This window comes from Sediminibacterium sp. (assembly GCF_030695065.1).
In the GTDB taxonomy this organism is placed as follows: Bacteria; Bacteroidota; Bacteroidia; order Chitinophagales; family Chitinophagaceae; genus Sediminibacterium.
This window is the reverse complement of the sequence record NZ_JAUYTR010000023.1, coordinates 576,714-692,056: the sequence shown is the minus strand read 5'-3', so window position 1 is coordinate 692,056 and position 115,343 is coordinate 576,714. Positions and strand designations below refer to the sequence as shown.

Sequence of the window (115,343 nt, the reverse complement as noted above, 5' to 3'; positions counted from 1 at the left end):
TAAAGAACTAAATATTCCTTATCCTGAATACGGTACTGCATACAATGCCGAGGAAGCTATTGAAGTAGCCAATAAAGTAGGCTACCCTGTGTTAGTTAGACCTAGCTATGTTATTGGTGGTCAGCGCATGAGAATTGTAATTAACGACGAGGAAGTAGAGAAAGCGGTCATTAGTTTGTTAAAACATATTCCAGGAAATAAAATTTTGATTGATCATTTCTTAGACAGGTGCCAGGAAGCTGAAGTAGACGCCATTTTTGATGGCGAAGAATTTCATATCATGGGAGTGATGGAACATATTGAACCAGCTGGTATTCATAGTGGAGATAGTAATGCAGTTTTGCCAGCATTTAATTTAACGCCATTGGTAATTGAAACCATGGAATTTTATGCAGAAAAAATTGCACGCGCTTTAAATATCAAGGGGCTTATCAATATCCAATTTGCCATTAAAAATGGCAAAGTATATGTTATTGAGGCAAACCCTCGTGCATCTAGAACCACTCCTTTTATTGCGAAAGCTTATCAAATTCCCTATCTGAATATTGCTACCAAAGTAATGTTGGGTGCTGCTAAGTTGTCTGAGTTTACCATGGAGAAAAAACTAGAAGGGTATGCCATTAAAGAACCCGTATTTAGTTTCGATAAATTCCCTGGCGTAAACAAAGAGCTAGGACCAGAAATGAAGAGCACAGGTGAAGCCATTCGCTTTATTAAAGACCTAAGAGACCCTTATTTCAGAACGCTTTACAAAGAGCGTAGTATGAACCTGAGTAGATAAGGTATTAATACCTGATTTTGAGGCTGCAGCAAAAAACTGCAGCCTTTTTATTTAGGTTTATTCAATGGCAACTATTTTTAAAGAAAGGAGTTGGTGGCAATTTCCCCTAACACGTATTACGATTGCGTTGGTATTGGGTATTCTATTGGGTAAATATATACCCATCCCTCAATGGTTGCTGTTATTGAGTTTGAGCGCATCTACTGCTGTATGGATAGTAACCAATCAATTTTCAACGCTGGCTTATTTCAAAAAAAAATGGATTGCTGGACTGTCTATTTTGGTAGCTTTTACTGGAGTAGGAATTGGAGTTTATCAACTTGCCACAAAAACAATTATTCAAATTAAAGCAAGGGTAATATTGCAAGAAAGTCCAATTAAAAAACCCAATAGCTACCAAGCTACAGCTGCAATGGGTGAAACTTTACTGTTAATATATTTTCATCCAACTACCAATATTTATTCATTGAATGCAGGTACCACAATTCAGTTACATAAAAAACCATTACCCATTGCCAATACCAGCAACCCCGGTGGATTTAATTTTAAGGAATACGCAGCCGGCCAAAAAATTCATCACCAGATTTATTTAACTCCCGCTGATTTTACCATTATTAATAAATTAAATTCATCTGCTTCATTATTAAGTAAAACCAAACTATTTGTATTAAGTGTATTAGAAAAATATATTCCCATTCCTAAAGAGAGAAGTGTGGCAGAAGCATTATTAATTGGGTATAAAAAAAACCTAGATAAAGAATTAATGAACGCTTACAGCAACACTGGTGTAATACATATTATTGCTATCAGTGGTTTGCATTTAGGAATGATTTATGCGCTCTTACTATGGTTATTTAAACCCATGAACCGTTTCAAAAAACTACATTGGTTAAAAAGAGCCCTTATTCTATTGATAATATGGGGCTTTACAATGCTCACAGGTGCAGGCGCATCAGTATTAAGAGCTGCTGTAATGTTTAGTTTTTTATTATTGAGTGAGCAACAAAATAGGCCCAATTACATCATTAATACCCTTGCAGCATCTGCATTCTGCCTACTTTTATATCGACCCTTGTTCTTATGGGATATTGGATTTCAATTGTCCTATGCAGCAGTTATTGGCATAGTACTATTTGCAAAACCCATTGAAAAGTGGCTCTATATAAAAAACAAAATACTTCGGCATTGTTGGCAATTATGCAGTGTAACTTTTGCAGCACAATTGCTAACACTTCCATTGCTACTTTACTATTTCAATAGCTTTCCCAATCTATTTTTATTCACCAATTTTATAGCAGTTCCTATTTCAGGTTTTATTCTTTACTTATTGATTGGTTTATTGGTTATTGCACCAATTAGTTTTATAGCAAAACCAGTAGGCGCAATAACAGAATGGTTGATTGTACAACTAAATGATTTTATCCAAAATAGTGCAAGCCTACCATTCGCGCTAACAGAATATATACAAGTGTCTTTGGCACAAACCATCTGCTTATATGTATGTATTGTTGGTTGTGCAGTTTGGATAGCACAAAAAAATAATAGGGCTTTTTGGTTGAGCTGCAGTGGAATCATTTTGTTTGTTGCTATTCGCTCTATGAGTTTGATTCAACTACAGCAGCAGCAGAAATTAATTGTATACCATGCACCCAAATATACTTCCATAGATATTTTGGAGGGATTGGGGCATCGGTATATTGGAGACCACCAATTAGAACAAAATACTTTATTAAAAAACAACTATCTCTCACCAACCCGAACAATCTACAGAGCAGGTAATCCATTGTTACAAACTAGGGTTTATTTACGTGCTCCTTTTATGATAGGTCCCAACAAAAAAGTGCTGTTGGTTCATCCTAGGTTGTCCTTTCCTATTTTAAATGTGGTGCCCGAAATTGATTTAATTATACTAGCCGGGGGAGTACAAATTCCATTTGCAGAAATAGCAAAACGATACCCCCAAGCCAAATTGATTTTCGACAGTAGCAACCCCTTGTGGAAAATACAGCTATGGAAAAAAGAAGCAGACCGCTTACATTTGCGCCATCATTCTGTACCCGAACAAGGTGCGTTTGAATACAATCTCTAACTTTTGCCCCATTTAACTGCCTGCGGGCTGAAAGCAAAACATATGCAAAAAAAAATTAATTCTGCGCTGATTTCTGTTTTTTACAAAGATGGTTTAGAGCCTATTGCCCGCCAATTACAAGAATTGGGCATCACCATTTATTCTACTGGCGGCACCCAAACTTTTCTAGAAAATCTAGGAATCAACTGTGTACCAGTGGAAAGTTTAACTACTTATCCATCTATTTTAGGAGGCAGAGTTAAAACATTGCATCCTGTTGTATTTGGCGGTATTTTAGGCAGGAGATATGAACCGCAAGATTTGCAAGAGATGCAAGAATACAAGATTCCAGAAATTGACTTGGTTATTGTAGACTTATATCCATTTGAAGAAACCCTTAAGAGTACCAACGAAGAAAAACTCATCATTGAAAAAATTGATATTGGTGGGCCTTCTATGATTCGTGCAGCTGCAAAAAATTTTAAAGATGTAACCGTTATTGCTGCAAAAGACAGTTATGCCGAATTAGAAGCCTTATTGATTAGTCAAAAAGGGGAAACAACCATTGAACAAAGAAAAGCATTTGCTGCAAAAGCTTTTGAAGTGGTTATGCATTACGATATTGCCATCAGCAATTATTTTAATCCAGGAGCAGAACAGGTTTTACGCTATGGAGAAAACCCTCACCAAAAAGCCAGCTTTAAGGGAGACCTAACAAAAGTATTTAGTCAATTAAACGGAAAAGAACTTTCGTATAATAATCTAGTAGATGTAGATGCTGCAATTCAATTGATTACCGATTTCAGTAATTACAATGAAGCAGTTTTTGCTATTATTAAGCATACCAATGTTTGTGGAGTTGCCGCTAGATCTTCTGTTAAACAAGCATGGGATGCAGCATTAGCTGGTGATCCAGAAAGTGCTTTTGGTGGCGTTTTGGTTTGTAATAATACCATTGATGCAGCAACAGCAGAAGCTATTAATGAAATATTTTTTGAAGTATTGGTTGCACCAGCATTTGATGAAGCTGCTTTAACTGTTTTAAAAAGTAAAAAGAATAGAATTTTATTACAGCTGAATCAAAAGGATTTTAAAACTGCTACAATGCAGAAATCTATTTTGAATGGTACGCTTATTCAAGATACCGATCAAGGCAACTTTGAAAAATGGGAGGAAGTTGGTGGAAGAGTTTGTACTCCATCAGAAAAGGACAACCTTGTATTTGCCAATATTATTTGCAAGCATTTAAAAAGCAATGCCATTGCATTGGTTAAAGATTTGCAATTGGTTGGTAAAGGTTGTGGCCAAACAAGCAGAATTGACTCATTGCGTCAGTCTATAGAAAAAGCAAAGCAATTTAATTTCGATTTAAAAGGCGCGGTATTGGCATCAGATGCATTTTTCCCTTTTAACGATTGTGTACAAATTGCACACGCAGCGGGTATGGAAGCTTTTATTCAACCAGGTGGATCTGTAAGAGATAAAGACAGTGTAGCATATTGCTTGAGCAACCAATTAGCCATGGTAATGACGGGTACCAGACACTTTAAACACTAATACTATTGACAACCAAACAAAAAGCATATTTAGCACTCTCCGTTACTAGTATTGTATGGGGTACCAGTTGGGTGGCCAGTAGATATGCTGTGCAAAATGCACCTGCGTTACAAGTGTCTGCAACCAGGCAATTGATTGCAGGTTCATTATTTGCAGGCTTCTTTTTATTGAAAGGAGAGAAACTTCCCAATCTCAAACAAATGGTTTGGTTAGCAGGTATGTCGGTACTCTTGTTTGTATTTGCAAATGGCTTAGCAACAGTAGGAGTTAAATATATTTCTAGTGGCTTGGCTGCGCTTATTGCTGCACTTTACCCTTTAAGTGTGGTAATTATTGAAAAAATCTTTTTTAAAAACACCCGCATTGGATTATTCACTTTCATAGGAATTCTTTTAGGCATTAGCGGCATTGCCATTGTATTCTATGACAATGCATTTCATAACCAAAGTCCCAACTATTGGATAGGCATTTTAGTTTCTGTAATTGCTATGCTTAGCTGGAGTGTGGGCACCATTATTATTGCTAGGAAGCAAATTAATATCAACCCCTATTATGCTATTGGATGGGAAATGCTTTTCTCCTCACTTATTCTATTTATGGCTGCAGGTGTTACCAATAATCTGGTGCCATTTGCTCAATTTCCAGCACAAACTTGGTATGCAATTATTTATTTGGTTATTATGGGTTCATTAATTGCAGTAGTTGCATTTTTATATACGATGAAGCATCTTGAAGCTTCGGTGGCTGCATTGTATGCTTATGTAAACCCCATTGTAGCAATTGTAATTGGTTCCTATTTAGTGCACGAGCCCTTAACCAAAGAAATTGTTATTGGATCTATCATTACCATCATTGGTGTGTATATGGTTAACCAAAGTTTGAAAAAACAAAAAGCACAGCAAGCTAGTGTAGAGAATAAAAGTTAGCTTCTTTGCTTTTTATTTTGTGCAATGCTTCAATAAAAAATCAGCATACATATTTCTCCACTCAATAAAATCTGGCTGCAGGGTCAAAAAGTTATTGTGAAATATGGGAATAAAATCACCTCCATATTGTTTGTAAAAAGAATACATTTCTGCTAATACTTGAGCTGCTTCCCCAACCGTTTTTTTTTCATTAAAAATAACAGTGGCGTCCATATAACAAAATGGGAAAATGACTAATGAAGTAGATTGATTGGTTGCTAAATTAAACCAGTTAAAGCGTTTTGTGTATGAAGCCCTAAACCCATTTATTTGCGAATATCCCATGGAATGGTCTGCTTCAATTCCAGCATTTGCAAGGGTTTCATAGGTGTCAGGGAAATTCAAATAAATATAGTGTTGTCTAGAATGCTTAACTGGCTGTTGAATGATTTGTTCAAGATTTTTCTTCTCTTTTATCAATGTATTTTTTTGAGCTACAGAAGGATGTAATCCTACTGTGTACTTTTTTCCGTGAGCAATCATCAACGCTTGCATAGCTGCAGATTCTGGTGAAACATTTTTATGCAATGCATCTCTCTTAGCAGATATTAAGAAAAAATACAAGGGTTTTAACTGTAAACTATCGTGTAATAAATGCAACCAATCATAAATATCATAAGGGTCTTTTTGAACTCCCGCCAATACTTGTAAACGCTCTACTACCCGATTAAATTTTAACTGAATAAGGTGCTTAAAATAACCTAAGGTATTTCTGATACTATTATGATGCAGATAACTGTATGCTATATCAATATCATAACTGGGCTTGAATGAAAAATGGTAGGGCATTCTGATATTCAACGCTGTGGTCAATTGTGCTAACCAATAATTAACCAAGGGGAATTGCAAGAATCCATTTTGATAAGCCAATGATTGTTCTGGTTGGTATCTTCCAAGCTCATCCTTTTGATGTGGTAGCCATTCTTCGTATCGTGTTATTAAATAAAAAGCTGCTGAAAATAAATCGAAGGAAATACTGCCAGCAGTTTCAAAAAAAGCAGGATAACCCTTCCATTGAATGATATTGATTTCTTGCTCGGTAATATTATTTTCCTGCAATAAACCGTGCGGATAAATATGACAAGTAATACCTTCAATAGTATTGCTAGAATAATTGATTCTTGCTCCACTATATCTTTTGAATTCCTCAAGTTGATTGGTAATACTGGCTTCTCCTTGAAATAAAGTAGATACAATATATTCTAAACGTGGTGTTTGCTTGTCTGCATAAATTAAGAGGATATTTGATGCTGACATGTTTATTATGAATTATTGGCTTCTTTCCATAACTCATTAAATGTTTTAGCACTAAAATCTAATTCTGATCTATGTGCAGTCCAGCCCTGAAATACTTTATTCACTACCCAATTTTTCATCTTGCCGTTTCCTGCATTCATCAATACCCTATTCATGCTAGCTGTTTTCCAAACCTTCCACGCTATTCGTTCGGCTAAACTACTATTTCCTTGTACCACGGCCTCGTGTCTATTATCTAATAACAACTCATGCAAATTGATTCTTACCGGACAAACTTCTGTACAATTACCGCAAAGCGAAGATGCATAACTTAAATGTTTATACTCATCCAATCCTTTTAAATAAGGCGTAATAACTTTTCCTATAGGGCCACTATAAGTAGTATCATAAGCATGGCCTCCAATATTTTTATATACAGGACAAGCGTTTAAACATGCTCCACATCTTATACAATACAATGCTTCCCTGGCGGTTTTATTGGCCAACAAATTGGTTCTGCCATTATCTAACAAAATCACAATCATTTCTTCAGGACCATCTGTTTCATTGGCTTGTTTAGGTCCTGAAATAATGGTATTGTAAACGGTTACCCTTTGACCTGTTCCATAAGTAGAAAGTAATGGCCAAAACAAAGCCAAGTCGTGCACCGAAGGAATTACTTTTTCAATACCCACAATTACAATATGGGTTTTAGGCCAAGCACAACTCAACCTTCCATTTCCTTCATTTTCTGTAATGGCAATTGCGCCTATATCTGGCAAAATAAAATTGGCTCCAGTAACACCAATTTCTGCTTGAACATATTTTTCTCTCAATTTTTGCCTGGCAACCATGGTTAGTTCCTCTGGACTTAGCCCTCCAGGTACCCCTAATTTGTCTGCAAATAGACGTGCCACATCCTCTTTGCTTTTATGCATAGCAGGAGTTACAATATGGTAAGGCGCTTCCCCATCTAACTGCTGTATATATTCACCTAAATCAGTCTCAACACTTTCGATTCCATTTTGCTCTAAATAACTATTTAGATGAATTTCTTCGGTAACCATGCTCTTGCTCTTCACTAGCGTTTTGCATTGTTTTTCCTTGCAAATAGTTCCTATATGAGACAACGCCTCTTCGGCAGTTTCTGCCCACAAAACCTTCGTTCCCCTTGCTGTAATTTTTTCTTCGAACGCTAATAAATATTTATCTAAATGCTCTATGGCTTCCCATTTTTTATTCTTTGCCACTTCCCTCGCCGGCATCATATTAGTAAACTGCTTTTTGCCTATTGGAACTACAGCATTGTACTTTCCAATATTGAAGTTGATTTTTCTTCTATGTTCTAGATCAGCAGCTTTAATAGTGCTTTTAGCTATAAAGTTTGCAGCAGTATTACTCATTGTTGTTCTTTTTCATTTCTGCTGCAGTTGCAGCTAATGTTTCATAAAAAGTTTCGCCATATTTTCTAATCAATGCATCTTTCAGAAAAACATAAACAGGCACTTTTAATTTATTCCCCAACTTGCATCCTGGTTTGCATAAATCTTCTCTTGGATGATAATTTACATACTCAACATCTGGATCTCTTTTACTTTTTCTAATTAGTATTGGAAATAAATGACAACTGAGGGGTTTCTTCCAATCCAATTTTCCATCGTTATATGCTTGCTCTATTCCACATATAATGGTGCCTGTTGCATCTTTTTTTCCGTAAGCGCAAATGCCCCCGTTAATAGTGGGTGTTACCCAACCAAATTCTTGATCGTAGGTATATTTACCCACCCTTTCAACTTCCGCTTTCCCCTCTTCGGTCATGTATGGCAAAATTTCATTAAAGTATTGATCTAATTTTTCCAATTCCCATTTTTCCATGGGAGCGCCAGCATCTCCATCTTCACAGCATCCTCCTTTACATTTAGTAAGATCACAAACAAAATGTTCTTCTACTACTTCATCGCTTATTAATATCTGGTCTATTGCTATCATGTATTTAACTTATTGGTTAAAGATAACCCTTTAATTTATGGCTGTTTACGCCAAGTAAAACTATTAATTAAGTGTTTAACATCTTCCATTAAAAACTGGTTTACTATATTCAACGAATCTTCATTGGGTGTTGCATCAAAATACAAAGCCCCTCTTAAAAAATGTCTGCTTGAATCTGTAAGAAAAAATTGATTGGCGGTGGCTACATTCCCCCCAACCTTAAAAAAAACACCTTCTACATTGTATGGGTTAACCAATAATGAGTCGTCTATAGAATAGGCTTTAGAAGTATGTTTTCCAGTTAAAGTAAATGCATCTCTAATTAATGAATCAAAATTATTTTTGGATCCAATTTGCTTATAACTTATATAAATTCTTCCACTAAACTGTGGAAAATCAATATTAATCCACCAAGGATTTTCAGTGGTTTCACCAAAGAAAGTGCTGTCTTTGGTAACACGTGCATATACAGGATATTCAAAACTATAAGGGTAACCTGACTCTTGAAAAAGTTGGTATTTTTTTATTGGGAAATCAATTTTAAAATAACCTGTTGGCTTGGGTGTAAAGGAACTATTGCAGGCATAAAAAAAACTTATTGCAATAAAAAAAAAACAAGCTGCTATCTTACTCATCCCTTCCTTCTTTAATGGTCAACTTAACTTTTAATATTCTATTCTTAGCAACTTCTAAAACAGTAAAATCAAACTCATCGGTAGTTACTATTTGATTTAGTTGCGGAATTTCCCCGGCAATTTCTAATACCAATCCTGCCATTGAATCACTCTCGCCTCTTTGAGCATCAAATGTATTGAGGTCAATATTCATGATTTTACACACATCATTAATCATCATTTTACCCTCAAAAATATAATTATGTTCATCTAATTTTTTATAGCCAGCATCTTCCTCATCAAACTCATCTTTGATTTCTCCAATTACTTCTTCTAAAATATCTTCTAATGTTATAATACCACTTGTGCCCCCAAACTCGTCTACCACAATGGCAAAATGTATTCGCTTCATTTGAAACTCTTGCAACAAATCTTCAATCATTTTTTGCTCATGAACAAAAAATGGTGGCCTTAATAAACTCTTCCAATTAAAATTGGATGGTTCGTCTAAATAAGGTAACAGGTCTTTGGTATGAATCATACCTGTAATATGGTCTAAGCCTTCTTTATACACAGGCAATCGACTATAATTCAAGTCTCTTACAATATCTAATAATTCTGCAAAATTAATTTCTTCATCTACCCCATGAACATCTACCCTTGTTTTCATTACCTGCTTAACCGAAATATTTCCAAACTTCACAATTCCTTTCAGAATATTTTTTTCGTTTTCAGATGCTGTATTATCTGTGGTAATATCTATTGCATGATCTAATTCTTCTAAACTATAGGCATTACTATTTTTATTATTCAATACCCTTTCTAATTTATCTGAATATTTAACCAACTTTTTTCCTAAGCCCGTACACAAATAAGTCATTGCTTGAACAATTCCACCAAAGTCTTTGGCAAATCGAATATTATTTTGAGTAGCCAGCACTTTTGGCATTACTTCTCCAAATAAAACCAACATGAATGACACAGCTATTACTTTAATAATAAATTCTACCCAAGCAGCGCCGTATTGTTCAAAATTGAATAAATTATCGATGAGTAAATTTGAAACAATAATAATGGTGATATTAACAAAACTGTTGGCAATTAATAGTGATGCTAAAAATGTTTTAGGTTCTTCTAATAAGTCAACTATTCTTTGGTAGGTTGGAATTTGTTTAGACCTCAATAAATTGATGTCTTTATGTGTTAAAGAAAAGAATGCAACTTCTGCACCCGATAACACAAAAGATAAAAAAAACAAGAACAGCAATACCATTACTAAAATAGTTGTGCCTTGTGCCTGCAATGCTGCCAGTATGTGAATTGAAGAAAGTAAATCGGTTACAGGATAATAATCCAAAGCCACTGAATTTGGTTAGAAAGCAAAAATATCGTTTCTGAAACAATTAAAATGGAAGAGATTCATAATCGGGCTCTCCAGAACCTGGTCCGGCTGTTCCGTCGGCTCTCTTGTCTAACATAATCAAGTTATCTGCTACTACTTCAGTTGCAAATTTTTTATTCCCGTCTTTATCTTCCCAACTTCTGGTTCGTAATCTTCCCTCTATGTATATTAAACTTCCCTTATGTAAATATTTTTCAGCCAAATCAGCCAAACCGCGCCACAAAACCACGGTATGCCATTCTGTTTGAGAAACCAGCTTTCCCGTTCTGTCCTTATATGTTTCGGTTGTGGCCAAAGGAAATTTAGCAACGCCAATATTCCCTTCTAATTGCTGGATATCTGGATCTTTGCCCAGATTACCAATAAGCATAACTTTATTTACTCCGCGCATATGCATTTGTTTTAGAAAAACCGCTTCTTAAAAATACCCATTTTTTTATTAACCTACCATCCTCCCAACTATTTAACTGTTAAATGTTTCCATATAAGCTGTTATTAATCTTGGAAAAGCAAATTGTTTGAGCTCGTTTTCATTTATCCAAATTAGGCCCTGTAGAGACTTTGGAGACTGGCTTAGTTCAATATGAATAAACTGACTAGTTATTTGTTGGTGGGTTAATTGCTGGGTTTTTACAGCGGAAATTTTCAAAATGCTTGACTTTTTAATTCCCACCTGATTTTGTAGCCATTCATTTACCGAATCGTTATTCCAGGTTAAACCGGCTGAAGCTTCAATAGCATAAAACTCATATAAACTCTGCCAGATATCTTTTTGCATTCTTTGCTTTATACCGATACTGCCTCTGTAATGAAAAACCATATAATATATCCATCGCTTTTTTCGATTGATGGTTTTCGTTTTAATGGGCAATTGATTAACCTGACTATTTATTTTAGCTGCACAATTAGTTGCCATTACACAATTGTTACACAAAGGCAATGCCGGCTTGCAAATGGTAGCCCCAAAATCCATAATGGCCTGATTATATTTGCCTGGTTGAGACTTGTCTAATAGTTGTGTTGCAAGCGCTGCAAAATATTTTTTGCCTTCATTGGTGTCAGTTGGCTTTTCAATTCCAAAATACCTAGCAATTACTCTAAATACATTTCCATCTACCACAGCATAAGGTTGATCAAATGCAAATGAAGCAATGGCAGCTGCAGTATAGGGCCCTACCCCCTTTAGATTTAAAATGGCCTCATAGTTGTCGGGAAATTGACCGCCTAATTCAAAAGCAATATACCTTGCCGTAAACAACAAATTTCTGCACCTACTATAATACCCTAAACCTTCCCATAATTTAAAAACAGATTCATCTTTAGCATTAGCGAGCAACCCAATGGTAGGAAACGCCTCAATGAACTTATTGTAGTAGTCTAATCCCTGTTCTACCCTAGTTTGTTGCAACATGACTTCACTTAGCCATATTTTATAAGGATCTTTTTCTCCTTTCCAAGGCATTTTTCTATTATTCTCCTGTTTATTCCATAGCATGAGTTTTTGCGTAAAAAAGGCATCTAAGTTGATTTTTAAGCTATTTTTAAGGGGCATATGGGGTTATTTGGCCGTTCATTTTATTAATATATAATCAAATTTACAACTGTAACTAATTGAATTATTTGATAATGTCACAAAATAGAGCGCTTATTTTTTGGGTAATTCACCTTTTTTTTGTTACTTTAAACCAACAACTTATTATAAAAACAATTAATAATGAGAAAATCAGATCTCATCAATAACATTTCGGAAAAAACAGGCATCCCAAAAGTAGATGTTTTGGTAACGCTTGAGACGATGTTTAAAGAAGTAAAAGAAAATTTGTCTCAAGGTCAAAACATTTATATACGAGGGTTTGGTAGCTTTATTACAAAAAAAAGGGCTGCTAAAATTGGTAGAAATATCAAGAAGAATGTTGCTGTTGAAATTCCTGAACATTTTATTCCAGCATTTAAACCTGCTAAAGAATTTGTTAGTGAAGTAAAAAGCAAGCGTAAGTAGTTACCTTTGCCGAAACTGAACTAAAAGTGAAAAAACAACAATACGTTCTTTCTGCAATTGCATTGATCCTTTGTATTGCGCTTTATATAGGCGGCAAAACTGTTCCAGATAAAACAGCAGCTACCACTCATTCTGAAGGTGATGGACATGATCATTCTGCTGAATCCCCCCAAAAAATTGATTTTACAAGTATTTTAGCCTCAGCTAAAGCTACCATAACGCCCAATCAAGCTCAAAGGCTTACTGCGTTGGAGAATTCTGTTACCCGAGGAGATGTAAAAGAGCAGCAAATTCATGCTTTTCATGAAATGGCTAGGTTCTGGTTAGACTCTGCCAGAAAGTTTGAATTATACGCATATTATACTTCTGAAGCTGCGAAGTTGGAAAATTCTGAAAAAAGCCTCACCTTTGCCGCCCGCTTGTTTTTAGACCGCCTGATGATGTCGGGTGATCCAGCCATGCAAACATGGTTAGCAAACAATGCGAAAGTTCTTTTAGAGAATGCCCTTAAAATCAATCCTGCAAATGATTCAAGCAGAATTGGACTAGGTTCTTGTTTCCTATTTGGCAATATTAGTTCTAACCCTATGGAGGGCATTAATATGATACGTCAAGTGGTAGAAAAGGACCCCGGAAATATTTATGGGCAGATGATGCTTGCGCTCGGAGGTAAAAAAAGTGGTCAATATGATAAAGCCATTGAACGTTTTTTACTAATTGTGCAAAAGGAACCAGACAATATTGAAGCTGTATTTCATATAGCTGAATGTTATGACCTTAAAGGAGACAAACCAAATGCGATTCTTTATTACGAAAAAGCAAAACAATTGGTGAAAATTCCGCAAGCTAAAGAAGAGCTGAACAACAGAATCATGGAATTGAAAAAATAAATTATTTTTTAACTATTTAAATCTCTTTGTATGCCTTGTGGTAAGAAAAGAAAGCGTCATAAAATTGCGACGCACAAAAGAAAAAAACGTCTAAGAAAGAATCGTCATAAGAAGAAGAATAAATAATTCTCCTTTTGCACATATTTAAAAGCATTGCACCCAGCGTGCAATGCTTTTAATACTTATCTACCTTTTGCTGTTGCCTCTTAATTTTCTGCAACTTTACTCCTCCTCCTTCTTCAGCAGCATAGTTTAGGTTAAGTAGATGATAGGTCCTGCAATTAGGTACCTATTACTGTATTTTAAAGTTGCGAACCTGTGAATAAAGAATTAATTATCAATGCCGGAACAACCGGTGTAGAAATAGCCTTACTAGAAGAAAAAAAACTGGTTGAGCTTCATAGCGAAAGCACAGATATGAACTTTGCTGTGGGTGATCTTTATTTAGGCAAAGTGAAGAAGCTCATTCCTGGATTAAACGCCGCATTTGTAGACGTTGGATATGAAAAGGATGCATTCCTTCATTATACCGATTTAAGCCCATACGCAAGATCAATCATTAAATATACCCAATTGGCCATGCACGATAAAGAGCCAAATGGATTTGATTTTTCAAAATTTCAAACTGAACCTGAAATATTAAAAACAGGAAAAATTAATGAGGTTTTAAATGGCAAACCCAATGTGCTTGTGCAAATATTAAAAGAGCCCATTGCAGCCAAAGGTCCACGATTAAGCTGTGAAATTTCTTTGCCAGGTCGTTTTGTGGTGGTTACCCCATTCAATGAAATAGTAGCTGTTTCAAAAAAAATACATTCAGGCGACGAGCGAAAGCGTTTACATAAAATTGTAGAAGCAATTCGTCCTAAGAATTTTGGAATTATTGTAAGAACCGCTGCAGAAGGTAAAAGTACTGCCGAGTTACACCAAGATTTATTAAGTATCATCGACAATTGGAATGGGATTCAGAAAAAACTAAAAGGCGCTGTAGCACCTGTTAGAATTTTAAGTGAAGAAACGAAAACAACCAGCATACTTAGAGATTTGCTTAGTGCCGATTTTAATAAAGTGGTGGTAAATGACTCTACCATTTTTAACGATATCCAAGCCTATATTCAAAGAATTGCCCCAGATAAAAAAGACATTGTAAGTTTATTTCAAGGAAATGGTCTTCCCATTTTTGATCACTATGGTATTACCAAACAAGTTAAAAGCTCTTTTGGTAAAACAGTTAATTTGCCTAGTGGCGCATATTTAATTATAGAGCATACCGAAGCTTTGCATGTTGTTGATGTAAACAGTGGATACAAAAGTGTAAGCAATAATCAAGAAGAGAACGCTTTACAAACAAATCTTGAAGCTGCTGAAGAAATGGCAAGGCAGCTAAGATTAAGAGATATAGGTGGCATTATTGTGGTTGATTTCATTGATATGAAATTGCCCGATAACAAAAGAAAATTACAGGAAGCTATGGAAGGTTTTATGAAAACCGACCGAGCTAAACATTCTGTTCTTCCAATTTCTAAGTTCGGGTTAATGCAAATTACCCGTCAACGCATGCGCCCTGAAGTAAATATCAATACAGCTGAAGTTTGCCCAGTATGTAAGGGATCTGGAAAAATCACATCAACATTGTTATTAGAAGATGAGATTGAAAAGCGATTGTATTATTTAACTTCTCATGCACATAAAAATCTCACATTGGTGGTGAACCCAATTGTTTATTCTCACTTAACTAAAGGCCTTTTCTTTAGCTCTATCATTAGGAAATGGAATAAAAAATTCAAAACAAAAATTACCATTAAGGCCAACACCAATTATCATATTGTAGAGTTCCGCTTCTTTAATGAGCACGACGAAGAGATCAAACTGTAGTTATTCATCAATCAATTCAAATGACTAATAGTTAACTTAATATAAAAAATTAAAGGTTAATCCAAATTAAAAACCCCGGTTCATTAAAAATGACCGGGGTTTTATTTATGTATAAAAGTCTATCTAAGTAAACTACTAGTATCCTGCATTCTGAACAAGATTCTTGTTTACGTCGGTTTCTCTTCTTGGAATTGGTAAAATTAACTTAGCATCATTCCAAGCTAAGGTACCAACTGTGGTTTGTAAACGCTTAGCTTCAATTAATGTATGCCCTTCAAAAGCCAATTCAAATGATCTTTCTTTGGTAATATCAGCTAAAGAAACGGTTAGTAATGAAGTCAAACCAACTCTGTTACGGATTCTGTTGATATCAGCCAAAGGAGTAGCACCAATGATGGTACCTAAACGTTGATTACACTCTGCACGAGTTAGGAACATTTCAGCCAAACGAATAATAGCAACGTCACCAAAACGATCTAAATGCTTATTGGTATAATAGTTACCTCCACTTAAAGTGAAATATCCTTTTCTGAAATCACCTGTTTCATATGCATTAATATGAGTCAGTCTGATTTTGCAATCACTTCTTCCGGCAGTTCCAGCAATACCCACATTTCTTCCGAAGTATGTATTCTGAGAGTTTGTACCATCTTGAGCTGTAACTTTCAAAGAGAACAAGTATTCTCCAGGAGTTCCACCTGCATTATTGATGAATGTAAACCAGTTGCTGCCAAAATTAGCTGCCAAAGATTTGCCACTACCAGTAATAACACGGTTAGCTGCATCTCTTGCATTAGCATAATCTTTAACCATCAAATACACTCTGCTCAATTGTGCTGCAGCAGCCCATTTGCTAACATAGTTGCCGTTTGAGTTAGGCAATAATGTTTCTGCTTTAACAAGGTCTGCAATCACTTGATCATACACCGCTTTCACTGTAGCTCTAGCAGGATAGTTTGCGTCTGTTACGTTACCTGTTGGGGTTAAAACCAAAGGAACACCTGGGTTGGTTGCATAATCGCCATCTCCTACAAACTTTGCATATAATCTTACCAATTCAAAATACATAGATGCTCTTAGCATTAAAGCTTCACCCTCTACTGAATTTTTCTTAGCTGTAGAAGAAGTTACTTTAGCCACCGCAGTTAATACATTATTACAACGATTAATGGTATTGTAACAAGCAGCCCAAGTATCACGGGCAAAACCGTTATCAGAAACCATTTGGGTTTGATATGCATCAGATAAGCCTGCGAATGTACCAGTAAAGTTGATATTGGTTGAATTACCAATTAGGTCATTCAATACCATGATATCTCCACCATATGCAGCTGCACTTTGAGCACCATCATAAGCACCAATTAAAGTTACCAATACATCACCTTCGGTGTTTAATGCAAGGTTATCAGCAATACTTGCTGTAGGAGCAATATCCAGTCTCTTTTCGCAACTTACCAGTGTAATAGTACCCAAAAGCAAAGCTGCTTTAAAGTAATTACTCATGTTGTTGATTAATATTTTCATAATAGTTAGTATTAATTAATTAAAAACCTACGTTCACACCAAATAAAATAGTTCTTGGTTGTGGTGATGTATAGAAATCGTTTCCTTTAGCAATGTTTGAATCGAAAGAGTCAGCATTAACTTCAGGATCCCAATAAGTGTAATTGGTAAAGGTTAACAAGTTCTGAGCCGATACATACAATCTTAAACGCTCGATTTTAAATTTAGACAATTGCTTTGCATTGAAAGTATAACCCAAAGAAACTGTTCTTAAACGGATATACGATCCATCAACTATATAACGGCTGCTTGCCTGAGAGCCATTCACTCTGTACAAACGTACTTGAGGAACATCGGTGATATCACCAGGCTTCTGCCATCTTCTTAACTGATCTGCAGTGTTGTTGTCTTCGTATAACATACTTGCAGAAGAGTATCTACCCATACCATAAATATTGTTCTCGTTACCCAATACACCATTAAAGAAAATTGATGCATCAAATCCTTTGTAAGAGAAAGTATTGGTAATACCTAAGATATAATCTGGGTTTGGATCTCCCGCTACTATACGCTGTGCTTGAGAATAAATACTTGTTGTTCCTTTATTTAAAGAACCATCCGCATTCTTGGTATTTAAATAGAATAAAGCGTTTCCGTTTGCAGGATCAACTCCAGCGTATTGCGGTGTGTAGAATACGCCTACTGCATAGCCTTCTTCCACACGGTTCATACTACTGATACCGCCCTCAATAATTTGACCTTGAATATCGGTTACTTTACCAATGTTACGAGCGATATTAAAGCTGGTACCCCATTTGAAAGCACCAATTAAGTTTTGGGTATTTAATACAAATTCAAAACCCTTGTTCTCTAACTTACCTACGTTTCTAACTTGGCTATTGAAACCAGTTGTTGCAGGAATATTAACGTTCAACAATAAACCATCGGTTTTCTTAACATAGTAGTCAATTTCACCGGTAATACGGTTATTCAAAATACCGAAGTCGATACCTATGTCGAACTGTTTAGTAGTTTCCCACTTTAAGTTATCGTTTCTAAGTTGAGAAGGACGCTGACCCGCAGCACCTGCATAACCAGCATCTCCAGAGAATAGACCCAATTGAGGGAAGTTTCCAATTTCCGCATTACCTACGATACCATAGCTAGCACGTAATTTTAAGAAACTAAAGATTTTGCTGTCTTGTAAAAACTTCTCATTACTCATGATCCATCCTGCAGAAACTGCCGGGAAGAATCCAGATCTTGAGTTTTTACCAAATCTAGAAGACTGGTCAATACGCGCACTAGCTGCAACAATGTACTTTTCGTCGAAAGTATAGTTACCTCTTAAGAAATAAGATAAGAACCTGAAATCTGTTTGAGAAGAACTACCACTTGAAATGGTAGCAGCACTTGCAATCTTCTGATATGAGTTAGATGGGAATGCAGTACCTTCTGTAAAGTTATACTTAGCTTGAGACTGTTGGTACTGGGTACCTAAAGTAGCACTAATATTGTGCTTCTTAATTACAGTGCTATAATTAAAGTATGATTGTGTATTATAGTTGGTAACAAATGCACCTCTATTAGAACCTAAACCTGCAGAAGCTCTGGTTTGGTTTCTAACGGTTTGATTTTGGAAATAACCTTCCTCGTTTTGGCTTAAATAATCCATTCCAAATTCAGTTTGGAATGTTAAACCTTTTGCCAAATAAGCTTTAATATAAGCGTTACCAAATGTTCTGTAAACATCTTGCGTATACTTAGCATAGTTTACAGTCAAAATTGGATTATAGTACAATGGAATATTTACATCTCCAGGAGGGGTGCCAGAAGGCAAGCCTGTATTAGGATCGGTAAAAGGATTCATTGGCATCAATGCAATTGCTTGCAAAGGATTTGAGAATGCGTTATCATCTGGTAAACGTCTGTTATAGGTTCTTGAAAGGCTTAAAGAAACCCCCATATCTAACCAGTCGTTTACTTTTTGGTCAATATTTAAACGGCCTGTTGTTCTTTGCAATTCATTACCTACCATGGTACCGGTTTGCTCTAAATGTTGGAATGAAGAGAAAAACTTGGTTTTATCAGTACCACCTCTGATTTGCAAATCAGCTTGTCTATAAGGGGCTTTTTGAAAAACTGCGTCTTGCCAGTCATACGTTTTCTTTGGATCTTTAGACCAATTGCCATAGCTGTAATAATCCATAACACCGTCCTTAACATAAGCGGTCCAGCTATTAGGATCAGTAATTGGTGTACCATCTAAATCATCACGGTATTTAGCCCCTTCTAAAATAAGGGTTGCATATTCTTCAGAATTCAACATAGCCAAACGCTTGGTTGCTTCAGCAGCACCTGTTTGGTAGTTGAAAGTTACCTGAGTTTTACCTGCACGACCTTTTTTAGTGGTGATTAATACTACCCCATTTGCAGCACGAGAACCGAAGATGGCTCCAGCAGATGCATCTTTTAATACTTCAATAGACTCAATATCGTTCGGGTTAAGGTCTACCAATGGATTGGTTGCACCACCGTAAGAACTTTGGCTATTCGAAGTCATTGGAATACCATCCAATACATATAAAGGCTGGCTATTGGCACTAATTGAAGAGTTACCTCTTACACGTACAGTTACAGCCTGACCTAATTTACCAGATTGGCTATTTACAAATACACCAGCAGCTTTTCCTTGAAGAGCTGCATCCACACTTGGGGTTGGCATGTATTCTATGTCTTTACCTTTTACACGAGCAATGTTACCGGTAACTTCTCTTTTAATTTGAGCGCCACCAAAACCTGTAACAATTACTTCACTAAGGTTAGAAACAGCTGAATTTAAAGCAACATCTACCGTTGTTCCTCTAACAGGAGCTTCTACATCACTGTATCCAACATAAGAGAATACCAATGTTTTTACACTTGAAGTGATTTTAATACTGTAAGCACCATCGGCACCAGTAACCGATGTAACAGCTGTACCTTTTGCTTTTACGGTTACGCCACCCAAAGGAGCCCCGTTTGCTGCGTCGGTAACTTTACCAGACACAGTTGTTTGTGCATGAGCCACCACAACACAGAAGAGGGCAAAAAGCCCTACTAGCAGTTTTTTTCTCATAATTAGTTTTTTAGTTCACCATTGGCTAACAAACCAATGAAGCCCTAAAATAACACAAATTTCATTTGTAAAGAAATTGTTAATGGTTTTTTTTACAGTTTGTTAAAGAATTAGTTGATTCATTTAAAGAAGATCTTAGGTTTTAAAATCAATAGCCCATCAATTTCTAAAAAGTTACGTGCAAAAGATTTATGAATAGAATTTTTTTATATATTTTTATTGCCTTACTTGTATTTAATTGATATTCAATTATCTTAAAGATTCAACAGCGCAGAAAATAGATCGTGTGAACAAAAATTAATTTTGCAGTTTGGCCTATTTTGGTAATTTAGTGGTAGAATTTAATGGGTTAGTAAGTAAAAGGGTCAACATCATTGTTGGCCCTTTTGCGTTTTAAATATCTCCCTGAAAAGTCCCTTATATTTTCAATTATGAGCAAGATTAAAACCGCTTTTTTTTGTAGCAATTGTGGATATGAAAGCACCAAGTGGATTGGAAAATGTCCATCGTGTAATCAATGGAATACTTTTTCGGAAGAAATAATTCAGAGTGGTGATGCAAAAGAAAAAACTACTTGGGAAGACTATCCTGAAAAAAAACGGACCAACAAAACAATTGCGCTAAGCGATATCGATTTTAAAGAGGAAAAAAGAATTGTTACAAGTGATGCAGAATTAAATAGAGTGTTAGGTGGAGGAATTGTTCCTGGCAGTTTGGTATTAGTTGCTGGTGAACCAGGAATTGGAAAGAGTACTTTGTTTTTACAAAACGGACTCTTAATAAAACAATTAAAAGTTTTATACATCAGTGGAGAGGAAAGTGAGCAACAAATAAAAATGCGCGCAGATAGACTAAAAATTAGTAACGACAATTTTTATTTGCTAACTGAAACAGATACCAATATAATTTTTAAAGAAATTAAAAAATTAAAACCAGAATTAGTAATTGTAGATTCAATTCAAACCATTCAATCTAATTTAATTGATTCCTCTGCAGGTACTGTTACTCAAATTAGAGAATGCGCAGCATCATTTCAACGCTTTGCAAAAGAAACTAATACACCAGTTTTTTTAATTGGTCATATTACCAAAGATGGAGCTATTGCAGGGCCAAAAATATTAGAGCATATGGTTGATACTGTATTACAGTTTGAAGGTGATAGACATTATGCTTATAGAATACTAAGAACGCTTAAAAACCGCTTTGGCTCTACATCTGAGCTAGGTATATATGAAATGAGTGGGGCTGGAATGAGAGTGGTTACTAATCCATCAGAAATATTAATTGCACAAAGAGAAGAAGTATTAAGTGGTAGTGCAATTGCTGCTGCATTAGAAGGAATGCGCCCCTTATTAATTGAAGTACAAGCATTAGTTACTCCAAGTGTTTATGGAACGCCACAAAGAACAGTTACTGGTTTTGATTTAAGAAGACTACAATTATTATTAGCTGTATTAGAAAAAAGAGGTGGATTTCAATTTGGTTTAAAAGATGTGTTTGTAAATATTGCTGGTGGAATAAAAATAGAAGACCCTTCTATAGATCTTGCAGTAATATGTGCATTATTATCATCGTATGAAGACAACCCACTTCCAAAAAATATTTGCTTTGCGGGTGAAGTTGGATTGAATGGAGAAATTAGAGCAGTAAATAGAATTGAACAAAGAATTGCAGAAGCTCAAAAATTAGGATTCGAAAAAATTATTGTTTCTAAATTCAATAAAAAAAGTTTTGACCCTAAAGCATTCTCTATTCAAGTGATTGCATTGAGTAGAGTAGATGAAGTATATCAACAGCTTTTTTAATACCCTCCGTTAAAAAACTTTTTCCTTTTCGGGTTTCACTTCCATTTTTATTTATTGGTTTGTCTAGTTTAACATCATGGCAATATCAATTAATACATATATCAGCGCGTTTCAACAGTTATTCTTCCCTCATATTTGTAGTGGCTGTGGTGCCGACTATATTCATACTAATGCATTCCTATGTGCTGCATGTAATAATGCACTTCCAATAACTCATTTTTTTGACCATTCAAACAACCCCGTTGAGCAGGTTTTTGCAGGTAGAATTCCGCTGATTGCAGGAGGATCGAGCTTCTATTTTTATAAATCTGGGCTGGTTCAACACTTAATTGCCCAATTAAAATACAAGAACAACCTTTCTGCAGGACGTTTTTTAGGTCGGTTCATGGGAAGAGAATTGCGGCAATCTGAACGTTTTAACCATATTGATTTATTAATTCCACTACCATTGCACCCAAAAAAGGAGTTTCAACGGGGCTATAACCAAGCAAGCATTATTTGTGAGGGGATTACAGAGGTCTGGCCAAAAAAACGCTGCACTCAAGCCGTTAGCAGGGTTATATATACCAGTAGTCAAACCCAGGGCAATCGATTGAACCGATGGAAAAACATGGAAGAGGCTTTTTGGGCATCGGAACCAAATATGATAAAAAATAAAAATATCTTACTAATTGATGATGTAATTACTACTGGGGCCAGTTTAGAAGCTTGTGCAAGAGCTATACTTCAAGTTGAAGGTACTACTGTAAGTGTGGCCACTGCTGCATACACCGTTTAACATTTAGCTAAACAAATTCCACTTACATTCGTTGTATAAATAAAAAGTCATGAAATATATCCTTTCCATTGCTGCTTTCATTATGCTTAGTGCATTCAGTTTCCCAGGTGTAAATAGTATTCATAGTTTTAAAGTAAAGTCTATTGAAGGCAAAACAATTGATTTCTCTTCCTTTAAGGGCAAGAAAATTTTGGTGGTGAATACTGCATCTAAATGTGGTTATACCCCTCAATATGAAGCTTTACAAAAAGTGTACGATCAGTATAAAGACAAATTGGTAATCGTAGGATTCCCTGCAAATAACTTTGGTGGTCAAGAGCCAGGTAGCGACACTGAAATTCAAGATTTTTGTAAGGCACGTTTTGGGGTTAGTTTTCCTTTAGCCAGTAAAGTAAGTGTAAAGGGGAGCGATATGGCCCCTATTTACAAATGGCTTACTTCCAAAGCAGAAAATGGTGTATTAGACGCTGAAATTGGATGGAACTTCGGTAAGTTTTTACTAGATGAAAATGGCAAGTTATTACAATACTTCCCAAGCAAAGTAAAGCCTGATAGCGATGAAATATTAAAATTTGTAAAGTAGTTTATTCAACTATTTTTGTAAAAAGAGAATGTTAGCACATTCTCTTTTTTATTTGTGTACTACTTTATTTTAATCAATGCTTTTTTCAGATGTAATAGGTCATGATGCCATTAAACAACATTTAGTTGAAATGGTAGAGCACAATAGGCTTAGCCATGCCCTATTGTTTCTTGCTAAGGAAGGTGCTGGTGGACTTCCGTTGGCAATGGCTTTTGCGCAATATATTGTAAGTCTTCCTGCGGAAGCCCCTGTGGTGGAAGATCTGTTTGGTGGAATGACCGCTTTGGCACCTGCCCCAGCTTTTATTGACCCAAATCAAATAGCCAATGAACCTGCTTATTTACGAGCAGACAAACTGGTGCACCCCGATTTGCATTTTACTTATCCCGTGATTCCTCGTAAATCGGGCGATAAACCTATTAGTTCAGATTATATTGAAGAATGGAGAAGTTTTGTACAAACAATGCCTTACGGAAATGTGTACGATTGGTTACAAAGTATTGGTGCAGACAATAAGCAAGGAAATATTACTGCCGAAGAGTGTAATCAAATTATAAGAGAGCTTAGCTTAAAGAGTTTTGAAAGTAAATACAAAGTATTATTGGTGTGGATGCCTGAATACTTAGGCAAGGAAGGAAATAAATTATTGAAACTGATTGAAGAACCTCCACCCAATACCATTTTTTTATTAGTAGCCGAGAACGAAGAACAAATGCTGGCAACTATTTTAAGCAGATGCCAGTTGGTTCGAATTCCTGCTCTTGATGACAAAGACATTGAACAAGCCTTAATTGAGCGAGCTAAAGCCAACGAAGAAACTGCCCGGCAGATTACCGGTATATGTGAAGGCAACTATAGAGAAGCTTTACAATTATTACAGCATGGCGATGAAGACTGGCAGTCATTGCTTAGAGAATGGTTAAATGCAATGCTTAAAACTGGTCCTGCTGCTCAGCTTAAATTTATAGACGAAATCAGTAGACTGGGGAGAGAGAAACAAAAACAGTTCTTACGCTATTTTAATCATTTATTAGAACAGAGTATTCGTATTAGGGTAATTGGAGAAGATTTGGTTAAACTAGGTGAACCTGAAAAAGACTTTGCCAAAAGACTCAATAAAATTGCCTCTGTTAGTCAACAAGAATGCATTATAGAAGAGCTAGACAAAGCCGCTTACTATATAGAACGCAATGCTCACGCTAAAATGCTGTTTCAGGCACTCACTATTAAACTATACCATATCATTCAGAACAAAACCCTAATTTTGAGTAAATAGGTACCTATTAAAGAACTTCTTATTATTATATATATATGGGATGTGGATCTTGTGGAACGGGGAAGCCAAATGGTTGTAAAAGTAACGGAGGCTGCAGCACGGGTGGATGTAATCGTTTAAACGTGCACGATTGGTTAATGAATTTGCCTTTTAGCGATCCTGAAAGTAACTGCAGAATTGTTGAAGTAAGCTTTAAACAAGGAAGCAGAAAAGAATTTTTTAGAAATACCACCTTACAATATTTAGAGAAAGGAGAATACGTAACCGTTGAAGGGGTTAGTGGTTTTGATGTGGGCGAAGTAAGTCTTACTGGCGAATTGGTTCGTATGCAGCTGAAGAAAAAACAGGTAGACGAGTTTAGCCCAGAAATCAAAAAGATTCTACGTAAGAGTACAGACAGAGATATTGAAAGCTTTGAAATAAGTAAAAGCAGAGAGAAAGAAATATTGGCCAGAAGCCGCACTATTGCTCGTAGTTTGAATTTACAAATGAAATTGAGTGAAGTAGAAATTCAGGCGGATGGTAAAAAAGGTACTTTCTTTTATACCGCAGATGATAGAGTTGACTTTCGTGAAATGATTAAAATTTTTGCCGGCGACTTTAAGATTAAAGTAGAAATGAGGCAAATAGGCATTCGTCAGGAAGCTGCCAAATTAGGCGGAATTGGTTCTTGCGGTAGAGAATTATGCTGTAGTACTTGGCTAAACGACTTCAAAAGTGTTAATACCACTGCTGCACGTTATCAAAATCTTTCAATCAATCAAACTAAATTGAGTGGTCAATGTGGAAGATTGAAATGCTGCTTAAATTATGAGTTAGATACTTATTTAGATGCATTACAACAATTCCCTGATTACGCAGATACACTAGACACTGCAATGGGTACTGCGCATTTAATTAAGAAAGATATTTTCAAAAATTTAATGTGGTATATTCTTCCAAATAATACCAAGCATTATCCATTAACCATAGATAGAGTTAAAGAAATTAAACGATTGAATAAACAAGGACAGCGTGTAGATGAATTACAAGCTGTTGAAATTGTAAACAGCAAACAAAAAGAAGCTGAACCTGCATTTGTTGAATTGGTTGGCCAAATCAGTTTGAAATCGTTGGAGAAAAACGATAGAAGAAGAAGGGATCAACAAAGAAGTAATCAAGGCGGACCTCAACAAAATAGACCACAGGGGAACGGTCCTCAGCGTGGTCCTAATCAAGGCCCACGTAGACCGCAGCAAAATAATCCGCAACAATCACGTGGACCAAGAGGCCCTCAACAAAATAGACCACCTAGACCGGCTCAAGGCAATAATCCACCAGCTGGGCCTAAGCCCGAATAAACCAATTTTACTTAAGTTGATCCATTTCGGTCTTTACAAATTCCATTAAAGTTTTAATATAAGCTGGTGTTAGATTAAATTCTAACCCAGCTGCTTTATATAATTCAGGTAAAGTTTTAGTACCGCCCAAACTCAAGGCATTCATATAATTTTCTAATGCCTTATTGGGGTTTTGTTTGTATTGCATCCACAACCCAATTGCCCCTAATTGAGCAATTCCGTATTCAATATAATAGAACGGTACTTCAAATAAATGCAATTGTCTTTGCCATCCTATTTTTCTAAATTCATCCAAGCCTGTATAATCAATGCTATTGGTAGAAAAATCATTTAAAATACGCATCCACTCATTCGTTCTTTCTTCTACAGTATGCTGCGGGTGTTCATATACCCAATGTTGAAATTGATCAATGATAGCAATCCATGGAAAAATAGTGATGGTTCTTTCTAATTGGTGCTCTTTGGCTCTCTTTAAATCGGCTTCATTGTCAAAAAATGCCTGCCAATGATCCATGCTAAATAATTCCATTGCCATACTAGCTACTTCAGCAATTTCCATTGGGTACTCTTTAAAGGCAGACAATTTTAAGGGATGTGCCAGAAAAGAATGAACTGCATGACCACCTTCGTGCACCATGGTAGTAACGTCGCTCATTTGCCCAGCTGCATTCATAAAAATAAATGGCGCACCACTTTCTGCTAATGGGCAATTGTATCCCCCTGGGGCTTTGCCTTTTCTACTTTCTAAATCAAAATGATTCATCTCTTTCATCTTGCGCAAGCAGTCTGCAAAAAAAGGATTGAGTTGATCAAAACATTTTACGGTTTTTTCATACAATTCTTCGCCCGTGGTAAATGGTTTTAAAGGTGCTGTGCCAGCGGGTTCTGCTTCAGTGTCCCATGGTTTTAGCGAATCTAACTGTAGCTTTTCCTTTTTCCGATTATATATTTCATTCACCAATGGGAGTACATATTGCTTAACTGCATCATGAAACTGAAAGCAGTCTTCTTTGGTATAATCAAATCGGCCCAGCTCTTTAAATTTATAATCTCGATAATTTTCAAAGCCTGCGTTAATAGCTATTTGGTGACGCTTAGCAATTAATGAACTGTACAATTCGTGCATGGGCTGCTCGTCTTGCTTTCTTCTTTCCTGAATTTTATAATAAACAGCCTCTCTAACTTTTCGGTCACTGCTTTCCAAAAACTTAGCAGCTTGTTGCAAAGTATACTCCTTACCTTCTACTTCAACAGTCATTTTACCAGCAATGGCTCCGTATTGTTGTTGTAGAACACTTAATTCCGCTAAAATGGGAATATTTTCTTCCCTAAATAATTCAATGCTCTTTTTAACCGAACGCAAATAAGTATGATATGCAGCCTGATCTAACTCTGCAGTGAAAGGACAGTTCACTAGTTTTTTATTGAGCGTATCGGCATAATGTTGCAATTTGGGTTGAATTTCCATACAGAAATAAGTAAATGCCTCTTCTAAACTTTTATTGGTAGTGTCGCAAGTCATTTTAATTTGTCTCCAGCAGGCATCTTCGCTTACTACTGCTTCTAATTCACTTAAATTGGCCAACCAATCCTCTAATTCGGCCTTACTAGTTATAGCTCTTTCACTTAGTTCTTTAAAAAAGGGCTCCAAGCCGTTCCAATCTGTTACGGTATAATCTGCGGATAATAATGTTCGTGGAATCTTCTGTATAGCGGCTTTTGGATGCATATTCAATTAATTTGAGTGCAAATTTACTTAACTCTTCCTTGCAGATGGAGTAGGAATCTTATTTTTACAAACTTTTATTCATTTGTACAATATAGTAGAACGACTTTTATAGTGAGCAATATCATTCATTTATTACCCGATCATATAGCCAACCAAATTGCGGCAGGTGAAGTTATTCAAAGACCTGCCAGTGCGGTGAAAGAACTATTAGAAAATGCAGTAGATGCCGGAGCCACCAAAATCAAATTATTGGTGAATGATGCAGGTAAAGCATTGATTCAGGTAATTGATAATGGAAAAGGAATGAGTGCCGAAGATGCGAAGATGGCATTTGAAAGACATGCAACAAGTAAAATTAGCCATATTGATGATTTATTTAAAATCAAAACAATGGGTTTTAGAGGAGAAGCATTGGCCTCTATTGCAGCAGTAGCTCAAGTAGAATTAAAAACAAAAAGAGCAGACGACGAATTAGGTACCCTTGTTGAAGTAGAGAATAGTAAAATTATTCGGCAAGAAGCATGTGTTGCCCCAGAAGGTACCAGCATCAGCATGAAGAATTTATTTTTTAATGTTCCTGCGAGGAGAAATTTTTTAAAAAGTAATGCAGCAGAAATGCGGCATATCATGGATGAATTTATTCGGGTTGCAATGGCTTATCCTGAAATATTTTTCTCCTTAAATAGCAATGGTCAAGAAGTTTACCATTTAGAATCGGGTAATCATAAACAAAGAATTGTTCAAATTTTAGGAAATAGCTATAATGCAAAGCTGGTAAATGTTTTAGAAGAAACCGACTACATGAATATTGCTGGATTTATAGGTAAGCCTGAAACTGCCAGAAAAACCAGGGGCGATCAATACTTTTTTGTAAATAATCGATTTATCAAAAGCGCTTACTTAAATCATGCAGTAAATACAGCATTTGAAGGAATGATTGCTAAAGACAGTTTTCCGAGTTATGTATTGTACATTGATTTAGATCCTACTCAAATAGATATCAATGTTCATCCTACTAAACAAGAAATAAAATTTGAGGATGAAAAAATAATTTATGCTTTTGTTCAGGCCGCAGTAAAACATGCATTGGCACAATTTAGTATTGCGCCTTCTTTAGATTTCTCTTTGAATGCAGATATACAGGGACTGGATGCAGTGAGTAAACCATTCACAAGAAATGATCAGGAAGCTGCAGTTTCATCTAGTTTATACAAAACATTTTCTCAAAAACACCAAGCGCATTTTATTGAGCCTAGCAATAAATCTGAACTGAAAAGTTGGAAAGATTTTTTTAAGCCCAGTGAACAAACAGATTCATCGGGAACGATTGGCGGATTTTCAAGTGAACCCGTATTAGAAGAGGAGTATACTGGTGGAAAATTATTGAATATTCCACAAATACAACACTATTTACAATTACAACAAACCTATATTATTGCTACCACTCAAACAGGATTTTTATTGGTTCACCAACAACTAGCCCATGAAAGAGTATTGTATGAACTATATAGTCAGGCAGTCCATTCTAAACAAGCCCCTACACAAAAAAGTTTATTCCCCATCCCTTTAGATTTGGCAGCTTCGGATAGTGTTTTACTTCAAGAGTTATTGCCCGATCTTCAATTAATTGGATATCAAATTGAAAAAGATGAACAGCATCAATTTGTAATTCAAGGAACCCCTGCCGATATTGTTGTAGGCAATGAAAAGCACGCCATTGAAATGTTAATAGAACAGTTTAAGCATTTTAATAGCGAAATCAATTTTAGCAAAAAAGAAAAACTAGTTCGTTGTATGGCAAAACAGCAATCAATCAAAACAGGATTAACACTAGATCAAAAAGAAATGGCTGGCTTGGTAAATGCTTTATTTGAATGCAATACACCCAATATTACCCCTACAGGGAAGCCTACCTACATTGAATACAAGGGAAATTATTTAGAGCAATTATTTGAGCGTTAATTAGTTTTCGTTAATTACTGTTGTTAAAAACTGCTCCACATATTTTCTAATAGTACCTGCTGCAGATTGGTGTGCATTTACCATGATAGAAAAAATCAATTCTTTCCCCTGATTGGTAATAATAAATCCACTTAAAGCTACATGTCCGGTTAGTGTGCCTGTTTTTGCAAATATTTTATTTTCATACCCTTTGTATAGACCACCCAAAGTGCCGGTATTACCAGTTGGGAAAATTGTTTTAATTCTTTCCCATGGTTGCTCTTGTTTCATTTTATTTAATACCCAAATAAAATCTTGAGGAGTCATCATATTGTACCTGCTTAAACCACTTCCATCTACCCATCTTGGCTTATGTGGCATGCCCAACATGTCTGATTTTAATAAAGTATCAATAATTTTAGAATCATCCATCATGCCAATCTTTTCATTTCCCACCATCAGTAATGTTTGTTCTGCAAAAAAATTATCACTGCGATGCATCATGATTTTTAGCAGACTGTCAGTTGGCTGAGAGTAGAATTTTTTCCAATTAGGTTGATCAATAGCCACCGCATTGGCGTAATTCAGTACCCTATTCAACGTATCTTCTAACAATGGTATCATTAATTGATCCATCTCTTTTTTAACTACAAAGGGTATAACAGCTCCATTAAATACTCGATTGCTTTTTACTACGGTAAAGCTATTCTGGTCTTTATCTCTGTCTATAGCATAACGCCCATCTTCTGTACTTGAAAAAATAACCAAGGAATCTTTGAATGCCTTAGGTGTTACTGTAATACGATTTCCCTTTTTTCCAAAATAAACCAAATTGCCATAGATGGGCATAGGAGAACGTTCTGGAGAATAGTCGGCATCGTAATCGTTCCACGCCCACCCATTACCAAACGCAGTAGCATTATACCTTGGTGCAACTACAGTAATTTTGGGCGCATTGGCTTTTAAAAAATCAAAAGCTAACTGATCTTCAAAATCAGGATGTAAAAAACTAGGATCTCCTGTGAATCTAAGTGCAATATTTTCATCGTCGGGCAAATATTCAAATGCAACAATACTATCACCAAGGTTTTTCATTGCTGCATAACAAGTAAATATCTTGGTATTGCTTGCTGGAATAAAATATTTCTCCGATTGATAATTATATAGATACTTTCCGCTAGCAGGATTAAACAAACTGATTCCTACATGCGCAGGTAACAATTCTGGTTTGTCTAAAATAATAGATTTAGCCTGTTGCTCAATTGAGCTAGCTTGTTGAATAGTTTGAACAGACTTTTGTACTTTACAAGAGCTGGCAAAAAATAATACTGAAGCGAAATAGAAAAATTTTTGCATAGGGTATTTATTAGCTTCGTTCAACTGCTCGTAACCAACGCTCTGGAATATCGTTGTTACAAGCAATCATATAATCTTTATAGCTGCAAGCTACATATTTGCCATCATGTAATTGCATCCACCACCTACCAGTTCTTTTGCTTTGCAAAAAGGAAGTCTCTACTTCAGCAAATGCCATGGTAAATTCATTAAATTCTGTTTTATTTTCAAGATCGGCCTCCTGCTTTCCCCTATGTATTCCATCAATAATATACCAAATCATATGTGCCTGTTGTATGGCAGTCATTTCGTGGGAATCATTGACAACATTGTATCCATATATTCCAATTGAGTTACAAATACTACTCATGCCTGCATATTGCATAAGTGTACATGCTTCTTCTCCATTTAATCCATTTGGAGTAACTCTATTTGATGGGGCATGTGCATATTGAATGGCTTCAATATCAAAACTTACTAGCTCACTATTCCTGATAGCAGGTTCCATTTCTTCAATTGCTTCTTTTACCCTGCCTACTCTATAACAATCGAAGCCTAACTTATTAATAGTTTCCAGCATATTTGGATGCATGAAATAGCTTTGGAAAGCCATATGCGTATAGTGCCTTAAGTGATTAGGAATGCCTGTAAACATGTCTACTAAAAACATATCAGCGGGTTCTAGGCTATCCATGTCTAAGTTTATTCTAGCATCCACTGTTACTGCATCAATAATTTTATTCAGTGAGCCGTATGCTGCATATTGCGGGGTGGTGATATCGTGTGAACCTCCTAGAATCAATACTTTTTTGCCCATCTGCAACAATTCACTTACTACCATCCTAACTGCAGCGTAACTATCTGGTAAGCTTGCGCCAATTTTGATATTACCTAAATCGGCTACGGTAACTTCAGTATGCCAATAATACAATTTGTAAAACTGCGCTCTCACTTTATTGGGAGCATCAGTATTGGTGTATTGCATACCCATACCCCTCATTTCACCACATCCTACTATTACTAAATCGGCATCGGATATATCTGGCAACTCTTCCTCATGTACCAAAATATGTTTACCAATTTGGGTGTCTTTAAAACCCTCATCATTAGAAATTTCAGCAAGGTTAATGGGTTCAAGAAAGTCAAGTAAAGATGCTAGAGACATGGGCACGATTTTGTACCCCTCATAACGAATAAGTAACTAGGATTATTGCAATTAAGCCTTAGTCTGTGTATTTATACCCAACACCTCTTACAGAATGAAAGTATACCGGATTACGACTATCTTCTTCAAAGTATTTTCGGAAGCTTAAAATGAAATTATCAATAGTACGAGTAGTTGGATAAACATTGTACCCCCAAACTACTTGTAGAATTTTTTCTCTGGTTACTACTTCTCCTCTATTTTCTATTAAAAGCTTCAGCAACATGGCTTCCTTCTTACTCAAATCAACCCTTAATCCGTTCCATGTGATGGCGTCCTGTGCTTTAAAGTCTATTAGGTTTTTTCCAAATTGATAGTGGTCACCAATTGACTCCTTTACTTGTAGTCGTTTATTTTTCTCAATTAGTTTAGCTACCCTTATTAATAATTCATCTAGATTAAAGGGCTTGGTTAAATAATCATCAGCTCCTTTTTTTAAGCCTAGTACTTTATCTGCAGGTGCATTTTTTGCACTCAACATTAAAATGGGAACTTCATTGTTATGAACACGAATACTTTCTGTAACACTAATGCCATCTAACTCTGGAAGCATCACATCCATAATAATTAAATCAAAGTAAGCATTTTCTACTTTCTTAAGGGCTTCATTTCCATCGAAAGCAGAGGTAACTTCATAGCCTTCCATTTCCAAATTCAACTTAAGTGCTTCGTGCAAATTAAGTTCATCTTCTACCACAAGTATATTGGCTTTTTCGGCTGTCATTATTGTTATTTGAATAGTACAGTAAAAATACTCCCGTTTGGCTGATTATCTGTCACAGAAATGTAGCCATTGTGGGTTTCCGCTATTTTTTTACACAAATAAAGTCCTAAACCAGTTCCCTGTGCTTTTCGGGTATTCTCGCTACCACTTCTATAGAACTTATCAAATACTTTTTTCTTTTCTTGATCTGCAATCCCTTGACCTAAATCTGCAATGGACAACACTGTTTTATTTGCCAAAAAAGTAAGCGATACATGAATAGGCATATTCTTTGGAGAATATTTCAAGGCGTTTTCTAAAAGATTGTTCACCAACATTTGTAACAAAAATGGGTCTCCTTGCATTAACCTGTTTTCTTCAATTGCTTCTGTAATAACTCTTTCTGGAAATCGGCTTTTGCAATCGTCAACACATGTTTCTACAACATCTGTAAGGTTAAGTTCTTGAAAGTTTACAGAATAGCCGCCAGCATCTAGTTGAGAAGTAAAAAGTATATTATTACAAAGTGTATTAAGTCTATTTGCTTCTTGCAATGTATTAGCAATCAATTTCTGTTGTTTGTCTTCTTCTAGTTTTCTTTTTTGTAAAGTTTCTAAATTTAGCTGTGCAACAGCAATTGGCGTTTTCAATTCGTGGGTAATGGCCATCATGAAATTTTGCTGCTGTGCGGAAAACTTCAACTGTCTTCTGGTAGCTCTGTAAACATAAACTGCTCCAACCAATATTAATGCTAAAAAAGTAATACCCTCGCCAATATATTGAGCCGTTTTTCGATTGCTCATATCTTGAATAGTAGTTAGCTTTTCAAGATAAAGAGGATCGTCTTTTAAGAGTTCCGATACCCGAATGGCAGTCATTACACCATTTTGTTTTTCAAGTGCAATAAACCACCATGCCAATGCGGCAATCATATATAAAAGCAGAAACCAATAAACAAAAGTTACTACAGCTAATTTGGGTGGTTTAAGCGTTCTCATTTTGCAATTTTTTCTACCCTGATTCCTGCATTTAAAATATGTGGCAGCGGGTCTTCACGCATGGCTTGTTGAATACCAAAGCTATAATTGCCTGCCCTTAGCTTTAAAGGAGCTTGAGTTATTCTAATTCTATGATCAAAAATATCATCCATCCCTACACCTTGCCAACCTTTTTTATTATCAGCTAATCTTAAATTAAGTAATTGAGACTTAACAGTATCCCCAGGAGATTGGGTGGTAAATTTTACCCATAAATTATTGTATCTATATGCATCTTCATGACGAACCACAGCATAAATATGGTATAAGGAAACAGTATCGGTAATTGTAAACTTGAAAAAAGGTTTTGTAGAAGACTCCCAACTATGGGTTGGGAAAAAATGAGTCTTTTCAAAAACACCATTCGATTCACAACTAGTTAAAAGCAGTAAACTCAGGAAAATACCAATATAAATTCTCACATGAATTATTTTAGTAAAGATACATAAGCAGTCATTATTATAGAACATTCAAAATCTGCTCTTTGGCTTTCTCTAATTCATCCTTCATTAAAATAACTGCTTTTTGCATATTGGCATCATATGCTTTGGAACCAGTTGTATTTATTTCGCGTCCAAATTCTTGTAAGATAAAAGAGAGTTTCTTCCCTTTTGAAATGCCCTCTTCCGCCAAAATGGTTCTAAAATAGGCACAATGGTTGTTTAACCGAACCTGCTCTTCACTGATATCAATTTTTTCAATGTAATAAATTAACTCTTGTTCAAGCCTATTAGGATCGTAGTTTTCTTTACCCACATTCTCTTCTAATACCTTCAATAACCCCTCTCTTATTTTTGTTCTTCTAAGCGGTTCTAATGTGGAGATTAATGCTTGCTGAGATTCAATATTATTTAGCCTTACCAACAAATCTGCTTCAATAGATTTACCCTCTTCTTTTCTATGATTATTCAATTGAGCAATTGCCTCTTTTAATAATTTCTCAAAACTAATCCACTCCGCCTCTGTAAGCATTTCTGTTGAAGGCGTAATTACATCGGGTAATTTTAAAATAGTACTTAAGATATCGCCTGTTTCTAAGCCCAACTCGTTCGCTAGTTGCGCAACTGGCTGAAAATAAGCTTTTGCTAAATCAGTATTAATGGTAACAGGTTTACTTGCACCATTCATTTTTATGGAAATATTGCACTCTACACTACCGCGTTGCAAACCCTCGTTTAAATTATTTCGTACTTCAAATTCATACGGCTTTAACAAAGAAGGGATATTCAATCTTAAATCAAATTGCTTACCATTCAATGATTTGATTTCAATCAAAAAGTTTTTATCAGCAATGGATTGTTCTGCTCTGCCGTAACCAGTCATTGAATATAGCATACTATAGTGTTTGAGTAAAAGTAAAGGAACATTGGCAGAAATACTAAAAATCGATTCCTATCCACTTACGCTTCTTTTTTTCGTACTTATCAAAATTAAACTGATACAGTTTTCCAGGCCTATGAGATACGTCTTGTTCCATTTCGTTGGTATCAATTAATAAGTCCATAGAAGCAAACTTTTTTCTAAAGTTTCTTCTGTCCATAGAAACACCTAAAATGGCTTCGTATAAATTTTGCAGCTCTCTTAACGAAAATTTATCTGGCAATAAGTTAAACCCTAATGGATGTTCCTGAATCCTTTTTTGCAACCAGCTATGGCATTCTTCTACTATTTCTAAATGGTCAAATGCCATTTCTTTTAATGTATCATAGTCGTACCAGTCTAATTCATTTTCATGAATATTAAGTGCGTGGTGTTGAATATTCAATAAGGAACAATAAGCTATTGTGATTACCCGACCACCCGGATGTCGGTCTGGTTTACCAAAAACTTTTACTTGGTCTAAAAAGACATTATTCATGCCTGTGCGCTCCTTTAGAATCCGATAAGCGGCATCGTCTAGGTCTTCATTATTTTTAACAAAGTCTCCCAATAATGATAGTTTTCCTTGAAAAAAAGCCAAATCGCTCTTAATCAACAATACTTTTAGCTTACTTTCCTCGAAGCCAAAAATGACACAGTCTACAGTTAGCGGTACTTTGGGATATGTATCCACTAAGTGATGTACCGCTTTAGCGGAATTTTTCTTCATATGGTCTTACATTTGGAGTATACTCCGGCAATTGCGTCGTTAATACACGAAGTTAAGGGTTGTGTGGTAATTTCTATCTTTACAGCTCAAGAACCATTTATGTATACTGTAGAAAAGATTGATGAATTAAAGGACCTCTTAAAATATCACGAACATCGTTATTATGTATTAAACAACCCACTTATTTCAGATTATGAGTACGACCAACTTTACCAGCAATTAATTAAGATTGAACAAGCCCATCCTGAACTAATTACCCCAGATTCCCCTTCTCAACGGGTTGGGAATAGCTTAAATCAAGGATTTGAAACAACGCCACACTTGGTTCCAATGCTTAGTCTAGACAATAGCTACAATGCAGAAGACCTTATAGATTTTGATAGAAAGGCGAGAGAATTAACAAAAGAAAATGAAATTGAATATTGTGTTGAGCCAAAATTTGATGGCGCTAGTATTTCCTTAATTTATGAAAACGACTTATTAATTAAAGCTATTACCCGAGGAGACGGGGTTGCTGGTGAAAACATTACTCCAAATATTCGTCAGATAAAATCAATACCCTTATCTGCCCCATTCTCAAGTAAAGGCATACATCAAATAGAAATAAGAGGGGAAGTGATTTTAAGTAAAGCTGCTTTTGAAAAATACAATCAAAAATTAATGGAACAAGGGTTACCTGGTTTGGCCAACCCTAGAAATGCAGCTTCAGGAAGCCTTCGAATGAAAGATCCCAAAGAAGTAGCAGAAAGAAATTTAGATGCATTTTTATACCATGTTAGTTATGTTACCTATAAAACAGCTATACATTCCCCAGAACTAAATAACCATGCAGGCAGTTTAGACTTATTATGGGATATGGGTTTCAGGTCTCCCAAAGAAGAAAAGAAAGTAGTTAAAGGCATCCAAGGTGTTATTGATTATTGTTTAGCCTACGAAGCCAAAAGAGACGAGCTCCCTTATGAAATTGATGGCATGGTCATTAAAGTAAACAACATTCAACAACAAGAAAAAATGGGAATGACTTCCCATCATCCCAGATGGGCCATCGCGTTTAAGTTTAAAGCAAGACAAGCAACTACCACCTTATTAGACGTAGAATTTCAGGTAGGAAGAACTGGGGCAGTTACCCCTGTAGCAAAACTAAAACCAGTATTTTTAGGAGGAGTTACAGTATCCAGTATTTCTATACACAACGAAGATTATATACAACAAAAGGATTTAAAAAAAGGAGATCAGGTTTTAATTGAAAGAGCAGGAGATGTAATACCTCAGATTGTAAAAAGTTTACCAGATATTAGAACTGGCAATGAAATTACCATTGTATTTCCAACAAATTGTCCTGTATGTAATAGTGAATTATTTAAAGAAGAAGGAGAAGCTGTTTGGAGGTGCATCAATATAGAATGCACTGCACAAGTAGTAGAAAAAATGGTCCACTTTGTAAGTAAGGATGCCATGGATATCAAAAGTTTCGGAGAAGCCAATATTCGAAAGTTTTATGAAATGGGTTTGCTAAAGGATATTCCAAGCATTTACCGATTAAACTTTAATGCACTCACACAATTGGAAGGTTTTGGGAAAAAATCGATTGAGAACTTGCAAATAGCCATTGAAGCAAGTAAACAACAACCACTCTACAGATTAATTTATGCACTTGGTATTCGATTCGTGGGTGAAACAACAGCTAAAACCTTAGCCAATGCTGTATCTCACTTATTAGAATTCAGCAACAAATCCGAAGAGGAGCTGTTACAATTAGAGGACGTAGGAATTAAGGTTGCTAAGAGTATTCAAGGATTTTTTGGAAATCCTCAGAATATTGCAATGCTGCAGGAATTAGCTGAACTAGGTCTTCAATTAGAAAACAGTAAAAAAGAAATTAATACAAGTGGAAATTTAATAGGCCAAAGTTTTTTATTTACTGGAACATTAGAACAACTAAAAAGATCACAAGCAGAGGCAATGGTAGAAGAAGCAGGTGGAAGCATATTAGGTGGGGTAAGCAGCAAATTAAACTATCTAGTAGTGGGTGCAGATGCTGGAAGCAAACTAGAAAAGGCTAAAAAAATAAATACCATTAAAATCATTACAGAACAAGAATTCATCAACCTGATTAATCCATAAAAATGTTAGATCCAAAAACCCTTCAATTCTTAGCCAAATTAAAAAAGAATAATTCCAGAGAATGGTTTAACCAACATCGAGATAATTATGAAGCAGCAAAAGAAAACTTCATCGAATTAGTCAATCAAATTTTAGCAAATACCAGTCAATTCGACCAAGACTTAAGCTTGCTCACCTATAAGGATTGTATTTTCAGAATCAATAGAGATGTACGATTCAGTAAAAACAAAGACCCATATAAAAATAATATGGCAGCTTATTTTGTAAAAGGTGGAAAAAAGTCTTGGCTAGCAGGCTATTATTTTCATTGCGAACCAGGGGGCAAAAGCTTTATTGGAGGCGGGTTGTATGGCGGCGAACCAAATCAAATAAAAAAAGTAAGGCAAGAAATTGACTACAATTGGTCAGCGTTTAAAGGCATTTTAGAAAATAAATCATTTAAGAAAACCTTTGGAGACCTTTCAAGAGAAGAGGGTATGTCTTTAATAAGAGAACCTAAGGGATATGAAAAAGACAATCCTGCAATTGACTACATTAAATTAAAAAATTTTATTGTTTCCGTACCAGTAACGGATGAAGAACTCACCGATAAAAAATTAATCAAAAAGATCATCACTTGCTTTACCGCAATGCAACCCTTATTACAATTTTTAAACACAGCAATGGAAGATTAATCTATTACAAAGGGTTATTGCCATTTATTTAATCACTGTTTTATATTTGACAACCGCATAACTATTGATTTTCTTAAACTTCAGTTGTTCGTTTTTAACGCTCACCTGAATATATTCTTTAAACAAACCCTTGGTATCATTGAAGCCAATAATACAGTCTAGAGAAGACTTTCCTGGTTTTATAGAAACGACTGGATCAATACCAAAATTGGGAATCGTTATCATTTCAGTTGCCCTGATTTCTTTGTATTGTATTTGAACCTTATATTCAAAGGTCTTGGCAGTTTCATAAATATTCACTGCAAATTTCCAATTATTTACATTACCTATTCCATCATCAATAGGCAAAGCGTAAGCTGCAATTGGTTTTTTAGATGGAAGTTCCCTATTCTCAGAAACAGTTGGCACTTTAATTACCACGCTATCCACTTTTGTTTCATTTTGCTTGTTTTCAATACCAGTACAACTGATGCCCAAAATCAATAAAATAAAATATACAATTGCTCTCATTAAAAAAATATTGTACTCAATTTATTAAATAATTCAATATCGAATAACGTCTCCAACTGATTCATCTGTTAAGAGTTTTTTGAGGATAGGGTGTTCCATTACTTTTGCATATTCCATCCATTTCCCGTTTACTTTTATTTTCCTTGCCACCAAACGAATGCCATGACTATAATCTACATACCAGTTAATATGCCCAGTATATAAGGGTTGTATGGGTTGTCCATTAAGCATATGCCATCCATAAATGGCCACTCTATTTGTTTTAGAAGACCTTGTAATGAGATCACTAATTACCACATCTTTTTTAATGCCTGCAATCAATCCCTTTTGTTGCTTGCGCTGCCCTTCAATAATTAAATGATGCTGCCACATAGTTATAGTACTGTCGCGATGAATATACATGGGCATTGGAGTAAGTTTTACTACTGCATTTTCATAGATATCATTCACCATTTTACGTGTAGGCAAAAAACATTTCAAACTATCTGCAATCAACTGAGCCGCAATAGGAGTAAGTGGAATTCGGGCCCAATTGTTACTGTTGCCTACACTAAGGTAATCGGGCATAACATAATAAGTTGCCCGATTTACCTTTCCCGTAGCAGAGTCTATTGCTGATACATTGATGGGAATTAATTTCAAAAGAAATGTTGGAACATTTCCTGCAAGTATTTCTTTCACAGCAAATGAATCACGTTGCTTCCATTGCATACGAAGCGCATCTATATAAAACTGTTCGCCTGTTTTTTTTGATATTGCTGATTTATTTAATGGCAAGTACAACTGACGTTTGCATCCAATGCATCCAACCATGAACAGCAATAATATCAATTGAATTATTCTCATCAAATAAATTGTGTATTACAATAACCCATTTGCCAACATATACTCTGCAATTTGCACTGCGTTAGTTGCGGCTCCCTTTCTTAGGTTATCACTTACAATCCACATATTCAAAGTTTTGTCTTGAGATTCATCTCTTCTGATTCTACCAACAAAAACTTCATCTTTTTCATGCGCCCACAGTGGCATTGGATAAATTTGATTAGGCAAGTCGTCTTGAACCACTACTCCTGGTGCAGCAGCCAATAAACTTTTTACTTCATTTACCGTAAAGTCATTTTCAAATTCAATATTCACGCTTTCACTATGACCGCCCACTACTGGAATACGAACCGTTGTTGCAGTAACACGTATTGAATTGTCTTGCATAATTTTATTGGTTTCCAATACCATTTTCATTTCTTCCTTGGTGTATCCATTATCTAAGAACACATCAATTTGAGGAATTACATTCAAATCAATGGGATATTTGTACGCCATTTCTCCTTCTACTGCTTTGCGCTCATTAAACAGTTGGTCTACTGCTTTTTTACCTGTACCCGTAACACTTTGATAAGTGCTAACCACCACGCGTTTAATTTTATACTTTAAATGTAATGGCTGTAATGCAACCACCATCTGAATGGTAGAGCAATTGGGATTAGCAATAATATAATCTTCATTGGTAAGAACAGAAGCATTCACTTCAGGTACCACTAATTTTTTAGTAGGGTCCATTCTCCATGCAGATGAATTATCAATCACCCTAATTCCGGCTGCCGCATATTGTGGAGCCCACTCAAGAGAAGTACCACCTCCGGCAGAAAATATAGCTACAGCAGGTTTTGCAGCAATTCCATCCGCCATACTAACTACTTTATATGCTTTACCTTTAAAGCTCACTTCCTTACCTACTGATCTTTCTGAAGCCACCGGGACTATTTCAGTAACCGGAAAATTTCTTTCTGCTAATACCTGCAACATTTTGGTTCCAACTAATCCTGTTGCGCCTACTACTGCTACTTTCATTTTGTTCCCCCCTGTCTCCTTTTTGGAGTTTTAGTGTTAAATAAAAAGGCCTCCCAAATTTGGAAGGCCCGTTAATATGAATCAGTTAAAAACATACAAACACCTTCCGCCTAGCGTGGTTTTTTGTTACGTTTTATATTTTTAATCATTGTCATCTAGAAACGAATATACTAGCTTTCAATTAATTTCCCAACTGAATATCAAAATTGACCAACTGTACAAATTCGTCTAATCTTGAATCAATATCTGCTTTATTAATTTCTCTTAAACGTTGTGTACCAAATTTCTCTACGCAAAAAGAAGCCATTGCACTACCTACAATAATAGCGGTCTTCATATTTTCAAATGAAATGTCTTTGGTTTTTGCAATATGACCAATAAAGCCACCAGCAAATGTATCTCCCGCACCAGTTGGATCAAATACTTCTTCTAAAGGCAATGCGGGCGCAAAGAATACTTTATTGCCATGAAATAATAATGCACCATGCTCCCCTTTCTTAATAATTAAATATTTAGGGCCCATCTGCATAATTTTCGCAGCTGCTTTTACTAAAGAATATTCACCACTTAACTCACGTGCTTCACTATCATTCACCATCAATAAGTCTACCATTGCTAAAGTTTGCTTTAGATCGTCCATAGCAATTTCCATCCAGAAATTCATGGTATCCATCACAATCAACTTTGGTCTGGTTTTTAATTGCTCAATAACACTTCTTTGTACGGAGGGAGCAAGGTTGCCGAGCATTAAGAACTCGCAGTCTTGGTAACTATCTGGAACCACGGGCTCAAAACTTCCTAATACATTTAACTGTGTGTCTAATGTATCACGGGTATTCATGTCCATATGGTAACGACCACTCCAAAAAAAGGTCTTCTCGTCTTTTTTAATTTGTACTCCTTCTAAGTCTACTCCACGCTCTGTAAGGATGTCTAGCTCTGCCTGAGGAAAATCTCCCCCTACAACAGAAATTTGCTTAACCGGGGTATAATTAGAAGCGCACCAGGCAATATAAGTTCCTGCACCACCAATAATTTTATCGCTTTTCCCAAAGGGAGTTTCAATGGCATCAAACGCCATAGATCCAACAACTACTAAAGACATATATTGATTTTATGATAAGGCAGCGAAATTAATGGTTTATCGGATAACCCAAGCCAAATGGGGCAAAAGCATTAAAAAACTAACAAAACTAGATTAATTGACTATTTTCTTTGCTAACATATGTTAGTATATTATCTTCGTACCATGGCCAGAATAAAAATAGAAAAGAATAGTAGCAGGAAAGATGTTATTGTTAGCAAAGCAGCTTCTTTATTTAGAGAAAAGGGATTTAAAGCAGCCAGCATGCGCGACCTAGCAGAAGCGGTGGGTGTAGAAGCAGCAAGCTTGTATAACCATATTAAATCAAAAACAGAGTTATTACACGAATTGTGTTTTGGAGTTGCCAACCGATTCATGCAGCATATGGATGAAGTAGAATCTAAAAAAACAAACTCTATAACAAAAGTGGAAGAGCTGGTTCGCTTTCATATTAACGAAATGGTGAAACATTATGAAGAAGTGTATGTAAGTGATAGAGAATGGAAGCATCTATCGGACCCTTACCTTTCTAATTTTCAGAATCAACGAAGAATGTATCGAAAAAGATTCGCAGCAATTATAGAAACGGGTATTAGAAACAAGGAAATAAAATTGATTGATGCTCCCACAGCAGTGTTGATTATACTTCATGCCATCAGTGGTATTGAAAGTTGGCATAGATCTACCCAAAAAATTAACGCAGAAGAATTAACCAATAATATGATTACCATTTTAGTGGGAGGATTAAAGAATGTCTAAGTTTGAAACTGTAACTGTTAAAGAAGTAAGAAAAGAAACTGCAGACTGCGTTTCAATTGCGTTTGATATACCTATTGCGCTACAAACTGCATTTGCCTTTAAACAAGGCCAATACATCACCATTAAGACTCCAATTAATGGAGAAGAAATAAGAAGATCTTATTCAATTTGCAGCAGCCCTTTAGATAATGAATTAAGGGTAGCGGTAAAAAAAGTTCCTGGAGGAATTTTTTCTACTTGGGCCAACGAAGAATTGAAAGCAGGCATTCAATTAGAATTGATGCCGCCGTTGGGTAAATTCTATACAGAATTAAATGCCGATAACAAAAAACAATACGTTGCATTTGCATCAGGGAGTGGCATTACTCCCATTTTATCGATTATCAAAACAACCCTATTAACCGAGCCACTCAGCCACTTCACCTTAGTTTACGGAAACAGGAATAGGCATAGCATTATTTTTAAAGAAGCATTGGAATCGCTCAAGAATAAATTCATGGGCCAATTCAGCATTGTATATATTTTATCTAGAGAAAAAACAGATGCACCCATTCATTTTGGTAGAATAGACCATGAAAAGTTTCAACAACTTTGTAATACCATTCTACAACCTGCTAGCATTGATGAATACTTTTTGTGTGGCCCCGAAGAAATGATTTTTGGTGTTAAAAAAGCGTTAGAAGAAAGCGGAGTAGAAAACAAAAAAATTCATTTTGAATTATTTACTACGGGTGCTAAAATAAAAAAAGCAACTAGCCAAATTTCAAGCACTAAAAAAGAAGTAAAAAGCCATATCACTGTAAAACAAGATGGCATAACTTTTGAATTTGATTTAGGGTTTGAAGGAGAAAGTATCTTAGATGCAGCACTAAAACACGGAGCCGATTTACCCTTTGCTTGTAAAGGAGGTGTATGTTGTACCTGCAAGGCTAAATTGGTAGAAGGCGAAGTAGATATGGATGTGAATTATGGATTAGAGCAGGAAGAAATTGAACATGGTTTTATATTAACCTGTCAGTCTCATCCACGCACAGAAAAAGTATTAATTGATTTTGATGTTAAATAACCAATAATTATGGAACAAGCATTTGAACAAATCTTTCAAGACAAGATTGATCGTGAAGTAAGAATTGAGCCAAAAGACTGGATGCCAGAAAAATACAGGCAAACATTAATTAGACAGATTAGTCAACATGCGCATAGTGAAATCATTGGTATGTTGCCCGAGGGTAATTGGATTACCAGGGCCCCATCATTGCGCAGAAAAGCCATTTTAATTGCTAAAGTTCAAGACGAAGCAGGACATGGTTTGTACTTATACAGTGCTGCTGAAACATTGGGCATTAGCAGAGACCAGATGTATGATCAATTGCATACTGGAAAAGCAAAATACTCATCCATCTTTAATTACCCCACCCTTAGTTGGGCAGATATGGGTGTAGTAGGTTGGTTGGTAGATGGTGCAGCCATCATGAACCAAGTGCCTTTGTGCAGAAGCAGTTTTGGACCTTATGCAAGAGCCATGGTACGCGTTTGTAAAGAAGAAAGTTTTCATCAACGCCAAGGATTTGAAATACTATATGTATTAAGTAAGGGTACCGAAGCACAACGGAAAATGGCTCAAGATGCTATCAATAGATGGTGGTGGCCTAGCTTAATGATGTTTGGTCCTAAAGACGACGAAAGCCCCAACAGCATTCAAAGTATGAAATGGAAAATCAAACGTTTTAGCAACGACGAACTCAGACAAAAATTTGTAGACGTTTGTGCAGAGCAAGTAAAAGTATTGGGCTTTACACTACCAGATAAAGATTTAAAATGGAATGAAGAAAGAGGCCATTACGATTTCGGGCCAATTAACTGGGATGAGTTTTGGCAAGTAGTGCAAGGCAATGGACCATGTAATAAAGAACGATTAGATGCGCGCAAAAAAGCATGGGAGGAAGGTGCTTGGGTTAGAGATGCTGCATTAGCTTATGCCAATAAAAAAGCCAAACAAAAACAAGTTGCTGCTTAACCTTAAAACGAATCAATATGAGCTTTCAAATAAATAAACTTTATTACGGCGACTACGGTGAAAGTAAAAACGGAGCAGCCGATATTTCAACCACACAACAAAACATTGCTGAATGGCCTTTATGGGAAGTATTCATCAGAAGCAAACAAGGCTTAGATCATAAGCATGCAGGAAGCTTGCACGCTGCAGATGCAGCAATGGCCATTGAAAATGCCAGAGATGTTTATACAAGAAGAATGGAGGGAGTTAGTCTTTGGGTAGTAGAGAGTAAATACATACATGCAAGCAATCCAGACGAAGCCGGATCCTTATATGATCCAGCCAATGATAAAGCATATAGACATCCCACTTTTTATGATTTACCAGAGGAAGTAAAATACATGTAATGGCGACTATGAAAAACGAGATTGATTTTTTACTTCACTTAGCAGACAATGCATTAATTATTGGGCATCGCAATAGTGAATGGTGTGGACATGGTCCTATATTAGAACAAGATATTGCCATCACCAATATTGCTTTAGACTATATTGGCCAGGCTAGAAATTTTTATCAGCACGCAGCCCAACTCATTAATCAGCACCCTACAGATATAACTATAAATCAAACTGGAAACAATATGGTGTTGCCTGCAACAGAAGACAGTTTGGCTTATTTAAGAGATGTGCGTGAGTTCAAGAATTTATTGATTACAGAAATACCCAATGGAGATTGGGCATATACCACCCTACGATTATATTTATTAAGTGAATTTGAATTGCAATTGTTTACACAATTATTGCAACACACCGATGCGCAAGTGGCAGCTATTGCAGAGAAATCAATAAAAGAAGTCAGCTACCATGTAAAATGGAGTCAAGATTGGGTACTAAGATTGGGTGATGGAACTGAAGAAAGTAAACAAAGAATGCAAGTGGCTATTGAAGCTATTTGGGCTTACACAGGTGAGCTTTTTATACAACCAGACTATGCTACAGCGGCCTGTTTAAATTATGCAGCTATTCAAGCTGCATGGAACAAAAAAGTTTCAGCTGTTTTTGAAGAAGCAGGACTAAACATTCCTTCGAAAACATTTGTACAAAAAGGAGGCCCAGATGGAATGCATACAGAACACCTTGGATATATTTTAGCAGAAATGCAATACTTACAAAGAGCATACCCCAATAGCGAATGGTAAACAATACAATTGCCACCAATGCCATCTGGAAAATTCTGGAAACTGTTAAAGATCCAGAAGTGCCTGTATTGTCTGTAGTAGATTTAGGGGTGATTAGGGCTGTTGAATTAGAAGAACAGCAAGTAAGGGTTACCATCACACCTACTTACACTGGTTGCCCAGCAATGGACATGATATCGATGCATATTAAAATGGCATTGAATGCTGCAGGCTACCAAACGACAATTCAAACTATTTTATCTCCTGCATGGACTACCGATTGGATGACCGAAAATGGGAAACAGCAATTAAAAGCATACGGCATTGCTCCTCCTATTGGAAAAAGTTTTGACCAAACCTATTTAGACAATTTAATAGTGCCTTGTCCGCAGTGCAATTCTACTCATACTGTATTAGTATCACAATTTGGAAGTACTGCTTGCAAGGCTTTGTATAAATGCGAAGAGTGCAAAGAGCCCTTCGACTATTTTAAATGTCATTAATTCATTTTTATGGACTCAATATTATTTACCATTGAATCAGGTGTTGCTTTTATTACCATGAACAGACCCGATAAATTGAATTCTTTTAACAGAGCAATGGCTTTGCAATTGCAAACCATTTTAGACCAATGCGCCATTGATGAAAACATCAGAGCCATTTATTTAACTGGCGCAGGAAAAGGATTTTGTGCAGGACAAGATTTGGCAGAAGTGGTAGATCCAGAAGGACCAGGAATGCAGCGGATTCTAAGTGAGCATTACAATCCTATAGTACAAAGACTTAGAGATATAGCAAAGCCGGTAGTAGCAGCAGTAAATGGCGTTGCCGCAGGTGCAGGCGCTAATATTGCTTTTGCTTGTGATGTAGTAGTCAGTAAATCTTCTGCTTCTTTTATTCAAGCATTTTCTAAAATTGGATTGATTCCAGATAGTGGTGGAACGTATACCTTACCTAGACTGATTGGTTTTCAAAGAGCCAGTGCACTCATGTTACTGGGTGATAAAGTAACTGCAGCAGATGCTTTGCAAATGGGCATGTTATACAAAGTTTTTGAAGACGAATCTTTTGAAACAGAGAGTAAAAAATTGGCCCTGCAGTTGGCACAAATGCCTACCAAAGCATTGGGGTATATTAAAGAAGCACTCAATGCTTCTGCTACCAATGATATCACTGCACAACTAGCATTAGAAGATGGCTTACAACAAAAAGCAGCAGCCACTGCAGATTTTAAAGAAGGCGTAGATGCATTCTTAGCTAAAAGAGCGCCTCAATACAAAGGACAATAACCTTAAAATTTTTACCATGACACCACAATATATTGTTGATGAAATAATGAAAGCAGATTTGTTTTCGCAGTGGTTAGGAATAGAAGTGTTAGAAATAAAAGAAGGATATAGCAAAATAAAAATGCAAGTAAGACCCGAAATGTTGAATGGCTTAGGCATAGTGCATGGCGGCATTGCTTTTGCATTTTCGGATAGTGCATTTGCTTTTGCTTGCAATAACAGAAATAATTTATCGGTTGCATTAGATACGTCTATCAATTTTTTAAAACCTGTTCATGTAGGCGACACGTTGATTGCAGAAGCAAAAGAATTACACAATGGTAGATCAACAGGGTTGTATCAAATAACCATTTTGAATCAACACGAACAATTGGTGTCTATTTTTAAAGGCAACTGTTTTAGAACGGGCAAACCAGTTGTAAAAGCAACTATATGATATATTCATTTAAGGGATTTATACCGGTAGTACACGAAAGCTCGTTTGTTCATCCTCAAGCTGCTGTAACAGGCAATGTGATTATTGGAAAAAATGTTTACATAGGACCAGGTGCAGCTATCAGAGGTGATTGGGGTGCCATTATTATTGAAGACGGTTGTAATGTGCAAGAGAATTGTACCCTACATATGTTTCCAGGTACTACAGTATTACTTAAAGAAAATGCACATATTGGACATGGTGCAGTGATTCACGGAGCTATCATTGGTCGCAATTGTTTGGTTGGCATGAACTCCGTTATCATGGACAATGTAGTGCTCGAAGATGAATGTATTGTTGGTGCCATGAGTTTTATAAAGGCAGATGAACAATACCCTACTCGTTCGTTGATTGCAGGAAACCCGGCAAAAATAATTAAGCAAGTATCCGATGAAATGATTGCTTGGAAAACTAAGGGTACCCAATTATACCAGCAACTTCCCAAAGACATGCAAACATTTTCAGCAGAATGTGAACCTTTACAAAGTGTACCCGCAGATAGGCCCGAACAAGAAACGCTTTATGCAACCTGGAATACCTTGAAAAAGTAGCACAATTTGCAATGTTGTATCTTTGCAGCTAAATCATTCAAGTGTCGGAAAGGAATAACTTCATAGACTATATCAGAATTTTTGCCCGCAGTGGTCTCGGTGGCGCAGGTGTTAGGCATTTTATGCGCAATAAATTAACTGCAATGGGTGGACCTGATGGAGGCGATGGAGGCCGCGGTGGTCATATTATCTTAAGAGGGAATAGTAATCTTTGGACTTTATTACACTTGAGGTATTTCAAAAACGTGTTAGCCGAAAATGGAGAAAACGGTAGTAAAGACAATTGTACCGGACGAGATGGAAAAGATATTATCATTGATGTTCCATTAGGCACTGTTGCAAGAGATGAAGAGACCGGAAAAATTGAAGCCGAAATTTTAGAAGAAGGGCAAGAATATATTTGGATGCGTGGTGGTAGAGGTGGGTTGGGTAATGGCAATTTTGCTACCCCAACTAACCAAGCACCCGACCATGCACAACCAGGAGAACCTGGCATAGAAGGTTGGAAAAATATTGAGCTGAAAGTATTGGCAGACGTGGGTTTGGTAGGATTTCCAAATGCAGGAAAATCTACTTTACTGTCGTCAATAACCGCCGCTAAACCAAAAATTGCCAACTACGCATTTACTACGTTGATTCCACAATTAGGTATGGTAGAATACCGCGATTCAAAATCATTTTGCATTGCCGATTTACCGGGAATTATTGAAGGCGCTGCAGAAGGAAAAGGATTGGGACACCGTTTTTTAAGACATATTGAACGCAACTCTGTTTTATTATTTTTAATTCCAGCAGACAGCAATGACCATGGTAAAGAATTTGAGATTCTACGTCAAGAATTGAAGAATTACAATGAGGAAATGTTGCAGAAAGATTTCATCATCGCTATTAGTAAAAGCGATATGTTAGACGATGAATTAAAAGAAGCCATCAGTAAAGAATTACCATCTAATATTCCACATGTATTCATTTCTTCAGTCACCAATAAAGGCTTGACCGAGTTGAAAGACCTACTTTGGGAGACTTTGAACAAGCCAGTTAAATAAATTTAACTTATTCATTTTCAACTACTTAAGCTAAAAATTAATTTTTGTGGGTTACTTTTTAGCCCTTTCTGTATTAATGTGTATAGTGTACACTAAGCTTTTTCGTTTGCTGTTGCCATTTGAGAAGAATCTATTACTCACAGTAAAATTTGAAAAGTATGAAAAAGCAAACAATCGTTACCAGTGTTAAGAGAATCGTTTTTGGATCTGTGGTGTCTTCATTGATGTTTTTATCGGCCAACGCGTCTGTATCTCCTGTAAGAGCTTATGATATATCTACTAAGAGCAAAGCAGAAGTAAAGTACAATGGTATTGATAAAAATCAATTACACACGATTCAGGTAAAATTCAGCAACCCAACGGGTGCATCATTTAACCTAATTATTACAGATGCCAACAATGAAATGATTTTCAAAGGCAATTATGCTGACAAAGATTTCAGCAAGACTTTTAAATTTCCAAAAGACGAATCAAGTAAATTATCTTTTGTAATTGAAGAAGTAAAATCAAAAAAATCTGAGCAGTACAATGTAAGCTTTGAAACCATCAGCTTCGAAAACGCTGTAATTAGCAAAAATTAATTTAACTAATTTATCAAACAAAAAAGAGGCACTCATATGAGTGCCTCTTTTTATTTATTGTAACAATAAGTAATTATCCTACTGCTTCAGATTTCATACTCTTAGAAACTTTAGAACGTTCGTTCTCATCTAAAATAGATTTACGCATACGAATATTCTTAGGAGTTACTTCAATACACTCATCTTGTTGAATATATTCCATACACTCTTCTAAAGTAAATTGCAACTTGGGAACAATTCTAACTGCATCATCACTTCCGCTTGCACGGTGGTTAGTGAGTTTTTTCATTTCCACTGCATTCACATTTAAATCTCCTGGCTTAATATGTTCTGCAATAATTTGTCCTACATATACTTCATCTCCTGGATCAACAAAGAAAGATCCGCGATCTTGTAATTTATCAATTGAATAGGCAGTAGTTACTCCTTGGAACTTCGCAATTAATACACCATTGCTTCTTCCTGGAATTGGCCCTTTCCAAGGTTTGTAATCAATAAAACGATGTGCCATAACCGCTTCTCCAGCAGTACCAGTAAGCATTTGAGAACGTAAACCAATCAACCCTCTTGAAGGTATTTCAAATTCAAGGTGTTGCATTTCGCCCTTCGACTCCATGATTTGCATTTCACCTTTACGCTGGGTTACTAAGTCAATTACTTTACCGCTGTATTCTGAAGGCACATCTACTACTAGGTTCTCATAAGGCTCATGTTTTTTACCATCAATGGTTTTAACCAACACCTGTGGATTACCTACCGTTAATTCATATCCTTCTCTACGCATGGTTTCAACCAATACGCCTAAGTGCAAAATACCTCTACCAAATACTAAGAAACTATCTGCACTGTCGGTATCTTCTACTCTTAATGCCAAGTTCTTTTCGGTCTCTTTCATTAAACGATCACGTAAGTGACGTGAAGTAACAAACTTACCATCTCTACCAAAGAATGGTGAGTTATTAATGCTGAATGTCATACTCATGGTAGGCTCATCTACACTAATGATGGGCAAACCTTCTGGGTTTTCGATATCTGCAATGGTATCTCCAATATTGAACTCTTCTAATCCTACTACTGCACAAAGGTCTCCAGATAAAACTTCTGTTACCTTACGCTTGCCCATTCCTTCAAACACATACAATTCTTTTACTTTCATTTTCTTGAAAGTACCATCTGCTTGAACCAATGCAATTTGTTGTCCTTCTTTAATTGAACCTCTGGTTACTTTACCAATGGCTATTCTACCTAAGAAAGAAGAATAGTCTAATGAGGTAATTTGTAATTGAAGGGTTCCCTCATTTACTTTAGGAGCTGGTACATATTTAATGATACCATCCATTAAAGGGAATATGTCTTCTGTTTGTGTTAAGCTATCATTGAACCAACCGTTCTTTCCACTACCATAAAAAGTAGGGAAATTTAATTGCTCTTCTGTTGCGTCTAAGTTGAAGAATAATTCAAAAACCGCATCGTGTACCTCGTCTGGTCTACAGTTGGGCTTATCTACTTTATTAATTACCACTATAGGATGCAAGTTCAATTGCAATGCTTTCTGTAATACAAAACGAGTTTGAGGCATTGGTCCTTCAAAAGCATCCACCAATAAAATAACCCCATCGGCCATTTTCAATACGCGCTCTACTTCACCACCGAAATCACTGTGACCTGGAGTATCAATAACATTGATTTTATAGTCTTTATAGGTTACTGCAGCGTTTTTACTAAAGATGGTGATTCCACGCTCTCTTTCTAAATCATTGCTGTCCATAATTAACTCACCAGCATCCTGGTTGTCTCTAAATACTTTAGTGGCTCCTAAAATTCGGTCTACTAAAGTTGTTTTGCCATGGTCAACGTGTGCGATGATGGCAATGTTTCTTATTTCCATTATTGTGTATTTGACTCAGTATCAATCAATTAGATGATTCATACTGTTTATTTGAGCGGCAAAGGTACGGCTTTAACGTGGGGCAGCAAGTAAATAAGGGTCATTATTCTGTTAACTATACTATGGAGGATGCACAATAAACCCTAATTTTATTTTAACGCTATGCCAATGAAAGGGTTATTATTAATCATAATGGTTGCATTTTACTTGTTTGCAGGATTCTATCATTTTAAGAATCCTGGCTTTTATACGACCTTTTTTCCACCGTATTTGCATAAATGGGCTGCTACTTTAAATATACTGGCTGGCATTGCCGAAATAGTGTTGGCTATTGGATTATGCTTTTCCGCTACCAGAAATTGGGCTATTTATGGGATTATTGCTATGCTAATTGCTTTTATACCCGCTCATATTTATATGATTCAATTGGGACACTTTAAAATAGGAAGTTTTCAAATGACCCCAATGATTGGATGGGTAAGACTCCTGATTTTACAGCCCCTTTTAATGGCTTGGGCTTGGTATCTTAAAAATGTTTAATTCTAGTTTATGCGCATATTAAAATGGTTATTAGGTATTGTATTGGTATTGGGTCTTGTATATTTTGTTGGTCCTACTCCATCTACCCCAGTTTATACTTCAACCCTTCCGACTATTCCTAGCAACCCGGCTGAGTTAGTGGATTATATTTACACCAACGAAAAAAAGCACAATACCCGACCAAACAATGAAGCAAGAATTGTTTGGGCCAACGATAGTTCAAAACAGAAAACTCCTTACGCCATTGTTTACTTACATGGTTTCAGTGCCAGCCAAGAAGAGGGCAATCCAGTGCACCAGAATATTGCAAAAGAATTTGGATGCAATTTGTATTTGGCACGTTTGTCTGAACATGGTATTGATACCACAGATGCGTTGATTAATATGACTGCTGAAAGTTTATTTGAGTCTGCAAAAGAAGCGTATGCCATTGGCAAACAATTGGGTGAAAAAGTAATTTTAATGGGCACTTCTACAGGTGGTACACTTGCTTTACAATTGGCTGCGATGTATCCTGAGATTGCAGGCTTGGTTTTATATTCTCCTAATATTGCTATTAAAGATCCCAATGCATGGTTATTAAATAATCCATGGGGATTACAAATTGCGAGATTAGTAAAAGGCTCAAACTATATGGGCGTAAAAAAGGACCACCCTTTATACGAACAATATTGGAATACCAAGTATAGATTAGAAGCTACTGTACAATTGGAAGAACTATTAGAGACCGCCATGACCAAAGAGCATTTTACTAAAGTGAAACAACCACTTTTGGTATTGTATTATTATAAAAATGAAAAAGAGCAAGACCCTGTAGTAAGTGTAGCTGCAATGAAAGCAATGTTTTTACAAGTGAATACTGCATCAGAAAAGAAAAAAATGGTTTCTATTCCTAATTCAGGAAATCATGTAATGGCATCTCCTATTCAATCTAAAGATATTATTACGGTACAAAAAGAAACAGCGCAATTTCTAAATGGCGTGCTTCAGTTAAAACCAATCAACAGCATTAACTGATCCTTCACAGACCTACCGTAAAGATTCATTAACTTTAACCTTCAAATTTGCTTGCATATGCCATTGAGTAAAATTGCCGGAATCGGCATGTATGTACCTTCTAATGTTGTTACGAATAACGATCTCACTAAATACATGGAAACCAACGATGAGTGGATTCAAGAAAGAACGGGTATTAAAGAACGCAGGTACGCACATAGAACCGAAGAAACCACTACTACCATGGGAGTGGAAGCGGCTAAAATAGCGATTGAGAGAGCAGGGATTACAGCACAAGACATAGACTTCATCATTTTTGCAACACTTTCTCCAGATTATTATTTTCCAGGTTGCGGCGTATTAGTGCAACGAGCTATGAAAATGAAAGAGATTGGTGCATTAGATGTTAGAAATCAATGTAGTGGTTTTGTTTACGCATTAAGTGTGGCCGATCAATTTATTAAAACCGGAATGTATAAGAACATATTAGTGATAGGTAGCGAAAAGCATTCTTTTGGTTTAGACTTTTCTACCCGCGGCAGAAACTTATCGGTGATTTTTGGAGATGGCGCAGGGGCGGTAGTATTACAACCCGCCGAAAAGGAAGGACAAGGAATTTTGAGTACCCATTTGCATAGTGATGGTGAATCTGCAGAAATTTTAGCCATGTACAATCCTGGTTCACATGCCAATCATTGGGGTACTAAAGACTATGCAAGTTTTGATGACGCAGAAATTTCTCAAATGTTTATGAGTCATCAAATGATTGACAACGCACAAAATTTCCCTTACATGGATGGTCCTGCTGTATTTAAAAAAGCAGTAGTGAAGTTTCCAGAAGTAATAATGGAATCATTGGCAAAAAATGGATACCAGTCTACTGATATTAGTATGCTGATTCCACATCAAGCCAATTTACGCATTAGTCAATTTGTACAACAGAAATTAAAATTACAAGACCACCAGGTTTATAATAATATCATGAACTATGGTAATACAACAGCTGCGTCCATTCCGATAGCGCTTTGTGAAGCTTGGGAAAAAGGAATGATAAAAGAAGGAGACTTAGTTTGCTTAGCTGCTTTTGGTAGCGGGTTTACTTGGGCTAGTGCATTAATGAAATGGTAGCAATACCGAGGAACGAATTCCATGACAAGAAAAATTATTTATTTAATCAACCCAATATCTGGTACATCAAAAAAAGATAAAATCAGAGAGCTGGTTGAAAAAGTGACTGCTGCAAAAGGTATTGAATACCGCGTATTTCATACCAATGCTGGTGGTGACTATGAATTCTTAAGAGAGCATATAGTAAAAGAACATTTTACCGATGTTGTAATATTAGGGGGTGATGGTACAGTGAATCAGGTAACTGGAGCATTAAGAGACACAGGAGTACATTTTGGAATCATACCTGTAGGATCTGGGAATGGCCTTGCCCGTGCAGCGGGTATTCCTACTAGCATGAAAGCTGCCATAGAATTAATTTTTAAAGGACATGCAGAAGCAGTAGATGCATTTACTGTGAATGGCGCGTATGCATGTATGCTGAGTGGAATGGGATTTGATGCACAAGTTGCGCATGACTTTGCGCAAAAATCTTCAAGGGGATTATTCACTTATACACAACAAAGCATTATTCAATTTTTTAAAGCAAATCCGTATCAATTTGAAATTGTATTGGATAACTTTTCTTTTTTCACAGATGCCTTTTTTATCAGTATCGCCAATAGCAATCAATTTGGAAACAACGCCATCATAGCACCTCAAGCCAGCTTATCGGATGGATTATTAGATATTGTAATTGTTCAGAAAATGAACAAGGCCAAATTGCCTTTTGCCATTTTAAGACAGATGCGCGGAAATAATAAAGTACAACAACTGGTTGAAGACATGAGCACTAAAAATATTCTTTATTTTCAAACCCCTTCGTTGCATATCAAGAATCCTAAATTAGCACCATTACATATTGATGGAGAGCCAAGAGATGCGGTTGAAGAATTGCAAGTAGAAATTATACCAAAAGCATTTTTGCTAATTAAGACTAAAGGGAAATAATACCCATTTTTATCCTATTTTATAACTTGTTGCAATCGTTCAAACTCTTGTTGATTCAAGGGATTGTTGACCGCTTGTGCAATATCACGTTTTTCAGCTGCGGTTAAGTGAAAGCTTAAACTAGCTGGAGCTTCTTTTTTTGATGGTATATATTGAAAGGAGAATCGATAAAAATTATTTCCATATGCTTTATGCAAATAATCCAATTGGTCATGCTGATAATAGTCTTGAATCTTGAACCAATTATTTTGTAATATTAAAAAAGGCTTGGTTAAAAAACCAATCAATGAATTACTTTCCAATGGTTTATCCCAATCACTTAAACTTCTATCACGTATCTGAATTAAAATTACTTTAGCTGTATTTGCTTGTAGCCAATCTTTAAATACAGAAATAAATCTTAGTGCAGATTCTTGGCCATAATTGTCTCTTAAACCAGCGTCCATTACATCAATAACCGGATTGGTTGGCAACCATACATTGGGCAAAACATAAGGAAATGTTGCATTCATTCTAAGCGCTGATAATAAATTAATATCGTTGCTTTTTTGATTATATAAAAAGCTATTGAAATCGATTGCATCAGGATCAAAAGACATGATATTGGTGGTATCTGATACTGGTCGCATTAAAAAACGAACTGGCCTAGAAGCAATAATCATTTTTCGGCCATCACGAGTTATCACCGAATTAAAGAAAACGGAGGGAATGGTGGCTGTTGCTTCCGCCTGCTCATAATCACGAACTCTTTTATGCATAATTCCACCAGTATTCTCTTTTAGTTTCTCTTCAAATGCATACCCCCTATCTTTTACATACTCAAACCCATTTGTGGTGAATTTTTGTGCAGGACCCAACATATCTCTTGTTAAGAAAGAGGAAAATAATGGGCTTAATAAATCTTTAGAAATATTGTTTACATACTGCTTGTCCTGCAAATTAATAGGGTTGCCTTTAATCTTTTCATGGTACAATTCCCTAAAATATACTGCCCCCAACATACCACCCGAAGCCCCATTAATCAACAAGGTCTTTTTCATGAGTTTCCCCTGCATTATACTATCCAAATATTGCAGGGTATTCATTGTAAAAGTAGCACTTCTGGTTCCGCCACCACTGGTATTAATGATGTACATAATGGGCTTTTCTTGACCCTGTTGAGCCTTCCAATTATTGAGTATTTCTAAAAAAGCAGCTTTGTCTTTTTCTACAGAATCTATAGATGCTAAATGTTGTATTGATTCTCTGGTATATTCGGGCCTTCCCGAGCCCTTGGCATAATCTAATCCGTATGCTTTGTTTCTAGGATCAATGATTTCATATTGGTATAAAATATTGGCTAATAAATATGCCGCAATAACAGTAACAAATGTATAAGAGCGTAAAAATAATGTGAGTGCCCCCGATGCAGCAATTAAAATAGCTAGCAACAACGTAATACTTGATGCTGCTGGTAGTTGAAACAATTTAGTATCAGAACTAAATCCTACTAAGATTAAAAAAACAAATGCAATCATGATGGCAATAATGGCTGCAAAATGATGTCGGTTAAAAACAGCTTCTAAAAAATCAGGATTGTAATGTTTTACATTTCTTGGTTTACGTAATTTAAATGCAGCACTAAAAAACCAATCAACTCTTAAATCTTGTTTTAAATCGGGCTCTTTGTGTTTGTCAGGAATTAAATCGTAACGCTTATTGGCGTCTGTTATAGTTGCAGAAATAGTGCTGTAAATTTTTTTATCAGCACCAAAAAAATATAGAAAAGCAAAAGCAATTGATAGTATAAATCCTCCTGTATAACCCAATGCAAGCTTAATAAAATCGGATAGTAAAAACAATTCCTGATTGATGGTATACTGGTACGCTTCAACCAAATAAAATATTAAAAAGGAAAATGGAATAATAGCATTGTTGATACAGTATTTTAAAAACGGTTGTGCAGTGGTAGCCAAAAATTGAATTCGACCACTATTCAAAATAAATGTGGTAATATTCCAACTCATCATAAAAACACCCGATGTAACACCAACTATGGCGGTACTTAAAGGGCTAATATTACCAAAATATTCTGGCGCTAGAAATAATGAATATGCTCCAAAGGTTTTCATGAAACTACCACCAACCGTTGCAAATAAAATATACCAAAAGAATAAAAATATCTGGTACCTACGAAAATGCAACAACAACAGTTGTATTGGGAATGAATACCAAAAACCTATCAGATATCGCTTCATTAAATGGACAAGCAGCACAATAATGGTTTTTGTGTTGCTATTTAAATTTAGCAAATTTTAGGCCGAACAAGAAATAAAATGGTTACTAATGATAGTAATAATAACATTCCTGTGAGTTGATGCAGTTGTGCCATCCACTCAAAACTTCCCCAAATACCAGGCACAATAGTGCTACTTGTTAAAACAGAAGCAATACCTAATATTACTTGAAGAAATGTGAATAATAAAGGAAACTTAGCAGCAGTTAGCAAAGTAGGCGTTTTCGCTACTTTAAATAATTTAATAGACCATAAGATCATTAACACTAAAATCAAATAAGCTAACCCTCTGTGTATAAAATGTATTAATGTGGTATTATCAATAAAATTTAATAATAATGGTTGATGACTAAATAAATTATCTGGAACCCATGCACCATTAATAGTAGGCCATGTTGCTGCAACATTGGCTGCTTTATGCCCTGCCATTAAAGCCCCATATATTAATTGAAGTATTAATAACCCAATCAACAGTACATTTTGTTTTCGCAACAATTTACTTACCACTAAATGATTAGTAGGAACCAATAATTTTAATGCAAACCAATAAGTATAACTCAATAAACCCAAGGCCAAAATAAAATGCAGTGCTAACCGAGTGGGCTTTACATAAACCGCATCACCTGTTAATCCACTCGCAACCATGATCCAACCCACTAATCCTTGTAGAGCACCTAAGAGAAACAAGACCAATAAAGATCCCACCATTTCTTTTTTAAATGCTTTCTTAAAGATGAACCATGCAAATCCAAATGCAAAAACCAATCCAATTAACCTAGCCCATAAGCGATGGAACCACTCCCAGAAAAAAATGAATTTGAAATCGTCTAACTGAAATTCAAAATTTAATAACTGAAACTGTGGAGTCTGTTTGTATTTAGCAAATTCAGCTAACCATGCTGCTTCGTTTAATGGAGGCAATGTACCCGTAATCACTTCCCATTGCGTAATAGATAATCCACTTCCTGTTAATCTGGTTATTCCTCCCAATGCAATTTGAATGATGGTCATTCCCACACCAATCAATAACCAAATGGCTACCTGCTTATTAGAACGATCTACTACTATCATATTTCTGTTTGTTTCCGCGTTTGTACAAAGGTATAACACACAAACTTCGGAATTGATTGATGTTTAAGTAGTTTTACCAAATGTTACCCGCTTTTTACCAAGAAAATCAAATTGAAGCAGGCTGTGATGAAGCAGGAAGAGGTTGTTATGCTGGCCCTGTGTTTGCCGCTGCAGTTATTTTACCTATCAACTTTAAACATCCTTTGTTAAATGATAGTAAACAGGTAGGCCCTAAACATCGCAAGATTTTAAGAGAAGTGATTGAATCTAATGCCATTGCATGGTCGGTAGCAAGTGTAGAAGCAGAAGAAATTGATAGAATCAATATCTTGAAAGCCAGTTTTAAAGCCATGCATATGGCGATTGATCAACTAAAAACAAAACCTGAATTTTTATTGATTGATGGGAATCGATTTCCAGCCTATAAAAAAATTCCCCATTTATGTATTGTAAAAGGTGATGGCAAGTATGCATCTATAGCTGCAGCCAGTATTCTTGCTAAAACCTATAGAGATGCATATATGGAAAAAATTCATGCTCAGTTTCCGCAATACGGTTGGAACAGTAATAAAGGTTATGGTACATTAGAACATCGGTTGGCAATTGAAGCCAATGGGCTTTGCCAACACCATAGAAGAAGTTTTAATATTAGTCCTACTCAAATGGAAATGCCGTTTTAACCAACTTCATCCCAGGAGCCTGCGCCTAATCGCACCAGCTCATATGGATCTTTGGTGCAATCAATAATGGTAGAGGGTATCATTCCCCCATTACCCCCATGAATTACAATGTCAACGAGTTTTTCAAAATTTTCGTACATAATATCTGGATCTGTATATTCTTCTACCATTTCGCCTGGAAGCGACGCAGACAACAATGGATGACCCAATTCTGAAACTATTGTTCTAGCAATATTATTATCTGGAATTCTAAGACCAATGGTACTTTTTTTATTCTGCAGAATTTTGGGCACTTCTTTGCTGGCTGGCAAAATAAATGTGTAAGGTCCTGGTAAATGACTTTTTAGCAAACGATACAATGGGGTATCGGTGGTTTTACAATACTTACTCAAATCGCTTAAATCGTTACAAATGAAGCTGAGTTGGGCTTTGGCCGGATCAACCTGTTTAATTCTTGCAATTCTTTCTACTGCTTTTGGTTGAAATATATCACAACCCAATCCATAAATGGTATCGGTTGGATAAATAATCACCCCTCCAGATAACAAACAGTCTACCACTGTTTTAATATGACGGGGATTGGGATTATCTGGATGAATGTGAAGCAGCATACATAAAGTTACTTAAAAAAGGAAGGCGGTTTTAGCCGCCCTCTGTTTGTTTGTAACCCCTGGTTAAAAAATACATCTCTACAAAGTAGTCACCCTTTATGAAGATGGAGGATAAAAATAACGTAGGGAATAATAACTATTTAGGGCAGTTCTAGCCAAAAAAAACCGTGATTTAACGGTGTAAAAATCGTATAATTAATAATTTCTATTCAATATTATTTAGTTACTTCATACTGCTGTTTAGTAATACCCCCGATTTTACTAAATCAACTGTATGAAGAAAATCGTTTTGGTAGACGACCACGTCCTTTTAAGGAATGGGCTCGCTGGAATTATTGCTGGTTTTGGAAATTTTACTGTTTTATTCGAAGCCAACAATGGGAGTCATTTTATTGAACAACTAGATGCAAACAACTTACCCGATATTGTTTTGCTAGATGTTACTATGCCTGTAATGAACGGCTTTGAAACAGCAGAATGGATATACTGCAATCATCCCAACATTAAAGTAATGGTTTTAAGTATGCTAAACGATGAGCGTACTGTAATTAAGATGTTGAAGTTTGGAGCAATGGGTTATATGACCAAAGACACCGATCCAAAAGAGTTGAATAGAGCTTTGAATGAACTCTACAATAAAGGCATATATTTTAATCAATTACTCTGTTACAATTTGGTTCATTCAATTAGAAATGGAGTAGAAGAACCCAATGACGAATACCAAACTTTCTTGAACCTTCCAGAGAGAGAAAAAGATTTCTTAAAACTATTAGCCACCGACTTAACATTAAAAGAAATTGCAGCGAAAATGAATTTGAGCCCTAGAACTATTGATGGTTATAGAGATAATTTATTTGAAAAAGTTAAAGTAAGCAACAGAGTTGGATTAGTATTATTTGCACTCAGAAACAATCTTATCCAATTATAGTACTAATCTTTAATTTCCCAAACTTCTCTACCACGCAGTAATTGATCTAGGTTTCCTTTTCCTTTAGTAGCAATGGTTTCTTCAATTTGCAGGGCCAACATGTCTTCGTAACAAGGACGTTCTGTTTCATAAAATACGCCGAATGGTCTAGGGAATTGAAAATTAGATTGATGTGGATCGTCAAACATTCTAATTAATGTTTGTGCTTTGTAAAAATCTTTTTCATCGTGAATCCAACAATCGTCTGCACTAAAGTTTTCACCTAGTTCAACCACTTCGGGTTGCAAACCATTTAAGCGAATACCCTTGTTTTGATTGGCACCAAATACCAATGGCTTTCCTTGCTCTAAGAACAAATCATGATCGGCTTTAGAAGATTTTTCAGTAAAAATTTCAAAAGCACCGTCATTAAAAATATTACAGTTCTGATAAATCTCTAAGAAGGAAGCACCCTTATGTTGATGAGAACGCGTTAATAAAGTTTGCAAATGCTTGGGATCACGATCCATTGAACGAGCAATAAAAGTAGCATCTGCACCCATGGCCAAAGCCAATGGATTAAATGGATGATCAATACTACCAAATGGCGTACTCTTGGTAACTTTATTGGTTTCAGAAGTGGGTGAATATTGTCCTTTTGTTAAACCATAAATTTGGTTATTGAACAACATGATATTGACATCAAAATTTCTTCTGAGTAAATGAATGGTATGATTACCTCCAATGCTTAAGCCATCTCCATCTCCTGTAACAATCCACACACTTAATTCTGGTCTGGTTGCTTTCAATCCACTAGCAATAGCAGTAGCTCTTCCATGAATACTGTGCATACCAAATGTATTCATATAATAAGGAAAACGGCTACTACAACCAATTCCACTAATGATTACAATATTTTCTTTAGGCACTCCAATACCTGGCATAATTTTTTGAACCTGTGCTAATATTGAATAGTCTCCACAACCTGGGCACCAACGTACTTCCTGATCTGTTGCAAAATCTTTTGCGGTTAAAGTAGGTGCTGCTATTGTTTCTGTAGCCATGTTTATAGTTTAATAAGTTCTTCCCAATATTCTGCCGCTCTTCTGGTATGAGGAATTACAATGGTTCCCCCAACAATGTTGGCTACTGCAAAAATTTCATATATTTCTTCTGTGGTTACGCCTAGTTCAAAACTCTTGCCTAAATGGTATTTAATACAATCATCACAACGCAATACCATACTAGCTACCAAGCCCAACATTTCTTTGGTTTTTTTATCCAATGCACCGGCATCGTAGGTATTGGTATCTAAGTTCCAAAGGCGCTTCATCACTAAATTATTCTTGCTCAGAATCACTTCATTCATTCGCTCTCTATAGCTATTGAATTCATTCACCATTTCGCTCATATATCGGTAATTGTTCTGCAAAAATACAGCAGCAATGCATAGCCAAACCAATTTCTTTGTATTTTAACCTTCAAATACTGTCGAATGAAGAAAATTTTACTGTTCATTTTCCTAATGCCATTATGGGTATTGGCACAGCAATCTGCTGATTTGGTTAAAATAACCGATATGTACAAAATGAAACAAATGAGCGCCATTAGTTTAAGCCCAGATGGTAAACAGGCCTTGTTTGTGTTAAACAGTATTGAACCCGAAGGCAATAGTAAATGGGAATATAAATACACCAATCAACTGTATTTAGTAGCTGCAGATGGTTCTTCAGCCCCAAGAGCATTAACGCATAAAGAAAATGCGAGCCAGCCTACATGGAGCCCTGATGGTAAAAAAATAGCATTTGTTAGAGCAGTAGACGGCAAGCCGCAAATCTTTTTTCTTTCTTTAGAGGGAGGTGAGCCTGTTCAAATTACCAAATTTAGATACGGTGCCAGCAGCCCTCAGTTTAGCCCAGATGGAAGTCAACTATTGTTCAGTGCTTCTGTTTCTTTGGCAGATCTATTAAAAGACAAAGAACTCAACCCAACTGCAGCTGTTCCAAAGTGGCCAGCAGAGAAACCTGGGTTTGAACAGAATCAATTCCTCCAACCCAATAAAGCCTTACCCAACCCAGATGGAACAACAGAAGAAATTAGGGCATATTTAGAATTGAATGTTGCAGAGAGAAAAGCAAAAGTCATTCATAAATTAAATTTTCAGGAAGAATCTACTACATCGGGTGATCAATCTTTTTCGCATTTATTTATTGTTGCTGCTGAAGCAGGATCAACACCTAAAGCCCTTACGCAAGGCTTTCATCGTTTTGGGGGCGCGAGCTTTACACCCGATGGCAAACAAATTGTATTTACAGGCAATACCGACAGTACACAACACCCCGATCGTGCATTAGAAAGCCAAGTATTTATGGTGAATGCAGACGGATCTGGTATGAAACAATTACTAGGTGCAGTAGGTAAATCTTATTCAAATCCTTCTGTTTCCCCATCTGGAAAATGGCTAGCAGTTCAAGTAGGTACCGTTTCTTTTGTGAATGTACCTGAATTAGCAGTGATGCCATTGAATGGAACATCAGCAGATTTAGTTGCACTTCCGTTTGATAGAAACAAGGGTGGACTTACTTGGAGCAAAGATGAACAGTATATTTATTTTACTGCACAGAGCAATGGTGGTGCACCTATTTATCGCATCAATTTAAAAACAAAAAAATCAGAACAACTAACTTCTGTAGATGAAGGCATCTCAAGTTTTTCTATGAAGGCCGATAAACTGGTTTTTGTAAAAACTGCAGTGGCCAATCCTTTTGAATTATACACCACTGATATCAATGGTAAAAACGAAAAGCGTATCAGCAGTTTCAACTACGATTGGGTAAGTAAAAAACAATTGAGTTTACCAGAGAAAAGAACTTTCAAAAACGAGAAAGGATTAACCGTTGAATACTGGATTATGAAACCTGCTAATTATGTAGCGGGCAAAAAATATCCAACTATTTTAAATATACATGGAGGCCCTTCTGCAATGTGGGGACCTGGTGAAAGCTCTATGTGGCATGAGTTTCAGTACTATGCAGCTAAGGGTTATGCAATTGTTTATGGCAACCCCAGAGGATCTGGAGGATACGGCGAGGAATTCCTAAGAGCCAACGTAAATGATTGGGGTGCAGGACCTACTTCAGATGTATTAACTTCTGTAGACTTAGCAGCAAAAGAAGGATTCATTGATACAGCTAGATTAGCTGTAACTGGTGGATCTTATGCAGGTTATTTAGTTGCATGGATTATCAGCCACGACCACCGCTTTAAAGCGGCATGCGCCCAAAGAGGCGTGTACGATTTAGGTACTTTCTTTGGAGAAGGCAATGCATGGAGATTGGTGCCTAATTATTTTGGCGGCTATCCTTGGGAAGAAAAAACCAGACCCACTTTATTTCGTGAATCGCCCATTAATTATGTAGATAAAATACATACCCCCTTTATCATTTTCCATGGCGAGAACGATTTAAGAACCGGCGTTATTCAAAGTGAAATGCTCTACAAAAGTTTAAAGGTCTTGGGCCGAACCGTAGAGTACGTAAGGCATCCAGGTGGTACACATGAATTAACCAGAACAGGGAATAACCGTCAGCGGGTAGATCAAATGCTTAGAACCATTGAGTTTTTTGATCGATTTATTAAGCATTAAATCTTTTCAGCCCCAAAATAAGACTGTAAAGCCGCAGGAATATGGATGCCTTCTGGTGTTTGGTTATTCTCTAACAAACAAGCAACTATGCGTGGCAATGCCAATGAACTACCGTTGAGGGTATGCACCAATTGGGTTTTACCATCTACCCCTTTGAATCTGCATTTCATTCTATTGGCTTGGTAGCTTTCGAAATTGCTGACACTGCTCACTTCTAACCAACGCTCTTGTGCTGCACTGTACACTTCAAAATCATAGGTAATGGCACTGGTAAAGCCCATGTCTCCACCACATAAGCGTAAAATGCGATAAGGCAGTTCTAAAGCTTGTAATAATTTTTCTACGTGCAACACCATATCTTCCAGTGTTTCATAACTCTTATCTGGATGAACAATTTGAATGATTTCTACTTTTTCAAATTGGTGTAAACGATTTAATCCACGAACGTCTTTGCCATAACTGCCCGCTTCTCTTCTAAAGCAGGGAGAATAAGCCGTCATTTTTACAGGGAAATCGCTTTCTTTTAAAATGGTATCTCTGTACACATTGGTAACAGGTACTTCTGCAGTTGGAATCAAATAAAAATCGTCTTCTGTTGCATGGTACATTTGCCCTTCTTTATCGGGCAACTGCCCTGTAGCATAAGCAGAGTCTGCATTTACCATAAAGGGTGGCAAGTATTCGGTATACCCCGCTGCTGTATTGAAATCTAGAAAATACTGAATCAAAGACCGTTGTAATTTGGCGCCCTTCCCTATATATACTGGGAATCCACTACCGGTGATTTTATTTCCCAATTCAAAATTGATCAGATTGTATTTTGTAGTGAGGTCCCAATGGGGAACGGAGCCCTCGGCTAGTGTTGGCATTGATCCCCCCGTTCTAACTACTTCATTTTCTTCTGGTGTTTTGCCTTCGGGAACCATATCGGCTGGCAGGTTCGGCAGCTGAACCAATTGGTCGGCCAGTTCTTTTTCTAACTGCGCCATTTTCTCTTTTAGCGGTTCAAGTGTTTGCTTCCAATTGGCTACATTTTGCTTAATGGCTTCTGCTCCTTCTTTATCTCCCTTGGCCATTAATTGTCCAATTTCTTTAGATGCCGCATTCACTTTGGCTTGTGTATCGTCAAATGCTGCTTGTATTTTTTTGCGCTCATCATCTGTTTGTATAATGGCATCCACCAGTTCTGGCTGTTTAAAATGCTTCTTGGCTAACAACTGCTTCACTCTTTCTGGGGTCGCTTTTAATACACTTACCTGTAACATATGCTCAAATTTGCTGCAAATATACCTTATCAGGGTTGATGATGGCATGCCTTGATGGTTTACCTTTGCAGTATGTTTATTACAGATGACTTGATGCAACGTTGGTGGGCTTTGGAAGCCAAATTATTGGAGCGTTTTGGCAAAAAGCCCGATTTAGAGGCCGTTTTGTTCTTAATTGGTCTTCAGGAAACAGGGTTTATGGCCGAAAAAATATCGAAAGAGCAAAAACAAGATTTGATGCATGTGGCAGTTTGTTCCGTGCTGGCTCAAAGCGGCTATTATTTAGTAGAAGGAAAGGATGAAGAGGGTTGGCCGCATTTTGCTCAATTGAAACAATTGCCCGAAATGAGCCTGCCTGAACAAGAGAATTTTATTAAGGACCATGTATTGCTTTATTTTGAGCAAGCAGGGTTTTAAATACCTTTATGACCGATAATTAATTTTATCACTCCAATTTTTATTCAATATTTGCAATATAAAAATACCGCTTTATGAATTTTCCAGCAGAACTACGTTACACCAAAGACCACGAATGGATTAGTATTGAAGGCAATATTGCCACTATTGGCATTACCGATTTTGCTCAACACGAATTGGGTGATATCGTTTATGTAGACATCAATACCGTTGGTAAGGTATTGGCTGCAGAAGAAGTTTTTGGTACTGTTGAAGCGGTAAAAACCGTTAGTGATTTGTTTTTGCCATTAGCAGGAACCGTTACTGAAGTAAATACTTTACTAGAAAAACAACCAGAATTGGTAAATACCGATCCTTATGGTGATGGTTGGATGATTAAGATGACGGTTACTGATCCTTCTAGTTTTGAGGGTTTAATGACCAAAGATGCTTATGAAGCATTGGTTGGCTAAAATGCCCTGATTCAATTTATCCTATTTGTTATATTTGGAACAAGCACAACATTACAGCGAGTCCGAACTTATTTTGCTGCTTACCCAGCAAAGTGAAACTGCATTCAGTTACTTGTACGACCATTATTCAGGTGCACTATACGCTAGTATACTTAGTATTGTAAACAACCAAGAAGCCGCTGCTGATACTTTGCAGGAAGTTTTTATCAAAATTTTTCGGCAAATTCACTCATACGATAGTAGTAAAGGTCGTTTGTACACCTGGATGCTGAATATTGCCCGTAATGCTGCAATTGATACTACAAGGAGCAAGGGCTTTCAAAAAACCCAAAAAAACCAAGCGCTTTCTGAAAACGTATATGATTTAGCAGGTAGTGCAGAAATTAAAACTGACTTTATCGGGTTAAGAAAACTGGTGCATGGTTTAAAGCCTGAATGGAGGGTTTTAGTTGAATTGTCTTATTTTGAAGGGTATACCCAAGATGAGATTGCAAAAATGCTGGATATCCCCTTAGGTACGGTAAAAACAAGGCTGCGGGCTGCTTTAAAAGAATTGCATAAATTAATTAAAGAGTGAATACACAGGAATACATACAAAGTGGAATAATTGAAAGCTATGTATTAGGCATGGCTAGCTCAGCTGAAGTAGCTGAGTTGGAACAATTATGTCTACAGTATCCTGAAATTAAAAAAGCGTTAAATGATTTTGAGCTGGCATTAGAAGCCAATGCTTTGTCTAAAGCAGTAACTCCGCCCCCTCAGGTAAAAAAACAAATTTTTGCTGCTTTACAATCCAATTTTGTTGAAAATGAAAATAAAGCTGCAGAAAATACAAAAGCATTGGCGAGTCCGTTGAATGAAATGATGGTAGTAAAAATGAATCAGCCTAGTCGATTCCTTGCTGCAGCTTCAATTATACTTTTAGTGATTAGCGGAGGAATGAATATCTACTTTTATAGCAAGTTCAAAGAAACTACCCAACAATACCAGGCCCTTGTTTTGGAGAAAAATACTTTGCAAGCGAATAACCAAATTATGCAAACGAAAAGTTTGGATATGTTTAATAGCATGCAAATGATGACAGACCCCAATATGCAGAAAGTGTCTATGCCAGGAATAACTGGCAAGGAAGCTAATTATGCTACAGTATTCTGGAATTTGAAATCAAAAGATGTTTACATTTTACCTAATAAATTACCTCAGCCTGCCAATGGCAAACAATACCAACTCTGGGCAATAGTAGACGGGAAACCCGTTGATGCAGGAGTCATTAGTGATTGTGCCGGCCTTTGCAAAATGAAAAATATTCCTTCTGCTTCTATGTTTGCCATTACATTAGAAAAATTGGGAGGTAGCGAAACACCTACACTTTCAGAAATGTATGTAGCGGGTAAAGTTGGGTAGTTTAGTCGTATAGTAACTAAATACGGTTATCTTTAAGCCGTATAATTCATATGAACGTAGATCAAATTAAAAAATTACTTGGGTTAAAAAAAGCGATTATTTCGCTTGAAAATAAAATATTTAACCTAGTCTCCTTCTTGGTATTTATTGCCATGATCATCAGCCTTGCTAGTAATATTTTATTAGAAAGAGACACACTATTGTTAAGCATGATTCTTGGCTTAGCAATGATATCATTTTATGTGTTCTATATTTCTAGATATCAAGAGAAATTCGTTCCTATTGGGGTTATATACATTGTATTTAGCTTACTGTTTTTTATACCAATATGGTTTAGCAATGGAGGGATTGAAGGATCTACAAAAACAGCTTACTTGCTGAGCGTTGTAGCCGCCATGATGATACTTCCTAAGCGATTTCATTTACCCTTTATCATCATCACTATTCTATTGATTCTAGGATTGTATGTTTTAGAATTAAAACATCCTGAATGGCTCACTCCATACCCATCCAATACCATCAAACAAATTGATATACTCATTAGTACCATTCTGTATCTTTTAATTATTGCCGTAAGCGTTAGCTTATATAAACGCACTTATGATATTGATCGTAATAATTTAATTAAGAAATCAAACGATTTAGAAGAGTCAAAAGAATACTTATCGGAAACAAAGCAGCAAGCAGAGGAAGCAACAAAAGCAAAATCACGCTTTTTGGCTAATATGAGCCATGAAATTAGAACCCCATTAAATGGAATAATTGGCACAATAGATTTACTACAACACACTCCGCTGAATGCAGAGCAAGAAGAATTAATGCTTTCGTTAAAATCGAGTAGCACCCATCTTTTAGAAATCGTTAATGATGTTTTAGATATTTCAAAAATTGAAGCAGATAAATTAGAGTTATTTGAGGGGCCTTGTAATTTGCAAAACATTATTCAACAAGTAACCGCAATAAGTAGCCCACGCTTAATTGCGCTCAAAAAAAATATTGTACTTAGCTCAAATATTCATCCTTCTGTAGAAAATGAAATTATAGCCGATGAAAGTAGAATTAAGCAAGTGCTTATTAATTTGTTAGGCAATGCCATAAAGTTCACAGAAACTGGTAGTATTAAGCTTGATGTAACAGCTAATCTTATTGACGAATCTTTACAAGAACTCCATTTTGCTGTATCCGATACTGGTATGGGAATAAGTGAAGAACATATTCAAACTTTATTTATTCCCTTTACACAAATAGATTCAACTGCCACTAGAAAACATAGTGGAACAGGTTTAGGCTTATCCATTTGTAGAAAAATTATTGAAGAAATGGGAGGCAGAATTTGGGTAGAAAGCCAAGTTGGTAAAGGGTCTACTTTCAAATTTATTATTCCTGTTCAAGTAAATTTAGTAAGAAAAAATCAGCAACAACCACAACGAAATACCGCGGGCACTATTAGTGGCACCGAAATAAAGCCTTTGAAAATGTTGGTTGCCGAAGACAATAATATGAACCAATTATTGGCAACTAAAATGTTTAAAAAAATTGGATATATCATTGAAATAGCCAATAATGGAAAAGAAGCAGTTGAAATGACTGCTAAATACGATTACGACTTGGTTTTCATGGATATTCATATGCCCGAAATGGATGGAATAGAGGCAACAGAAAAAATTTTAAACAGCGGGAAAGAGAAAATTCCTATTATCATTGCAATGACCGCCAATGCTGTTAAAGAAGCAGAAGCTGAATATCTTCAGTTAGGTATGAAAGACATTGTAACCAAACCATTCACTATTGAACAACTCAGAAAGGTTCTGGAGAAGTGGGCTCATTAAGCCAACTTTATTTAGCCTATTTTTTATTACTAGTTTAATACTTTTTACTCTGCCTGCGAGTAAAGTGCCTCGTGTTTATTGGCTCCAAATACCCCATTTTGATAAAATTATCCATGCAGGTATTTTTACTGTTCTATGCGCTACCGCTTATTTATGGCTGAATCATTATTATTCACATGCCGAAAAAATGATTGCTTTTTTAATTGTGTTGCTAATGACTGGATATGGTATTGGAATAGAATTTATTCAAGCCGAGTTAATAGAGGGTAGGTCTTTTGAAATATTGGATATTCTAGCTGATTTTACAGGCTGTATCTTGTTTTTAATAAGTAGACCTTTCTTGAAACGACTTTAAAAAAGTCGGCCCCTGTAGAAACAGGGGCCTCAACCAAAACTAACTGCTTATGAGAAAAATTTAAATCAATTTGTATTTCTTATATAAATTCAAACCTCGTGCCAATCTGAGTAATCATCTGTTAATGATTCTCTAATGATTTGTTCTATGTATAAGACTCATTTGTATTCAATCTGTTTAATAAAGAACTGTTAAAAAGCTTGAATACTTATGCAGCATTAAGTTACGGATGATAATTCATAAATCCATCATCAATTAAGTTAAAATTTTTTAACATCCTTTTATTTTAACCTAAGCAAAAGCCTAATTTTGGTTCATGCCTTATTTTAACCTAAGCGACAGCATTAACCTATTATCTAAACTAACTTTTAAACGATTTTGGAATGGAGTAAAGGTTTACGCTAGTTTTAGGATTTCTAGATTACTTAGGAAACCAGTACAATGGGGAATGCCCATTTCCATTTCATTTGAACCAACCACTTCCTGTAATTTAAGGTGCCCAGAATGTCCTAGCGGTCTAAGAGAATTTACACGGCCTACAGGAATGCTTCAGAAAGATTTTTTCACAGAAACGATTGACGAAATAGCTCCTGAATTACTTTATCTAATCTTTTATTTTCAAGGGGAGCCTTATTTGAACCCCCAATTTTTAGAGATGGTTCAGTATGCCAATAAAAAAGGTATTTATACTGCTACTTCCACCAATGCACATTACTTAACCGACGAAAACGCCAGAAAAACAGTAGAAAGTGGACTAGACCGATTAATTATATCAATTGATGGAACTAGTCAAGATGTTTATCAGCAGTATAGGGTGGGCGGAAAATTAGAAAAAGTGATAGAGGGAGCCAGCAATATTGTAAAGTGGAAAAAACAATTAAAATCAAAAACCCCTTTTGTATTTTTCCAGTTTCTAGTAGTTAAGCCCAACGAACACCAAATTTCCGATATCAAAAAATTGGGCAAAGAGATTGGGGTAGATCAAGTAAGATTTAAAACAGCACAGATTTACAATTATGAAGAAGACCCTAATAATCTAATTCCAACCAATAAAAAATACAGTAGATATAAAACAGGGGCTAATGGTAAAATGAAAGTAAAAAGTGGTCTAAAAAATCATTGTTGGAAGCTTTGGCATGCCAATGTTATTACCTGGGATGGATTGGTTGTTCCCTGTTGCTTTGATAAGGATGCCATGCACCAGTTGGGAAATTTGAAAACACAAAGCTTTAAGGAAACCTGGAAAAACAATAATTATCATCAATTTAGAACAGAATTACTAAATAGTAGAAAAAATATTGATATCTGTTCAAATTGCAGCGAAGGCCTAAGTGTATGGGAAGATTAGGGGGAATGTTTGTACATTCGTTTACACGATGCATTATATGGGAATAGAAAAAGATATCCAACAAGAAAATTTCAGAAGTATTTACCAAAAACTTTCCATTAATCTAATTTTTTCGAATAACTGGATTACAGAAAAAATTAAATCTGTTTTACAAGAAGAAGATATCACCCATCAACAATACAATATTCTCAGAATTTTAAGAGGTAGCAAAAAACCATTGAGTACCCTTCAAATAAGGGAACGCATGCTCGATAAAATGAGCGATACCAGTAGAATTGTTGAAAGATTGGTAAAAAAAGACCTGGTTGAAAAAAAAGTATGCGATACCGATAAACGCTTAGTAGATGTGCGGATTTCACAAAACGGCTTAGATGTTTTAAATAGGTTAGATGAAAAAAATGGGGAGTTGGATGCTATACTAGAAAATCTATCACCAAAAGAAGCGGCTCAATTAAGTGATTTATTAGATAAAATGAGAGAGCGCATTTAAACAGATGACTTATCTTCATTGTATGAAAAACCAGACGCACTTTATCCTTGCGATCTTATTTATACTAATTGCAAATACCTTAATTGCACAGCCTTCACCCAATTATGAGTTCAGGGGAGTTTGGATTGCAACTGTTGAAAATATTGACTGGCCAGCTAAAAAAAATCTTTCGGTTGCAGAACAAAAAGCCAGTTTTACTCGATTATTAGATTTACACCAATCAAATGGTATGAACGCCATTGTAATGCAAATTAGACCAACAGGTGATGCATTATATCCTTCTCAATATGAGCCATGGAGTGAGTATTTAACAGGCAAACAAGGATTGCCCCCTACTCCTTATTACGACCCACTTGAATTCATGATTACTGAAACACATAAAAGGGGGATGGAGTTTCATGCTTGGTTAAATCCTTACAGAGCCGTATTTAATGTATTCAAATCATCTATTGCCCCATCGCATATTACCAAAATACATCCTGATTGGTTTGTTGTTTATGGCGATAAAAAATATTTTAACCCTGGTTTACCTGAAGTAAGACAGCATACCGTAAGAGTAGTGAAAGACTTATTAACTAGATATGATTTAGACGCCATTCATATGGACGACTATTTTTATCCATATCGAATAGCGGGTAAGGAATTCCCTGATCAAAAAACATTTGAAAAGTTGGGCGGCGGTCTTACAAAAGACAATTGGAGAAGAAGTAATTGCGATAGCATTATTGTAGACATCCACACTGCAATAAAAAATACCAACCCAAGAGTAAAATTTGGAATCAGTCCTTTTGGGGTTTGGAGAAACAAGAGCCAAGACCCAATGGGGAGCGATACTAAAGCTGGAGTAACCAATTACGATGATTTATATGCAGACATTTTACTTTGGTTAAGTAAAGGTTGGATAGATTACGTTACACCTCAACTCTATTGGGAACGTGGGCATAAATTGGCAGATTACGATGTGCTGTTAAAATGGTGGAACGAGAATGGATACGGTAAGCATATTTATATAGGACATGGAATTTATAGAGGCGGAAGCAACGATGCTTGGAAAAATAAAAATCAGATTCCAGAACAAATACAAGCACTCAGAAAATATGCAACTACACAAGGCAGCGTCTATTTTAGTAGTAAGACATTTGAGAAAAATTTGAATGGTTGGAACGATAGTTTAAGGAACAACTATTATCGTCATCCTGCATTAGTGCCACCAATGCCTTGGATTAATAACGATGCCCCAGATCAACCCAATATCATTCAAAAATCAAATACTGCGCTAATTACATACAACGGTCATTTAAAAATTAAAGGCTTTGGCATTTTTGCTGTGCCTTTGGGTAAAGAAGTCAAATTTATCAATAGTCAATTGCTTCAAATAATCGTAACAAACAAAGAAGCAAATATCAATTTGAACAATGTACCCGACGTAAATGGGAACAAACTCTATATAGCTACTATAGACCTAAATAATAATGTAAGTGCCTTAAAAGAGTTGAAATAATTACCCAAAAACAACTTTGTTTTCTGCACCTGGCCACACCCCAAATCGGTCCTCTACTGCTTTATAGCGATGATTAAAAATTCCACTTAATTGGCTTTTAACCATAATAACTTGGGCAATATCTCCTAAAAACCAGAGAGGTAGTTTGTAATGTACAATATCTGTCATTTCTACGCCACCTTCAATAGCTTTAAAATGGTGCTGGTGATGCCATAATGAATAAGGTCCAAAGCGTTGCTCATCCACAAAAAATTGTTTATCTGTTACGTGTGTTATTTCGGTCATCCAATAGAGCGGAATCCCTAAAACTGGCTTAACAGTGTATTCAATAATTTGACCGCTGTACATGCTAGGCCCATGGTGCTTACTTATAATATTAAAGCCCAAATTAGCAGGTGTAATTTCTTTTAAATTATCTGGCTTACTAAAAAAATCCCAAGCTAGATCTAAGCTTATGGGCATTTTTTGAACAGTTTTTATACTATAGACTTTTGACATAATATCATAATAACAGCATTACAGTAATAAGGTTCATGGTATCTTTATACAATGACAAATAAGGAAGAACAACATGCTTACTTTGATGGGGTTTATCAATCCTTAAACTTGGCACAAAAAGCTGCAGTTGATGCAATGGAAGGCCCGGTTATGGTTATTGCCGGTCCAGGTACTGGTAAAACACAGATTCTAAGTGCAAGAATTGGTAAAATCTTATTGGAAACAGATGCCAATCCAGAAAATATTTTATGCTTAACGTATACAGATGCTGGAGCAGTTGCAATGCGCAAAAGACTATTGCGTTTTATAGGTCCAGATGCATATAAAGTGAATATTCATACATTCCACTCATTTTGCAATGATGTAATTCAAGACAATCTTTCTTTGTTTGAAAAAACAAAGCTAGATCCTATTTCAGAATTAGAGAGTATTGAAATATATAAACAGTTAATTGATGGCTTCCCTAAAAATCATCCACTAAAAAGGTATCGTGGAGATGTTTATTTTGAAATAAACAATTTAAAGAATTTGTTCAGCAATATGAAAAAGGAGGGTTGGACAGCTGAATACATAAACAAAGCAATAGATACTTTTTTAAAAGAAATTCCAACCAGAGATGAATTTATTTATCAAAGGGCATACAAGCAATTCAAAAAAGGAGATCTAAAACAAACACAAATTGATTTGGTTACAGAGCGAATGGAAAAGCTAAGCGCTGCTGTAAATGAGTTCAATCGTTTTAAAGAGCTCATGAAAAAAAGAAATCGATACGATTTTGATGACATGATTATTTGGGTATTAGAGGCCTTCAAAGAAAATAAATTATTGTTATCGAAATACCAGGAACAGTTTCAATATATTTTAGTAGATGAGTATCAAGATACAAGTGGAACACAAAACCATTTAGTAGAAATGCTAATTAGCTATTGGGACCATCCGAATATTTTTGTAGTAGGTGATGATGACCAAAGTATTTATCGGTTCCAAGGAGCTAATATTGAAAACATGGAAAAGTTTGCTGATGCTTACAGCAAAGACATTCAAACGGTCATCTTAACTGAAAATTATCGTTCTACTCAGCCTATATTAGATGTTGCTAAAAGCTTGATTGATCGGAATAATGAAAGGCTGGTCAAAAAAATTCCAGGGTTAAGTAAAGATTTAATTGCTTCAAATAAAAAAATAAACGCATTAACTAATCCTCCTACTCTTACTGCTTTTGAATCGGAGCAACAAGAAATGATTGGTATTACCATTGCTGTTGAAAAACTACTACTACAAGGTATTGAGCCTGGTAAGATTGGTATCATTTATAAAGAAAATAAATATGGTGAAGCACTTAGCAATTATTTTAAACTGAAACAGATACCTGTTTACAGTAAAAGAAGTTTAAACATTTTAGACTTGCCTCTGGCTAAAAAAATTACGCTGATTTTAAAATATTTAGCAGCTGAACACGACACCCCTTTTGGTGGCGATGAAATGTTGTTTGAAATTTTACATTTTAACTGGTTTGGCATACCCCCAATTGAAATTGCTAAACTTACAGCTACAGTTGCAGATAAAAGATTTGGCAATGACAAAACCAATCTTAGAAAATATATTGTAGAAATAGCCAATCAACCGGCTAAAGATTTATTTAGCGTTCCAATTATTGGATTACAAAAAGCAATTAATAGTTTAGAAAAATTGATTGGAGATGTTCCGAATGTAACATTACCTACGCTATTCGAAAATATCATTCGCGAAACAGGCGTATTGAGTTACATCATGCAACACCACGAAAAGCATTGGTTACTTCAAGAGTTAACAGGACTATTCAATTTTTTAAAAGAAGAAACCAGCAGAAATCCTTCTCTGGATTTAGCAGAATTGATTACTGCTATTGAACTCATGGAAAAAGAAGGAATTATACTTCCGCTTATTCAAGTAAGTGGAAGTGATAAAGGAGTAAACTTACTTACTACACATGGATCAAAAGGACTGGAGTTTGAATATGTTTTCTTAGCGGGATGTAATGCAGCTTATTGGGAAAAGAAGAGAAAACCAGGCGGTGGCTATTCAATGCCAGACACTATGTTTACTTCTCAACCAGTCTTTAGTGAAGAAGAAGAGCTCAGAAGATTATTTTATGTAGCACTTACAAGAGCGGAGAAATTTTTACATATTTCATACAGTAATTTCAAAACAGATGGTAAACCGTTAGAACCTTCGATGTTTATAGCAGAAATACAAGAAGCTTATGCGTTAACACTTAACAAAGAAGTGCTAAGCAAAGATTCCATCAGTGAATTTGCTGTTTTACAATACCAAGAAACCATTGTTCCACAAATTGAAAAAATTGAAGCCAATTTTATTGAAAGGGTGCTAGAGAAATTTGTGATGAATGTTACTGCTTTAAATAATTACCTGAAATGTCCATTGCAATTTTATTTCAATAATTTAGTTAGGGTTCCTTCAGGAAAATCGGAATCAACCGAATTTGGGTCTGCAGTTCACCACGCATTACAAAGATTTTTCCAACTGATGCAAGAAAACAACCAATTTCCTAATAAACAACAATTGATTGAAGATTTTGAATGGTACATGAAACGTCATAGAGAAAATTTTACAAAAGAGCAATTCAATAGAAGAATGGAATATGGTGGAGAGGTATTGAGTAACTATTACAATACCTATCTAAACGAATGGAATAAAGTAGTTGTGATTGAGCGGACAATCAAAAATGTTATTGTGAATGGAGTTCCATTGAAAGGAAAACTAGATAAACTTGAGTTTAATGGAAAAATGGTAAATGTAGTAGATTATAAAACGGGAGATGTAGATAAAGCAAAAGAAAAACTTTTAGGTCCCAACGAAAAACAGCCAGATGGAGGTGATTATTGGAGACAAGCAGTATTTTATAAAATATTAGTAGACAATTACGATCAAAAAGCCTGGCAGGTTATAAGCAGTGAGTTCGATTTTGTTGAGCCAGATAATAAGAAAAACTACAGGAAAGAAAAAATTCTAATTACAGATGCAGATATTGCAACTGTAAAAAATCAAATTAGTACTGTTTGGCAAAAAATACAAAACCACGAATTTTATACTGGCTGTGGTAAAGAAGAATGTCATTGGTGTAAGTTTGTAAAGAACAATGACTTAAATGTGTCTATTTCAGAAATATTGCCAGATGATGAAGAAAATAACACAGAAGAATTTTAATTGATTTTATGAAAAGAAATATAGAAAGAACTGGATTGATTATAGTGTGCTTATTGATGAATATCTTTTTATTCTCTTCCTGTGCAAATATAATTCCCCCGAGTGGAGGTGATAGAGATAGTTTACCCCCAGTTTTGGTTGGTGCATTACCTAAAGACTCAGCAGTAAATGTTTTTCCAAAACTAATCACTTTAACTTTTGATGAATTTGTAACGCTACAGGATATCAACACCAATTTGATAGTTTCACCAACAATTAAAAACATTCCAAGCGTAGACAATAAATTAAGAAACGTAACCATTAAATTCAAGGACAGTTTAGAAGCGAATACTACTTATTCCCTCAATTTTGGAAATTCTATTAAAGATGTTAATGAGGGCAATATTTTAAAAGATTTTAGATACGTATTCTCAACCGGAAATTCAATTGACGATTTTACTTATACTGGCAAAGTATTACTTGCTGAGAAAGGAAGTGTAGACTCTACGCTAATTGTAATTCTGCACAATAATACCAGCGATACTGCTATTTTTAAGAATAGACCCCGTTACTACACTAAAATAAATGGGAAGGGCAATTTTGAGTTTAAGAACTTATCGGGCGGGTATTATTCCGTTTATGTTTTACCCAATGATTTTTCTAAAAAATACGATGATAGCACCAAATTGTTCGCTTTTAAATCGGCACCCTTATTAGTAAATGGTACTAATATGAATGATACCCTTTATGCCTTTGAAGCATATAAAAGAAAGGCGGTTGGCTCATCGGTATCCGCCGCTAATACTTCAAGTAGCAAAACAGAAAATCGTTTACGATATACCAATAGTTTAGACAATGGATCACAAGATTTATTATCGCCATTGGAATTGCGTTTTTTAAAGCCTTTGAAATCATTTGATAGTAGTCAAATTCTATTTGCCGATTCTAATTACATTGCTTTAAAAGGAGTTAGCATTTCTTTGGATACAAGTAATACCATTTTATCTTTCAACTATCCTTGGAAAGAGCAGACCCAATTCAGAATTATCCTTCCTAAAGATGCTTTTAAAGATACCAGTGGTATAGGTTTAGCAAAATCAGATACTTTACGATTTGCAACAAAAAAAGAAACAGAATACGGAAGCATCAGACTAAGATTCAGCAATTTAAATTTGGGTAAAAACCCTGTTTTACAATTTGTGCAATCAGACAAAATAGTTGAATCAATTCCACTTAAATCTTTGGAATTGGTTAGAAAACTATATAGGGCAGGCAGTTATGATTTACGCATTTTATACGATACCAACCAAAATGGCATTTGGGATACTGGCATTTTCGGAAAACTGAAGAAACAGCCAGAAACCGTTCAATTAATTTCTAAACCATTAGTAATTAGGGGCAATTGGGATAATGAGGTAAATATTACTTGGTAATTACTATTTTTCGTATTGGTAAAAACCAATTTTAGTTTTTACTCCTAATAAACCTTGATCAATTTTATCTTTCTGAATTGATGCTGGCTTTAATCTAAGTGGTTTTCCTAGATCTTCCCATACAATAGTGCTTACACTATAATTAATATCTAGTCCAATTAAATCCATTAGTTTAAACGGTCCCATTTTAAAACCTATTGATGCTAAAATAGCATCAACTTGTTCTATTGTTGCCTTACCAGTTTGAACCAAGTGCATCGCTTCTAAATAATAAGGTCTTGCTACCCTATTAACAATGAATCCAGGTGAATCTTTACAAATTACCGGTGCTTTTTGCATGAGTATTGACAAATCAGCAATTTGTTGAACAATGGCAGGACTGGTATATTTTCCTTTAATAACTTCTACCAACTTCATTATTGGAGCCGGATTAAAAAAATGCATCCCTACCAGCTGAACTGGATATGCAATTGATTCAGCAATCAAATCAATGGAAATGGAAGAGGTATTAGACGCTACAATTAGCTGAGGTCCATTTATGGTAAATAGTTGATTAAATAATCCAACTTTAGCCTCTTTATTTTCAATGATGGCTTCAATAACTAATTCACCTTTGCATTCATTTATATCACTAGTATAATGAATATTTGAAATAGCAACTTTAAAAGCTTCAGTACCTATTTTTCCTTTTTCTAGAAATTTTTGGAGACTTTTCTCTATTGACTCAGCAGCTCTAACCAACATGGATTCATTTAAATCAAATTGTATCACTTTAAATCCAGCAGTTGCAGCAACCTGAGCAATCCCACTTCCCATAGTACCTGCACCACAAACAATAATAGTATTAATGGTATTATTTGCCATAGTTATGCAAGATACTTACATCTTATCCACTAGCGCTTAAGAAGCAACAATTTTAGTAGATTTTGGTGGTAATTTTAACCCATGGGAAATCCATTACAACAATTGGACCTTTTTGGAATGCCAGTAGGCATTACCCCAAAACCTAAGAAACAGGCTGTAAAAAAACCAGTAGAATCGGCCCAACCGAATCTACCGACTGCTTTAGAACCAATTGCAAATAAAGAACCAATTACTAATATTGAACCCATTGCAATTAGTGAAACTGTAACAGAGGAGCCGGTAGTTTATGCAAGCAACCAAATTGTTGTTAAGGTAAAAAGCGAAAAGGTAAACAAAACACCCGCTGCTGTTTCATTGGAACCAGCTGTTACTACAAAAGTTAAACTATCAGATAAAATAAAGGAAGTAGGAAAAAGAGGAAGAAAATCTTTTAAAGAAATGGATGCAGTAGCAGACCTAATTGAAATTCCTACAGAAGATGTTTTAAAGCAGAAGTTATATTACTCAATTAGCGAAGTTGCATCTTGGTTTAAAGTAAACACTTCATTATTGCGTTACTGGGAAAATGAATTTGATATTTTACAACCGAGAAAAACAAGAAAAGGAGATCGCCTATTTAGAGTAGAAGATATTAAAAACCTTCAGCTCATTTATTTACTCTTAAGACAAAGAAAATTTTCTATTGAAGGTGCTAAGAGTTATTTAAAAAATAACAAGAATAAAATTGATACAGAAACACAGTTGGTTCAGTCACTAACCAAATTCAAGCAATTCTTATTAGAATTAAAGTCTTCCTTATCCAATTGATTTGTTTGTTACTACTACATCTGTAGCTGCAGCTGCCATTTGAATTTTCAAGTCATCCATTAATGAAATGATCTTGAAAATGATATCCTGGCGTTGTTGAAGAAATACGTCCATTGGTTGAGTAACCAAACTCAAGTATTCAATATTGATGATATGTGCACTCTTTCCCGTGTCTATTAAATAAACTGCAATCCCTGTAACGCCATTTAACAAAAGTGTTGATCTTATTGACTCAATAAGCTGAGACAACTGAATGGTTGTGGCATCTAAACCAGCTTCGATTCTTATTTCTGCTTTCCTATGAGAGCGCAATGAGATATTATCAACAATTGTGTCTACCATTTGCTTATTGGGCACAGAGATATATGTTTTTTCAAGGGTTCTTATGCGAGTACTTCTCAGTCCTATTTTTTCAATAGTTCCTGAAAACCCGTTTACTTTAACTAAGTCGCCAGTTATAAATGGTTTATCGAAGAAAATGATAAATGAGGCAATTAAATTTTCTAAACTTTCACGGGTGGCTAATGCTAGCGCCGCGCCTACAATACTAAGTCCTGTTAATAAATTACTGATGTCTTGATTAAAAGAAAAACGAAGAATTAGTAAAAGCCCAATTATGACCAAAATTGCTTTGAAAAAGTCTTTGAAAAAAATTATTAACTGATTGTCGGTCATATCAGCTGTTAAATTGGCTTTCTGTTCTAATACCAATGCAATAAATTCAATGACCCTTAATACTAACCAAATAAATACACTTATTAATACTCCATTGGCTAATGCATCTAGAAACTCTTTCAATGAAATTCTATAAACCATCACATTTAATACTTCTGGAAAAGTCAATTGATCAATAGAAATAATTCCAATTAGGAGTAATAAAAAATAATCTAAAGGCTGAACTACTAAATTCAAAAAAGACTCTCTTGCAACATGTTTACCAGCCTTGCCAACTAATCTAAACATCAATTTGGCTAAATACTTTGATACAATCCTCTTTAAAATTAGAATAGCCAATATAACTAGTAAAACAGTTAAGTAACTTCTTACTGTATTGTTTAAAATTTCCTTTTCTAAAAATTGTTCCATAAATCAAATTATGATTCAAATTTTTTCAACTGCATATTAGCCCCATCAAATTCTGCGTAGGTAAAATTTTTAATCCAATCACCTAAATTAATATACCTACTTGTGCCAGTAAGTGGGAAATCAATGGGATAGTGGCGATGACCAAAAATAAAAAAATCAAAATGTTCTTTTTCAAGAACCTCTTTGCTATAAACAATCAGCCACTCATGTTCAGCTCCTAAAAAATGATCATCAGATAAACCTGTTTTTTCTTTGCTCTTTCTACTAAAATAATTGGCCAACCCAATACCCCAATCAGGATGGAGTATGCTGAAGAGCCATTTGCAAACAGGGTTTGTAAAAATTTTTTTTAGAAACTTATACCCTTGATCTCCCGGACCTAATCCATCACCATGACCAACCAATACTTTTTTATTATTCCAAACAAAAGTATGGGGTTCATGATAAACAGTAATATTCAATTCAGACTCAAAATATCCACTCATCCACATGTCATGGTTACCAGTAAAAACGATAATTGGTATTCCCGCATCACTTAACTCTGCTAACTTCCCAAGTAAACGTGTATAGCCTTTGGGAACAGATTTTTTATACTCAAACCAAAAATCAAAAATGTCTCCAACTATAAATATGCCAGCGGCACTTTTTTTAATTGAATCTAAAAATAAGACCAGTTTTTTCTCTCTAATTAAACTTGCAGCAGCATTAGGGGCTCCTAAATGGAAATCGGATAGAAAATAAATTTTATTGTCAGCACAGATATTATTAATCATAGCTTTCCTTTTTGTTTCAGATAAGCTAGTAAATCACCTCCTTCAATTAATACTCCGCCTTCTACAGATCCATTGTACCAATAAATCCAAGCTTGTTCTTGAACGTCATTTATTTGTACTGTTGTTAGAACTCTTTTATATAAGGGAATTTCATCTTCTTCTGCTTGCACACCTTCGTAATCGTCTAATTGAGCAATGGCCCAAGAACATTCAGCAGGTACTTTAATAGCATACAATTCCCCTTTAATTAAATGGTTGTCATTGGTAGGAACCCCAGCAGGAAATTCAGGTAATTGATACAATTTACCTTTTACGTAAGCAGTCCCTAATAGAGTAAAGTACTTACTTATATAAGTATATGCAGGGTTGTTGAAGCCGCTTCTAAGCGAACCATACACAAATAAATTACGGCAAGCTAATTCCATGAAATTAATATTAATCAATCATCAGTTAAAAAGCAAAAAACTTCTTTAGGCCCATGAACTCCTACCACCAATGTTTTTTCTATATCTGCTGTTCTACTAGGCCCAGTAGCTAAACTTATCATTGATGGTATATTTGTTCCATACTTTTCGGTCATGCCCCATAAAGCCTGATCAATACTATAAACCAATTGATTTGTTTTAGCTAAACAAATATGTATAGGCGCATATACACTGGTTGTTCTTCCACTTACTGAAGCACTACTTAAAATCATACTACCTGTTCTTGCAACTAAGTATTCGCACCCTGTAATAGATACATCACAACTGGCAATATCATTAGAAAAAGTTTTATCAAATCCGTTTGCAACCAGCATTTCACAAAAAGCTGCTTCTTTACAAAAAACTTGCTCCCATTTACGAACCAATATCAATTGCAACAATTGTGAAGCCAACTCCTGTTCATTGGCACAAAAAGAGAATTTACCTTGTAAGCCTGTAAAATGCTCAGCAAACTCTATCTCCAGTTCTTTTAATGATGGTTGAAATAATTCAGCATTAGAGGCATTGGTCAAAAAGGGAACAGGCACTTTGGTAACAAGTGCCTGTTTGATATTTTTTAAAATTTTCTCTCTAGAAGTTGCCATTATGCATTGGTATCAGGATGTTGATCAGCAGCCAATTTTTCTGCTGCAGCAATATTTTCCGCTTCTATTTCTAGTAACTTTTTTTCCTCAAAAGGACGCTTCCCAATCAAGGTTTCTACATCACTCTTATGAAGTACTTCTTTCTCTAGCAGTTCCTTCGCCAATTTCTCCACTTCACCTCTTTTCTCGGTCAAAAGATTCAGGGTTCTTTGGTATGCTTCGTCTATAATCCCCCTAACTTCTTCGTCTATAATTTTTCCGGTTTCTTCACTATAAGGTTTAGTGAATGTATTTTCTTGAGTTGGATCATAGAAACTAACATTACCCACTTTCTTATTCATACCGTAGGCTGTAACCATACTATATGCAATTCTAGTAATTTGCTGTAAATCGTTGGCCGCACCAGTTGAAATTTTACCAAAGAAAATTTCTTCTGCAGCTCTTCCACCCAATGTCATACAAATTTGATCCATTAACTGATCGGTATTGTATAAGTATTGTTCTGTTGGCGTATACTGCGCATAACCCAACGCAGCTGTTCCTCTTGGAACTATGGTAACTTTTAATAAAGGATAAGCGTGTTCTAAGAACCATCCGCAAACAGCATGTCCTGCTTCGTGATAGGCAATAATAGATTTTTCATGTGGAGCAATAATCTTATTCTTTTTCTCCAAACCCCCAATTACTCTATCAATTGCATCTTGGAAATCACTCATATCAACCGCTTCTTTCCCCTTACGCGCAGCTATTAATGCAGCTTCATTACACACGTTGGCAATATCCGCACCAGCAAAACCTGGTGTTTGCTCGGCAAGTTTATGTAGGTCTAATGTTTCAGATACTTTAATAGGACCTAAGTGTACTTTTAAAATTGCTTCACGACCCTTAACATCTGGCTTATCAATAGAAATTTGACGATCAAAACGACCTGGACGCAATAAGGCACTATCCAATACATCTGGTCTATTGGTAGCAGCTAAAATAATAATTCCAGTATCGCCTCCAAATCCATCCATTTCAACTAATAACTGATTCAATGTGTTTTCTCTCTCATCATTACTCATGATGGCATTTCTACCTCTGGCTCTACCTATGGCATCAATTTCATCAATGAAAATTATACAAGGAGCTTTTTCTCTAGCTTGTTTAAATAAATCTCTTACCCTACTTGCTCCAACCCCCACAAACATTTCAACAAAATCGGATCCGCTCAAACTAAAGAAAGGCACTTGTGCTTCTCCAGCCATTGCTTTAGCTAATAAGGTTTTACCTGTACCCGGAGGACCTACTAATAACGCCCCTTTAGGTATTTTACCACCCAAAGAAGTATATTTTTTGGGCTGTTTTAGGAAATCTACAATTTCCATTACTTCCACTTTGGCTTCATCTAAACCTGCAACATCTGCAAATGTGATATTAACTTTAGCTCCTTTATCAAAAAGGGTTGCTTTTGATTTTCCAATATTGAAAATGCCGCCAGGACCACCGCCACCAGGACCTCCACCACCCATCTTACGCATTAATAACACCCATGCGCCAATAATAAATAGTAAAGACAAAATGGTATTGAATATTGGGCCAGTCCATTCTGCATCGGTTACTGCTTTTTCAGGAACACGTGCTAATTCAGGATGCGCAGCATAAATTTCTTTAAGATCGTCTTTGAAATTTTTAACATCCCCTGTTAACTCAAATTCAAACAAAGGAACATTCTGTACTTTTCCTTTCTCTTTACTTAAGTCTTTCTTGAATTTAGTTACATAAAAGTCCTTATACAAGCGATCTGGTTTAATATAAACCCTAACCCTTTCTTTGTTTTTAACTATGTCAATTTTTTGAACATCGCCCGGAATCAACATTTGATCAAAGTATTCCTGCTGACTGGTTGGTGCCAAATCAGGTGACATTCTTAAGAATTGCATGGATAAAAGAACAATTGCAATAATTGCGTAAATCCAATAAATGGTAAACTTTGGTCCTTTCTTCTGACCATCTCCTTTCTCAGAGTTTATTTTCGGTAACGGGTTGTTCTGTGACATAGCTTCTTACGTGATATATAATAATGTTTGAGTCCCTTAAAAGTTTTGTTAAGTTCAAGACTCATGCATTTGCGAAACGGCATCGCTCCACATTTCTTCTAATTTATAAAAATTTCGTGCTTCAGGGTGCATAACGTGAACTACCACATTAATGTAATCTATTAGTACCCATTGGGCGGCTTGTTTTCCTTCGTGTCTATAAGGCGTTTCACCACAAATTTTCTTAAGCTGATCTTCAACGTAATCGGCTATAGCTTTTATTTGGGTAGTACTGGTTGCTTCACAAACAATAAAAAAATCTGCAGATGCTTCCGGTATTTTTCTGAGGTCTAGACTAATGATATTCTCGCCTTTTCTATCTAGTATGGCTTGAATAATTGTCTTAAATATCTTGGAGTTTTTATTCAGTCTTGTGACTGTAGTCTTCTCGCGGGTTTTCAATAGTGAAAGTGGTTCCAAAAATGATAGGTGTTTTAATGAATAATTTTCATGTTAACTTCGTCAAAAATAGTAATTCTTTGGCAGGTTCAGCTGTTAAAACTGTGATTGGAACACCGTTCACCCACCTTAATAGGGTAAACAGTACCAACATTTATGCCATGGAGCAGTTACAAGCTAAATTGGCTGAGCATGGTGCCGCTTTTTTTGCCGATTTACAAACTGCTGGTAAGGGGCAAATGGGTAAAAAATGGGAGTCTGAATCAGGTCAAAATCTGCTTTTATCTGTCATACTAAATGTTTCCTCACTCAATATAGGACATCAATTTGCACTGAGCGCTGCAATTGCATTAGCTAGTTGGGACCTTTTATCTCTATATATTCCCTCAGAACTAACCATAAAATGGCCTAATGATATTTACTGGAATGACAGAAAGGCAGGAGGAATCCTAATAGAAACCCAGATTAGCGGGGGAATTTGGACCTATGCCATTGCAGGCATCGGCATTAATATTAATCAGACCTACTTTGAAGAGGTTAAACAAAAAGCCGTTTCACTAAAACAGATTACAGGTGAAACATACCATCCTAAGGAACTTGCAAAAGAACTTTGTAATCATCTCAATAAAAGATACCACCAATTATTACAACCACAAGGACCAGAAAAAATAATAACCCAATACAATGCTGTTTTATATAAAAAGGAACAATTAGTGAAACTTAAAACCGGCAATATCACTGCAACATATTGTATAAACGAAGTAAATAAAAATGGAAACTTACTAGCAACTGCTGGAATACAGCACCAATTTATACATGGCTCCGTTGAATGGATTATATAATCTTTGAAGTAAATCTTTCAATCAAAGCGTTCTTTTTATCTTGCGACAGGTGTACCTGAGACTCATTACTCATGATTAACACAAATTCTTTTTTATCAATCTTCTTGATATGGTTCAAGTTGACAATATAACTTCTATGTGTTCGAAAAAAAGGACCATCCGATTCTAAATATTCAAAGTCTAACAGTTTTTTAGTTAAGGTTAATACCCCATGTGTTACAGTAACAATTTTGGTATAACTTCCTTCTGCTTGAATAAAAATAATATCTTCTTGATTAACTACATAAATGGTTTCAGCGGTTTGTAACACCACTTTTTTATCTTGTTGTTGAGATAAATTGTCTCGTAAAACCTTGTATTGAATTTGATTGGAGGCTTGAAAATTAATTTTCTTAAGCGCTCTTTTCAAATGCTCTAACCTTACCGGCTTTAAGATATAATCTACCGCCGAACTTTCAAATGCTTTTAAAGAATACTCACTATATGCTGTAACAAAAATAATTTTAAACCCTATTTGCTGTTGATCAAAAAAGTCTAGCAATTCAAACCCACTATACCCTGGCATATCAATATCTAAAAAAACCAAATCTGGTTTATATTTATTAATCGTTTTAACTGCTTCGGGCACATCACTACAATCTGCAACAATTTCAACCTCCTCAAAATTTTCGGAAAGTAACCCACGCAATGCTTTTTTAGCATTAGGTTCATCATCTACTATAATTGCTTTTATTGTTTCCATCTTAATTGAAGTTAATCATGAAATGAATGTGCTGTAAGTTGTTTTCTAAAAATTAATTCGCTCCTCATCGTACTTAGGAATAAATAAATGAATTGCTGTGCCTAATGAATTTTTTAGTTCATCGTATTGATCAACTACGTCATGCGTAATTTTGAGCTTATACAACTTATTAAAAAGTTCAATTCTTTCTGCAATTGCCTTTGTGGCAAAAGGCTGTGGCTTATTCTTGTTTCTTTGATTAATTTGCGCAGATTGCTTTCTACCAATTCCGTTGTCTTCAATATATACATCTAGCCCATTATTCGATTGAATGAACTTTATTCTTAGCTCCTTTTTACCAGGCTTATGCATCAAACCGTGTTTAACTGCATTTTCAGCAAATGGTTGCAATAACATAGAAGGAATAATTAAATCAGAAGTATCATCCTGAAGATTAATTTCTATTGTGTATTCAAAATCTTTATCAAACCTGGCTTTCTCTAACTCAAGATAAAGAGTGAGGTTTTCGATTTCCTCGCGCAAAGACTGAAGCTGCTTATCACTTGCCTGAAGAGTCTTACGCATTAAATCACTAAAATTACCTAATAAATTACCTACTTCTGTTTTTCTATTATCATACAATAATCCCTGCACAGTATTTAAAACATTATATATAAAATGGGGATTCATTTGTGAACGAATAGCTACTAATTGACTTTTAAAAAGTCGTTCTTTTAAACCTTGTCTTACCATTAATCTTTTAGACCAAAATTTTAGAAAAAGATATGCAATGCCTATAGACAAACAAGTCATTATAAAAATAAACCACCATTGTTGCCAAAAAGGTTTAAGTACCTGAAATGGAAAAGACCTCAAATCACTTTCATAAATCCCATTTATATCATATGCTTGTATTCTAAAATCATATGAACCAGGAGATAATCTATAAAAATTGAGTGTTGCAATATTATAGCTCAATACCTTCCAAGAAGTATCTAGACCAACCAATTTATAGCGATAGTTTAAATTGGTTGGAGATTTATACTGAACTGCATCAAAATAAAAACTGATATTATTTTTATCAGCAGGTAGGCGCGAATTAGCTGTTAATTCAGAACCATTAGAATGGGCTTTAATAGAAGGAAAATAAATGATTTCATTTACAGGCTTACCTCTGTAATCATTTATAACCAAACCAGATGTTGTGGCTAATAACAGTTTATCTGGATGCAAAGAAAAATCATTAACCGTTAATCCTCCCAATCCATATTCATCTAATAAATTAGTGATAACGCCTGACTTTAAATCGATGATCTGCAAAGACTCATCTGTATTTACCCAGATTTTTCCATTACGTTCTTTTATCCCTTTAACATTATTGCTTTTTAATCCATTTCCGGTATGAAAGCGCTTAATTACTTTATCATTCTCTATTACGTACAAGCCTTCATTAGAAGTGCCAGCTAATAAATAGTTGTCAGACGTTTCATAAAGAGTTCTAGCTATTAATTTTTGATTATTATTTTTCCTGACTATAAAAGTGCTATCACTAAAACAATACCGATATAAATCATCATAATATGCAATCCAGAAATATTTTTTTGTTCTTGAAAGAAGAATATTAGTGCTTCTTGCGTTTCTAAAAACTGGTATTCTTAATCCTGACCTGAAAATATTATTTTTCATGTAGCGACTATATAGTGGAATACCTGTAGTGTCTGGGGTTTCCTTTGAACGAATACCAAGTGGATTATTTAAAACATATGTTCTATTATAAGAAGCAACAATTAGATTTTTTTGATGATCTCTTATAACACTTTTGCCATAATCGTCAACTTTAACTGGATTGGCAGATTTTAGATTTATTATACCTCTATTGGTAAAAACACTTTTATCGGTAGAATCATACGTAATAAACTGTATTTCTGTTGCTATTGGTAGCTTATAATGTAATCGACTTTCCGTTTTGATATTAAATGTGGTTAACATTCCCTTGGTGCTACCTACAACTACAGTATCCTTATTAATTGTTGTTACTTTAGATATATTATCAAAGCCAGACCCAGGATTTATTGAATACAATTTATTATTAAGAGAAGGACAAACAAAAAGACCATTGTCTAAAGTACTTACCCAATAATTTCCTTGATAATCTTTAACAATATCAGTGATGCTTTGATTAGGAAAAATTAGCCTGGTATTTCCGTTTTCAATATTCCATAAATAAGCGCCAGTTTGTGTACAAATCCATTGTTCAGTTTCAGAGGTGGAGGCAAAATGAAATACTAACACATCTTCAGGTATATTAAAAGGCTTAGTCAATTTCAGTATTCCATTTTGAACTACAAATGCGGGCAACCGCATTTTACCAATTTGAGAACCATAAATATATTTACCCGAAGACATCATTCTAGTGTCATTATATTTGAAAGGCGTTTTAATCCATTCTTCTTTTTTAGCAGGATATTTAAACATCCACCCTTTTGCACCATAAGCAACAATTTCCTCCCCATTTTTTACTATGGATGAAATTCCTAGGTATTCGGGAGAGTATACCTTTTTAATTGTAGTTCCAGTGGCTTTATCAATTTGATATAAGTTTTCTAAAGATGCCAACCAGATATGCTTCTTGGTTGCAACATAGTTCACTATGATTGATTCATCATAAACTCTTTTGTCTCTAAAATTATAATTGCGAAGGGTATCATTTTTAATAGAAAACAACTCTTTGTAAAAATTCATACACCAAATATTTCCCTCGGGATCTTGTTGCAAATAACTTACAGATTGCATGCGGGTATTATCGAAAGGAATTTTTACAAAAGTCCGGCCATTAAATCTAAATAAGCCCTTATCGGTTGCCAACCATATATATCCTTTATTATCCGATAACATATCATAAATAACCTGTGTGGGTAACTGAGCAGGATAAGTAAACTTTTGGGTATAGGGATATTGGGCAAAAAGCTGACCAATTAGCAAACTCAATAAAAACGAAAAAAACAATCGCTTCATCCAAATCATTAATTAAAGAACAATTTAATATAAAAGAATCATTTAAACCTAAAAGAGGGCTTAACAAAAGAAATGGGGGGTTTCGTGAAAGAAATGGGGCATTTGATGTAATTTTTTCAGCTGGCATGTAAAATAAAATCAACTTTACAGTATTACAAACGTAACAATTGGGGGTAAGAAAGCTGCAAGTTCAAAGTGCAGCTTTCTTCATTTTTACCCTTTTCTATTTTTTTGGAGTTAATTTTGGCCAAATTTGATGAATGTCAGAAGTACAATTAACCCAATTTTCGCATGGTGCTGGCTGTGGATGTAAAATTGCCCCTGCGGTTTTAGACAGCATTCTTCAATCTGCAATTGCCCCTAGTGTTTTTAAAGAATTATTGGTTGGTAATAGCAGTAAAGATGATGCAGCTGTATATGACTTGGGCAACGGCACTGCTTTAATTAGTACTACAGACTTTTTTATGCCAATTGTAGACGACCCCTATCAATTTGGAAGAATTGCAGCAGCAAACGCAATTAGCGATGTATATGCAATGGGGGGTAAACCAATTATGGCATTGGCTATTTTAGGCTGGCCAGTTGATAAATTATCGCCGGAAATTGCTCGAAGGGTTGTAGAGGGTGGAAGAAGTATTTGCGAAGAAGCTGGAATTCCTTTGGCTGGTGGGCATAGCGTTGATACTACAGAACCTATTTTTGGTTTGTCGGTAAACGGTATTGTGCCTATTAATCATTTAAAGAAGAATAATACAGCACAAATAGGTGATTTGCTTTTCTTAACAAAACCACTTGGTGTAGGTATTCTTTCCACTGCACAAAAAAAAGGGCAATTAGAAGAATCCGATTTGCCGATACTTATTAATCAATTAAATCAATTAAATAAGATAGGTCAACTCTTAGGGGCCTTAGAAGGTGTTCATGCAATGACAGATGTAACAGGCTTTGGCTTAATAGGACACTTAATGGAAATGGCCGAGGGCAGTAATACAGGTGCCCTAATTAATTATAGTAAAGTGCCCGTAATTAATGCCGCTAAAAAATATCTTGCTAAAAGACTTGTACCTGATGCTACTTATAGGAATTGGAATGCATATAGTAAACAAGTGGGATTTGAAAAAGGGGTAGATGTGATGGAAGCCTTTTCCATCTTACCAGATCCTCAAACAAACGGGGGACTCTTAATTGCAGTTAATTGTTCAGCAGTTGAAGAAATTAGAAATATTTTAACCCAAAATGGACTAGGTAATCATATTGAAGAAATTGGAAAAGTTACTGAAGTACATGAAAAAAGAATTTTAGTTGCTCCTTAAAAGGGCTAAAACACCATATTCCCTTTGTTTTTAATTTGCTCATTGGTTAATTCTGCAACCAACTGTACACCACTTAAGTTTCGAACAGTTTGTTTAATCCAATTACATTTGTCGTCATCAACTAAATCGTATTTCATTAACCAAATAAAGTCCATATGCTTAAACTCTGGCAATAAATACTCACCATCAAATTGATTCTGATACAAGTAATGTGTAAGTGGTGAATTAACTTCTTTGTATTGATAAATAGAAAAATAATAGCTTCTTTCCTTTCTACGAAGATGTATTTCAATCTCAGGATTTAATCTGAAATCATAACCCAAATTCGTATTCAGCTGCATACAAAACTGATAATTTTTTAAAGTAGCGGTTATTCCCAATAACCGCGTTTCTTCAAAAAAATCGTCATTTAATTCATCAACATCTAGGCGAAGCTTCATATTAAAATTTAAAACTCCAGTTCTACAGTAATCTCTTCTGATCCGCGTTTATATATCAACTTGGTCTTATCCCCTTTTTTAAACTTAGAAAGAGATTGCATATAACTGTTAACGTCTACAAATTTATAGTCGCCCAATTGCAATAAAATATCCCCTGCTTTTAGCCCTATTTTTTCTGCTAATTTTCCAGCGCTAGCTCCATCTATTCTCATTCCAGTTCCAGTAAAACCATAATCGGGTATCACCCCCAAACTCACTGTAAAACGAGTACTTCTACCCATTTGTTGCTCACGAGTTTTAGTGAAGGCAATTTTACCCTTGTTATCGGTTGATGCAACAATATTGTAAACTAGATTTACGATCTCATTTATGCCTGCATAGTTAATTTTATCCCAATCATCTGTTGCTTTATGATAGTCTGGATGACTGCCAGTAAAAAAAAACAATACGGGAATATCCTTTCTATAAAAACTAGCATGATCACTAGGGCCTGTTCCTGCGCTATCAATTTTATAAGATATATTTTTAGCTAATGCTGGAATGCTATTGCCCCATTCTGGAGAAGTGCCATAACCCCCAATTGTTAATTTTCTGGCCGTATCATATTTACCCACCATATCCATATTTATCATATAATTTGAAGATATAGTAGTAGTAGGATTTTCGAGCCAATACTTGCTCCCCATTAACCCAAGCTCTTCACCTGAAAAATGTATCAAAAGATAATTATTAGAGGGCGGAGATTGGTTTTTTAATTTTCTTGCTAATTCAAGTAATGCAGCAGTTCCACTTGCATTATCATCTGCACCATTATGCACTTCATTTACTGCATCCAATGCGTTTTTATCTTCCCCATAACCTAGATGATCATAATGTGCTCCTAGTATTACCGTGTTTGGCGCATTATTATTTATAAAGGCAACTACATTTCTTGCTTTACGAACTTTATTACTCAATGCAACTGAAAGCTCCAACTGAATTGTTGCAGCAGCATCAGTAAAGTATTGTTGCATCCCCTTTTTTGAAATAAAAATTATGGGAATAGACAGTGTAGTGGATTTGTCATTTTTATTGAATTGAACATTATCTACTAAAGCAGAACTATTAAATAATAGCACAGCGGTAGCTTTTTTTGTTGCAGCTTCATTGGCTATTTTTTTAATACTCTCTTCAATATCAAAGTGAGGATTATTTTTATTTTCTTCTAAAATTTCTTTCAAATCTTTAAACCAAGGTTGATTGGCTTCTGATAGGGCTATGGCTGGTGACCCTTTAATTGAAGCATTAGCACTAAAAGCAACAGGAAAGAAATCCTCATTTATGACCAATGACTTCCCATTTACTTTTAAAAAAGAACTCGTTTCAATTTGAAGCCCTTCGTTTATTTCGAATTCTTGTACGTATCCATTTACACCTTTAGGCTCTATCCCTAATAATTGGTACTGTTGCACAAGGTATTCCATAGCCAATTTTTCACCTGCAGTACCTGTTCTTCTACCCTCTAATTTATCATCCGCTAAATATTGTACATGCTTCTGTAAGTTGTTTTGAGTGAGTGTCTGTTCTTTCTCTGCGGCAATTCTTTGTTTACGCTTACTTTGAGCATCCGCCATAATAGGCAATACAAGTAGAGCAACCATCCATTTTTTCATATTTAGCACTTTATATTGCAAAAGTAAGTAGCTGCAAGTAGATAATTGTAATAGTAGCGTAATCAATTCTAAATTCTGTTCCCAATCTCGTAACCAACTGCGGATTTGCGCACCTACTTTTGCAACCTTGGCAAATAAGACTCTTCATATAGCATTGGTTGGGAACCCCAACAGCGGTAAAAGCTCTTTATTTAACGCTTTTACGGGTCTAAATCAGCATGTTGGTAATTTTCCGGGTGTTACAGTAGACAAAAAAACGGGAATATTTTCTTTAGAAGACAACCAGCAAGCAGAATTAATTGATTTACCGGGTACTTATAGTTTATATCCAAGAAGAGCAGATGAATGGGTGGCATATAAAGTGCTAATGGGGGCAGATGCAGAAATTAAAGCAGACTTGATTGTTTTAGTAGCAGACGCAAGTAACCTTAAGAGAAATTTATTATTCTGTTCTCAAATCATCGATTTAAAAGTACCAGTTGTCATGGCTTTAACCATGAATGACTTAGCTGCAAAAAAAGATATTAAAATTGATATAAGTGGCTTAGAAGCCGATTTAGGCATTCCAGTGGTTGCTGTTAATCCTAGAAAAAATAAGGGTCTGAATGAATTGAAAAAAGTGATTTCAAAAATGCAGCCCGATGCTAGTACTAAACTTCGTGACTTTATGGACACAGCAAGTTTAGCACCCGAAGCCGTTGCTAAAGTAAGGAAATCGTTTCCAGAATGGAGTGATTATGCTTGCATACACCAATTAATTAATCACGACGAACTATTAAGCAACAGCCAAAGCCATACTGTATTAAACAGCATAGTAGTTGAATATAACTTTAATACTACTAAAACCCAGGCCGAAGAAATAATGCAGCGATACACGCGCATTCGCCAAATAATGCAAAAGAATGTTTTAGAAACAGGGCCACTTGAAAAGAAGTTGTTCACTGAAAAACTAGACAATGTATTAATGCATAAAACTTGGGGTTACTTGATATTGTTTTCTGTTTTGTTTCTTCTATTTCAAAGTATTTTTTGGTTGGCTACTTACCCAATGGACGGCATTGAGTGGGGCTTTGCGGCTTTAGCAGGTTGGTTGTCTACTAATTTACCCGAAGTTTGGTGGAGTAATTTATTAATTAATGGATTTGTTGCTGGCTTAAGTGGTATTCTAGTTTTTGTTCCGCAGATCATGATTTTATTTGGATTAATTACCATTCTAGAAGATACTGGTTACATGGCTCGGATTAGTTTTTTAAGCGACAAGCTAATGCGCAAAGTTGGATTAAATGGAAAAAGTGTAATGCCCATGATCAGTAGCTTTGCTTGTGCTGTACCTGCCATCATGGGGGCAAGAAATATTGAAAATAAAAAAGAAAGGCTACTCACTATTCTGATAACTCCTTTAATGAGTTGCAGTGCTCGATTACCAGTTTATACAATTTTAATTGCATTGGTAATTGAAGAAAAATATTACCTCGGGTTTTTAAGTTTACAAGGTTTAGTTATGATGGCTTTATATCTTCTTGGAACCATTATGGCTTTATTAGTGAGTTATGTAATGAAATTCTTTATTAATATTAAAGAAAAGAGCTTCTTTATTTTAGAATTGCCCATGTATAGGGCTCCGCGTTGGAAGAATGCAGGTATTACTATGATTGAAAAGGCTCGAATTTTTGTTACAGATGCAGGTAAAGTGATTATGGTCATTAGCTTATTACTTTGGTTTCTAAGTTCATTTGGACCAGGTAATAAAATAGAAAATACTGAAGCAAAATATGCTACTTTAATAGCATTAAACCCTACGGCAGCCGATTCATTACAAAAACAATTATCAACAGAAAAGTTAGCCAATTCATATGCAGGGTTACTAGGGAAAAGCATAGAGCCAGCAATTACTCCATTGGGTTATGATTGGAAAATTGGCATTGCGCTAATTACTTCCTTTGCAGCAAGAGAAGTATTTGTAGGTACCATGGCTACTTTGTATAGTGTAAATGAAGAAGACGATCAAAGTTTAAGAGAAAAACTACAAGCTGCTACTCATGCAAATGGCGAAAAGGTTTACACCCTTGCTACTGGATTATCTCTAATGGTTTTTTACGTGCTAGCAATGCAATGCATGAGCACTTTGGCAGTAGTAAAAAGAGAAACAAAATCTTGGAAATGGCCAACTGTACAATTGATTTATATGACCGTTTTGGCCTATAGCATGAGTTGGCTGGTCTATACTATATTTAGTTAATCAGTAAAATATAAGTACACAGAAGTCCCTTTGTCAATTGTACTTTCTACTTTAATGTTACCGCCCAACATATGTATAAAGTCTTTAGTAAGAATCAGACCTAGCCCAGAACCTTTTTCATCGCCCGTTCCTGTTGTACTTTGATAGTGCTCCCCATCAAATAATTTAGCTTTCACTTCTTCTGTCATACCAACGCCTGTATCGCTAACAGAAAGCATGATTTCTTTTTCTTCTTTATGAGCGTATACAGTTATAACACCTTCCTTTGTAAATTTATTGGCATTGCTAATGAGGTTTCGGAGGATAAATCGCATAGAATTAATTTCAGATTTGATAAACAAATCTTCATCTACCAAATTCACCATTATATTAGACTTTAGTGATGCCATAACTTCAAAGCTCTTGAACATATTGCTCACCAGAGTTCGCATATGTACTTTCTCTTTTTCAAAACCCTGACCACGCATTTGCATAGAACCCCAGTCTACTAAGTTGTTGAGCAACTCAACTGTTCCATCTATTTGTTTTCCCGCCATGTTCATTAGTTCAACTGAATCATGTTGACTAAGAATTTTTCGAGCGTTTAATTCTATAATTGATTTTACCGCACCTATCGGATTTCTAACGTCGTGAGCAATAATCGACAGAATTCTATTCTGCATTTCCATTTGTTGCTGTAACTTTTCTTGATGCTGCTCTAATTGCTTATTCAACAAATTTTGATCAAGCAATTTTACTACCTGTCTAGCTAAAGTTTGTAAAGTAAATATTTGCTCTTCGTTTAGCTCACCTGGCTTTGTATCCATTACAGAAATGGTTCCAACTTTAAAACCATTTGAATTAATCAATGGTACGCCTGTATAAAAGCGAATATAGGGCTCCCCAATTACTAAGGGGTTGTCTATAAATCTTTCATCTTGTGTTGCATCGCTAATTTCAAATATGGCTGTATTAGATGTAATGGTGTGACCACAAAAAGAAATATCTCTAGGAAATTCCTTCATGTCTAAACCATACCGTGCTTTAAACCATTGTCTACTTGCATCAATCAACGAAATTAATGCAATGGGGGTTTTACAAATAGTTGCTGCCAATTGTACCACGTCATTAAACTCATCCTCGTATGAAGTATCTAATACTTCATATCGGTAAAGTTCCTTCAAACGCCTATTGTCGTCTAATGGTATTTGCGGGGGTACCATAAACAAATGTATTTGCTTTAGTGGCTCTTTCTTTTTGGGCATTAAAAAGCATATTTTTCCATGCCTTTAACGCAGAAAAAGCGATTTTATTGGCTATATTAAAAATATTTCTATTAATTGCTTTCCCAAGCTGCCAAAACTTCTTCAGTATGATTCTTGGTATCTGGTTTAGCAATAATTTTACGAATCACTCCAGTTTCATCAATTAAAAAAGTTGTTCGGGTAGTACCCATATAGGTACGTCCCATGAATTTTTTCTCTCCCCATAAATTGTACTTATCTACAATTTTCTTTTCTTCATCAGAAATTAAAGGGAAAGGGAGTTCATATTTTTCTTCGAATTTTTTGTGGCTTTTAACACTATCAACACTTATACCCACCACTTGAAATCCCTTTTTAATTAAGGCACTATAATTGTCTTTTAAATTACATGCTTGTGAAGTACATCCTGGTGTATCGTCTTTTGGATAGAAATAAAGAATTAGTTTTTTCCCTTTAAAATCTGACAACGAAACCATATTCCCGTTTTGATCGGGCGCCTTAAATGCTGGAGCCTTACTTCCTTCTTTTAATACTGCCATTACTATTATTTAAATTTAAATTTGAATTCGCATTAATTTTTAGCCACTTTTAATGTAGCAGCCTTACATTTGCACAATTTATCTCTACAACTACTATGCCTAAAGATCAATCAATCAAATCGGTACTTATAATAGGTTCAGGGCCTATTATCATTGGACAAGCTTGTGAATTTGACTATTCGGGCTCTCAGGCAGCCAGAAGTCTCCGCGAGGAGGGCATAAAAGTAATACTTATTAACAGTAATCCGGCCACCATTATGACAGACCCCATGATGGCAGACCGAGTTTACCTACTTCCCTTGAATGTAGAAAGTATTGAACAAATATTACAAGAAAACAATATAGATGCTGTTTTACCAACTATGGGAGGCCAAACAGCACTTAATCTTTGCAAAGAGGCCGATGAATTAGGTATCTGGGAAAAATACAATTGCCGTTTAATAGGTGTAGACGTTGCAGCAATTGATACGGCTGAAGATAGGGAGCAGTTTCGCCAACTAATGGTTAAGATAGGAATGGCTGTTGCCCCTAGCCGGGTGGCCAACAGTTTTTTAGAAGGAAAAGAATTTGCCCAAGAAATTGGTTTCCCATTGGTAATTCGTCCTTCGTTTACATTGGGGGGAACTGGTGGAGGTTTTGTGCATGGTAAAGAAGATTTAGATGCGGCTTTAGAGAAAGGATTAAAAGCCTCACCCATTCATGAAGTTCTAGTTGAAAAAGCAGTATTGGGTTGGAAGGAATACGAATTAGAACTACTTAGAGACTGTAACGACAATGTCGTAATCATTTGTACTGTTGAGAATTTAGACCCAATGGGGGTACACACAGGAGATTCTATTACCGTTGCTCCAGCTATGACTTTGAGTGATACTGCATTCCAAGAAATGCGTAACAAAGCCATGCTAATGATGCGTTCTTTAGGAAATTTTGCTGGAGGTTGTAATGTACAGTTTGCCTTAAACCCCGCAACTGAAGAATTAATAGCGGTTGAAATTAACCCAAGAGTAAGCCGTTCTTCTGCCCTTGCATCAAAAGCAACGGGATATCCTATTGCCAAAATAGCAGCCAAATTAGCTATTGGCTATTCTTTAGATGAATTAAAGAATCAAATTACCCAAACAACTTCCGCATATTTTGAACCAGCTTTAGATTATGTAATAGTAAAAGTTCCTCGCTGGAATTTTGATAAATTCAAAGGAGCCAACGATACTTTAGGTTTGCAAATGAAAAGTGTGGGTGAGGTAATGGCCATTGGAAGAAGCTTTCCAGAAGCTTTGCAGAAAGCATGTCAAAGCTTAGAGAATGAAGCAGTTGGATTGGGTTACTATGGTAAGAGCTTAATGAAAAGTGAAGAAATTGTAGAATACATCAAGACCCCAAAATGGGATCGTATATTCCGCATAAAAGATGCGCTAATGCAGGGTTCTACTGTTAAATCGATTGCACAAGCAACAGGTATTGATAGATGGTTCTTATACCAAATACAAGAAATTTGTACGATAGAAAAAGAACTATTAAAGCATACATTAGAAAGCCTTCCTGAAAGCTTATTGAAAGAAGCGAAGAAAATGGGTTTTGGAGATGCCCAAATTGCTAAGATTCTTAACGGAAATTGCCATGAAGATGAAGTGTATGAAAAAAGAAAGCAATTAGGTATTACTAGGGTTTATAAGATGGTTGATACCTGCGCAGCTGAATTTGAAGCTAAAACTCCATATTTCTACAGCACATTTGAAGGCTAGTGATTGTCCTTCCCCTTGCTTAAAAATTTATACCACCTGGTTGGTAGTGTTGCTGCCGTTTAATGGCATTAACTTTGTATGTAATATAAATTTATAAGCAATCGATGGCCAAGGGATTCAAACAGGTGTTTCAAACAAGTAATCCTACCAGATGGCAGCGTTTTAAATGGACGTTCCGTTTGCTACTATTTCTGTTATTTATTACGATCATTGCTATTGTTATTGCTATTAGAACAGCTTATGTTCCAACAGTACCAATATTACAGAGCAGCGTTTTCAAAAGCATTTTAGTTTCAGAAGATAACCCCGATTCGCTAGCAAAAGAGTACCAAGGTTTCAGAAAATTTATAGATGATAAATGGTCAGCAGGTAACGGATGTGGTCAAAATGACAGCGCCATCAGGCTTTCCAATTCAAAACTATTTAGTGATTCATTGGGTATTAGAGCTGCTTTTTATGTAGACTGGGACCCACAAGCATTCTTTTCATTAAGAAGAAATATTAATAAACTCAATTTAATATTACCCGAATGGATGTTCTTTGATCCAACCGGTGATTCATTAATTATCCGAAAAGACAAACGAGGATACGACTTAATTAAACAGGCAAAAGGATTAAGGGTGATGCCCATGCTTACCAATAATATTAATGGTAAGTGGAATGGAGACGTGGTGAGCAGAATTTTAAACAACTCAAGCAAAAGTGAAAAATTAATAAACGATTTATATAAATGGATAAAGTCTGAAGGCTTTGCTGGAATTAATATAGACTTTGAAGAACTAGTTGAAAACGACAACAGAGTTCTAACTCAATTCTTAAAAAAATTATCCGATCGTTTTCATTCAGGAGGGTTATTAACTTCCATTGATGTAATGCCGTTTAATGAAGACTACGACTATCAAGCATTGGCAGCTCATACGGATTATATATTCTTAATGGCGTATGACCAATATACATCTAGCACTAAACCAGGACCAATTAGTGGTCAGAAATGGATTGAAGCCGCCGTTGATCAAATTGTACAAAAAGTTCCAATACCCAAATTAGTGCTATGTATTGCAGGATTTGGATATGACTGGCCTAAAGGAGGTGAAGGTTCAGATGTTACTTATCAGCAAGCATTGAGCATTGCAAAAGAAAACAACAGTAAAATTACTTACGATAACGATTCTTATAATTTATTCTTTAAGTACAAAGACAAAGCCGGTCACGAAAGAGAAGTCCATTTTACTGATGCAGCTACCAATTTTAATGCCATTCGTTTTTCTACTGAATATGGATTTGCAGGAACAGCATTATGGCGTATGGGAAGTGAAGACAGCAGACTTTGGGACTTTTATTATCTCCCAATGAATAAAGCTTCTGTTCAAAAATTCAATTTTGATGAATTTACAAAAGTTGAAACCAGCAATGATGTAGATTTTATGGGAGAGGGGGAAATTTTAGATGTGATTTCTACCCCTACACCAGGCCATATTAGAACAGAATTAGATACAGAATGGATGTTGATATCAGAAGAATTTTATGATACACTTCCATCGATGTTTGTGGTAAAACAATTTGGAAAGTCTACAGAGAAAAAAATGGTATTAACTTTTGATGATGGACCACATCCTGTTTATACAAGACAAATATTAGACATACTAGATAAATACAATGTGGTGGCCAATTTTTTTATTGTAGGAATTGAAGCAGAGAAAAATATTCCACTAGTAAAAAGAATTTATAAATCAGGACACGAAATAAGCAATCATACTTTTACCCATCCAAATATGGCAACAGTTAGTAAGCAAAGGGCTTACTTAGAAATGGATGCAACCAAATTATTGATTGAAGCAATTACAGGTAGAAGTACCATCATGTTTAGAGCTCCTTTTAATGCAGATAGTAGGCCTGAAACCATGGAAGAACTTGTACCTGTAGCATTAAGTAGAGAAAAAAATTATTTAACAATTGGCGAAAATATAGACCCATTAGACTGGCAAACTGATGAGGATAAAAATTTTAATGGGGATAGTATTTTTAATAGAGTGGTAAGAATGAAAGATCGGGGAAATATTATTCTATTGCATGATGCAGGTGGAGACCGAAGTGCTACAGTGGATGCCCTACCAAAAATTATTGAATACTTTCATAAAGAGGGATATAAATTTACTACTGTTGCCGATTTAATGGGAAAAACAAGAGATGATGTAATGCCTCCAGTTCCTAACTATCATGAAAACTATGTATTAAGGTTTAATTATTTTCTAGCAGAAGCAGGATATTATTTGGGCAAAATCTTTAATGCATTATTCCTGTTGTTTTTAACATTAGGAAGTATCCGTTTATTAATTATTTTGATATCGTCAATACTTGCTAGAAAAAAAGAGAAAAGACAAGCCTTAAGTCAATTAAAAGATACCCCACTTGTTTCAATAATTGTACCAGCCTATAATGAAGAAGTAAATGCAGTAAGTTCATTAAACAACTTGCTGCGTTGTGATTATCCAAACTTCAACATCATTTTCGTAAATGATGGAAGTACCGACAATACGTTGGAAGTGGTTAAAGCCGCGTATAGTGATAATGCCCAAGTAACAATTTTAGATAAACAAAATGGAGGTAAAGCAACTGCATTAAACTTTGGTATTGCAGCAACCAATGCCAATTATGTTGTTTGTATTGATGCAGACACCAAATTAAAGACAGATGCAGTGAGTAAGCTGATGATGCACTTTAATGATGCAACAATAGGAGCTGTAGCTGGTAATGTAAAAGTGGGAAATGAAGTAAATTTAATTACACGCTGGCAAAGTATTGAATATACTACTAGTCAAAATATTGATAGAAAGGCATTTGGATATTTTAATTCAATCACGGTAGTTCCAGGGGCAATTGGTGCATTTAGTAAGTTGGCAATTGAAGATGCTGGTGGATTTACTTCTGATACATTGGCTGAAGACTGTGATTTAAGTATCCGCATTTTACGATGCGGGTATACTATTGCTAATGAAAATAAAGCAATAGCATTAACAGAAGCCCCCGAAACACTTAAACAGTTTATGAGCCAACGATTCAGGTGGACTTTTGGTGTATTGCAAACTTTTTGGAAAAACAGAGACGCTTTATTTAATACCAATTATCCTAAACTGGGCTTTATTGCTTTACCAGATATTTTACTTTTCAAATACCTAATACCCTTGTTTGCTCCTTTTGCAGACTTTTTAATGTTGATTGGCTTAATTACCGGAAGTGCAAGTGAAATTGGGCTTTATTATGCTGTCTTTCTAGGAGTTGACCTATTGTTGGCCTTGTTTGCATTTGGTTTTGAAAAAGAACCCTATTGGAAGCTTATTTGGTTAATACCCCAACGAGTGATTTATCGATGGTTATTATTAATTGTGCTTTTCAGAACCCTTAGAAAAGCAGTTAAAGGAGAACTTCAACATTGGGGGGTTCTTAAAAGAACAGGAAATGTACAGGAAGCCATATAAAAAAGTGTTTACTTTGCAGCTTTCCAGCAAAATACTCAACTATGAAATTGAAAGATATTCAAGTACTTAATGAAAAAGAAACCCGCGGTGGATTTGGAGAAGGTATTCATGAGATTGGTAAAGAAAATCCGAATGTGGTAGTATTAACAGCTGATCTAGCTGGTTCTTTAAAATTAGGTCCATTTATTAAAGATTTTCCCGATCGTTTTGTACAGGTTGGTATTGCAGAAGCCAATATGATTGGCATTGCAGCAGGAATGACCATTGGAGGTAAAATACCCTATACCACCACTTTTGCCAATTTTAGCACAGGTAGGGTCTATGATCAAATTCGACAAAGTGTTGCATACAGCGAAAAGAATGTAAAAATTTGTGCTTCTCATGCCGGACTAACATTAGGAGAAGATGGTGCAACCCATCAAATATTAGAAGATATTGGTTTAATGAAAATGCTACCAGGCATGACGGTTATTGTTCCTTGCGACTTTAATCAAACCAAAGCGGCAACAAAAGCCATTGCTGCTTATGAAGGACCAGTTTATTTAAGATTTGGTAGACCCAAGTGGCCCAATTTTACTAAAGAAGACGGAAGTGATTTTGTAATTGGTAAAGCCCAACAATTAAGTGAAGGAACCGATGTTTCTATTTTTGCCTGTGGACATATGGTTTGGAAAGCAATTGAAGCTGGTAGAATTCTAGAAGAAAAGGGAATAAGTGTAGAACTAATCAATATTCACACTATTAAACCATTAGACACAGAAGCCATCATTAAATCTATTTCAAAAACCAAATGTGCTGTAACAGTTGAAGAACACAATATTATAGGTGGGTTAGGAGATGCAATAGCACAAGTAGCTGCAAAAAACTGCCCAATTCCAATTGAAATGATAGGTACGAACGATACTTTTGGAGAAAGCGGAAAGCCCACTGAACTGCTTACTAAATATGGACTTGATACACCCTATATAGTAGCTGCAGTAGAAAAAGTAATGGCAAGAAAATAGCATTTAGTTATATTTAAGAAAAGTCTGTAAAAATTAATTTTACAGACTTTTTTTATATAGGTTTTACATATAAAAAATATAAATAAATCGTAACTTGAAGAATATCTAGTAGCATTAATGGATTTAGTATTTAATCAGCAACAATCAGACGACTTATTTCCCTTTCACCTTAAAATCAATTTGGATGGTGAAATAGTGGATTGCGGAAAATCCATCCGAAAAATCTGTCCTTTTGTATTAAACGATTTATTCATTAATCAATTTGAAATTGAAAATTTCAGAAGTGGTCCTATAATTGACTATTTGCTTCAACACTTACATGAAAAAGTAGTCATTCAAACTAAAATAAATAAACTCATCCATCTTAATGGTCAATTTGTCGTTAATGAAAACCCAATGCTTATTGTTTTCATGGGCAGCCCTTCCTTTTCTTCTATAAAAGAAATTGAAGAAAATGCTTTTGGAAGAAATGACTTTGCTGTTCAGAATGCCCAAATAGATTTATTGCAAGCGCTTATACTCAAAAAAGAAATTGAGGAAGCTAAGAGTGATAATTACGAGAAAAAGTTATTGTTTGCTCTAGAGAAAATGGGGGATAATGTTTGGATGCACGACTACCAAAAAAATGTAACTAGTTTTTCACATCAAACAAGGGCATTTATTGAATTAGAAAATTCCAGCTTATCAATTGCCGAGCAATGGTGGAATGCAGTTCATCCTGATGATATTTCAATCTTACAAAAACAAGATCAGCAGTATAGAAAAAAAGAGATAGAACATCATCATACAGAATATAGAATTAAAGATAAGTTTGGTAATTATAAATGGATACTTGATAGAGGAATTGTTACCGACAAAGATGCAGACGGATACCCATTGAAAGTTTTGGGCACCCATATGGATATAACAAAAGTAAAAGAAACAGAATTTGAGTTTAATAAGCAAAGAAGTTTTTATGAAAGTATTTTAAATAGTATACCAACAGATATTGCTGTATTTGATTTTTCTCATAGATATTTATTTGTGAATCCAATTGGAATAAAAGATAATGAACTAAGAAAATGGATTATCGGCAAAACTGACGAGGAATATTGTACATACAGAAATAAAGATCCAAAAATAGCCAAAGGAAGAAGGGAAATCTTTAACCAAGTTATTGCTTCCAAGAAACAATTGTCGTGGGAAGAAAAGTTAACCTTATCAGACGGTAAAACAGAATATCATTTAAGGAATCTATTCCCAGTGTTAAATGATAAAAATGAAGTGACACTAGTTATCGGTTTTGGATTAAATATTTCAGAAAGAAAACAAATTGAGGACAAATTATTATTGAATGAGAAGCGATACAGAGATCTATTCAATTATAGTCAGGCACTAATTTGTACACACGATTTAGATGGTAAATTATTAAGTGTTAATCCTTCTATATGTTCAGCTGTTGGCTATAATAGCGAGGAATTGATTGGGAGAAATTTAAAAGAATTTGTACCAAAAGAAAAAGTGTCCATTTTTGATTCAATTTATCTGAAAGAAGTATTTGAGACTGGAAAAGCGGAAGGAGTTTTTTCTATTGTTTGTAAAAACGGGGATCATATCTACTTGCTTTTTCAAAACTATATGGTAGAAGAAACATCTAGTGCTCCTTATATCATTGGATTCTCTCAAGACATTACCAATAGAATAAAAGCAGAAAGAGAATTAATTAAAGCAAAAGAAGAAACAGAAAGGGCAAGCAGGGTTAAAGAAATATTTCTTGCCAATATCAGCCACGAAATTAGGACACCAATGAATGGCATCTTGGGTATTGGAGGGCTTTTATACAAAACAAATCTTAATCCAAAACAAGAAGAATACACTAAACTAATACTTGAGTCTGCAGATAATTTACTCCATATTGTAAATGACGTACTAGATTTTACTAAAATAGAATCAGGAAAAATAGAGTTAGAACATATTCCCTTTTTATTAGAGGAAAAAATTTCAAACACATTAAAGACTTTTATTTTCAAAATTGAAGAAAAAGGGCTTGAATTAATTTTTGACAACCAGGTTCCTTCTGAAACAGTATTAGTAGGTGATCCATTTAGGCTAGGCCAAGTACTGAACAACTTAATTAGTAATGCACTTAAGTTTACTGAATCTGGTAAAATTATTGTAAGTGCAGTTCAAATTAATGAACCTAATAAGGTCCCACTCATAGAGTTCAATGTAACAGATACAGGTATTGGAATTTCTCCTGAAAACTTAGCCAATATATTCGACGAATTTGTTCAAGCTTCTTCAGAAACAAGTAGAAAATATGGGGGTACAGGCTTAGGACTTACCATTACCAAAAACCTGATTGAAATCCAGGGCGGCACTATAAAAGCAGAAAGTGCCTTAAATAAAGGAACAAAATTTATTGTTCGTATACCCTACCAAATTGGTGAAAATTCTATGCTAACCAATAGGAAAGAAGAATTGACATTTACACCAATAGACAAAAAAAGAATATTAGTAGCAGAAGATGTTACCATCAACCAGATTATTGTTAAACAAATTTTGGAAGAATGGGGACACGAAGTGGTTCTAGTAGCCAATGGTCAAGAAGCATTTGAAGCACATAAGAAAAGGGATTTCGACTTAATCTTAATGGACATTCATATGCCAGAAGTAGATGGATATGAAGCTACGCAAATGATTAGGCATATGGGTGATACTATTAAAGCAGCGGTTCCAATAGTGGCACTTACGGCTAATGCATTTAAGAAAGAAACCGATCGATTTGCAGAAGCTGGATTTAACGACTATATCACTAAACCATTTACAGAAGCTGGATTATATGACTGTATCAAAAAACAATTACAATTAAATAGCCCAGTAGATTTTAGTAAAAAACTAAAAACGAAAATAGCAGAAGAAACGAGTGAAAAATTATATAATCTATCTGCATTACAAGGAATAGATCAAGATGATACCGCATTTTTAAAAGAAATAGTTCAAGTATTTATTAAGAATACAACTACCGATATCATTAATTTATTAAAAGCTATTGATAGTAATAATACTAACGAAATATTTCAATTAGCCCATAAGATGAAATCATCTATTTATAGCTTGGGAATAAAACAGGCATATAAAACAGTAGAGAGTATAGAATTCTATGCTAAAACAGGAGAACAACTAGATAAGATTCCTAGTTTAGGAATTCAGCTCAATCAAATATTAGATGAGGTATTCATTCAGCTAAGAAAAGACTTTACAATTCAGTAAAATTTGGCGTAAATTTTTAAGGGGCCAATCTTTCTCTAACCCAATTTCCAGCTTCATCATGTGTAAATCTTAAACGATCGTGCAGTCGGCTACTTCTGCCTTGCCAAAATTCAAAACTTTCAGGTTTTACAATATAACCACCCCAATGTGGAGGTCGAGGTACTTGATTTTCATCTGGATATTGAAGCAGCAATTGCTGATAATTATCTTCTAAAAATGAACGTCCTGGAATCACTTTACTTTGTGGTGAAACCCAAGCTCCTATTCTACTACCAGCTGGTCTTGAATGAAAATAAGCATCACTATCTGCTGCGGAAATTTTTTCTACGCTGCCTTCAATTCTAATTTGTCTTTCTAATTCCTTCCAAAAAAATAAAATAGCAGCATTTGGATTGGCCGCCAATTCTTGCCCTTTTGCACTTTCATAATTGGTGAAAAAAACAAAGCCATCATGGGTATACCCTTTTAGTAAAACAATTCTAGCAGAGGGCTTGCCATTCTTATCTACTGTTGCCAAAGTCATTGCATTCACTTCATCAATTTCAACACTAGTTGCTTCTTCCCACCAATCTTTAAACTGGTCAAAAGGATTATTGGCTGCATGAGATTCGTCAAAAGACTTCAACATATAATCGCGTCTAATATCAGCAATAGAATTGGGCATAATCTTTAAATTAATCTGTTATATCTACTTTTTTAACATCATGCTTTCCAGATATATAAGTATACACAGCAGGAATAACAAACAACGTGAGTAAAAGTGAAAACAAAATACCTCCAACAATCACAATTCCCAATGGCATACGACTGGTAGCTGCAGCTCCTATACTCAATGCAATTGGTAATGCACCTAATGCGGTAGCAAGGCTAGTCATCAAAATTGGACGCAATCGTTGAGCAGAAGCTTCTAAAACTGCTGCCTTTTTATTCAATCCAAACTCTCTTTTTTGATTGGCAAATTCCACAATTAAAATACCATTTTTAGTTACCAAACCAATTAACATAATCATACCAATTTGAGAGAAAATATTAATCGTTTGATCAAAAACCCATAAGCTCAGCAAAGCACCTGCTAAAGCCAGTGGTACAGTAATCATAATAGTTAATGGATCTTTAAAGCTTTCAAATTGAGCTGCTAGTACCAAATAGATTAATATCAATGCAAAACCAAAAGCAAAAGCCGTATTAGAAGAACTTTCTTCAAAATCACGGGAAGGACCATTTAAAGCAGTCTTAAAACTTTCATCTAATAATTGGTCTCCAATTCTTCGCATGGCTTTCACGCCATCCCCAATAGTCATTCCTTCGGCTAAAGAAGCAGAAATGGTTGCAGCTTTAAATCGATTGAAATGATACAATGTTGGCGGATTAGAATTCTCTTCTAACTTAACCACCGCTTTTAGCGGAATACTCTCTCCGCGATTATTTCTAACATACAGTTTTTCAATATCAGCTGGCTTTTGACGGTCTTTATAAGCAACCTGGGAAATCACTTCATATTGCTTACCATTCATAATAAAGTAAGCCAACCTTCTTCCACTAAATGCGCTAGAAACTACATCAGCTACGTCTATTATAGATAGGCCTAAGTCTTTTGCCTTTATACGATCAATGGTTAATTGTAATTCTGGCTTATTAAACTTAAGGTTCACATCTACGTTTTGGAAAGTCTTATCCTTTCTTGCTTCCTCTAAGAATTTGGGGATGACTGTCTTAATTTTTTCAAAATCTAAATTTTGAAGAATAAACTGAACAGGCAAAGAACCTCTAGAGCCAAGTCCTACCGAAATGGTTTGTTCTTCAACTGGAAAAATTCGGGCATTATTAATACTAGGAAGTTTCTTACCTATTTCCTTAGCAATATCCGATTGCGATTTTGTTCTTTTATCTGGGTCTACTAATTTAATTCTTAATGTACCACCGCTTCCACCAAATCCTGGAACTGCGGCAAATACAAAATCTTTTTCAGGAACAGAATCAGTTAGATAATTTAATAATTTATCTCCCGTTTCTACCATGTACCCATAACTGGCTCCTTCGGGGCCACTCATTTGGAAACGTATACTGCTTCTATCTTCTAAAGGTGCCAATTCACTTTGTAAACCTGTACCAATCCAATAAATGATACCCGCACAAATGGCAACAATAACCCAAGCCATCCAACGAACCCGAAGAAATGCTGCAAGTAAGCGTTTATAGCCGTTTTCCATCCCTCTGAAAAAAGGCTCAGTCATATCGTAAAACTTACCATGACCTGCATCTTTTTTATTGAGGTAAACATTTAGTACTGGAGTAATAGTTAAAGACACAAATGCAGAAATTAATACGGCAGCAGCAACTACAATACCAAATTCGCGGAATAAACTACCCACAAAACCTTGCAAGAAAATAACTGGTAAAAATACTACAGCTAAAGTGATAGAGGTAGAAACTACCGCAAAGAAAATTTCTTTGCTCCCTTCCAACGCAGCTTTACGTATGGGTAATCCACTTTCTAGTTTTCTAAAAATATTTTCTGTAACAACAATTCCATCATCAACCACAAGTCCAGTAGCCAACACAATTCCCAATAATGTCAAAACATTAATTGAGAAACCAGAAATATACATGATAAAGAAGGTAGCTACCAAGGAAATTGGAATATCTATTAAAGGTCTTATAGCAATTAACCAGTTTCGGAAGAAAAAGAAAATAACCAACACAACTAATGTAAAAGAGATTAATAAGGTTTCTTCTACTTCTTTAATTGATGCACGAACATTTTTTGTTTGATCAATTAAAGGAGTCATGATGAAATCTCCTTTTTCTGTTTTCTGAATCTCTGCTAAACGCTTATAAAATTCATCAGCAATTTTAATATAGTTGGCTCCAGGCTGAGGAATAATAGCCATGCCAACCGCATTAACACCATTCAACCTCCAGCTGTATTCATCGTTTTCAGGACCAACTTCAACATATGCTACGTCAGATAAACGAATAATGCCGGCTGCGGTTTGACGAATAATTAAATCACGAAAATCTTTCTCTGTAGTAAGCCTTCCCAATGCTTTAATGGTTAGTTCCGTTTTATCGCCATATATTTTACCAGAAGGAATTTCAACATTCTCTGTGTTAAGCGCAGTTCTAATATCACCAAATGTAACATTGAATGAATTGAGTTTATCTGGATCAATCCAAATGCGCATCGATGGCCTTTTTTGACCAAAAATATTAACAGCGCTAACTTCTGAAATAGTTTGAAATCGTTCTTGCAAAACATTTTCTGCGTATTCACTCAATTCTAGCAAACCTTTTGTTTGGCTTTGCACTGCCAACAAAATAATGAAGTCGCTATTGGCATCAGACTTACTTACAACAGGAGGCGCATCTACGTCTTGTGGTAAATTTCTTACCGCCTGGCTTACTTTATCTCTTACATCATTAGCTGATGCTTCTAAATCTTCAGAAACATTGAATTCAACAGTAATATTGCTATTTCCATTAGAGCTTGAAGAAGAAATACTTCTAATACCAGGAATACCATTAATGGCTTTCTCAAGGGGTTCTGTAATTTGACTCTCAATAATGTCAGAGTTAGCCCCAGAATAAGAAGTTCTAACATTTACTACAGGAGGGTCAATTGCAGGATATTCCCTTACTGCCAAAAAACTATATCCAACAATTCCAAACAATACGATGAGGATATTCATCACCGTTGCTAGAATGGGTCTTTTTAATGATAATTCAGAAATATTCATGGGATGATTGGCTGCTTCTATTTTATAATTTCACTCAACTGCTTAACAGAACGAACTTTAACAGGTTGCTTTGGTCGTACAAATAAAACCCCTGTAACCACAACACTGTCTCCAAGGTTGAGTCCTTTTGTAACTTCTACAAAACCTGTACCCCTTACCCCTGTTTCTATATCTACAAAAACACCTTCTCCACCTTTAACAACAATAATCTTTTTTGCTCTTGCGTCGGGTATAATAGCGTTGGTTGGTACAAGAATGCTATTCTTATTTTTACCTGCTTCTAAAAATACTTTTACAAAAGTTCCTGGCGCAACTGGGCTTCCATCTAAGATTGCGCGCACACGAAGATTTCTTGTAGTAGGATTAATTTGAGGATCGGTAGCAATAATTGTTGCCCTTCTTTTTTGAGGAGACTCATTGGTTTGCACCTGTACAGCAGATCCAACCTTAATCATATTGGTATAAAACTCTGGAACATTAAAATCAATCTTAACTTGGTCTACTTGTTGAAGTGTGGTCAAAGTAATTGCTGGAGTAACATAGGCACCTGGGCTAATTTGTCTTAAACCGAGCACTCCAGTAAATGGAGCTTTGATAATTGTTTTGTCTATTTGTGCTTGGGTTACTAGTAAGTCTGCTTTTAAGCTGTTTACCTGATTTAAAGCCAAGTCATATTCAGATTGATTAATTCCATTGATGGCCAATAATTTTCTTAGCCGCTCTTCTGTTTTTTGAGCCATGTCTAACAACACTTTTGTTTTAGACAAATTAGCTTGTAAATCGGCATCATTAATTCTTGCGAGGATAGCGCCTTGTGTTACCCTACCTCCGTCTGGCGCATTAAGCAACGTTAGTCTACCACTTACTTCTGGATTAATATTAACTGTTTCCATTGGTATGATAGCCCCATTCACTTCCACATTGTTGTCAATATTTCCTGCACCCGCAATTAATACATCTACAATGGTGGCCGATGGCGATTTTGCTTTTGGATCGGTATTTTCTTTTTTCTCTTCCTTGCATGAAAATAGCAGCAAGGGCAATGTTAGTAACAGACTTATTTTTTTCAAAGGAGTCAATTTTTGCAAGCCGTAAAGATAGAATTAAATAATGTCTTCTAAACCAGCATTTGCTGAATGGCGAATAGCTAAAATAATTCGGTGAAATGCCCATTAAGTCGCATCCTTTTTTTACATTCAAGCAATAAAGCTTGCACTATGTATGTACTCTCTCAAAAATACCCCCACAAAAGAGCATTTATTACAGGTGCCGCATCTGGCTTGGGAAAAGCATTTGCATTAGAACTTGCTGCAGAAGGATGGACCATTGGCTTGGCAGATAATAATCCAAAAACTTTGGAAGAAGTGGATAGATTGGTAGCTAAAGCAGGAGGAAAGCCACTCACTTATTTATTAGATGTTGCAGACAAAGACCAATATAAAGAAGTGGCAGAGCGTTTTTTATTTGATGCAGAAGGAATTGATTTATTATTCAATAATGCAGGGGTTGGAGATGGATCAGAATTTGAAACTTATTCTTTGGAAAATTACGAGTGGATGGTAGGAATTAATCAGATGGGGGTGTTATATGGTTGCTGGTATTTTATTCCTGCAATGAAGAAACAAGGATATGGTCATATACTCAACACCGCCAGTGCTGCTGCAATTAGCTGCGCTCCTACTATGGGTGGATACAATATGACTAAAGCCGCCGTTGTTGCCATTAGTGAAACATTGTACAGCGAATTATATGATTTTGGAATTAATGTTTCTTGTATACAGCCCACTTACTTTAAAACGAATATTGCACAGTCTGTAAGAGGAGGGGATGCTACAAAAAAAATCACTCAAACATTTATAGAGCGATCTGGCTTAGAAGCCAATGAAGTGGCCAAAGAAATATTAATTAGGGCAGGGAAAAAAGAACTCTACATAATATTACCCAAGGCTGCAAGAACCATGTGGAAGTTGAAAAGATTGGCTCCTACATGGTTTAGACTAAAAGTAAAAGACCAATTCATGAACGCTATGAACAAAGCATTATCTAGAAAAAGTTAATCGTATGAAAATGAATGAAGCATTTAGTTTAAAAGGAAAAGTGGCCTTAATTACAGGCGCGAGTAAAGGGATTGGAGAAGCCATTGCAAGATATTTTGCAGCTAGTGGAGCGGCGGTTGTGATTAACTCACGCAAACAAGAAGAACTAGATAAAGTAGCTGCTTCCGTTCAAGAAACAGGAGGAATATGTACCGGTATTGCAGGCAATGCGGGAGATATAGAAGCCTGCAAAATATTGGTTCAAAAAACGGTTGAATTATATGGAGGCATTGACATTTTAGTAAACAATGCAGCTAGTAATCCGGTTTATGGCCCCGTGGTAAGCTGCGAAGAATGGGCTTTTGATAAAATTATGAATGTAAATGTGAAAGCCCCTTTTGAGCTGGGTAAATTAGTATATCCAATTATGAAAGAAAGAGGGGGTGGTTCGGTTATCAATATTAGTTCTATTGCAGGAATTACACCAGATCCAGGGTTGGGCTTATACTCAGTTTCAAAAGCTGCGTTAAATATGCTTACCAAAGTAACTGCTAAGGAGTGGGGTGCCGATGGAATAAGAGTGAATGCAATTTGTCCTGGACTCATTAAAACCAAATTTTCAGAAGCACTTTGGCAAGATGAAAAATGGTTAAATCGATTTGTAAAAATGGCCCCCATATCAAGAATGGGATCAGTAGACGAAATAGCTGCGCTCGCACTATTTTTAGCTGCACCTGCATCAGGTTATTGCACGGGTACTTTATTCACTGCAGATGGTGGTGTAACTATTTAATTAATATTATGGAAGCCATTTTTATTACCAAGAGATTAGAAGTTTTAATACCTGCTATTCGAGATTTTGTAGAAACAGAATTAATCCCTTTAGAAAAAGAACACACTACTAGACCATTTAAAGAAACCGAAAAATTACTTACTCTAAAAAGGGAAATAGTAAAAGAAAAAGGGTGGTGGAATTTACATTTGCCCACTCATGAAGGGGGAATGGGATTAACCCTTTGCGAGTTTGGACAAGTGAGTGAAATACTATCCTTATCACCCTATTATGGACAGTATACGTTTAACGCACAGCCACCCGATATTGGAAATACAGAAATGATTTCTCGCTTTGCCTCTGATGAAATAAAAGAAAAATATTTACATCCATTATTAGCCGGAAAAATTCGCAGTTGTTTTTCAATGACCGAACCAGAGTTTGCTGGATCTAATCCTACCAGATTGGCAACCACTGCTGTTAAGGAAGGAAATGAATACATTATTAATGGGCACAAATGGTTTACTTCATCAGCTGATGGGGCTTCATTTGCAGTGGTAATGGCAGTAACCAACCCTAATGCAGCACCACACGAAAGAGCAAGCATGTTTATTGTGCCTACCGATACACCCGGCTTTGAATTCATTCGGAATATACCAGTATTTGGTGAAGCCGGAGAAGGCTGGGCCAGTCATGCCGAAATTCGTTATAACAATTGTAGAATTCCCAATAACAATATCATTGGAACTGAGGGATCAGGGTTTAAGCTTGCGCAGGAACGTCTTGGACCTGGCAGAATACACCACTGCATGCGATGGGTGGGTATTGCAGAAAAAGCATTTGACCTGATGTGCCAAAGAGCAGCTACTAGAGAAATTAAAGAAGGAGAAATGCTGGGGCATCAACAATTTATACAAGGATTTATTGCAGAAAGCAGGGTAGAAATAGATGCCGCTCGATTATTGGTCTTGAGAACTGCACACAATATTGATTTATATGGTGCTGCTGCTACCCGTGATCAAATTGCAGGCATTAAATTTTTTGTAGCCAATATGGTATTAAAAGTATTAGATAGAGCTATACAAGTACATGGAGCAATGGGATTATCCGATGAAACTATGTTGGCCAATTTATTTCAGCACGAAAGAGGAGCTAGAATTTGGGATGGCGCCGATGAGGTACATAAGCAAAGTTTGGCTTTAAGTATTTTAAAGAAATATGGAATGAGTAGAAAAAGTAAATAGTGTAATTATGGAAAAAACAGTTGCGCTTTCAGATAAAGAATCCTTTGATATCAATCAGCTAAATGATATACTGAAATCTGCTATGCCTAATGCTACTCCCATTATTGCTATCACTCGCTTTGCGGGAGGTTATTCTAATTTAACATATCAATTATCTACAACAGACCAAATTTTCGTAATGAGAATGGCGCCACCCGGAGCCAATATTAAGTCGG

The 115,343-nt window shown here is 35.6% G+C and carries 101 protein-coding genes (2 of these 101 cut by a window edge); 56 read left to right on the top strand and 45 right to left on the bottom strand.

The annotated features are described in order from the left end of the window. From Q8S25_RS13830 to Q8S25_RS13815, 4 genes are all read left to right on the top strand, one after another. Positions 1 to 781: the 3' portion of an ATP-grasp domain-containing protein gene (locus Q8S25_RS13830; protein ID WP_305538721.1), read on the top strand. Its footprint begins 413 nt before the window's first position; 781 of the gene's 1,194 nt are visible here — the last part of the coding sequence; its start codon lies beyond the left edge, outside the window; it ends in the stop codon at positions 779 to 781. Between the two features lie 64 nt (positions 782 to 845). Beyond that, positions 846 to 2,870: a ComEC/Rec2 family competence protein gene (locus Q8S25_RS13825; protein WP_305538720.1), complete on the top strand. Its 2,025-nt coding sequence runs from the start codon at positions 846 to 848 to the stop codon at positions 2,868 to 2,870. Positions 2,871 to 2,912: 42 nt separating this feature from the next. After that, on the top strand, positions 2,913 to 4,406 hold the full coding sequence (gene purH, locus Q8S25_RS13820) for a bifunctional phosphoribosylaminoimidazolecarboxamide formyltransferase/IMP cyclohydrolase (RefSeq protein ID WP_305538719.1): 1,494 nt from the start codon (positions 2,913 to 2,915) through the stop codon (positions 4,404 to 4,406). A gap of 5 nt (positions 4,407 to 4,411) precedes the next feature. Next, positions 4,412 to 5,332 carry a DMT family transporter gene (locus tag Q8S25_RS13815; RefSeq protein ID WP_305538718.1) on the top strand — a complete coding sequence of 307 codons (921 nt, stop codon included), beginning with the start codon at positions 4,412 to 4,414 and terminating at the stop codon, positions 5,330 to 5,332. A gap of 12 nt (positions 5,333 to 5,344) precedes the next feature. On the opposite strand, the gene Q8S25_RS13810 is transcribed toward Q8S25_RS13815, so the two are convergent. The 7 genes from Q8S25_RS13810 to mutY all read right to left on the bottom strand — a co-directional run bounded on the left by Q8S25_RS13810 (position 5,345) and on the right by mutY (position 12,164). Then, complete coding sequence (locus Q8S25_RS13810) at positions 5,345 to 6,628, bottom strand: hypothetical protein (protein WP_305538717.1); 1,284 nt, start codon at positions 6,626 to 6,628, stop codon at positions 5,345 to 5,347. Positions 6,629 to 6,633: 5 nt separating this feature from the next. Then, entirely contained in the window at positions 6,634 to 8,010 is a 1,377-nt protein-coding gene (locus tag Q8S25_RS13805) for a LutB/LldF family L-lactate oxidation iron-sulfur protein (protein ID WP_305538716.1), read from the bottom strand. Continuing rightward, positions 8,003 to 8,596, bottom strand: a complete 594-nt coding sequence (locus Q8S25_RS13800) for a DUF3109 family protein (protein ID WP_305538715.1) — start codon at positions 8,594 to 8,596, stop codon at positions 8,003 to 8,005. Before Q8S25_RS13800 ends, Q8S25_RS13805 begins: the two co-directional genes overlap by 8 nt. A 35-nt stretch (positions 8,597 to 8,631) precedes the next feature. After that, the gene (locus tag Q8S25_RS13795) at positions 8,632 to 9,231 is read right to left on the bottom strand and encodes a hypothetical protein (protein ID WP_305538714.1); all 600 of its coding nucleotides are present in this window, start codon (positions 9,229 to 9,231) and stop codon (positions 8,632 to 8,634) included. Continuing rightward, on the bottom strand, positions 9,224 to 10,573 hold the full coding sequence (gene gldE, locus Q8S25_RS13790) for a gliding motility-associated protein GldE (RefSeq protein WP_305538713.1): 1,350 nt from the start codon (positions 10,571 to 10,573) through the stop codon (positions 9,224 to 9,226). Before gldE ends, Q8S25_RS13795 begins: the two co-directional genes overlap by 8 nt. Positions 10,574 to 10,613: 40 nt before the next feature. After that, positions 10,614 to 11,003 carry a single-stranded DNA-binding protein gene (locus Q8S25_RS13785; RefSeq protein WP_295190985.1) on the bottom strand — a complete coding sequence of 130 codons (390 nt, stop codon included), beginning with the start codon at positions 11,001 to 11,003 and terminating at the stop codon, positions 10,614 to 10,616. Between the two features lie 72 nt (positions 11,004 to 11,075). Next, on the bottom strand, positions 11,076 to 12,164 hold the full coding sequence (gene mutY, locus Q8S25_RS13780) for an A/G-specific adenine glycosylase (protein WP_305538712.1): 1,089 nt from the start codon (positions 12,162 to 12,164) through the stop codon (positions 11,076 to 11,078). 162 nt (positions 12,165 to 12,326) lie between these two features. On the opposite strand from mutY, the gene Q8S25_RS13775 reads away from it, so the two are divergent. The 3 genes from Q8S25_RS13775 (at position 12,327) to Q8S25_RS13765 (ending at position 15,376) form a co-directional block, all read left to right on the top strand. Continuing rightward, on the top strand, positions 12,327 to 12,611 hold the full coding sequence (locus tag Q8S25_RS13775) for an HU family DNA-binding protein (protein ID WP_295190992.1): 285 nt from the start codon (positions 12,327 to 12,329) through the stop codon (positions 12,609 to 12,611). 26 nt (positions 12,612 to 12,637) lie between these two features. Beyond that, positions 12,638 to 13,501, top strand: a complete 864-nt coding sequence (locus tag Q8S25_RS13770) for a M48 family metallopeptidase (RefSeq protein WP_305538711.1) — start codon at positions 12,638 to 12,640, stop codon at positions 13,499 to 13,501. Between the two features lie 318 nt (positions 13,502 to 13,819). Then, positions 13,820 to 15,376, top strand: coding sequence for an Rne/Rng family ribonuclease (locus Q8S25_RS13765; RefSeq protein WP_305538710.1), 1,557 nt, complete (start codon positions 13,820 to 13,822; stop codon positions 15,374 to 15,376). Positions 15,377 to 15,511: 135 nt separating this feature from the next. On the opposite strand, the gene Q8S25_RS13760 is transcribed toward Q8S25_RS13765, so the two are convergent. Both Q8S25_RS13760 and Q8S25_RS13755 read right to left on the bottom strand, forming a co-directional pair. Continuing rightward, positions 15,512 to 16,900 (bottom strand): RagB/SusD family nutrient uptake outer membrane protein, encoded by a 1,389-nt coding sequence (locus tag Q8S25_RS13760; protein ID WP_305538709.1) that lies wholly within the window; start codon positions 16,898 to 16,900, stop codon positions 15,512 to 15,514. A 19-nt stretch (positions 16,901 to 16,919) separates the two neighbouring features. Next, the gene (locus Q8S25_RS13755; RefSeq protein WP_305538708.1) at positions 16,920 to 19,997 is read right to left on the bottom strand and encodes a TonB-dependent receptor; all 3,078 of its coding nucleotides are present in this window, start codon (positions 19,995 to 19,997) and stop codon (positions 16,920 to 16,922) included. Positions 19,998 to 20,428: 431 nt separating this feature from the next. Between Q8S25_RS13755 and radA the strand changes: the two genes are divergently transcribed. The 5 genes from radA to ricT all read left to right on the top strand — a co-directional run bounded on the left by radA (position 20,429) and on the right by ricT (position 25,779). Beyond that, positions 20,429 to 21,802 carry a DNA repair protein RadA gene (gene radA, locus Q8S25_RS13750; RefSeq protein WP_305538707.1) on the top strand — a complete coding sequence of 458 codons (1,374 nt, stop codon included), beginning with the start codon at positions 20,429 to 20,431 and terminating at the stop codon, positions 21,800 to 21,802. A 76-nt stretch (positions 21,803 to 21,878) separates the two neighbouring features. Next, the gene (locus tag Q8S25_RS13745) at positions 21,879 to 22,580 is read left to right on the top strand and encodes a ComF family protein (protein ID WP_305538706.1); all 702 of its coding nucleotides are present in this window, start codon (positions 21,879 to 21,881) and stop codon (positions 22,578 to 22,580) included. A 49-nt stretch (positions 22,581 to 22,629) separates the two neighbouring features. Beyond that, positions 22,630 to 23,163 carry a glutathione peroxidase gene (locus Q8S25_RS13740; RefSeq protein WP_305538705.1) on the top strand — a complete coding sequence of 178 codons (534 nt, stop codon included), beginning with the start codon at positions 22,630 to 22,632 and terminating at the stop codon, positions 23,161 to 23,163. A gap of 76 nt (positions 23,164 to 23,239) precedes the next feature. Next, the gene (locus tag Q8S25_RS13735) at positions 23,240 to 24,439 is read left to right on the top strand and encodes a hypothetical protein (RefSeq protein WP_305538704.1); all 1,200 of its coding nucleotides are present in this window, start codon (positions 23,240 to 23,242) and stop codon (positions 24,437 to 24,439) included. Positions 24,440 to 24,474: 35 nt separating this feature from the next. Continuing rightward, on the top strand, positions 24,475 to 25,779 hold the full coding sequence (gene ricT, locus Q8S25_RS13730) for a regulatory iron-sulfur-containing complex subunit RicT (RefSeq protein ID WP_305538703.1): 1,305 nt from the start codon (positions 24,475 to 24,477) through the stop codon (positions 25,777 to 25,779). A 7-nt stretch (positions 25,780 to 25,786) separates the two neighbouring features. Here ricT and Q8S25_RS13725 read toward each other — a convergent pair whose 3' ends face one another. After that, the gene (locus tag Q8S25_RS13725; RefSeq protein ID WP_305538702.1) at positions 25,787 to 27,508 is read right to left on the bottom strand and encodes a M3 family oligoendopeptidase; all 1,722 of its coding nucleotides are present in this window, start codon (positions 27,506 to 27,508) and stop codon (positions 25,787 to 25,789) included. A 111-nt stretch (positions 27,509 to 27,619) separates the two neighbouring features. Between Q8S25_RS13725 and mutL the strand changes: the two genes are divergently transcribed. Continuing rightward, the gene (gene mutL, locus Q8S25_RS13720) at positions 27,620 to 29,470 is read left to right on the top strand and encodes a DNA mismatch repair endonuclease MutL (RefSeq protein WP_305538701.1); all 1,851 of its coding nucleotides are present in this window, start codon (positions 27,620 to 27,622) and stop codon (positions 29,468 to 29,470) included. On the opposite strand, the gene dacB is transcribed toward mutL, so the two are convergent. From dacB to Q8S25_RS13685, 7 genes are read right to left on the bottom strand one after another with little or no spacing between them, the layout of a single operon-like run. Then, on the bottom strand, positions 29,471 to 30,805 hold the full coding sequence (gene dacB / locus Q8S25_RS13715) for a D-alanyl-D-alanine carboxypeptidase/D-alanyl-D-alanine-endopeptidase (RefSeq protein ID WP_305538700.1): 1,335 nt from the start codon (positions 30,803 to 30,805) through the stop codon (positions 29,471 to 29,473). It lies immediately after the preceding gene. A gap of 10 nt (positions 30,806 to 30,815) precedes the next feature. Then, entirely contained in the window at positions 30,816 to 31,949 is a 1,134-nt protein-coding gene (locus tag Q8S25_RS13710) for an arginase family protein (protein ID WP_305538699.1), read from the bottom strand. Between the two features lie 58 nt (positions 31,950 to 32,007). Further along, positions 32,008 to 32,712: a response regulator transcription factor gene (locus Q8S25_RS13705; protein WP_305538698.1), complete on the bottom strand. Its 705-nt coding sequence runs from the start codon at positions 32,710 to 32,712 to the stop codon at positions 32,008 to 32,010. A gap of 5 nt (positions 32,713 to 32,717) precedes the next feature. After that, a complete protein-coding gene (locus Q8S25_RS13700; protein WP_305538697.1) occupies positions 32,718 to 33,689 on the bottom strand; it encodes a sensor histidine kinase KdpD in 972 nt (323 codons plus the stop codon). After that, positions 33,686 to 34,150, bottom strand: a complete 465-nt coding sequence (locus Q8S25_RS13695) for a gliding motility lipoprotein GldH (RefSeq protein ID WP_305538696.1) — start codon at positions 34,148 to 34,150, stop codon at positions 33,686 to 33,688. Before Q8S25_RS13695 ends, Q8S25_RS13700 begins: the two co-directional genes overlap by 4 nt. A gap of 37 nt (positions 34,151 to 34,187) precedes the next feature. Further along, positions 34,188 to 35,063, bottom strand: a complete 876-nt coding sequence (locus tag Q8S25_RS13690; RefSeq protein WP_305538695.1) for a YicC/YloC family endoribonuclease — start codon at positions 35,061 to 35,063, stop codon at positions 34,188 to 34,190. Between the two features lie 43 nt (positions 35,064 to 35,106). Further along, positions 35,107 to 35,817 (bottom strand): NUDIX domain-containing protein, encoded by a 711-nt coding sequence (locus Q8S25_RS13685; RefSeq protein ID WP_305538694.1) that lies wholly within the window; start codon positions 35,815 to 35,817, stop codon positions 35,107 to 35,109. Here Q8S25_RS13685 and ligA point away from each other — a divergent pair, their 5' ends adjacent. Then, the gene (ligA, locus tag Q8S25_RS13680; protein WP_305538693.1) at positions 35,818 to 37,941 is read left to right on the top strand and encodes an NAD-dependent DNA ligase LigA; all 2,124 of its coding nucleotides are present in this window, start codon (positions 35,818 to 35,820) and stop codon (positions 37,939 to 37,941) included. Between the two features lie 2 nt (positions 37,942 to 37,943). Next, a complete protein-coding gene (locus Q8S25_RS13675) occupies positions 37,944 to 38,615 on the top strand; it encodes a DUF2461 domain-containing protein (RefSeq protein ID WP_305538692.1) in 672 nt (223 codons plus the stop codon). Between the two features lie 24 nt (positions 38,616 to 38,639). Here the strand turns inward: Q8S25_RS13675 and Q8S25_RS13670 are convergent, their stop codons facing one another. The 4 genes from Q8S25_RS13670 to Q8S25_RS13655 form a co-directional block, all read right to left on the bottom strand. Continuing rightward, positions 38,640 to 39,125: a hypothetical protein gene (locus Q8S25_RS13670; protein ID WP_305538691.1), complete on the bottom strand. Its 486-nt coding sequence runs from the start codon at positions 39,123 to 39,125 to the stop codon at positions 38,640 to 38,642. A gap of 33 nt (positions 39,126 to 39,158) precedes the next feature. Beyond that, positions 39,159 to 39,971 (bottom strand): hypothetical protein, encoded by an 813-nt coding sequence (locus tag Q8S25_RS13665; RefSeq protein ID WP_305538690.1) that lies wholly within the window; start codon positions 39,969 to 39,971, stop codon positions 39,159 to 39,161. Between the two features lie 15 nt (positions 39,972 to 39,986). Beyond that, positions 39,987 to 40,976, bottom strand: coding sequence for an aspartate-semialdehyde dehydrogenase (locus Q8S25_RS13660; protein WP_305538689.1), 990 nt, complete (start codon positions 40,974 to 40,976; stop codon positions 39,987 to 39,989). A 181-nt stretch (positions 40,977 to 41,157) separates the two neighbouring features. Then, on the bottom strand, positions 41,158 to 42,081 hold the full coding sequence (locus Q8S25_RS13655; RefSeq protein WP_305538688.1) for a PfkB family carbohydrate kinase: 924 nt from the start codon (positions 42,079 to 42,081) through the stop codon (positions 41,158 to 41,160). Between the two features lie 144 nt (positions 42,082 to 42,225). Here Q8S25_RS13655 and Q8S25_RS13650 point away from each other — a divergent pair, with 144 nt between their 5' ends. The 11 genes from Q8S25_RS13650 (at position 42,226) to Q8S25_RS13600 (ending at position 49,934) form a co-directional block, all read left to right on the top strand. After that, positions 42,226 to 42,819 (top strand): TetR/AcrR family transcriptional regulator, encoded by a 594-nt coding sequence (locus Q8S25_RS13650; RefSeq protein ID WP_305538687.1) that lies wholly within the window; start codon positions 42,226 to 42,228, stop codon positions 42,817 to 42,819. Continuing rightward, positions 42,812 to 43,885, top strand: coding sequence for a 1,2-phenylacetyl-CoA epoxidase subunit PaaE (gene paaE, locus Q8S25_RS13645; RefSeq protein ID WP_305538686.1), 1,074 nt, complete (start codon positions 42,812 to 42,814; stop codon positions 43,883 to 43,885). Before Q8S25_RS13650 ends, paaE begins: the two co-directional genes overlap by 8 nt. Positions 43,886 to 43,894: 9 nt before the next feature. Further along, on the top strand, positions 43,895 to 44,836 hold the full coding sequence (gene paaA / locus Q8S25_RS13640; protein ID WP_305538685.1) for a 1,2-phenylacetyl-CoA epoxidase subunit PaaA: 942 nt from the start codon (positions 43,895 to 43,897) through the stop codon (positions 44,834 to 44,836). Between the two features lie 17 nt (positions 44,837 to 44,853). Beyond that, on the top strand, positions 44,854 to 45,222 hold the full coding sequence (gene paaB / locus Q8S25_RS13635) for a 1,2-phenylacetyl-CoA epoxidase subunit PaaB (RefSeq protein WP_371131615.1): 369 nt from the start codon (positions 44,854 to 44,856) through the stop codon (positions 45,220 to 45,222). 8 nt (positions 45,223 to 45,230) lie between these two features. Continuing rightward, positions 45,231 to 46,013 carry a 1,2-phenylacetyl-CoA epoxidase subunit PaaC gene (gene paaC, locus Q8S25_RS13630; RefSeq protein WP_305538684.1) on the top strand — a complete coding sequence of 261 codons (783 nt, stop codon included), beginning with the start codon at positions 45,231 to 45,233 and terminating at the stop codon, positions 46,011 to 46,013. Continuing rightward, a complete protein-coding gene (gene paaD, locus Q8S25_RS13625) occupies positions 46,007 to 46,495 on the top strand; it encodes a 1,2-phenylacetyl-CoA epoxidase subunit PaaD (RefSeq protein ID WP_305538683.1) in 489 nt (162 codons plus the stop codon). The genes paaC and paaD overlap by 7 nt, the downstream gene beginning before the upstream one ends. A 9-nt stretch (positions 46,496 to 46,504) precedes the next feature. Then, positions 46,505 to 47,281, top strand: coding sequence for an enoyl-CoA hydratase-related protein (locus Q8S25_RS13620; RefSeq protein WP_305538682.1), 777 nt, complete (start codon positions 46,505 to 46,507; stop codon positions 47,279 to 47,281). A gap of 16 nt (positions 47,282 to 47,297) precedes the next feature. Then, a complete protein-coding gene (gene paaI / locus Q8S25_RS13615; protein WP_305538680.1) occupies positions 47,298 to 47,717 on the top strand; it encodes a hydroxyphenylacetyl-CoA thioesterase PaaI in 420 nt (139 codons plus the stop codon). Beyond that, positions 47,714 to 48,307: a transferase hexapeptide repeat family protein gene (locus tag Q8S25_RS13610; protein ID WP_305538678.1), complete on the top strand. Its 594-nt coding sequence runs from the start codon at positions 47,714 to 47,716 to the stop codon at positions 48,305 to 48,307. Before paaI ends, Q8S25_RS13610 begins: the two co-directional genes overlap by 4 nt. 41 nt (positions 48,308 to 48,348) lie before the next feature. Continuing rightward, on the top strand, positions 48,349 to 49,353 hold the full coding sequence (gene obgE, locus Q8S25_RS13605; protein WP_305538676.1) for a GTPase ObgE: 1,005 nt from the start codon (positions 48,349 to 48,351) through the stop codon (positions 49,351 to 49,353). A 158-nt stretch (positions 49,354 to 49,511) separates the two neighbouring features. Further along, entirely contained in the window at positions 49,512 to 49,934 is a 423-nt protein-coding gene (locus Q8S25_RS13600; RefSeq protein ID WP_305538674.1) for a hypothetical protein, read from the top strand. 73 nt (positions 49,935 to 50,007) lie between these two features. On the opposite strand, the gene typA is transcribed toward Q8S25_RS13600, so the two are convergent. After that, positions 50,008 to 51,822, bottom strand: coding sequence for a translational GTPase TypA (gene typA, locus Q8S25_RS13595; protein WP_295187034.1), 1,815 nt, complete (start codon positions 51,820 to 51,822; stop codon positions 50,008 to 50,010). A 168-nt stretch (positions 51,823 to 51,990) separates the two neighbouring features. On the opposite strand from typA, the gene Q8S25_RS13590 reads away from it, so the two are divergent. The 4 genes from Q8S25_RS13590 to Q8S25_RS13575 are packed head-to-tail and all read left to right on the top strand — an operon-like array spanning position 51,991 to position 55,416. Next, positions 51,991 to 52,362 carry a hypothetical protein gene (locus Q8S25_RS13590; protein WP_305538672.1) on the top strand — a complete coding sequence of 124 codons (372 nt, stop codon included), beginning with the start codon at positions 51,991 to 51,993 and terminating at the stop codon, positions 52,360 to 52,362. A 9-nt stretch (positions 52,363 to 52,371) separates the two neighbouring features. Further along, complete coding sequence (locus Q8S25_RS13585) at positions 52,372 to 53,379, top strand: carboxylesterase (RefSeq protein ID WP_305538670.1); 1,008 nt, start codon at positions 52,372 to 52,374, stop codon at positions 53,377 to 53,379. Positions 53,380 to 53,436: 57 nt separating this feature from the next. Beyond that, positions 53,437 to 54,486 carry a 3-oxoacyl-ACP synthase III family protein gene (locus Q8S25_RS13580; protein ID WP_305538668.1) on the top strand — a complete coding sequence of 350 codons (1,050 nt, stop codon included), beginning with the start codon at positions 53,437 to 53,439 and terminating at the stop codon, positions 54,484 to 54,486. A gap of 21 nt (positions 54,487 to 54,507) precedes the next feature. Beyond that, positions 54,508 to 55,416, top strand: coding sequence for a diacylglycerol kinase family protein (locus tag Q8S25_RS13575; RefSeq protein ID WP_305538666.1), 909 nt, complete (start codon positions 54,508 to 54,510; stop codon positions 55,414 to 55,416). A gap of 14 nt (positions 55,417 to 55,430) precedes the next feature. Here the strand turns inward: Q8S25_RS13575 and Q8S25_RS13570 are convergent, their stop codons facing one another. Both Q8S25_RS13570 and Q8S25_RS13565 read right to left on the bottom strand, forming a co-directional pair. Next, complete coding sequence (locus Q8S25_RS13570) at positions 55,431 to 57,527, bottom strand: patatin-like phospholipase family protein (RefSeq protein WP_305538664.1); 2,097 nt, start codon at positions 57,525 to 57,527, stop codon at positions 55,431 to 55,433. A 173-nt stretch (positions 57,528 to 57,700) separates the two neighbouring features. Then, positions 57,701 to 58,762 carry a COX15/CtaA family protein gene (locus Q8S25_RS13565; RefSeq protein ID WP_305538662.1) on the bottom strand — a complete coding sequence of 354 codons (1,062 nt, stop codon included), beginning with the start codon at positions 58,760 to 58,762 and terminating at the stop codon, positions 57,701 to 57,703. A gap of 80 nt (positions 58,763 to 58,842) precedes the next feature. Here Q8S25_RS13565 and Q8S25_RS13560 point away from each other — a divergent pair, with 80 nt between their 5' ends. Then, positions 58,843 to 59,442 (top strand): ribonuclease HII, encoded by a 600-nt coding sequence (locus Q8S25_RS13560; protein ID WP_305538660.1) that lies wholly within the window; start codon positions 58,843 to 58,845, stop codon positions 59,440 to 59,442. Here the strand turns inward: Q8S25_RS13560 and Q8S25_RS13555 are convergent. Further along, a complete protein-coding gene (locus Q8S25_RS13555; protein WP_305538658.1) occupies positions 59,439 to 60,053 on the bottom strand; it encodes an L-threonylcarbamoyladenylate synthase in 615 nt (204 codons plus the stop codon). The two genes, Q8S25_RS13560 and Q8S25_RS13555, sit on opposite strands and share 4 nt — an antisense overlap. 274 nt (positions 60,054 to 60,327) lie before the next feature. Between Q8S25_RS13555 and Q8S25_RS13550 the strand changes: the two genes are divergently transcribed. After that, positions 60,328 to 60,981: a response regulator transcription factor gene (locus Q8S25_RS13550; protein ID WP_305538656.1), complete on the top strand. Its 654-nt coding sequence runs from the start codon at positions 60,328 to 60,330 to the stop codon at positions 60,979 to 60,981. A 2-nt stretch (positions 60,982 to 60,983) separates the two neighbouring features. Here Q8S25_RS13550 and Q8S25_RS13545 read toward each other — a convergent pair whose 3' ends face one another. Together Q8S25_RS13545 and Q8S25_RS13540 are read right to left on the bottom strand one after the other, a co-directional pair. Next, positions 60,984 to 62,024 carry a 2-oxoacid:ferredoxin oxidoreductase subunit beta gene (locus Q8S25_RS13545; RefSeq protein ID WP_305538654.1) on the bottom strand — a complete coding sequence of 347 codons (1,041 nt, stop codon included), beginning with the start codon at positions 62,022 to 62,024 and terminating at the stop codon, positions 60,984 to 60,986. Between the two features lie 2 nt (positions 62,025 to 62,026). Beyond that, complete coding sequence (locus Q8S25_RS13540) at positions 62,027 to 62,371, bottom strand: carboxymuconolactone decarboxylase family protein (RefSeq protein ID WP_305538652.1); 345 nt, start codon at positions 62,369 to 62,371, stop codon at positions 62,027 to 62,029. Between the two features lie 84 nt (positions 62,372 to 62,455). On the opposite strand from Q8S25_RS13540, the gene Q8S25_RS13535 reads away from it, so the two are divergent. Beyond that, entirely contained in the window at positions 62,456 to 64,606 is a 2,151-nt protein-coding gene (locus Q8S25_RS13535) for a S9 family peptidase (RefSeq protein ID WP_305538650.1), read from the top strand. On the opposite strand, the gene serS is transcribed toward Q8S25_RS13535, so the two are convergent. Further along, positions 64,603 to 65,871: a serine--tRNA ligase gene (gene serS, locus Q8S25_RS13530; protein ID WP_305538648.1), complete on the bottom strand. Its 1,269-nt coding sequence runs from the start codon at positions 65,869 to 65,871 to the stop codon at positions 64,603 to 64,605. The genes Q8S25_RS13535 and serS overlap by 4 nt on opposite strands. A gap of 72 nt (positions 65,872 to 65,943) precedes the next feature. Here serS and Q8S25_RS13525 point away from each other — a divergent pair, with 72 nt between their 5' ends. The 9 genes from Q8S25_RS13525 (at position 65,944) to Q8S25_RS13485 (ending at position 73,667) form a co-directional block, all read left to right on the top strand. After that, a complete protein-coding gene (locus tag Q8S25_RS13525) occupies positions 65,944 to 66,288 on the top strand; it encodes a hypothetical protein (protein WP_305538646.1) in 345 nt (114 codons plus the stop codon). 74 nt (positions 66,289 to 66,362) lie between these two features. Then, positions 66,363 to 66,740, top strand: coding sequence for a glycine cleavage system protein GcvH (gene gcvH / locus Q8S25_RS13520; protein WP_305538644.1), 378 nt, complete (start codon positions 66,363 to 66,365; stop codon positions 66,738 to 66,740). A gap of 34 nt (positions 66,741 to 66,774) precedes the next feature. Continuing rightward, entirely contained in the window at positions 66,775 to 67,317 is a 543-nt protein-coding gene (locus Q8S25_RS13515; RefSeq protein ID WP_305538642.1) for an RNA polymerase sigma factor, read from the top strand. Then, on the top strand, positions 67,314 to 68,144 hold the full coding sequence (locus tag Q8S25_RS13510; protein WP_305538640.1) for an anti-sigma factor: 831 nt from the start codon (positions 67,314 to 67,316) through the stop codon (positions 68,142 to 68,144). Before Q8S25_RS13515 ends, Q8S25_RS13510 begins: the two co-directional genes overlap by 4 nt. A gap of 50 nt (positions 68,145 to 68,194) precedes the next feature. Continuing rightward, positions 68,195 to 69,973 (top strand): ATP-binding protein, encoded by a 1,779-nt coding sequence (locus Q8S25_RS13505; protein WP_305538638.1) that lies wholly within the window; start codon positions 68,195 to 68,197, stop codon positions 69,971 to 69,973. Further along, positions 69,933 to 70,328 (top strand): VanZ family protein, encoded by a 396-nt coding sequence (locus Q8S25_RS13500; RefSeq protein WP_305538636.1) that lies wholly within the window; start codon positions 69,933 to 69,935, stop codon positions 70,326 to 70,328. The genes Q8S25_RS13505 and Q8S25_RS13500 overlap by 41 nt, the downstream gene beginning before the upstream one ends. Positions 70,329 to 70,644: 316 nt before the next feature. Then, positions 70,645 to 71,676: a radical SAM/SPASM domain-containing protein gene (locus tag Q8S25_RS13495; RefSeq protein ID WP_305538634.1), complete on the top strand. Its 1,032-nt coding sequence runs from the start codon at positions 70,645 to 70,647 to the stop codon at positions 71,674 to 71,676. A gap of 37 nt (positions 71,677 to 71,713) precedes the next feature. Continuing rightward, entirely contained in the window at positions 71,714 to 72,166 is a 453-nt protein-coding gene (locus tag Q8S25_RS13490; protein WP_305538632.1) for a MarR family winged helix-turn-helix transcriptional regulator, read from the top strand. A 22-nt stretch (positions 72,167 to 72,188) separates the two neighbouring features. Further along, positions 72,189 to 73,667 (top strand): glycoside hydrolase family 10 protein, encoded by a 1,479-nt coding sequence (locus Q8S25_RS13485; protein WP_305538630.1) that lies wholly within the window; start codon positions 72,189 to 72,191, stop codon positions 73,665 to 73,667. On the opposite strand, the gene Q8S25_RS13480 is transcribed toward Q8S25_RS13485, so the two are convergent. Next, entirely contained in the window at positions 73,668 to 74,165 is a 498-nt protein-coding gene (locus Q8S25_RS13480) for an SRPBCC family protein (RefSeq protein ID WP_305538628.1), read from the bottom strand. It abuts the gene before it with no gap. A 51-nt stretch (positions 74,166 to 74,216) separates the two neighbouring features. Here Q8S25_RS13480 and Q8S25_RS13475 point away from each other — a divergent pair, with 51 nt between their 5' ends. Beyond that, positions 74,217 to 77,372 carry an ATP-dependent DNA helicase gene (locus tag Q8S25_RS13475; RefSeq protein ID WP_305538626.1) on the top strand — a complete coding sequence of 1,052 codons (3,156 nt, stop codon included), beginning with the start codon at positions 74,217 to 74,219 and terminating at the stop codon, positions 77,370 to 77,372. Positions 77,373 to 77,380: 8 nt separating this feature from the next. After that, positions 77,381 to 78,784 (top strand): Ig-like domain-containing protein, encoded by a 1,404-nt coding sequence (locus Q8S25_RS13470; protein WP_305538625.1) that lies wholly within the window; start codon positions 77,381 to 77,383, stop codon positions 78,782 to 78,784. 3 nt (positions 78,785 to 78,787) lie between these two features. Here Q8S25_RS13470 and Q8S25_RS13465 read toward each other — a convergent pair whose 3' ends face one another. Further along, on the bottom strand, positions 78,788 to 79,648 hold the full coding sequence (locus Q8S25_RS13465; RefSeq protein ID WP_305538623.1) for a 3-hydroxyacyl-CoA dehydrogenase family protein: 861 nt from the start codon (positions 79,646 to 79,648) through the stop codon (positions 78,788 to 78,790). 81 nt (positions 79,649 to 79,729) lie between these two features. Here Q8S25_RS13465 and Q8S25_RS13460 point away from each other — a divergent pair, with 81 nt between their 5' ends. After that, positions 79,730 to 80,455: a MerR family transcriptional regulator gene (locus tag Q8S25_RS13460; RefSeq protein ID WP_305538621.1), complete on the top strand. Its 726-nt coding sequence runs from the start codon at positions 79,730 to 79,732 to the stop codon at positions 80,453 to 80,455. Here Q8S25_RS13460 and Q8S25_RS13455 read toward each other — a convergent pair. Genes Q8S25_RS13455 through rsfS form a run of 6 tightly spaced genes read right to left on the bottom strand, consistent with a single transcriptional unit; the run spans position 80,444 to position 85,881 of the window. After that, entirely contained in the window at positions 80,444 to 81,541 is a 1,098-nt protein-coding gene (locus Q8S25_RS13455) for a mechanosensitive ion channel family protein (protein WP_305538619.1), read from the bottom strand. The genes Q8S25_RS13460 and Q8S25_RS13455 overlap by 12 nt on opposite strands. Positions 81,542 to 81,549: 8 nt before the next feature. Next, positions 81,550 to 82,314 carry a UDP-2,3-diacylglucosamine diphosphatase gene (locus Q8S25_RS13450; RefSeq protein WP_305538617.1) on the bottom strand — a complete coding sequence of 255 codons (765 nt, stop codon included), beginning with the start codon at positions 82,312 to 82,314 and terminating at the stop codon, positions 81,550 to 81,552. Next, complete coding sequence (locus Q8S25_RS13445; RefSeq protein WP_305538615.1) at positions 82,311 to 82,739, bottom strand: gamma-glutamylcyclotransferase; 429 nt, start codon at positions 82,737 to 82,739, stop codon at positions 82,311 to 82,313. Before Q8S25_RS13445 ends, Q8S25_RS13450 begins: the two co-directional genes overlap by 4 nt. A gap of 14 nt (positions 82,740 to 82,753) precedes the next feature. Continuing rightward, the gene (locus Q8S25_RS13440; protein WP_305538613.1) at positions 82,754 to 83,383 is read right to left on the bottom strand and encodes a lactate utilization protein; all 630 of its coding nucleotides are present in this window, start codon (positions 83,381 to 83,383) and stop codon (positions 82,754 to 82,756) included. Then, positions 83,383 to 85,422 (bottom strand): ATP-dependent zinc metalloprotease FtsH, encoded by a 2,040-nt coding sequence (gene ftsH / locus Q8S25_RS13435; protein WP_305538611.1) that lies wholly within the window; start codon positions 85,420 to 85,422, stop codon positions 83,383 to 83,385. Before ftsH ends, Q8S25_RS13440 begins: the two co-directional genes overlap by 1 nt. Before the next feature lie 54 nt (positions 85,423 to 85,476). Next, positions 85,477 to 85,881: a ribosome silencing factor gene (gene rsfS, locus Q8S25_RS13430; RefSeq protein WP_305538609.1), complete on the bottom strand. Its 405-nt coding sequence runs from the start codon at positions 85,879 to 85,881 to the stop codon at positions 85,477 to 85,479. Positions 85,882 to 85,898: 17 nt separating this feature from the next. Between rsfS and Q8S25_RS13425 the strand changes: the two genes are divergently transcribed. Continuing rightward, positions 85,899 to 86,702, top strand: a complete 804-nt coding sequence (locus tag Q8S25_RS13425; RefSeq protein WP_305538607.1) for a biotin--[acetyl-CoA-carboxylase] ligase — start codon at positions 85,899 to 85,901, stop codon at positions 86,700 to 86,702. Here the strand turns inward: Q8S25_RS13425 and Q8S25_RS13420 are convergent. Together Q8S25_RS13420 and Q8S25_RS13415 are read right to left on the bottom strand one after the other, a co-directional pair. Further along, positions 86,695 to 87,444 carry a LytTR family DNA-binding domain-containing protein gene (locus tag Q8S25_RS13420; RefSeq protein WP_305538604.1) on the bottom strand — a complete coding sequence of 250 codons (750 nt, stop codon included), beginning with the start codon at positions 87,442 to 87,444 and terminating at the stop codon, positions 86,695 to 86,697. The two genes, Q8S25_RS13425 and Q8S25_RS13420, sit on opposite strands and share 8 nt — an antisense overlap. Before the next feature lie 45 nt (positions 87,445 to 87,489). After that, positions 87,490 to 90,438: a histidine kinase gene (locus tag Q8S25_RS13415; RefSeq protein ID WP_305538602.1), complete on the bottom strand. Its 2,949-nt coding sequence runs from the start codon at positions 90,436 to 90,438 to the stop codon at positions 87,490 to 87,492. A 260-nt stretch (positions 90,439 to 90,698) separates the two neighbouring features. On the opposite strand from Q8S25_RS13415, the gene selD reads away from it, so the two are divergent. Next, on the top strand, positions 90,699 to 91,751 hold the full coding sequence (gene selD, locus Q8S25_RS13410; protein WP_305538600.1) for a selenide, water dikinase SelD: 1,053 nt from the start codon (positions 90,699 to 90,701) through the stop codon (positions 91,749 to 91,751). A gap of 5 nt (positions 91,752 to 91,756) precedes the next feature. Here selD and Q8S25_RS13405 read toward each other — a convergent pair whose 3' ends face one another. After that, complete coding sequence (locus Q8S25_RS13405) at positions 91,757 to 92,191, bottom strand: IPExxxVDY family protein (protein ID WP_305538598.1); 435 nt, start codon at positions 92,189 to 92,191, stop codon at positions 91,757 to 91,759. An 8-nt stretch (positions 92,192 to 92,199) separates the two neighbouring features. Further along, positions 92,200 to 93,843 carry a M28 family peptidase gene (locus Q8S25_RS13400; RefSeq protein ID WP_305538596.1) on the bottom strand — a complete coding sequence of 548 codons (1,644 nt, stop codon included), beginning with the start codon at positions 93,841 to 93,843 and terminating at the stop codon, positions 92,200 to 92,202. A 127-nt stretch (positions 93,844 to 93,970) separates the two neighbouring features. On the opposite strand from Q8S25_RS13400, the gene feoB reads away from it, so the two are divergent. Further along, positions 93,971 to 96,082: a ferrous iron transport protein B gene (gene feoB / locus Q8S25_RS13395; protein ID WP_305538594.1), complete on the top strand. Its 2,112-nt coding sequence runs from the start codon at positions 93,971 to 93,973 to the stop codon at positions 96,080 to 96,082. Here the strand turns inward: feoB and Q8S25_RS13390 are convergent. Together Q8S25_RS13390 and bcp are read right to left on the bottom strand one after the other, a co-directional pair. Further along, on the bottom strand, positions 96,079 to 97,326 hold the full coding sequence (locus tag Q8S25_RS13390) for a GAF domain-containing sensor histidine kinase (protein WP_305538592.1): 1,248 nt from the start codon (positions 97,324 to 97,326) through the stop codon (positions 96,079 to 96,081). The two genes, feoB and Q8S25_RS13390, sit on opposite strands and share 4 nt — an antisense overlap. A gap of 71 nt (positions 97,327 to 97,397) precedes the next feature. Then, positions 97,398 to 97,865: a thioredoxin-dependent thiol peroxidase gene (gene bcp, locus Q8S25_RS13385; protein ID WP_305538590.1), complete on the bottom strand. Its 468-nt coding sequence runs from the start codon at positions 97,863 to 97,865 to the stop codon at positions 97,398 to 97,400. Between the two features lie 95 nt (positions 97,866 to 97,960). Here bcp and carB point away from each other — a divergent pair, with 95 nt between their 5' ends. The 4 genes from carB to Q8S25_RS13365 all read left to right on the top strand — a co-directional run bounded on the left by carB (position 97,961) and on the right by Q8S25_RS13365 (position 107,339). After that, positions 97,961 to 99,607 (top strand): carbamoyl-phosphate synthase large subunit, encoded by a 1,647-nt coding sequence (gene carB, locus Q8S25_RS13380; RefSeq protein WP_295186950.1) that lies wholly within the window; start codon positions 97,961 to 97,963, stop codon positions 99,605 to 99,607. A gap of 104 nt (positions 99,608 to 99,711) precedes the next feature. Further along, on the top strand, positions 99,712 to 103,083 hold the full coding sequence (locus Q8S25_RS13375; RefSeq protein WP_305538587.1) for a polysaccharide deacetylase family protein: 3,372 nt from the start codon (positions 99,712 to 99,714) through the stop codon (positions 103,081 to 103,083). Between the two features lie 41 nt (positions 103,084 to 103,124). Continuing rightward, positions 103,125 to 104,087 (top strand): transketolase family protein, encoded by a 963-nt coding sequence (locus Q8S25_RS13370; protein WP_305538585.1) that lies wholly within the window; start codon positions 103,125 to 103,127, stop codon positions 104,085 to 104,087. A gap of 117 nt (positions 104,088 to 104,204) precedes the next feature. Beyond that, a complete protein-coding gene (locus Q8S25_RS13365) occupies positions 104,205 to 107,339 on the top strand; it encodes a PAS domain S-box protein (protein WP_305538583.1) in 3,135 nt (1,044 codons plus the stop codon). Positions 107,340 to 107,355: 16 nt separating this feature from the next. On the opposite strand, the gene pdxH is transcribed toward Q8S25_RS13365, so the two are convergent. Genes pdxH through Q8S25_RS13350 form a run of 3 tightly spaced genes read right to left on the bottom strand, consistent with a single transcriptional unit; the run spans position 107,356 to position 112,146 of the window. Beyond that, entirely contained in the window at positions 107,356 to 108,003 is a 648-nt protein-coding gene (gene pdxH, locus Q8S25_RS13360) for a pyridoxamine 5'-phosphate oxidase (RefSeq protein ID WP_305538581.1), read from the bottom strand. 10 nt (positions 108,004 to 108,013) lie between these two features. Next, the gene (locus Q8S25_RS13355; protein ID WP_305538579.1) at positions 108,014 to 111,076 is read right to left on the bottom strand and encodes an efflux RND transporter permease subunit; all 3,063 of its coding nucleotides are present in this window, start codon (positions 111,074 to 111,076) and stop codon (positions 108,014 to 108,016) included. A gap of 17 nt (positions 111,077 to 111,093) precedes the next feature. Continuing rightward, positions 111,094 to 112,146, bottom strand: coding sequence for an efflux RND transporter periplasmic adaptor subunit (locus Q8S25_RS13350; protein ID WP_305538577.1), 1,053 nt, complete (start codon positions 112,144 to 112,146; stop codon positions 111,094 to 111,096). A gap of 147 nt (positions 112,147 to 112,293) precedes the next feature. Between Q8S25_RS13350 and Q8S25_RS13345 the strand changes: the two genes are divergently transcribed. The 4 genes in view from Q8S25_RS13345 to Q8S25_RS13330 are tightly spaced (at most 8 nt apart) and all read left to right on the top strand, a layout consistent with a single transcriptional unit that may run on beyond the window. After that, a complete protein-coding gene (locus tag Q8S25_RS13345; RefSeq protein ID WP_305538575.1) occupies positions 112,294 to 113,133 on the top strand; it encodes an SDR family NAD(P)-dependent oxidoreductase in 840 nt (279 codons plus the stop codon). 4 nt (positions 113,134 to 113,137) lie between these two features. Continuing rightward, positions 113,138 to 113,905, top strand: coding sequence for an SDR family NAD(P)-dependent oxidoreductase (locus Q8S25_RS13340; protein WP_305538573.1), 768 nt, complete (start codon positions 113,138 to 113,140; stop codon positions 113,903 to 113,905). 8 nt (positions 113,906 to 113,913) lie between these two features. Then, positions 113,914 to 115,128, top strand: a complete 1,215-nt coding sequence (locus tag Q8S25_RS13335; RefSeq protein ID WP_305538571.1) for an acyl-CoA dehydrogenase family protein — start codon at positions 113,914 to 113,916, stop codon at positions 115,126 to 115,128. Positions 115,129 to 115,135: 7 nt separating this feature from the next. Further along, positions 115,136 to 115,343, top strand: partial view of a phosphotransferase family protein gene (locus tag Q8S25_RS13330; protein WP_305538569.1) — the beginning only. Its footprint extends 830 nt past the window's final position; the window shows 208 of its 1,038 coding nt (coding positions 1-208); its start codon is at positions 115,136 to 115,138; the stop codon falls past the right edge of the window.

Excerpts from the sequence above, each read along its gene's own strand:
- Q8S25_RS13335 (WP_305538571.1), top strand. The coding sequence starts at position 113,914 with ATGGAAGCCATTTTTATTACCAAGAGATTAGAAGTTTTAATACCTGCT.
- Q8S25_RS13560 (WP_305538660.1), top strand. The coding sequence starts at position 58,843 with ATGTTACCCGCTTTTTACCAAGAAAATCAAATTGAAGCAGGCTGTGAT.
- Q8S25_RS13415 (WP_305538602.1), bottom strand. The coding sequence starts at position 90,438 with ATGAAGCGATTGTTTTTTTCGTTTTTATTGAGTTTGCTAATTGGTCAG.
- Q8S25_RS13535 (WP_305538650.1), top strand. The coding sequence starts at position 62,456 with ATGAAGAAAATTTTACTGTTCATTTTCCTAATGCCATTATGGGTATTG.
- Q8S25_RS13400 (WP_305538596.1), bottom strand. The coding sequence starts at position 93,843 with ATGAAAAAATGGATGGTTGCTCTACTTGTATTGCCTATTATGGCGGAT.
- Q8S25_RS13370 (WP_305538585.1), top strand. The coding sequence starts at position 103,125 with ATGAAATTGAAAGATATTCAAGTACTTAATGAAAAAGAAACCCGCGGT.
- Q8S25_RS13685 (WP_305538694.1), bottom strand. The coding sequence starts at position 35,817 with ATGAAGAAAAATTCCGCTAAAGCGGTACATCACTTAGTGGATACATAT.
- Q8S25_RS13420 (WP_305538604.1), bottom strand. The coding sequence starts at position 87,444 with ATGGAAACAATAAAAGCAATTATAGTAGATGATGAACCTAATGCTAAA.
- Q8S25_RS13775 (WP_295190992.1), top strand. The coding sequence starts at position 12,327 with ATGAGAAAATCAGATCTCATCAATAACATTTCGGAAAAAACAGGCATC.
- Q8S25_RS13710 (WP_305538699.1), bottom strand. The coding sequence starts at position 31,949 with ATGTCTCTAGCATCTTTACTTGACTTTCTTGAACCCATTAACCTTGCT.
- Q8S25_RS13600 (WP_305538674.1), top strand. The coding sequence starts at position 49,512 with ATGAAAAAGCAAACAATCGTTACCAGTGTTAAGAGAATCGTTTTTGGA.
- Q8S25_RS13490 (WP_305538632.1), top strand. The coding sequence starts at position 71,714 with ATGGGAATAGAAAAAGATATCCAACAAGAAAATTTCAGAAGTATTTAC.
- Q8S25_RS13810 (WP_305538717.1), bottom strand. The coding sequence starts at position 6,628 with ATGTCAGCATCAAATATCCTCTTAATTTATGCAGACAAGCAAACACCA.
- typA (WP_295187034.1), bottom strand. The coding sequence starts at position 51,822 with ATGGAAATAAGAAACATTGCCATCATCGCACACGTTGACCATGGCAAA.
- Q8S25_RS13740 (WP_305538705.1), top strand. The coding sequence starts at position 22,630 with ATGAAATATATCCTTTCCATTGCTGCTTTCATTATGCTTAGTGCATTC.
- Q8S25_RS13610 (WP_305538678.1), top strand. The coding sequence starts at position 47,714 with ATGATATATTCATTTAAGGGATTTATACCGGTAGTACACGAAAGCTCG.
- Q8S25_RS13495 (WP_305538634.1), top strand. The coding sequence starts at position 70,645 with ATGCCTTATTTTAACCTAAGCGACAGCATTAACCTATTATCTAAACTA.
- Q8S25_RS13660 (WP_305538689.1), bottom strand. The coding sequence starts at position 40,976 with ATGAAAGTAGCAGTAGTAGGCGCAACAGGATTAGTTGGAACCAAAATG.
- Q8S25_RS13705 (WP_305538698.1), bottom strand. The coding sequence starts at position 32,712 with ATGACAGCCGAAAAAGCCAATATACTTGTGGTAGAAGATGAACTTAAT.
- Q8S25_RS13545 (WP_305538654.1), bottom strand. The coding sequence starts at position 62,024 with ATGGCTACAGAAACAATAGCAGCACCTACTTTAACCGCAAAAGATTTT.
- Q8S25_RS13555 (WP_305538658.1), bottom strand. The coding sequence starts at position 60,053 with ATGCTGCTTCACATTCATCCAGATAATCCCAATCCCCGTCATATTAAA.
- Q8S25_RS13795 (WP_305538714.1), bottom strand. The coding sequence starts at position 9,231 with ATGAGTAAGATAGCAGCTTGTTTTTTTTTTATTGCAATAAGTTTTTTT.
- Q8S25_RS13450 (WP_305538617.1), bottom strand. The coding sequence starts at position 82,314 with ATGATTAATAATATCTGTGCTGACAATAAAATTTATTTTCTATCCGAT.
- Q8S25_RS13805 (WP_305538716.1), bottom strand. The coding sequence starts at position 8,010 with ATGAGTAATACTGCTGCAAACTTTATAGCTAAAAGCACTATTAAAGCT.
- Q8S25_RS13575 (WP_305538666.1), top strand. The coding sequence starts at position 54,508 with ATGACAAGAAAAATTATTTATTTAATCAACCCAATATCTGGTACATCA.
- Q8S25_RS13825 (WP_305538720.1), top strand. The coding sequence starts at position 846 with ATGGCAACTATTTTTAAAGAAAGGAGTTGGTGGCAATTTCCCCTAACA.
- Q8S25_RS13755 (WP_305538708.1), bottom strand. The coding sequence starts at position 19,997 with ATGAGAAAAAAACTGCTAGTAGGGCTTTTTGCCCTCTTCTGTGTTGTG.
- gcvH (WP_305538644.1), top strand. The coding sequence starts at position 66,363 with ATGAATTTTCCAGCAGAACTACGTTACACCAAAGACCACGAATGGATT.
- Q8S25_RS13365 (WP_305538583.1), top strand. The coding sequence starts at position 104,205 with ATGGATTTAGTATTTAATCAGCAACAATCAGACGACTTATTTCCCTTT.
- Q8S25_RS13570 (WP_305538664.1), bottom strand. The coding sequence starts at position 57,527 with ATGAAAACCTTTGGAGCATATTCATTATTTCTAGCGCCAGAATATTTT.
- Q8S25_RS13540 (WP_305538652.1), bottom strand. The coding sequence starts at position 62,371 with ATGAGCGAAATGGTGAATGAATTCAATAGCTATAGAGAGCGAATGAAT.
- paaA (WP_305538685.1), top strand. The coding sequence starts at position 43,895 with ATGGAACAAGCATTTGAACAAATCTTTCAAGACAAGATTGATCGTGAA.
- Q8S25_RS13445 (WP_305538615.1), bottom strand. The coding sequence starts at position 82,739 with ATGGAATTAGCTTGCCGTAATTTATTTGTGTATGGTTCGCTTAGAAGC.
- Q8S25_RS13620 (WP_305538682.1), top strand. The coding sequence starts at position 46,505 with ATGGACTCAATATTATTTACCATTGAATCAGGTGTTGCTTTTATTACC.
- ligA (WP_305538693.1), top strand. The coding sequence starts at position 35,818 with ATGGTCTTACATTTGGAGTATACTCCGGCAATTGCGTCGTTAATACAC.
- purH (WP_305538719.1), top strand. The coding sequence starts at position 2,913 with ATGCAAAAAAAAATTAATTCTGCGCTGATTTCTGTTTTTTACAAAGAT.
- Q8S25_RS13485 (WP_305538630.1), top strand. The coding sequence starts at position 72,189 with ATGAAAAACCAGACGCACTTTATCCTTGCGATCTTATTTATACTAATT.
- Q8S25_RS13725 (WP_305538702.1), bottom strand. The coding sequence starts at position 27,508 with ATGCATCCAAAAGCCGCTATACAGAAGATTCCACGAACATTATTATCC.
- Q8S25_RS13690 (WP_305538695.1), bottom strand. The coding sequence starts at position 35,063 with ATGCTATATTCAATGACTGGTTACGGCAGAGCAGAACAATCCATTGCT.
- Q8S25_RS13735 (WP_305538704.1), top strand. The coding sequence starts at position 23,240 with ATGCTTTTTTCAGATGTAATAGGTCATGATGCCATTAAACAACATTTA.
- Q8S25_RS13785 (WP_295190985.1), bottom strand. The coding sequence starts at position 11,003 with ATGCGCGGAGTAAATAAAGTTATGCTTATTGGTAATCTGGGCAAAGAT.
- dacB (WP_305538700.1), bottom strand. The coding sequence starts at position 30,805 with ATGCAAAAATTTTTCTATTTCGCTTCAGTATTATTTTTTGCCAGCTCT.
- Q8S25_RS13425 (WP_305538607.1), top strand. The coding sequence starts at position 85,899 with ATGAATAATTTTCATGTTAACTTCGTCAAAAATAGTAATTCTTTGGCA.
- Q8S25_RS13565 (WP_305538662.1), bottom strand. The coding sequence starts at position 58,762 with ATGATAGTAGTAGATCGTTCTAATAAGCAGGTAGCCATTTGGTTATTG.
- Q8S25_RS13390 (WP_305538592.1), bottom strand. The coding sequence starts at position 97,326 with ATGCCCAAAAAGAAAGAGCCACTAAAGCAAATACATTTGTTTATGGTA.
- ftsH (WP_305538611.1), bottom strand. The coding sequence starts at position 85,422 with ATGTCACAGAACAACCCGTTACCGAAAATAAACTCTGAGAAAGGAGAT.
- carB (WP_295186950.1), top strand. The coding sequence starts at position 97,961 with ATGCCTAAAGATCAATCAATCAAATCGGTACTTATAATAGGTTCAGGG.
- Q8S25_RS13550 (WP_305538656.1), top strand. The coding sequence starts at position 60,328 with ATGAAGAAAATCGTTTTGGTAGACGACCACGTCCTTTTAAGGAATGGG.
- Q8S25_RS13700 (WP_305538697.1), bottom strand. The coding sequence starts at position 33,689 with ATGAGAACGCTTAAACCACCCAAATTAGCTGTAGTAACTTTTGTTTAT.
- Q8S25_RS13760 (WP_305538709.1), bottom strand. The coding sequence starts at position 16,900 with ATGAAAATATTAATCAACAACATGAGTAATTACTTTAAAGCAGCTTTG.
- Q8S25_RS13505 (WP_305538638.1), top strand. The coding sequence starts at position 68,195 with ATGAACGTAGATCAAATTAAAAAATTACTTGGGTTAAAAAAAGCGATT.
- Q8S25_RS13355 (WP_305538579.1), bottom strand. The coding sequence starts at position 111,076 with ATGAATATTTCTGAATTATCATTAAAAAGACCCATTCTAGCAACGGTG.
- paaE (WP_305538686.1), top strand. The coding sequence starts at position 42,812 with ATGTCTAAGTTTGAAACTGTAACTGTTAAAGAAGTAAGAAAAGAAACT.
- Q8S25_RS13590 (WP_305538672.1), top strand. The coding sequence starts at position 51,991 with ATGAAAGGGTTATTATTAATCATAATGGTTGCATTTTACTTGTTTGCA.
- Q8S25_RS13480 (WP_305538628.1), bottom strand. The coding sequence starts at position 74,165 with ATGTCAAAAGTCTATAGTATAAAAACTGTTCAAAAAATGCCCATAAGC.
- Q8S25_RS13650 (WP_305538687.1), top strand. The coding sequence starts at position 42,226 with ATGGCCAGAATAAAAATAGAAAAGAATAGTAGCAGGAAAGATGTTATT.
- Q8S25_RS13800 (WP_305538715.1), bottom strand. The coding sequence starts at position 8,596 with ATGATAGCAATAGACCAGATATTAATAAGCGATGAAGTAGTAGAAGAA.
- Q8S25_RS13460 (WP_305538621.1), top strand. The coding sequence starts at position 79,730 with ATGGGAAATCCATTACAACAATTGGACCTTTTTGGAATGCCAGTAGGC.
- Q8S25_RS13405 (WP_305538598.1), bottom strand. The coding sequence starts at position 92,191 with ATGAAGCTTCGCCTAGATGTTGATGAATTAAATGACGATTTTTTTGAA.
- bcp (WP_305538590.1), bottom strand. The coding sequence starts at position 97,865 with ATGGCAGTATTAAAAGAAGGAAGTAAGGCTCCAGCATTTAAGGCGCCC.
- Q8S25_RS13665 (WP_305538690.1), bottom strand. The coding sequence starts at position 39,971 with ATGAGAATAATTCAATTGATATTATTGCTGTTCATGGTTGGATGCATT.
- Q8S25_RS13745 (WP_305538706.1), top strand. The coding sequence starts at position 21,879 with ATGGCAATATCAATTAATACATATATCAGCGCGTTTCAACAGTTATTC.
- Q8S25_RS13340 (WP_305538573.1), top strand. The coding sequence starts at position 113,138 with ATGAAAATGAATGAAGCATTTAGTTTAAAAGGAAAAGTGGCCTTAATT.
- Q8S25_RS13345 (WP_305538575.1), top strand. The coding sequence starts at position 112,294 with ATGTATGTACTCTCTCAAAAATACCCCCACAAAAGAGCATTTATTACA.
- Q8S25_RS13475 (WP_305538626.1), top strand. The coding sequence starts at position 74,217 with ATGACAAATAAGGAAGAACAACATGCTTACTTTGATGGGGTTTATCAA.
- Q8S25_RS13525 (WP_305538646.1), top strand. The coding sequence starts at position 65,944 with ATGTTTATTACAGATGACTTGATGCAACGTTGGTGGGCTTTGGAAGCC.
- paaB (WP_371131615.1), top strand. The coding sequence starts at position 44,854 with ATGAGCTTTCAAATAAATAAACTTTATTACGGCGACTACGGTGAAAGT.
- paaD (WP_305538683.1), top strand. The coding sequence starts at position 46,007 with ATGGTAAACAATACAATTGCCACCAATGCCATCTGGAAAATTCTGGAA.
- Q8S25_RS13465 (WP_305538623.1), bottom strand. The coding sequence starts at position 79,648 with ATGGCAAATAATACCATTAATACTATTATTGTTTGTGGTGCAGGTACT.
- paaC (WP_305538684.1), top strand. The coding sequence starts at position 45,231 with ATGAAAAACGAGATTGATTTTTTACTTCACTTAGCAGACAATGCATTA.
- Q8S25_RS13670 (WP_305538691.1), bottom strand. The coding sequence starts at position 39,125 with ATGAGAGCAATTGTATATTTTATTTTATTGATTTTGGGCATCAGTTGT.
- ricT (WP_305538703.1), top strand. The coding sequence starts at position 24,475 with ATGGGATGTGGATCTTGTGGAACGGGGAAGCCAAATGGTTGTAAAAGT.
- serS (WP_305538648.1), bottom strand. The coding sequence starts at position 65,871 with ATGTTACAGGTAAGTGTATTAAAAGCGACCCCAGAAAGAGTGAAGCAG.
- Q8S25_RS13455 (WP_305538619.1), bottom strand. The coding sequence starts at position 81,541 with ATGGAACAATTTTTAGAAAAGGAAATTTTAAACAATACAGTAAGAAGT.
- selD (WP_305538600.1), top strand. The coding sequence starts at position 90,699 with ATGTCAGAAGTACAATTAACCCAATTTTCGCATGGTGCTGGCTGTGGA.
- Q8S25_RS13580 (WP_305538668.1), top strand. The coding sequence starts at position 53,437 with ATGCCATTGAGTAAAATTGCCGGAATCGGCATGTATGTACCTTCTAAT.
- Q8S25_RS13440 (WP_305538613.1), bottom strand. The coding sequence starts at position 83,383 with ATGGCAACTTCTAGAGAGAAAATTTTAAAAAATATCAAACAGGCACTT.
- Q8S25_RS13470 (WP_305538625.1), top strand. The coding sequence starts at position 77,381 with ATGAAAAGAAATATAGAAAGAACTGGATTGATTATAGTGTGCTTATTG.
- pdxH (WP_305538581.1), bottom strand. The coding sequence starts at position 108,003 with ATGCCCAATTCTATTGCTGATATTAGACGCGATTATATGTTGAAGTCT.
- Q8S25_RS13655 (WP_305538688.1), bottom strand. The coding sequence starts at position 42,081 with ATGTCTTTAGTAGTTGTTGGATCTATGGCGTTTGATGCCATTGAAACT.
- Q8S25_RS13585 (WP_305538670.1), top strand. The coding sequence starts at position 52,372 with ATGCGCATATTAAAATGGTTATTAGGTATTGTATTGGTATTGGGTCTT.
- Q8S25_RS13675 (WP_305538692.1), top strand. The coding sequence starts at position 37,944 with ATGTTAGATCCAAAAACCCTTCAATTCTTAGCCAAATTAAAAAAGAAT.
- radA (WP_305538707.1), top strand. The coding sequence starts at position 20,429 with ATGAGCAAGATTAAAACCGCTTTTTTTTGTAGCAATTGTGGATATGAA.
- paaI (WP_305538680.1), top strand. The coding sequence starts at position 47,298 with ATGACACCACAATATATTGTTGATGAAATAATGAAAGCAGATTTGTTT.
- Q8S25_RS13375 (WP_305538587.1), top strand. The coding sequence starts at position 99,712 with ATGGCCAAGGGATTCAAACAGGTGTTTCAAACAAGTAATCCTACCAGA.
- mutY (WP_305538712.1), bottom strand. The coding sequence starts at position 12,164 with ATGCCCCTTAAAAATAGCTTAAAAATCAACTTAGATGCCTTTTTTACG.